Source organism: Paraburkholderia lebeckiae (assembly GCF_014201005.1).
Classification (GTDB): Bacteria; Pseudomonadota; Gammaproteobacteria; order Burkholderiales; family Burkholderiaceae; genus Paraburkholderia; species Paraburkholderia tuberum.
Genome location: NZ_JACHDK010000008.1, coordinates 55765 through 150854, shown reverse-complemented (window position 1 = coordinate 150854; position 95090 = coordinate 55765). Strand labels below are relative to the sequence as shown.

The 95090-nt window shown below is 64.7% G+C and carries 86 protein-coding genes and 1 pseudogene (1 of these 87 running past the window's edge); 32 read left to right on the top strand and 55 right to left on the bottom strand.

Annotated features, from left to right (window positions below):
• The 4 genes from HDG39_RS17370 to HDG39_RS17355 all read left to right on the top strand — a co-directional run.
• Positions 1–2046 (top strand): hypothetical protein (locus HDG39_RS17370; RefSeq protein ID WP_184007140.1); only part of this gene is annotated, 2046 nt, incomplete at its 5' end.
• Positions 2047–2812: 766 nt separating this feature from the next.
• Positions 2813–4201 carry an FAD-binding oxidoreductase gene (locus HDG39_RS17365; RefSeq protein ID WP_184007139.1) on the top strand — a complete coding sequence of 463 codons (1389 nt, stop codon included), beginning with the start codon at positions 2813–2815 and terminating at the stop codon, positions 4199–4201.
• A gap of 268 nt (positions 4202–4469) precedes the next feature.
• Positions 4470–5060, top strand: coding sequence for a BPSL1445 family SYLF domain-containing lipoprotein (locus HDG39_RS17360; protein WP_184007138.1), 591 nt, complete (start codon positions 4470–4472; stop codon positions 5058–5060).
• Positions 5061–5323: 263 nt separating this feature from the next.
• Positions 5324–6811 (top strand): SulP family inorganic anion transporter, encoded by a 1488-nt coding sequence (locus tag HDG39_RS17355; RefSeq protein ID WP_184007137.1) that lies wholly within the window; start codon positions 5324–5326, stop codon positions 6809–6811.
• A 68-nt stretch (positions 6812–6879) separates the two neighbouring features.
• Here the strand turns inward: HDG39_RS17355 and HDG39_RS17350 are convergent, their stop codons facing one another.
• Positions 6880–8439, bottom strand: a complete 1560-nt coding sequence (locus tag HDG39_RS17350) for a methyl-accepting chemotaxis protein (protein ID WP_184007136.1) — start codon at positions 8437–8439, stop codon at positions 6880–6882.
• A gap of 110 nt (positions 8440–8549) precedes the next feature.
• Entirely contained in the window at positions 8550–9104 is a 555-nt protein-coding gene (locus tag HDG39_RS17345; RefSeq protein ID WP_184007135.1) for a YbaK/EbsC family protein, read from the bottom strand.
• Positions 9105–9284: 180 nt separating this feature from the next.
• On the opposite strand from HDG39_RS17345, the gene HDG39_RS17340 reads away from it, so the two are divergent.
• The 3 genes from HDG39_RS17340 (at position 9285) to HDG39_RS17335 (ending at position 12167) form a co-directional block, all read left to right on the top strand.
• Positions 9285–10553, top strand: coding sequence for a YihY/virulence factor BrkB family protein (locus HDG39_RS17340; RefSeq protein ID WP_184007134.1), 1269 nt, complete (start codon positions 9285–9287; stop codon positions 10551–10553).
• Between the two features lie 190 nt (positions 10554–10743).
• The gene (locus HDG39_RS34630; RefSeq protein ID WP_184117202.1) at positions 10744–10986 is read left to right on the top strand and encodes a hypothetical protein; all 243 of its coding nucleotides are present in this window, start codon (positions 10744–10746) and stop codon (positions 10984–10986) included.
• Positions 10983–12167 (top strand): porin, encoded by a 1185-nt coding sequence (locus tag HDG39_RS17335; protein WP_184007133.1) that lies wholly within the window; start codon positions 10983–10985, stop codon positions 12165–12167. Before HDG39_RS34630 ends, HDG39_RS17335 begins: the two co-directional genes overlap by 4 nt.
• Before the next feature lie 154 nt (positions 12168–12321).
• On the opposite strand, the gene HDG39_RS17330 is transcribed toward HDG39_RS17335, so the two are convergent.
• The 6 genes from HDG39_RS17330 to pdxR all read right to left on the bottom strand — a co-directional run bounded on the left by HDG39_RS17330 (position 12322) and on the right by pdxR (position 19439).
• Positions 12322–13194 carry a proteasome-type protease gene (locus tag HDG39_RS17330; RefSeq protein WP_026226351.1) on the bottom strand — a complete coding sequence of 291 codons (873 nt, stop codon included), beginning with the start codon at positions 13192–13194 and terminating at the stop codon, positions 12322–12324.
• 183 nt (positions 13195–13377) lie between these two features.
• Positions 13378–14178 (bottom strand): transglutaminase family protein, encoded by an 801-nt coding sequence (locus tag HDG39_RS17325; RefSeq protein ID WP_184007132.1) that lies wholly within the window; start codon positions 14176–14178, stop codon positions 13378–13380.
• Between the two features lie 12 nt (positions 14179–14190).
• Complete coding sequence (locus HDG39_RS17320; protein WP_184007131.1) at positions 14191–15141, bottom strand: alpha-E domain-containing protein; 951 nt, start codon at positions 15139–15141, stop codon at positions 14191–14193.
• Positions 15142–15300: 159 nt separating this feature from the next.
• The gene (locus HDG39_RS17315; RefSeq protein ID WP_184007130.1) at positions 15301–16710 is read right to left on the bottom strand and encodes a circularly permuted type 2 ATP-grasp protein; all 1410 of its coding nucleotides are present in this window, start codon (positions 16708–16710) and stop codon (positions 15301–15303) included.
• Between the two features lie 413 nt (positions 16711–17123).
• Complete coding sequence (locus HDG39_RS17310; RefSeq protein ID WP_184007129.1) at positions 17124–17576, bottom strand: HU family DNA-binding protein; 453 nt, start codon at positions 17574–17576, stop codon at positions 17124–17126.
• A gap of 375 nt (positions 17577–17951) precedes the next feature.
• Positions 17952–19439, bottom strand: a complete 1488-nt coding sequence (gene pdxR, locus HDG39_RS17305; protein ID WP_184007128.1) for a MocR-like pyridoxine biosynthesis transcription factor PdxR — start codon at positions 19437–19439, stop codon at positions 17952–17954.
• Positions 19440–19524: 85 nt separating this feature from the next.
• Here pdxR and HDG39_RS17300 point away from each other — a divergent pair.
• Positions 19525–19713, top strand: a pseudogene (locus tag HDG39_RS17300) (carboxymuconolactone decarboxylase family protein); the annotation flags it as partial.
• A gap of 24 nt (positions 19714–19737) precedes the next feature.
• Here the strand turns inward: HDG39_RS17300 and HDG39_RS17295 are convergent.
• The 7 genes from HDG39_RS17295 to HDG39_RS17265 form a co-directional block, all read right to left on the bottom strand.
• The gene (locus tag HDG39_RS17295) at positions 19738–20037 is read right to left on the bottom strand and encodes a hypothetical protein (protein WP_184007126.1); all 300 of its coding nucleotides are present in this window, start codon (positions 20035–20037) and stop codon (positions 19738–19740) included.
• A gap of 88 nt (positions 20038–20125) precedes the next feature.
• The gene (panE, locus tag HDG39_RS17290; RefSeq protein ID WP_184007125.1) at positions 20126–21061 is read right to left on the bottom strand and encodes a 2-dehydropantoate 2-reductase; all 936 of its coding nucleotides are present in this window, start codon (positions 21059–21061) and stop codon (positions 20126–20128) included.
• 243 nt (positions 21062–21304) lie between these two features.
• Positions 21305–22726, bottom strand: a complete 1422-nt coding sequence (locus HDG39_RS17285) for an efflux transporter outer membrane subunit (RefSeq protein WP_184007124.1) — start codon at positions 22724–22726, stop codon at positions 21305–21307.
• 9 nt (positions 22727–22735) lie between these two features.
• A complete protein-coding gene (locus HDG39_RS17280) occupies positions 22736–24307 on the bottom strand; it encodes a DHA2 family efflux MFS transporter permease subunit (RefSeq protein WP_184007123.1) in 1572 nt (523 codons plus the stop codon).
• Between the two features lie 7 nt (positions 24308–24314).
• A complete protein-coding gene (locus HDG39_RS17275) occupies positions 24315–25415 on the bottom strand; it encodes an HlyD family secretion protein (protein WP_184007122.1) in 1101 nt (366 codons plus the stop codon).
• Positions 25416–25496: 81 nt separating this feature from the next.
• Positions 25497–25919 carry a MarR family winged helix-turn-helix transcriptional regulator gene (locus HDG39_RS17270; RefSeq protein ID WP_184007121.1) on the bottom strand — a complete coding sequence of 141 codons (423 nt, stop codon included), beginning with the start codon at positions 25917–25919 and terminating at the stop codon, positions 25497–25499.
• Between the two features lie 83 nt (positions 25920–26002).
• Positions 26003–26425 carry a MarR family winged helix-turn-helix transcriptional regulator gene (locus HDG39_RS17265; protein ID WP_018423513.1) on the bottom strand — a complete coding sequence of 141 codons (423 nt, stop codon included), beginning with the start codon at positions 26423–26425 and terminating at the stop codon, positions 26003–26005.
• Between the two features lie 417 nt (positions 26426–26842).
• Between HDG39_RS17265 and HDG39_RS17260 the strand changes: the two genes are divergently transcribed.
• The 4 genes from HDG39_RS17260 to HDG39_RS17245 are packed head-to-tail and all read left to right on the top strand — an operon-like array spanning position 26843 to position 30967.
• Positions 26843–29188 (top strand): TonB-dependent receptor, encoded by a 2346-nt coding sequence (locus HDG39_RS17260; RefSeq protein ID WP_184007120.1) that lies wholly within the window; start codon positions 26843–26845, stop codon positions 29186–29188.
• Positions 29189–29209: 21 nt separating this feature from the next.
• Positions 29210–29836, top strand: a complete 627-nt coding sequence (locus tag HDG39_RS17255) for a MotA/TolQ/ExbB proton channel family protein (protein WP_184007119.1) — start codon at positions 29210–29212, stop codon at positions 29834–29836.
• The gene (locus tag HDG39_RS17250) at positions 29833–30231 is read left to right on the top strand and encodes an ExbD/TolR family protein (RefSeq protein ID WP_184007118.1); all 399 of its coding nucleotides are present in this window, start codon (positions 29833–29835) and stop codon (positions 30229–30231) included. The genes HDG39_RS17255 and HDG39_RS17250 overlap by 4 nt, the downstream gene beginning before the upstream one ends.
• Positions 30232–30262: 31 nt before the next feature.
• Complete coding sequence (locus tag HDG39_RS17245; RefSeq protein WP_184007117.1) at positions 30263–30967, top strand: energy transducer TonB; 705 nt, start codon at positions 30263–30265, stop codon at positions 30965–30967.
• A 130-nt stretch (positions 30968–31097) separates the two neighbouring features.
• Here HDG39_RS17245 and HDG39_RS17240 read toward each other — a convergent pair whose 3' ends face one another.
• Both HDG39_RS17240 and HDG39_RS17235 read right to left on the bottom strand, forming a co-directional pair.
• A complete protein-coding gene (locus HDG39_RS17240) occupies positions 31098–31910 on the bottom strand; it encodes a DUF4377 domain-containing protein (protein ID WP_311666581.1) in 813 nt (270 codons plus the stop codon).
• A gap of 273 nt (positions 31911–32183) precedes the next feature.
• On the bottom strand, positions 32184–32717 hold the full coding sequence (locus HDG39_RS17235; protein WP_184007116.1) for a DUF8737 domain-containing protein: 534 nt from the start codon (positions 32715–32717) through the stop codon (positions 32184–32186).
• A gap of 88 nt (positions 32718–32805) precedes the next feature.
• On the opposite strand from HDG39_RS17235, the gene HDG39_RS17230 reads away from it, so the two are divergent.
• Complete coding sequence (locus tag HDG39_RS17230) at positions 32806–33738, top strand: LysR family transcriptional regulator (RefSeq protein ID WP_184007115.1); 933 nt, start codon at positions 32806–32808, stop codon at positions 33736–33738.
• A 27-nt stretch (positions 33739–33765) separates the two neighbouring features.
• Here the strand turns inward: HDG39_RS17230 and HDG39_RS17225 are convergent, their stop codons facing one another.
• From HDG39_RS17225 to HDG39_RS17205, 5 genes are all read right to left on the bottom strand, one after another.
• Positions 33766–34014, bottom strand: a complete 249-nt coding sequence (locus HDG39_RS17225) for a hypothetical protein (protein WP_184007493.1) — start codon at positions 34012–34014, stop codon at positions 33766–33768.
• Positions 34015–34157: 143 nt separating this feature from the next.
• Entirely contained in the window at positions 34158–34625 is a 468-nt protein-coding gene (locus HDG39_RS17220) for a universal stress protein (RefSeq protein ID WP_184007114.1), read from the bottom strand.
• A gap of 181 nt (positions 34626–34806) precedes the next feature.
• Entirely contained in the window at positions 34807–34992 is a 186-nt protein-coding gene (locus tag HDG39_RS17215; RefSeq protein ID WP_184007113.1) for a hypothetical protein, read from the bottom strand.
• Between the two features lie 366 nt (positions 34993–35358).
• The gene (locus HDG39_RS17210) at positions 35359–35514 is read right to left on the bottom strand and encodes a hypothetical protein (protein WP_184007112.1); all 156 of its coding nucleotides are present in this window, start codon (positions 35512–35514) and stop codon (positions 35359–35361) included.
• A 157-nt stretch (positions 35515–35671) separates the two neighbouring features.
• Positions 35672–35914, bottom strand: a complete 243-nt coding sequence (locus HDG39_RS17205; protein WP_184007111.1) for a hypothetical protein — start codon at positions 35912–35914, stop codon at positions 35672–35674.
• Between the two features lie 270 nt (positions 35915–36184).
• Between HDG39_RS17205 and HDG39_RS17200 the strand changes: the two genes are divergently transcribed.
• On the top strand, positions 36185–36331 hold the full coding sequence (locus HDG39_RS17200; protein ID WP_184007110.1) for a hypothetical protein: 147 nt from the start codon (positions 36185–36187) through the stop codon (positions 36329–36331).
• A 258-nt stretch (positions 36332–36589) separates the two neighbouring features.
• Here HDG39_RS17200 and HDG39_RS17195 read toward each other — a convergent pair whose 3' ends face one another.
• The gene (locus HDG39_RS17195; protein WP_184007109.1) at positions 36590–37072 is read right to left on the bottom strand and encodes a cupin domain-containing protein; all 483 of its coding nucleotides are present in this window, start codon (positions 37070–37072) and stop codon (positions 36590–36592) included.
• A gap of 268 nt (positions 37073–37340) precedes the next feature.
• Here HDG39_RS17195 and HDG39_RS17190 point away from each other — a divergent pair, with 268 nt between their 5' ends.
• The gene (locus HDG39_RS17190) at positions 37341–38054 is read left to right on the top strand and encodes a DUF4396 domain-containing protein (protein ID WP_184007108.1); all 714 of its coding nucleotides are present in this window, start codon (positions 37341–37343) and stop codon (positions 38052–38054) included.
• Between the two features lie 399 nt (positions 38055–38453).
• On the opposite strand, the gene HDG39_RS17185 is transcribed toward HDG39_RS17190, so the two are convergent.
• The 3 genes from HDG39_RS17185 to HDG39_RS17175 form a co-directional block, all read right to left on the bottom strand.
• The gene (locus HDG39_RS17185) at positions 38454–39344 is read right to left on the bottom strand and encodes a transglutaminase family protein (RefSeq protein ID WP_184007107.1); all 891 of its coding nucleotides are present in this window, start codon (positions 39342–39344) and stop codon (positions 38454–38456) included.
• Positions 39341–41932 carry a circularly permuted type 2 ATP-grasp protein gene (locus tag HDG39_RS17180; protein ID WP_260328004.1) on the bottom strand — a complete coding sequence of 864 codons (2592 nt, stop codon included), beginning with the start codon at positions 41930–41932 and terminating at the stop codon, positions 39341–39343. Before HDG39_RS17180 ends, HDG39_RS17185 begins: the two co-directional genes overlap by 4 nt.
• A 68-nt stretch (positions 41933–42000) precedes the next feature.
• Positions 42001–45486 carry a transglutaminase family protein gene (locus tag HDG39_RS17175; RefSeq protein WP_184007105.1) on the bottom strand — a complete coding sequence of 1162 codons (3486 nt, stop codon included), beginning with the start codon at positions 45484–45486 and terminating at the stop codon, positions 42001–42003.
• Between the two features lie 322 nt (positions 45487–45808).
• Here HDG39_RS17175 and HDG39_RS17170 point away from each other — a divergent pair, with 322 nt between their 5' ends.
• Positions 45809–46909, top strand: coding sequence for a zinc-binding metallopeptidase family protein (locus tag HDG39_RS17170; RefSeq protein ID WP_184007104.1), 1101 nt, complete (start codon positions 45809–45811; stop codon positions 46907–46909).
• Between the two features lie 105 nt (positions 46910–47014).
• On the opposite strand, the gene HDG39_RS17165 is transcribed toward HDG39_RS17170, so the two are convergent.
• From HDG39_RS17165 to HDG39_RS17155, 3 genes are all read right to left on the bottom strand, one after another.
• Positions 47015–48295, bottom strand: coding sequence for a DUF3443 domain-containing protein (locus HDG39_RS17165; RefSeq protein ID WP_409259182.1), 1281 nt, complete (start codon positions 48293–48295; stop codon positions 47015–47017).
• Positions 48296–48327: 32 nt separating this feature from the next.
• Positions 48328–48777: a DUF2844 domain-containing protein gene (locus tag HDG39_RS17160; RefSeq protein WP_184007466.1), complete on the bottom strand. Its 450-nt coding sequence runs from the start codon at positions 48775–48777 to the stop codon at positions 48328–48330.
• Positions 48778–49295: 518 nt separating this feature from the next.
• The gene (locus HDG39_RS17155; RefSeq protein WP_018423533.1) at positions 49296–49721 is read right to left on the bottom strand and encodes a phasin family protein; all 426 of its coding nucleotides are present in this window, start codon (positions 49719–49721) and stop codon (positions 49296–49298) included.
• 359 nt (positions 49722–50080) lie between these two features.
• On the opposite strand from HDG39_RS17155, the gene HDG39_RS17150 reads away from it, so the two are divergent.
• Together HDG39_RS17150 and HDG39_RS17145 are read left to right on the top strand one after the other, a co-directional pair.
• Complete coding sequence (locus HDG39_RS17150) at positions 50081–50533, top strand: hypothetical protein (protein WP_184007102.1); 453 nt, start codon at positions 50081–50083, stop codon at positions 50531–50533.
• Positions 50534–51179: 646 nt separating this feature from the next.
• Positions 51180–51971, top strand: coding sequence for a DUF4410 domain-containing protein (locus HDG39_RS17145; RefSeq protein ID WP_184007101.1), 792 nt, complete (start codon positions 51180–51182; stop codon positions 51969–51971).
• Positions 51972–52082: 111 nt separating this feature from the next.
• Here the strand turns inward: HDG39_RS17145 and HDG39_RS17140 are convergent, their stop codons facing one another.
• Positions 52083–52514, bottom strand: a complete 432-nt coding sequence (locus HDG39_RS17140; RefSeq protein WP_184007100.1) for a response regulator — start codon at positions 52512–52514, stop codon at positions 52083–52085.
• A 315-nt stretch (positions 52515–52829) separates the two neighbouring features.
• Here HDG39_RS17140 and HDG39_RS17135 point away from each other — a divergent pair, with 315 nt between their 5' ends.
• On the top strand, positions 52830–55034 hold the full coding sequence (locus tag HDG39_RS17135; RefSeq protein ID WP_184007099.1) for a TonB-dependent receptor: 2205 nt from the start codon (positions 52830–52832) through the stop codon (positions 55032–55034).
• Between the two features lie 126 nt (positions 55035–55160).
• On the opposite strand, the gene HDG39_RS17130 is transcribed toward HDG39_RS17135, so the two are convergent.
• The 3 genes from HDG39_RS17130 to HDG39_RS17120 form a co-directional block, all read right to left on the bottom strand.
• Positions 55161–55298, bottom strand: coding sequence for a hypothetical protein (locus tag HDG39_RS17130; RefSeq protein WP_184007098.1), 138 nt, complete (start codon positions 55296–55298; stop codon positions 55161–55163).
• Positions 55299–55351: 53 nt separating this feature from the next.
• Positions 55352–55849, bottom strand: coding sequence for a universal stress protein (locus HDG39_RS17125; protein WP_184007097.1), 498 nt, complete (start codon positions 55847–55849; stop codon positions 55352–55354).
• Positions 55850–56402: 553 nt separating this feature from the next.
• Positions 56403–56720 carry a DUF1840 domain-containing protein gene (locus tag HDG39_RS17120; RefSeq protein WP_184007096.1) on the bottom strand — a complete coding sequence of 106 codons (318 nt, stop codon included), beginning with the start codon at positions 56718–56720 and terminating at the stop codon, positions 56403–56405.
• A gap of 302 nt (positions 56721–57022) precedes the next feature.
• Here HDG39_RS17120 and HDG39_RS17115 point away from each other — a divergent pair, with 302 nt between their 5' ends.
• The 3 genes from HDG39_RS17115 (at position 57023) to HDG39_RS17105 (ending at position 60524) form a co-directional block, all read left to right on the top strand.
• Complete coding sequence (locus HDG39_RS17115; RefSeq protein WP_184007095.1) at positions 57023–58189, top strand: HPP family protein; 1167 nt, start codon at positions 57023–57025, stop codon at positions 58187–58189.
• A 116-nt stretch (positions 58190–58305) separates the two neighbouring features.
• Entirely contained in the window at positions 58306–58722 is a 417-nt protein-coding gene (locus HDG39_RS17110; protein ID WP_184007094.1) for a MarR family winged helix-turn-helix transcriptional regulator, read from the top strand.
• A gap of 2 nt (positions 58723–58724) precedes the next feature.
• Positions 58725–60524: a chloride channel protein gene (locus HDG39_RS17105; RefSeq protein WP_184007093.1), complete on the top strand. Its 1800-nt coding sequence runs from the start codon at positions 58725–58727 to the stop codon at positions 60522–60524.
• A gap of 69 nt (positions 60525–60593) precedes the next feature.
• Here the strand turns inward: HDG39_RS17105 and HDG39_RS17100 are convergent, their stop codons facing one another.
• Together HDG39_RS17100 and HDG39_RS17095 are read right to left on the bottom strand one after the other, a co-directional pair.
• Positions 60594–60905: a hypothetical protein gene (locus tag HDG39_RS17100; protein WP_184063182.1), complete on the bottom strand. Its 312-nt coding sequence runs from the start codon at positions 60903–60905 to the stop codon at positions 60594–60596.
• A 215-nt stretch (positions 60906–61120) separates the two neighbouring features.
• Positions 61121–62023, bottom strand: coding sequence for a glutamate/aspartate ABC transporter substrate-binding protein (locus HDG39_RS17095; protein ID WP_184007091.1), 903 nt, complete (start codon positions 62021–62023; stop codon positions 61121–61123).
• Positions 62024–62281: 258 nt separating this feature from the next.
• Between HDG39_RS17095 and HDG39_RS17090 the strand changes: the two genes are divergently transcribed.
• Positions 62282–62905 (top strand): LysE family translocator, encoded by a 624-nt coding sequence (locus HDG39_RS17090; RefSeq protein WP_184007090.1) that lies wholly within the window; start codon positions 62282–62284, stop codon positions 62903–62905.
• 23 nt (positions 62906–62928) lie between these two features.
• On the opposite strand, the gene HDG39_RS17085 is transcribed toward HDG39_RS17090, so the two are convergent.
• Entirely contained in the window at positions 62929–64344 is a 1416-nt protein-coding gene (locus HDG39_RS17085) for an aminotransferase-like domain-containing protein (RefSeq protein ID WP_184007089.1), read from the bottom strand.
• A gap of 185 nt (positions 64345–64529) precedes the next feature.
• Between HDG39_RS17085 and aptA the strand changes: the two genes are divergently transcribed.
• Positions 64530–65858 (top strand): omega-aminotransferase AptA, encoded by a 1329-nt coding sequence (aptA, locus tag HDG39_RS17080; protein ID WP_184007088.1) that lies wholly within the window; start codon positions 64530–64532, stop codon positions 65856–65858.
• 100 nt (positions 65859–65958) lie between these two features.
• On the opposite strand, the gene HDG39_RS17075 is transcribed toward aptA, so the two are convergent.
• Positions 65959–66483, bottom strand: a complete 525-nt coding sequence (locus HDG39_RS17075) for a DUF6496 domain-containing protein (protein WP_184007087.1) — start codon at positions 66481–66483, stop codon at positions 65959–65961.
• Between the two features lie 195 nt (positions 66484–66678).
• Between HDG39_RS17075 and HDG39_RS17070 the strand changes: the two genes are divergently transcribed.
• A complete protein-coding gene (locus HDG39_RS17070; protein WP_018423554.1) occupies positions 66679–66930 on the top strand; it encodes a hypothetical protein in 252 nt (83 codons plus the stop codon).
• 128 nt (positions 66931–67058) lie between these two features.
• Here the strand turns inward: HDG39_RS17070 and HDG39_RS17065 are convergent, their stop codons facing one another.
• The 11 genes from HDG39_RS17065 to HDG39_RS17015 form a co-directional block, all read right to left on the bottom strand.
• Positions 67059–68267, bottom strand: coding sequence for an ABC transporter substrate-binding protein (locus HDG39_RS17065; protein ID WP_026226368.1), 1209 nt, complete (start codon positions 68265–68267; stop codon positions 67059–67061).
• A 111-nt stretch (positions 68268–68378) separates the two neighbouring features.
• A complete protein-coding gene (locus HDG39_RS17060; RefSeq protein WP_184007086.1) occupies positions 68379–72026 on the bottom strand; it encodes a molybdopterin cofactor-binding domain-containing protein in 3648 nt (1215 codons plus the stop codon).
• Positions 72023–72529 (bottom strand): (2Fe-2S)-binding protein, encoded by a 507-nt coding sequence (locus tag HDG39_RS17055; protein ID WP_090807233.1) that lies wholly within the window; start codon positions 72527–72529, stop codon positions 72023–72025. Before HDG39_RS17055 ends, HDG39_RS17060 begins: the two co-directional genes overlap by 4 nt.
• Positions 72530–72560: 31 nt before the next feature.
• On the bottom strand, positions 72561–73760 hold the full coding sequence (locus HDG39_RS17050) for an amidohydrolase family protein (RefSeq protein ID WP_184007085.1): 1200 nt from the start codon (positions 73758–73760) through the stop codon (positions 72561–72563).
• 34 nt (positions 73761–73794) lie between these two features.
• Entirely contained in the window at positions 73795–74508 is a 714-nt protein-coding gene (locus HDG39_RS17045) for an ABC transporter ATP-binding protein (RefSeq protein ID WP_184007084.1), read from the bottom strand.
• A complete protein-coding gene (locus HDG39_RS17040; RefSeq protein ID WP_184007083.1) occupies positions 74505–75314 on the bottom strand; it encodes an ABC transporter ATP-binding protein in 810 nt (269 codons plus the stop codon). The genes HDG39_RS17045 and HDG39_RS17040 overlap by 4 nt, the downstream gene beginning before the upstream one ends.
• Entirely contained in the window at positions 75311–77263 is a 1953-nt protein-coding gene (locus tag HDG39_RS17035) for an ABC transporter permease (RefSeq protein ID WP_184007082.1), read from the bottom strand. Before HDG39_RS17035 ends, HDG39_RS17040 begins: the two co-directional genes overlap by 4 nt.
• A 173-nt stretch (positions 77264–77436) precedes the next feature.
• Complete coding sequence (locus HDG39_RS17030; protein ID WP_184007081.1) at positions 77437–78021, bottom strand: amino acid synthesis family protein; 585 nt, start codon at positions 78019–78021, stop codon at positions 77437–77439.
• Between the two features lie 50 nt (positions 78022–78071).
• Positions 78072–78662: an amino acid synthesis family protein gene (locus HDG39_RS17025; RefSeq protein WP_184007080.1), complete on the bottom strand. Its 591-nt coding sequence runs from the start codon at positions 78660–78662 to the stop codon at positions 78072–78074.
• A complete protein-coding gene (locus HDG39_RS17020) occupies positions 78638–79576 on the bottom strand; it encodes a UPF0280 family protein (protein ID WP_184007079.1) in 939 nt (312 codons plus the stop codon). The genes HDG39_RS17025 and HDG39_RS17020 overlap by 25 nt, the downstream gene beginning before the upstream one ends.
• A gap of 24 nt (positions 79577–79600) precedes the next feature.
• Positions 79601–81190 carry a 6-hydroxynicotinate reductase gene (locus HDG39_RS17015; RefSeq protein WP_184007078.1) on the bottom strand — a complete coding sequence of 530 codons (1590 nt, stop codon included), beginning with the start codon at positions 81188–81190 and terminating at the stop codon, positions 79601–79603.
• 289 nt (positions 81191–81479) lie between these two features.
• Between HDG39_RS17015 and HDG39_RS17010 the strand changes: the two genes are divergently transcribed.
• Entirely contained in the window at positions 81480–82172 is a 693-nt protein-coding gene (locus tag HDG39_RS17010) for a TetR family transcriptional regulator (protein WP_184007077.1), read from the top strand.
• Positions 82173–82491: 319 nt separating this feature from the next.
• A complete protein-coding gene (locus HDG39_RS17005) occupies positions 82492–82650 on the top strand; it encodes a hypothetical protein (protein WP_184007076.1) in 159 nt (52 codons plus the stop codon).
• A 67-nt stretch (positions 82651–82717) separates the two neighbouring features.
• Here HDG39_RS17005 and pcaC read toward each other — a convergent pair whose 3' ends face one another.
• The 5 genes from pcaC to HDG39_RS16980 all read right to left on the bottom strand — a co-directional run bounded on the left by pcaC (position 82718) and on the right by HDG39_RS16980 (position 86968).
• The gene (gene pcaC / locus HDG39_RS17000; protein WP_184007075.1) at positions 82718–83119 is read right to left on the bottom strand and encodes a 4-carboxymuconolactone decarboxylase; all 402 of its coding nucleotides are present in this window, start codon (positions 83117–83119) and stop codon (positions 82718–82720) included.
• Positions 83116–83907, bottom strand: coding sequence for a 3-oxoadipate enol-lactonase (gene pcaD / locus HDG39_RS16995; protein ID WP_184007074.1), 792 nt, complete (start codon positions 83905–83907; stop codon positions 83116–83118). The genes pcaC and pcaD overlap by 4 nt, the downstream gene beginning before the upstream one ends.
• 5 nt (positions 83908–83912) lie before the next feature.
• Entirely contained in the window at positions 83913–85292 is a 1380-nt protein-coding gene (locus tag HDG39_RS16990) for a 3-carboxy-cis,cis-muconate cycloisomerase (RefSeq protein WP_184007073.1), read from the bottom strand.
• 295 nt (positions 85293–85587) lie between these two features.
• Entirely contained in the window at positions 85588–86247 is a 660-nt protein-coding gene (locus tag HDG39_RS16985) for a 3-oxoacid CoA-transferase subunit B (RefSeq protein WP_018423570.1), read from the bottom strand.
• Positions 86248–86260: 13 nt separating this feature from the next.
• Entirely contained in the window at positions 86261–86968 is a 708-nt protein-coding gene (locus tag HDG39_RS16980) for a 3-oxoacid CoA-transferase subunit A (RefSeq protein ID WP_018423571.1), read from the bottom strand.
• Between the two features lie 416 nt (positions 86969–87384).
• Here HDG39_RS16980 and HDG39_RS16975 point away from each other — a divergent pair, with 416 nt between their 5' ends.
• From HDG39_RS16975 to HDG39_RS16965, 3 genes are all read left to right on the top strand, one after another.
• Positions 87385–88314 carry a LysR family transcriptional regulator gene (locus tag HDG39_RS16975; protein ID WP_018423572.1) on the top strand — a complete coding sequence of 310 codons (930 nt, stop codon included), beginning with the start codon at positions 87385–87387 and terminating at the stop codon, positions 88312–88314.
• A gap of 136 nt (positions 88315–88450) precedes the next feature.
• Positions 88451–89089, top strand: a complete 639-nt coding sequence (folE, locus tag HDG39_RS16970; protein ID WP_184007072.1) for a GTP cyclohydrolase I FolE — start codon at positions 88451–88453, stop codon at positions 89087–89089.
• 218 nt (positions 89090–89307) lie between these two features.
• Complete coding sequence (locus HDG39_RS16965) at positions 89308–90405, top strand: VTT domain-containing protein (protein ID WP_184007071.1); 1098 nt, start codon at positions 89308–89310, stop codon at positions 90403–90405.
• A gap of 64 nt (positions 90406–90469) precedes the next feature.
• Here the strand turns inward: HDG39_RS16965 and HDG39_RS16960 are convergent, their stop codons facing one another.
• Together HDG39_RS16960 and HDG39_RS16955 are read right to left on the bottom strand one after the other, a co-directional pair.
• A complete protein-coding gene (locus tag HDG39_RS16960; protein ID WP_260327999.1) occupies positions 90470–91999 on the bottom strand; it encodes a sensor domain-containing diguanylate cyclase in 1530 nt (509 codons plus the stop codon).
• A gap of 169 nt (positions 92000–92168) precedes the next feature.
• Positions 92169–93002: a CHAD domain-containing protein gene (locus HDG39_RS16955; protein ID WP_184007464.1), complete on the bottom strand. Its 834-nt coding sequence runs from the start codon at positions 93000–93002 to the stop codon at positions 92169–92171.
• 169 nt (positions 93003–93171) lie between these two features.
• Here HDG39_RS16955 and HDG39_RS16950 point away from each other — a divergent pair, with 169 nt between their 5' ends.
• Both HDG39_RS16950 and HDG39_RS16945 read left to right on the top strand, forming a co-directional pair.
• A complete protein-coding gene (locus HDG39_RS16950; protein WP_184007069.1) occupies positions 93172–93765 on the top strand; it encodes a short chain dehydrogenase in 594 nt (197 codons plus the stop codon).
• A gap of 236 nt (positions 93766–94001) precedes the next feature.
• Positions 94002–95090, top strand: partial view of an inorganic phosphate transporter gene (locus HDG39_RS16945; protein ID WP_184007068.1) — the 5' portion only. The gene runs 498 nt beyond the window's last position; only the first 1089 of its 1587 coding nucleotides appear in the window; its start codon is at positions 94002–94004; the stop codon falls past the right edge of the window.

Genomic DNA, 95090 nt, shown 5'->3' with positions numbered 1-95090 from the left:
GCCGGAACCGCCGTTACCCTGGCCGCCGCCTTCACCACCATGGCCGCCGTGGCCGGAGCCGCCGTTGCCCTGGCCGCCACCGCCTTCACCGCCATGACCACCGTGGCCGGAACCGCCGTTACCCTGGCCGCCGCCTTCGCCACCGTGGCCGCCGTGGCCGGAGCCGCCGTTGCCCTGGCCGCCACCGCCTTCACCGCCATGGCCACCGTTGCCGGAACCGCCGTTACCCTGGCCGCCGCCTTCACCACCATGGCCGCCGTGGCCGGAGCCGCCGTTGCCCTGGCCGCCACCGCCTTCACCGCCATGGCCGCCGTTGCCGGAACCACCGTTACCCTGGCCGCCGCCTTCACCGCCATGGCCGCCGTGGCCGGAGCCGCCGTTGCCCTGGCCGCCGCCTTCACCACCATGGCCGCCGTGGCCGGAGCCGCCGTTGCCCTGGCCGCCACCGCCTTCACCGCCATGGCCACCGTGGCCGGAACCGCCTTTGCCTTCGCCACCGCTGCTGCCGTGGCCGCCGTCACCGTGGCCGCCGTCACCGTGGCCGCCGTCGCCGTGACCGCTGGCGCCATGGCCGCCGTCGCCGTCACCATCACCGCCGTGACCATGACCGTGACCGCCATCGCCGTCACCATCGCCACCGTGACCATGACCGCGACCGCCATCGCCGTCACCATCACCACCGTGACCATGACCGTGACCGCCATCGCCGTCACCATCACCGCCGTGCCCATGACCGTGGCCGCCATCGCCGTCACCATCGCCACCATGACCGTGACCGCCATCGCCGTCACCATCACCACCGTGCCCATGACCGTGACCGCCATCGCCGTCACCATCGCCACCGTGCCCATGACCGTGACCGCCATCGCCGTCACCATCGCCGCCGTGACCATGACCGTGACCGCCATCGCCGTCACCATCACCGCCCTGGCCATGTCCATGGCCGCCATCGCCGTCACCATCGCCACCGTGCCCATGACCGTGACCGCCATCGCCGTCACCATCGCCACCGTGCCCATGACCGTGACCGCCATCGCCGTCACCATCGCCACCGTGCCCATGACCGTGACCGTGGCCGCCATCGCCGTCACCATCGCCACCGTGCCCATGACCGTGACCGCCATCGCCGTCACCATCGCCGCCGTGCCCATGACCGTGACCGCCATCGCCGTCACCATCACCGCCCTGGCCATGTCCATGGCCGCCATCGCCGTCACCATCGCCACCGTGCCCATGACCGTGGCCGCCATCGCCGTCACCATCGCCACCGTGGCCATGACCATGTCCACCATCCCCACCACCGTCCCCGCCGTTATCACCGCCTCCGTTACCGCCGCCATCGCCGCCCGTGCCACCACCGCCGCCCGCGCCGCCGTTACCGTTGTCGCCGGCACCGCCATTGCCGTTGTTGCCGCCGGTATTTCCCGAGCCCACCCCGCCCGGGCCGGAATTAGCCGAGCTATTCCCGCCACCGCTTCCCGCGCCCGTGCCCGTCGAGGACGTCCCGTTGCCCGCCGGCGAGCCGGGGGACGATGTCGGGCCGAGCCCCGCCGCCGCGACGCCGAAGGCGCCCGCCCCGAGCTGCCCGAATCCCTGCGACGTGCAGCCCGGCCCGCCGCCCGACGGACATCCGCCGTGCACGCTAGCCTCGGCGAGCACCATCACTCCGGGATTCGCTGCCGGCGCGGCGGTGCTCCCCGAATTCGTCTGCGCACCCGCCATCGCCGCATAAAGACTGACCGCGACCGCCAAAGCCGCCCGTCGCGTTCCCAATATCCACGCGTCCCCGTTTTGCTTCTTCATTTCACTCTCCGAATTATTTCGCCAAAAAGACCGGTCCAATTAACGAGTGAATCTCCGCTCGTCAACAAAACGAAAAGTCAAAGCCTTTACGCAGCTTCGCTTTACGCGAATTTAAAATGCGTTCGCACTAAAAACTTCTCTCACGGAAAATCCCCGGTCCGATTTGGCGTGCTTCGAGAGAATCGGCTGGCCATGCGCGCACGTGATCGTGAGAGCCGCACAGCGAGGCTTGATGGACGTTGAAGTTATTCGCAGCGCAATCGCTCGACCGTGCGCTAGACCACGCAATGGGATATTGCCGATTCGGCCCGTCAAGCGGCGTTAAACGACGACCCGCCCGCCAAATCCGCTACTCCATATTCTTCAGACAGGAAGTTAAAAACTATCGCGCTCAATGCAATCGGATCAGAAAAAAGAAAATTAGCCTCTGGTTTTTATCGGACAAATACGGACCATTTACACATCATCCGTTTATTCATGTGGCCATTCGCACATAAAAATAAAAATAGGAAAACCCAAATGAGAGCAATCCAATAGACAACGCAATAAAAATCACCGAAACGCGCGTGCGAAACATTACGCGTCGTCGGGCAATGCGCGTGCGTCGCGAAAATCGCTGTCGCGATGTGCGCTACCTCGCACAGTCGTCGAACGTGTGCCTCGGTCGCACGCGATCACGAGCCACGCCCATATGCAAAGTGTCGTGGCACAACCACCAGCGCGTCGGAGAACCAACACATCAGCGCGCACGCTTTTCCCGGAGCATTCCCACCATCTTCAGCGGTACCGCCGCGTATCGTCGTTGCCCTGCCCGCAAAAGCCTGTCCCCGCGAGCCACGGCGTGGAATCGCCCAGGAACGCGGGTAAACCTTTGTTTGACTTCGACGCGCCGCCCCGTTTACTGCACGCAGCCGAACCTCTCAATCCGCTTTCATTCACCGCCCGCATTTTTGTTTGGTCTGCGGAGCAGTGTTCTGCGAGTGCCTTCCCCTCTTCGACGAGGTACAACATGGTTACTATCTCCAGCAGCGCGGTCGACGAATTCAAATCCGGACTTCGCGGTCAGCTTCTGCTGCCCGACACGCCGGGCTTCGACACGGCGCGCGGCATCTGGAACGCAATGATCGACCGTTCCCCCGCGATGATCCTGCGCTGCGCGGGTGTTGCTGACGTGCGCCGCGGTGTCGCCTTCGCGCGTGACAACGGCCTGCCGCTCGCAATTCGCGGCGGCGGCCACAACATCGGCGGTAGCGCTGTGTGCGACGACGGCCTCGTGCTCGATCTGTCCACGATGAAATCGGTGCGCATCGACCCGGAAGCGCGGCGCGCCTATGTCGAACCGGGCGCGACGCTGCACGATCTCGATCACGAAGCGCAGGCATTCGGACTCGCGACGCCGCTCGGTATCAACTCGACGACCGGCGTCGCGGGTCTGACGCTCGGCGGCGGCTTCGGCTGGTTGAGCCGCCGCTACGGCATGACGATCGACAACCTCGTCGCGGCCGACATCGTCACCGCGGACGGTGAATTGCGCCACCTGAGCGCCACTTCGCACGACGATCTGTTCTGGGCGATTCGCGGCGGCGGCGGCAATTTCGGCGTCGTTACACTATTCGAGTTCGCGCTGCATGAGGTCGGCCCGCTCGTGTATGGCGGCCTCGTCGTGTTGCCGCTCGCCGACGCGAAGGAAGCGCTGATCAAATACCGCGATGCCGCGCCCGCGATGCCCGACGATTTGGCCGTCTGGGCCGTCGCGCGGCTCGCGCCACCGCTGCCGTTCCTGCCGCCCGACGTGCACGGCCAACCCGTGCTCCTGTTCCCGATGTGCTACAACGGGCCGGTCGAAAAAGGCCCAGCCGCGGTGGAAGCCGTGCGCGGCTTCGGCAAGCCGCTCGGCGAACATCTCGGTCCGATGCCTTATGAAGTTTGGCAACAGGCCTTCGATCCGCTGCTCACGCCGGGCGCGCGCAACTACTGGAAGTCGCACAACCTCGCCACCATCGACGATGGACTGATCGACGCGCTGATCCGCGCGATCGACACACTGCCGTCCGCGCAATGCGAAATTTTCTTCGGGCTCATCGGCGCGCAAACGCAGCGCGTGGCGGTCGACGCGACCGCTTACCCAAGTCGCGAGACGCAATACGCGATGAACGTGCACGGCCGCTGGGACGATGCGCGCGACGACGAGCGTTGTGTCAAATGGGCGCGCGAATTTTTCGACGCGTCGCGCCCCTTTGCGCTAGGCAGCGTGTACGTCAACTTCATGACGCAGGAGGAAGGCGGCCGTATCGCGGATGCCTATGGGCCCAACTACGAGCGGCTCGTCGCCGTGAAGAACCGCTACGATCCGCGCAACCTGTTCCGCCATAACCAGAACATTCGCCCAACGGTGTAGCGACGACGCGCGACGGAAAGCGGCGCAAAAACCCGAACTGCAAATGGCCACGCCGCCCTCGCGCAAGGCGGCGCGGCCCTTGGGCACGCTACCTGCTGTTTGAGCGGTGGACGTCCGCGATGCGACGTCGCGGCACGCCGCCGCCTGGCTGCGATAACCGCGCGCGCACGGAACCTCCCGCGTGCAAATGAGAACAAAGCAAAGCAGGCGACTCGCCGCACACTTCCAAAACGTACAACACGCGTGAGAAACGCAAAGGAAAACAGTCATGCGCAGACGACAATTCATCATGACCGGCAGCGCTGCATTGGCCGTCGCAGGCCTGAGCCTCACCGGTTGCACGACGACTTCGCCGTCCTCGAACGCATCGCCGTCTGCCAACGCCGGCAAGCGCGACACGATCAACGCCGGCGTCGACTCGACGCTCGCGCGTCTCTACGAAAACGTCGACGGTGCGCGTGAGCTCGTTGCGAAAGCGCGCGGCGTGCTGGTGTTTCCATCGGTGATCTCGGCCGGTTTCTGGGTCGGCGGACAGTATGGTGAAGGGGCGATGCGCATCGGCGGCCGCACGGTCGGCTACTACAGCACGGTCGCGGGCTCGTTCGGGTTGCAGATCGGCGCGCAGTCGAAGGCGCTCGTATTTCTGTTCATGACGCAGGAAGCGCTCGACGAATTCATGCACAGCCAGGGCTGGGCAGTCGGCGCGAATGCGACCGTCGCCGTGCTGAAAGTCGGCGCGAACGGCGCGGTCGATTCGTCGACCGCGACGAGCCCGGTACAGGCTTTCGTGCTGACCAACGGCGGCCTGATGGCCGGCGTGTCGCTCGAGGGCACGAAGGTGTCGCGGCTGATTATCTGAGCATCTGAGCGAGCTTTCCCTCTTGCGGATTTGTGGTGCGAGCGCGCCACGCGATTGCACGACAGATCCGCGCCGCGCGTTCGGGCCATAGCGTTCCCGCCCGCTTCGCCAGCGCCGTTCATCGCGCTACGGTAGAATCCACGCCTTTCGTAAACCGTCCGCGCCCAGCGGACGCAATCCTTCGCGCAGCCGCGCGTTGCCACGCCATTTCAGCGCAGCCCATACAAGCCTCGGCATTGCGCTCGCGCGCCACCTCGTAGAACATGAACACCGCTAGTCCCGCTTCCGGTCGGCCCGCCTGGCTGTCCGGCATTCGCAGCAACGTGCTCGCAGGCTTGACCTCGTCGTTCGCGCTGGTGCCCGAATGCATCGCCTTTGCGCTCGTCGCCCATCTGAATCCGTTGATGGGCCTGTACGGCGCATTCTTTATCTGCACCGTCACCGCGCTATTTGGCGGACGTCCCGGCATGATTTCGGGCGCGGCGGGCTCGATGGCCGTCGTGATCGTCGCGCTCGTCGTCGAGCACGGCGCGCAGTATCTGCTCGCGACCGTGATCCTGAGCGGCCTCCTGATGATGCTGTTCGGCATATTGCGGCTCGGCAAACTGATCCGCATGGTCCCGAATCCGGTCATGCTCGGCTTCGTCAACGGACTCGCGATCGTCATCGCGACCGCGCAGCTCGCTCACTTCAAAACGGTCACACCGCACGGCGAAGCCTGGCTGCACGGCAGCGCGCTCGCGACGATGTGCGCGCTCGTCGCGCTGACGATGGCGATCGTCTATCTGCTGCCGCGACTTACGCGAGCCGCGCCACCGGCGCTCGTGGCCATTCTCGGCATCGGCCTTTTCACGCAGCTGCTGCATCTGCCGACGCGCACGCTCGGCGACATGGCGCATGTCGCCGGCAATCTGCCCACGCTGCATCTGCCCGACGTGCCGCTCGATCTCGAGACGCTTCGCATCATCCTGCCGTACGCCGTGCTGATCGCGATCGTCGGTCTGCTCGAAACGCTGCTGACGTTCAACCTGACCGACGAAATCACCGAAACGCGCGGTCAGCCGAATCGCGAATGCGTCGCGCTCGGCGCGGCGAACATCGCATCGGGACTGTTCGGCGGGATGGGCGGTTGCGCGATGATCGGCCAGACCATGATCAACCTGAATTCGGGCGGACGCTCGCGGCTTTCGGGAATAGTCAGCGGCGTGATGATCCTGCTGTACATCCTGTTCCTGTCGCCGCTGATCGAGCGAATTCCGCTCGCGGCGCTGGTGGGCGTGATGTTCGTGGTCGCGCAGCAAACCTTCGCGTGGGGATCGCTGCGCGTGCTCGGCAAGGTGCCGCGCAACGACGCGCTCGTGATCGTCGCGGTCACGGTCATCACCGTGTTTGCCGATCTCGCGATCGCGGTGATGTGCGGCATCGTGATCGCCGCGCTCAACTTCGCGTGGCAGCACGCGCGCGAAATTCACGCGCATGCCGAGGATCGAGCGGGCCATAAGACCTATGTGCCGCGCGGCACGCTGTTTTTCGCGTCGACGACGCGCTTTCACGAGCTGTTCGATCCGGCGCGTGACCCGGCGAGCGTGACCGTCGATTGCAGTCACCTGCTGCTCGCCGATCATTCGGCGCTCGCCGCGTTGCAGGGTCTGGCCGAGCGCTATCGCAAGGCGGGCAAGCAATTGCGCATGAAGAATCTGTCGGAGCGCAACCGCCAATTGTTGAGCCGCGCGGGGATCGGCCTGGCGTGAGACACGCACCGCGTTGCGAGCCCGCGTGCGGTGAATTCTCGCGCGCGTCGACAACGCGGCCTGGTGCTTTAGCGCTGCTCGGGCAACCGGAACACCGCGATCGCCGCCGACAGCTGCCCGGTCTGCGTCTTCAGCACATCGGCCGCCGCGCTCGCTTCCTCGACGAGCGCCGCATTCTGCTGCGTCGTCTGATCCATGCTCGCGACCGCGATGTTGACCTGCTCGATGCCCGATGTCTGCTCGGCCGACGCAGCGCTGATCTCGCCCATGATGTCGTTGACACGACGTACCGCCTGCACGACTTCCTGCATCGTGTCACCCGCGCGTCCGACGTGCTCCGAACCGCCCGCGATCTGCGCGGCCGATTGCTCGATCAGCGCCTTGATCTCCTTCGCGGCTGCCGCGCTGCGTTGCGCGAGCGTGCGCACTTCGCCCGCGACCACCGCGAAACCGCGGCCCTCCTCGCCCGCGCGCGCCGCCTCGACGGCCGCGTTCAACGCGAGAATATTGGTTTGAAACGCAATCCCTTCGATCACGCCGATGATGTCGCCGATCCGGTGCGACGACTGTGAAATCCCGCGCATCGTGTCGATCACCTGACCGACCACCGCGCCGCCTCGCGCCGCGGTCTCCGACGCGTTGTACGCGAGCTGGCTCGCCTGCTTCGCGTTGTCGGCGTTCTGACGCACGGTCGCGGTGATCTGCTCCATGCTCGACGCGGTCTCGCCGAGCGCGGCCGCCTGCTGCTCCGTGCGGCGCGACAGGTCCGAATTGCCCGCGGCGATCTCGTTCGATACCGACGAAATCAGCGTCGCGCCGCCGCGAATCTGCTCGATCGCCTGCGCGAGACGCTGCTGCATCCGTTTCATCGCGGCGAGCAGGCTCGTGCTGTCGCCGGCCTTCGCGTCGACGACCACGTCGAGGTCGCCGTCCGCGATACGCGATGCGATCTGCAGCGCGTACGCCGGTTCGCCGCCAAGCTGACGCAGAATGCTGCGCAGAATCACGCCGATCACCAGCGACACGAGCGCGCAAAGCACCACCGCCGCGATCACGTATTGCACGAGGGTGCGGTAGAACACGCCGTCGATGTCGTCCGTGAAGACGCCGGTGACGATGGTCCAGTCCCACGGCTTGTAAAGCCGCATGTAGTTGATCTTCGGCGCAAGCTTGTCGGTGCCGGGCTTCGGGAACTGCAGATGAACGAAGGCCTCGCCTTCGCGCTGCGTTTGCTCGGAGCCTTCCTTGAACACGTGGCGGCCGTCCGGATCGGTGACGTTGGTCATGTCCTTGCCGACGAGGTCGGCGCGCGTGGCATGCATCAGCACGTGCGCCTGGCTGTCTTCGAGCACGAGATAGCCGCCGGCACCGTCGTAGCGCATTGCGCGCAGGTCGTCCATCGCGGCGCGCTGCGCGTCGGCGAGGGGCAGCGTTCCGGCCGCGACGAGCGCGTTGTAGCGATCGAGCACGCTGTACGCGATGCTGACCACGTTTTTCAGCTCGCCCTCGCGATCGGCGATCATCGTGTCTCGTGTCTTGAACGCCCCCCACAGGCCGATCGCCAGAATGCCCATGCACATCACCGCGAGCGCGAGCCACAGCCGCACTTTCAGGCGAAACCGTTCCATCTTCCGTATCCCTTGTCGTGGTCGGCGGCTGTCCGCGCGAACGGACGCCGCAAACGTTTCATGTCGTAGTCGGGATTAACGGCGCGACGGAAGAAAACTTCAGTGCGGCTTCAAGGTTGCGGGTTTCCGTCCGCCGGCAGCGTCAGCGCCGCCACCTCGCAGCGCGGCCATTGCCGCAGCACGTCGGGCGACATCAGCAGCTTGGCCGCGCGCGCGCCGGCGCCCATCACGATCTGCGCACGCTCCATCACGGCGGCGTCGACGAGGATGCGCCAGTCGGCCGGCAGACCGAACGCGGTAATTCCGCCGAACTCCATCTGGCTATGCTCGACCGCCGCCTCGCGCTTCGCGAATGACAGCCGCTGTGCGCCGAGCGCAGCCTTCACCGCGCCGTTGATGTCGAGCCGCCGCGAGCCGAGCGACACGAGCGCCGCATAGTGCTCGCCACCCTCTTTCCTGTAGCGGATCACGATCGTGTTCGCGCAGTCTTCGAGACCGAAGCCGTAGCGAGCGCTGAATGCGGCGGTGTCGGAGGCGTCGTCGGTGACGGCGAACACCGTGATCCCGCGCGCCGGCAATTGTTCGATGACGTGCGCGGGCAGATGCGCGCTCCACTGGTCGCGCTCGATGACGTCGAGTTGCTGTACGAGTTCGTGCGAATGCATGATGAGCGGAAAGGTGACATTAACCCGCTGCATTCTAGCGGTACGCGCGGGCGGCCGCGAAACAGGCCATGAAAGCAGGCCATGCAGCGCTCCGCTTAACTTGTATAGTGACGGGCACGAGGTTTGCGGAAGGCAATGAAGCAAACACCCTGAAGGCGCCCTCACGATTCAGACACGATCATGGACATCGACACGCTCTCTCGCGAGAACCTTCAGCAGGCCGCGCGTCATCAGGCCAATTGGGCGATGGGCGCACTGCGGCAGTTCACTGAGAACCGCTGTCCTGCGTTGGCGGCGAGCATCGCGTTCTATGCGGCGTTTTCGCTGGCGCCGACGCTCGTGATGGTGATCGCGGTGGCCGGCTGGTTCTTCGGCCCGGCGGCCGCGCGCGGCGAGCTATTCGGCCACATCAACGGACTGATCGGCGACCAGGCCGCGGCCGGCGTGCAGACGATCGTCGAGAACGCGCATCACGCGGGCGCCAAAGGCGGCATCGCGACGATCATCTCGTTCTCGCTGCTGGCGATCGGCGCGTCGGCGACGTTCTCGTCGCTGAACAGCGCGCTCAATATAGTGTGGCCGTACAGCGGGCCGCGCACTTCCAGCTGGCTCGCGCTGGTGCGGGTGCGACTGATTTCGTTCGGGCTCGTGCTCGGCGTCGCGTTCCTGCTGATCGTGTCGCTGGTGCTCGATACGGTGATCGTCTTTATCGGCAACTGGCTGTGGGGCGACTCGCCGTATGTCGTGGTCGGCAATCTGCTGCAGCTCGGCGTCGGGCTGCTCGTGCTGATCTTCGCGTTCGCCGGACTGCTCAAGTTTCTGCCCGACGCTCGGGTGCTGTGGCGCGATGCGGTGGTGGGCGGCATCGTCGCCGCCGTGTTGTTCACGGCTGGCAAGAAGCTGTTCGCGCTCTATCTCGCGCATGCGGGCATGGCCAGCGCGTTCGGCGCGGCCGGCTCGCTCGCGGTGCTGCTGATGTGGCTGTACTTCTCGGCGTTGGTGCTGCTGCTCGGCGCGGAGTTCTCGGCGGCGCGCGGCCGGCTGCACGATCCGCGTGGTGGCTGGGGCATGCAGGGCGAGTCGCCGCCGGGCAGCCGCGCGAAGCTCGCGTCGGTACTGGCGGCATCGACCGTCGCGGCAAATGCCGCGCCGTCTGCTGCCGCTGCTGTGGGTGTTGCCGGCCAAATCGCCACGCCGCTGCCCGCGGGAATCAACGCGGCGGCGCAAAGGCGCTCCGCGCATGAGACTGCGGTGGACGTCACGCGCAAGGTGCTCGATGTCGAAGCGCAAGCCACCCGTTTCGCGGCGTGCGCCCTCGTCGAAGCGCGCCGCCAGGCGATGGCCGCCGACCGCTACGTGCGACGCAACCCGTGGACCTCGGTGCTGCTCGCGGCCGCCGCGGGGCTCACGGCCGCGGCCATGGCGCGCCGTGGCGCCGACCGGCGCTGAAACGGGCGCTTCACACCACGCTACCGTCCATATCCTTATAGATGCACGTGTTGCGCCGTCAATCCAGTCGATTGCGCTTGGACACAACGCGCCCCTTCTGTCCATCCTGTCTAGTCCTTTCGTCCACCGTCTCTTTTATGCTTTCGCTACAAAGACGAGTGGACGTGTAGACGACTAGATTACATTTAGCATGCAAATCGATGCTCATAGTGCGTTCATTCACCCAGCCACTATCAACAAATCAACAATAATGCGCATCAGACCAATAAATGTTGCGCAAATGGAAACAATTGGTGGAAGCTTTAAATACAAGGGTTTGCATCGATTGTCAGTTTTTGGCGACACTCTTTTTTTTCATTTCTACCCCGCCGAGCCACTGAGCTATTCTGCTTTCCGCAACAACGAACAATCATCTGCGTGGAGAAATGGATGAAACGAATCGCACTGTCTACCCTCTCGCTGGCGCTCCTCGGCGTTTCCGGCATGGCTCACGCGCAAAGCAGCGTGACTCTCTATGGCCTGGTCGATGAATCGATCCAGTACGTGAACAACGCTACCCCTCACGGCGGTAGCCTCGTGCAAATGTTTGGCGGCAACCTGCAAGGCAACCGTTTCGGCCTGAAGGGCACGGAAGACCTCGGCGGCGGCCTGAAGGCGATTTTCCAGTTGGAAAACGGTTTTGACATCAACACCGGCAAGCTCGGACAAGGTGGCCTGATGTTCGGTCGTCAGGCTTACGTCGGTCTGACGGGCGACTCTTGGGGCACCTTCACAGCTGGTCGTCAATACGACCCGCTGGTCGACATGATCCAGCCGCTGACGGGCGACAACTACTTCGGCAGCACGTTCGCTACGCCGGGTGACGTCGACAACAACGACAACAGCTTCCGCGTGAACAACTCGCTGAAGTATGTGTCGCCGGTGTGGTCGGGCTTCCAGGTCGAAGGCATGTACGCTCTGGGCGGCGTCGCAGGCGCGACGGGTTCGGGTCAAACGTGGGGCGGCGCAGCAACGTACGCAACGGGTCCGTTCAGCGTCGCGGGTGGCTACCTGAGGACTGACAACGCAAGCACCAACCTTCCTGTCCGCACGGGCTGGAACAGCACGACGGTCCCCGGCGCTACGTTCGACACGAACTTCCCGAACAACGCAGGCATCAACCAGGCTTACACCACGGCGAAGTCGATCAGTATCGCTTCGGCAGCTGCTCAGTACGTGACGGGGCCGTGGACGGCTAACCTGTCGTACAGCAACGCGCGCTACAAGCCGGACGCACAATCGGCGTTCACGTCGACGCAGATCTTCAACGTCGGCCGCGTGTACGTCGGCTACCAGATCACGCCGGCAGCCCTGCTGGGTATCGGCTACGCGTACACCCGCGGTACGGGCGACGCGGTGGCAACGTACAACCAGGTTTCGCTGGGCGGCGACTACTCGCTGTCGAAGCGCACCGACGTGTACACGGTCGCCGCATGGCAGCATGCAAGCGGCCAACAGCGTGATCCGGTTACGGGCGCACTCGTTTCGTCCACGGCTTCGATCGGTTCGTATGGCAACCAGTCGAGCACCAACAACCAGGTCATGGTCAGCCTCGGTATCCGTCACAAGTTCTAATCGGACTTCGAATCGGACCTGCTACGCAGCTGACGCGCTGCGTAGCCAGAGACCAGAAACCAGCCAGAGGCGATGCCGATGGCTGGTTTTTTTTCGTCCTGAGGTCTTGGTGCGGGCCCGAGCGAGCCTGACCCGCGCTCCGAACCCAACGCAGCTAGCGCCGCTGCGCCTTGCCCTTGTCGGCCTGCGCGAGAATCTGCGCGGGCGACACATCGTGCTCATGCTCGACGCCATCGGCGCCGACCGGCGCGCGATATAGCACCAGCGCCCGCTCCGACTGCGGCGACGGCGCATCCAGCGACTGCTGCCAGTCCGGATCGGGAATCTCGGCGAACACCTGGCGCAGCCGCTCGCCCCACGTGCGGTGAAGCATGTCGAAGTACGCGTTGTCGCGATCGATCGACACGAACCGCGTGACGCGCAGCGCATCCTTCTCGTACACGAGCAGATCGAGCGGCAAGCCCACTGACAGGTTCGAGCGCAGCGTCGAGTCCATCGAGATCAGCGCGGACTTCGCGGCCTCGTCGAGCGGTGTGGACGGCGTCAGCACCCGGTCGATGATCGGCTTGCCATACTTCGCCTCGCCGATCTGGAAATACGGATTCACGGCCGACGCCTCGATGAAATTGCCCGCCGCGTAGATCATGAAAAGGCGCATCCGGTTGCCCACGATCTGGCCGCCGAGAATGAAGCTGCAATTGAAGTCGACACCGAACTTCTGCAGCGCCTCGGCCTCGCGCTCATGCACGCGACGCACCGCGCTGCCGACCACGCGCGCGGCATCCGCCATGGTCGGCACGCTCCACAGCGTGGGCTCGCTGGCATCGGCGGGCTCGGACAGCTCGTGCAGCACCGCCTGCGTGATCGACAGATTGCCGGCGCCAAGCAGCACCAGCATGCGTTCGCCGGGTTGCTCGAACACCGACATCTTGCGCGCGGTACTAATGTGATCGACGCCCGCATTGGTACGCGTGTCGGACAAAAATACGAGGCCGTCGTTGACGGCCATCGCTACGCAGTAAGTCATAAGGAATCCGCGGAAGGCAAAGGAACGGGGCTATTGTAATCCGGCGCACAGGCGCCTTTTATCCGTGTTTACGGCCTTTTTTGCAGCCTTTTTTGCAGCCCTTTTTGCAGCCTTTTGGCAGCTGATTCCGAACGCCTGGCAGGAGTGTTAAATGCCGTCGCGCGCGTTGGCGTTGCAACGCGGCTACTGCGGCATCTGCGCGCTGACCGCCACCGCCACGTGAAGCTCCTCTTCGAGTCCGCCGATGCGTCGGCCGCGCACCGGTGCCGCCGCCTCATAGTCACGGGCGACCGCGAGCCGGCAGTAGATCTCGCTGGCAAACCCGGCATGCGTGACGTCGATCGAAATCCACCCTTTGCCTTCGAGCCATACGTCGACCCACGCGTGACTCGCGCCATGCGGTACGTCTCCGGGTTCGATATATCCGCTCACGTAGCGCGCCGGCACGCCGCGCGCGCGGCAGCACGCGAGCATCAGATGCGCATGGTCCTGACACACGCCGTTGCCGAGCGCGAGCGCCTCGGCGGCCGTGCTCGTAACCTCGGTGACGCCGGGCCGGTACTGCACGCGCTGCACGATCTGCTCGGACAGCGTGAGCAGGCTTGCCGGGTTCGCCAGATTCGCCACCGACTCCGCCAGTTCGCGGATCGCGCCGTCGGCTTCGGTCAGACGCGTCGCGCAGGTGAAATGCTCGAGCGGAATCGGCCCGGGCGGATCACGCAGCACGCCATCGACGAGCGGCATCGTGTCGACCTCGCCCGACACGCGCAGATGAATCTCGTCGTGCGGCTTGTTCATGACGAGCGTGTGCAGCACGTTGCCGTAGGCGTCGAGCGTCGCGTCGAGCTTGCCCGGCACGTCGATGTTCCAGCGCCGCACGGTCTGTGCGGCGCCGCTCGCGGGCGTCAGGCGCAACTGCTGGATCGAATAGTGAACCGTCGCTTCGTAGCGGTAAGAGGTGTCGTGGCGGATCGTCAGGTACATGAGAAAACTCCGTCAGGCCACTGGCAGCATCAGATAAGTACGCGCCACCAGATTGCCCAGATCGAACACGCGAGCGAGGAACTGCGTCAGATAGGCGTGCAGACCGCTTTCGAAAATCTGCCGGATGTCGGCATACAACAGGTCGGCGCGCAGCTTGCCGGCGAAGCGCTCGCACTGGTTCGAGCCGGACGTGCGCAGCATCGCGAGATTGCTGCACACGCCGTCGAGCGAGGCGAGCAGCGAGCGCGGCATCCGCTGATTGAGGATCATCAGCTCGACGACGCGCGCGGGCGTCACGACGTCGCGATATACCTTGCGATAGATCTCGAGCGCCGATACCGAACTCAGGATCGAGGTCCAGTAATAGAAGTCCTCGAGCTGGCGGGCCGCGTCGCGCGAATTCGGCTCGACGTTGGCGAAACGCACGTCGAGGATCCGCGCGGTGTTGTCGGCGCGCTCCAGATACGTGCCTAGCTGCGTGAAGAAGAACGCGTCGTCCTGCAGCGCAGTGCCGATCGTCACGCCGCGCGACAGATGCGAGCGGAACTTGACCCACTCGAACAACGAGCCCGGATTGCTCGCGGCCTGCCCGCTCGCGAGCCGCTCGTTGAATTCGAGCCACGTGTCGTTGATGGTTTCCCACCACTCGGTCGTCAGCGTGCCGCGCACCGCGCGAGCGTTTTCACGCGCGGCCTGCAGGCACGAATGAATGCTCGACGGATTACATGCGTCGGCGACCATGAAGTCGAGCACGTGGTCGCGCGTCGGTTCGTCGTAGCGCTGCGCGAAGGCGCTTTCGAGCTCGGAGATGAGCAGCACCGAGCGCTGCGCGCGAGCCTCCTGTTCGGGCGTCTGCGGCAGCAGTTGCGCCTTCAGGTTGATGTCGAGCATGCGGGCGGTGTTCTCCGCGCGCTCCATATAGCGGGCCATCCAGAAGAGGTGATCGGCGGTTCGGCTAAGCATGACGGCGTTCCATGTCTGTGATCTGAACGCGCGAGGCCTTCGTCAGCGACGAAAGTCCGCGCTGGTTATCCGTTGAGCGCCAGCGGCGCATCAGGTTGCGAGTGTCGCGCCCTGCTTTGCTCTGTTGCGAGCGAGGCGAGAAGCGCGGCGGCAACCGCGTCAGTCGACCATCCAGGTGTCCTTGGTCCCGCCTCCCTGCGATGAATTCACGACGAGCGAGCCCTCCTGCAACGCGACCCGCGTGAGGCCGCCCGCCACCATCGTGGTGGTCTTGCCCGACAGCACGAACGGTCGCAGGTCGATATGGCGCGGCGCGATGCCCGATTCGACGAAAGTCGGACACGCGGACAGCGCCAGCGTGGGCTGTGCGATATAACCGGTCGGACGCGCGATCAGCCGCTCGCGGAAGGCCTCGACTTCGGCCTTCGTCGAGGCAGGGCCGACCAGCATCCCGTAGCCGCCCGCGCCGTGCACTTCCTTGACCACCAGCTCCGGCAGATTCGCGAGCGTATAGGCGAGATCCTCGGGCTTACGGCACTGATAGGTCGGTACGTTGTTCAGAATCGGCTTTTCGTCGAGATAAAACGCGATCATGTCCGGCACGTACGGGTAGATCGATTTGTCGTCGGCGATGCCTGTGCCCATCGCGTTCGCGAGCGCGACGCGGCCGGCGCGATATGCGGTGAGCAGACCCGGTACGCCGAGCGCGGAGTCGGGGCGAAACGCAAGCGGATCGAGAAAATCGTCGTCGACGCGCCGGTAGATCACGTCGACGCGCTTCGGTCCTTGCGTGGTGCGCATGAACACGTAGTTGTCGTCGACGAACAGATCCTTGCCTTCGACGAGCTCGACGCCCATTTGCTGCGCGAGGAACGTATGCTCGAAATACGCGGAGTTGTACATGCCCGGCGTCAGCACGACGACGACCGGATCGTCGACGCCCACGGGCGCGACCGAGCGCAGTGTATCGAGCAGCAGATCGGGATAATGCGCGACCGGCGCGATGCGGTTCTGCACGAACAGCTCGGGGAAGAGCCGCATCATCATCTTGCGGTTTTCGAGCATGTACGACACGCCCGACGGCACACGCAGATTGTCTTCGAGTACGTAGAACTCGCCTTCATCGCCGGCGCGCACCACGTCGACGCCCGCGATATGCGCGTAAACACCGAGCGGCACGTCGACGCCCTGCATCTCGGGACGATACTGCGCGTTGGTATAGACCTGCTCGGCCGGCACGATGCCCGCGCGCACGATGTTGCGATCGTGATAGACGTCGTGGATAAACAGATTGAGAGCCTGCACGCGCTGTCGCAAACCCGCTTCGAGCGTCTGCCATTCGCCGCGCGGGATGATGCGCGGAATAAGATCGAAGGGAATCAGCCGCTCGGTGCCTGACAGGTCGCCGTTCACTGCGAACGTGATGCCGACGCGCCGGAACAGCAGGTCCGCTTCCGCGCGCTTGCGTGCGATCGCTTCATCGCCCTGACTGTCCAACCATCGCTCAAAGCGCGCGTAATGCGGCCGCACGCCATCGTCGCGATGGCGCATCTCGTCGTAGCATCGCATCTCAGCCCCAGTCTTGTTGTCAAATAGAAGGCGAATGCGCTGCGCATTCGGTATTCGACCTTCGATCAAGCAAGCGCTATGCCATTCAATATGTCGGGATAGAGCGCGTTGACGTGCCCGCTAACGGAGCATCCGCAGGGCGTCGGATTGCCTTGATCGTACTGTCGTGGATCATCATGCGCCAGTCAGGTGCGTGCGCGCCATCAGGGAGCACACTATGAGAGGCGCGCTTGCCGTTTCGCCAATGGACTCGACACGCACTACGAAGCGAGCGCACAAAAAAAGTCCCCGTGAATCTTCATCCACGGGGACTTCGATCACCTGCATGCAGGCGCTTTTTCACGCACTCAAACGTCAGGCATGGTTAAACGCAACAGCGCTATGCCGACGCCTGAGTCGTGCGAGCAACGCGTTCAGGCTGTCGCTGCGTCCTTCAGCTTCTTCAGCGCGCGTGCCTTGATGCGCACGCTGGCCGGCTTGGCCGGGAACCAGCGCTCTTCACCCGTGAACGGGTCCTTGCCGAAGCGCTTCTTCTTCGCCGGCACAGCCTGCACGACGATCTTCAGCAGACCCGACAGCGTGAATTCGCCAGCGCCCTTCTTGTGCACCGTGCCGAGGATCGTGTCTTCGAGCGCGGCCAGCACGGCCTTGGCGGTCTTCGGTTCCACTGCAGCACGTTCAGCGATGTGAGCTGCCAACGAGGCCTTCGTGAAGGTGTCCTTGATCGGCGCCGGTGCGCCAGACGCCTTCACGGCGACCTTCTTGGCTGCGACGGCTTTCTTCGCAGGAACTTTCTTTGCAGCAACCTTCTTGGTCGGTACCGGGGCAGCAGCCTTCTTGGCCACCTTTTTTGCGGAAGTCGGCATGTTTCTCCTACCTGTTGTGGTCAGTGAATTGCTCGAAGCGCACACCGTATGTGCACGCTTCAACGCCGGATTCTACAAGCGCTAAAGCGATTTGCGCGACTCTTTTATGTATTGCGATGAAGTTTTTTGCGCGGCGCCAACGGTGCAACACGTTTTAGTACCTGTTTTAGCGGCTAAAACGTGCGTGGCGAGCTCTTTGACATGCAGGAGTAACGCTCGTTACAGTTCGTTTCGGCCGCCATTTCGAGGCGGTTGCGTCGGGCGAGCCGGTGTTTTCGCCCCTTGAAACAGGGCATTTTCTTCGTTTGACGCGTCAAGCAACGCACCCCCCAACATTTCGACGATGCCTACGCCTCGCTTGCGGCAAGCTCCGTTTCAGCGTGCGATGCGCTGCAGGATGTCGGCGAGCCTCGTCAACGCCGTGTCGATATGTTCGGCCGCGATGCTGCCATAGCCGAAGATCAAGCCAGGCTGCGGTGTCACGCGGTGGTGAAATGGCGCGAGTCCATAGAGGCCGATCGACGCTTCACGCGCGGCGGCAACGAGCACCTCTTCGCCGAGCGACGCCAACGGCCCCTTGAGCCGCGCCGCCAGATGGATGCCGGCGGTCGGCACGATCGGCTCGAACCAGCGCGCGAGACCGCCTTGCAGATGCTCGAGCAGCATCGCGCGGCGGGCCGCGTAAGCCTTGTGCATACGCCGCAAATGGCGCGCGAAGTCGCCATTGAGCATGAACGACGCAAGCGCCGCTTGCGTCAGCGTGCAGCCGTGACAATCGGCGATCTGCCGCGCCTTCAGCAGCGGGCCGTGCAACGACGCGGGCGGCACCAGGTAGCCGATGCGCAGCTCGGGGAAGATCGTCTTCGAAAACGTGCCGACGTAGGCGACGAGGCCGGCACGATCGAGACTCTTCAGCGGCTCCATCGGCCGGCCTTCGAAACGGTACTCGCAGTCGTAGTCGTCCTCGATGATGACCGCGCCGCGCTTTTGCGCCCATTCGAGCAGTTCGACGCGACGCTCGAGGCTCATCGGCATACCGAGCGGAAACTGATGCGAAGGCGTCACGTAGACGAGCCGTGCCTTGTCCGGCAGCTTGCCGACGATCAGGCCTTCGCGATCGACCGGTACCGGCACCACGCGCGCGCCGGTCACCTTGAAGCATGCATGCGCGGGCGGGTAGCCGGGGTCTTCGATGGCCGCGATTTCACCGGGCCGCAGCGTGATGCGCGCCATCAGATCGAGCGCGTGCTGCGCGCCCTGCGTGACGATCACGTCTTCCCAGTTGCTCGACACCGCACGGTTGAAAGCGAGGTAGCGCGAGATCGCGAGCCGCAGCTGCTGCTCCCCCGCGGCGTCGCGATAGGTGCCGGGGCTGCGCGCCTGGCCGCGTAGCGCATGATTCACGCAGCGGCGCCAGACGTCGAAGGGAAACAGCGTCTTGTCGGTCGCGCCGCCGATGAAGTCGAGCGGCGACGGCACCGACGGCCGCGGCAACGGCAGACTGTCGGGCATCTGCTCCCACAGCGGCTGCGCGCGCGCGGCGGCCTTCGCTTGCGCGGCGGCCCGCTCGCGCGAACGAGCCGCCGCGCGCGCGGGGGCCGAACGCTCGGCCGGCAACCGTTCGAGTCCGTCGGCGACGAAGGTGCCAGAACCGGCGCGGGCGCTCAGATAACCTTCTGACAGCAGCCGCTCGAATACGTCGAGCGTGGTCTTGCGCGACACACCGAGCTGCGTCGCGAGATCGCGCGTGGACGGCAGACGCGTGCCGCCGGCAAGGCGCCCTTCGAGAATGCCCGCGCGCAACTGCCGATAAATCTGTCCGGACAGATCGTGATGGCCTTCGAGCGCGATGTGAATGTCCATTCGGGTGGTTACCTCAAATACCGGCGAAATGGTTATTTCGACCGACCAGTGGCGAACGTAAGCTTACCGCCACGGACGCCCGACGCGCGAACGCGCGGCGCTCGAATGGACGGAGGCGGTGACGCTGGTCGCGCAAACGCGCGTGCCGGATACGGTATGGGACGCGGTGAAGCCGCATTTCAGCGAGCAGGAAATCAGCGACCTGACGCTGCTGATCATTGCGATCAACGGCTGGAACCGCATTGCGGTGTCGTTCAGGAAGATGCCGGAGTAAGCGGCGGCGCGTCTTCGCGGAGCTTCAGAAGATCACGGAAACCGCCACCGCGAACCAGATCGCGGTCACGCCCGCGAGAAACAGATGCCGCGCGATACGCACGCGTGAGTCGCTGTTCTCCGGCTCGACGGGACTCGTCGCCATCCATGGCACGAGGCCCAGGCACGCGAAGCCGGCCAGCGCGAGCACAAAGACCACGACGTCGGCCTTGTGCCAGGCAGTCGGCTCATACATACCCCAGTAGCCGAGAAACACGATGCCGATCGAGAACACGGTCGCGGAAGCGGCGCTGAGCGCGGGCACCGATCCAGTTGGAGCCGGCATGCTTGACCTCCGATCGTCAGGTTGCGGCGGCGCTCGCGTGCGTCGCGCCATCCGCCCGATCCGCGTTCGCGTCGGCCGCGGCGAGGCGTCAGGAAGTGCGGGTCTGGCGAGCTTCGTACGTCTTCAGATGACTATAGGCGATGCGCAGCAGCGACACGCCGTGTTCGCCCTTTTGCGCGTCGCCGCCGCGCGAGATCAGGTCGCCGAGGATATGATCCGCCTCGGTGTGCGAGCGGTTTTCGACGTCGCGCAGCATCGACGCGGTCAGCGGCGACGGCGTCAGCAGCACCTGGGTAGCGCGCACGTCGAAGTCCGCGGCCATCGTGAAGCCGTTGTGCTCGGCCGCCGCGCGGCATTCGCCGAGCAGATTCTCAATCACGCGCTTGCCGTCCGGCGCAGCCAGAATATCGCCGACCGAACCGCGCATCAAGCACGTACTCGCGGCCAATGTAGCGAGGAACACCCATTTTTCCCACATGCGCAGCAGGATGTTGTCGCTGACCGCGACGTCGAAGTTCGCGCCGGACATTGCATCGGCAAGCGCCTCGGTGCGCTCCGAGGTGCCGCCCACGAGTTCGCCGAACGTGATCGCGTGCATGTCGTTCAGATGCATGATGTGCTGCTCGGCATTGAGCGTCGCGGCGATCACGCACTGACCGCCGAGCACGCGCTCCTTGCCGAAGTGCGCGGTCAGCACGTCGATATGGCGCATGCCGTTGAGCATCGGTAGGATCAGCGTGTCTTCTCCGACGAACGGCGTGAACGAATCGATCGCGTCGTCGAGACTGTAGGCCTTGCAGCTCAGCAGCACGAGGTCGAACGGCTCGGCGGCGACACCGGCCAGTATCGTCTTCACGTCGGGCAACTGGAGGTTGCCGCGCGGGCTGTTGATGACGAGGCCGTCGCTCCGTAGCTTTTCCGCGCGACCGGCGCGTACGAGGAAGGTCACGTCCTGCCCCGCCGCCGCCAGACGTCCGCCGAAATAACCGCCTAGCGCGCCCGCTCCTACTACCAGAATTCGCATCTTGAGCCTCTTGAAGGATTTCGATTTGCCGATCATGCGCGTCGCTGGCGGACGCATCTTCATGGTGCCGCGTATTCGGTGCTTGTGCAGGAATGTAGCAAAGATTGGGGGATCGGTTCCGGGGAGCGTTGCCAGCAGGCGGGTGGTGTCGGCCAGATGGTGCGTGCGAGGCAGGTCCACCCACCGTATTGCGAAATGCTTGATCGGACTTCAACCCTCCCATACGCTTTCATGTCGCTGCCTTCACTGCGCCGCCACCGTTTCCCCCTGCTCCCACCCGCCCCCCAGCGACCGATACAGCGCGATCGCCGAAAGCGCGTGCTCGCGCCGGGCCTGATTCAGCGACTCCGAGTCGCGCAGATACGCTTGCTGCGCGTCGAGCACATCGAGGAAGCTCGAGGCGCCACCCTTGTACAGCTCGGTCGACAGACGCAGCGCATGATTCGAGGCATCGAGCGCACCGGCCAGGCGCTGCACCTGCACCGCGCCGCTGACGAGATCGCTGCGATTGTCCTCGACTTCCTTCAGCGCCTGCAACATCGTCTGCTGCAAGCCGAGCTGCGATTCGCGCATGCGGCTCTCGCTCGCGTCGATGTTCGCGGTGATGCGCCCGGCGTTGAAGATCGGGCTCGTCGCATTCAATGCAGCGCTGAACAGGTTATCGGTCAGCGTCGGCAAGCCAAGGTACGACGATGCGAGCAGCCCATTCGTCAGGTTGATCTTGAACTGCGGATAGCGCTGCACCTTCGATACCCCCACTTCCGCCGCACGCTGTTCGACGAGCGCATAGGCGGTGCGCACGTCGGGTCGATGCAGCAACGCGTCGGACGGCAACACCTGCGGCGCGCTTTGCGCAGGCACCGGAATCTCGCGCGCGTTGGAAAGCAGCAGCGCATCGAGGCTTTCCGGCGTACGCCCCGAATACACGGCAATCAGACTCAGTTGATGCTGCACCGCCGATTGCATGCGCGGAATCTGCGCCTGCAAGTCCTGCAACTGATTCTGCGCGCGGGCGACGTCGAGCTGCGTCGACAGTCCGTAATGCAGACGCTCCTGCGTGAGCTTCAGCGCGCGGCTGCGAATCAGCTCGTTGTCGTCGAGGATCTGCAATTGCGCCTGCGCCCAGCGTAGATCGATATACGCAGCCGCCGTGTTCGCGGCGAGCGCGAGCCGCAACTGGTTCAGCGCCGCAACGCTACCCGACACCTGTGCCTGCGAGGCGAGCACCGCGAGACGTTCGCCGCCGAACACGTCCGGCGTCCAGCTCGCGGCGAGGCCGAAGCCGGCCTGGCGCACATAGCCGAGCGGCGGCGGCGTGTTCTGCCGCTCGGTCGATGCGCCCGCGTTCGCATTCAGCTCCGGCAGCAGCGCCGCGCGATTCTGCGTCACCAGGTCCTGCGACTGCTTCACGCGTTCGGCCGCGGCCTGTACGTCGAGGTTGCCGGTCAACACCGATTCGATCAGCTGATGCATCACCGGGTCGCCGAATTGCGCCCACCAGGCATCGGTGTTCACGCTGTCTTGCGGCGCGTCGACGCTCCACGCGGCCGGCGCGAGCGTCTGCACCGTATGCGGCAAATCCGCGTGCGTCGCGGGTTGCACCGCGCAGGCCGCGAGCGTCAGGAACGCCGCGCTCGCCAGTAACTTCATCACGATTCGTTTCATGTTGGTCTCCTAATGGGCATCGGGCGGTGGCGCGGTGTTGCCGAACGGGCGCGAAAACAGCACGCTCAGCAAGCCGACCACGAAGCACAGCGCAACCGCCAAAAAGGCGTCCGAGAATGCGAGCACCAGCGCTTCGCGCATCAATGCCGCGTGCAATTCGGCTAGCCCCGCACTCGCGGCGTTCAAGACATCACCACCAACGGCCGACAGATACTCGGCCTGCTTCTGCAGGATCGATTCGACGACCGGACGGCCCGCATTCAGATGTTCGTCGAGCCGTTCGTAGTGCAGGTTCAGACGGTCGTTCAACATCGTGCTGCTGACCGCGATGCCGATCGCACCGCCGAGATTACGCATCAGATTGAACAGCCCGCTAGCGGAGCGCAGCCGCGACGGCGGCAACGCACCCAGCGCCATCGTCACGATCGGCGGAATACAGAATTGCTGGCCGATTCCGCGCAACGCTTGTGGAATCAGCAACTGCTGCCAGCCCCATTGGTTCGTCAACGGCACGTACAGATAGCAGCCGATGCCAAACAGCGCGAGTCCGAACACCATCAGCATGCGCATATCGACGAAGCGCGCGAGCGTCGAGTAGGCGGCGAGCGCGAGCAACTGAAAACAGCCAACGGACAGCAACGCGAGACCAATCTGCAACGAATCGAAGCCGCGCACGCGCGCAAGAAACACCGGCGTCAGAAACACGGTGCAGAAGATGCCGATCCCGGTAATGAACGACAGCAGACTGCCGATACCGAAATTGCGCAACGCCAGTGCGCGCAGATCGACGATCGGTTCCTTCGCGGTGAACGCATGCACGAGGAACAGAAACCCGCAGATCGCCGCGACCCACGCGCACAGCACGATCACGTCGTCGCCGAACCAGTTTTTGCGCGGTCCCTCTTCGAGCACGTATTCGAGGCAACCGAGAAAACCCGACATCAGCAAGATGCCGAAGTAGTCGCCCTTTTTCAGCAAGGACAGATCGACTTTGTCGATATTCACGTACTTCGGCACCAACAGCGCGACGGCGACGCCCGGCACCAGGTTCAGATAGAACAGCCAGTGCCACGACCATTGCGACGTGATCCAGCCGCCGATCACCGGGCCGATGGTCGGCGCAAGCGACGCGAGCGCGCCGATCGTCGTCGATGCGATCAAACGCTGCTTGCCGGGAAACAGTACGAACGCGGTCGTGAACACGGTCGGAATCATTGCGGCACCGAGCGCGCCTTGCAGACCGCGAAACAGGATCATCGAGTTGATGTCCCACGCGAGACCGCACAGCATGCTGGTGACCGTGAAGCCGAACGCGGAGAAGGTGAAGACCCAGCGCGTCGAGAACACGCGCGTGAGCCACCCCGACATCGGAATCACGATGATCTCCGCGATCAGATACGAGGTCTGAACCCAGGAGAGTTCATCCTGACTCGCGGACAGTCCACCGCCGATATCGCGCAGCGACGATGCGACGATCTGGATATCGAGCGTCGCCATGAAAAAACCGACGCACATCAGCGCGAATGCGAAGACCTTGGTGCGGGTCGGCTGGTCGGCGGGGTTGTCAAAAGCGTGAGTCATGATCGGTTCATCCCTGCGCGGCCGAATGGCCCGCATCGAGGTGCACTTTGACGGTCGCGGACAGGCCCGGACGCAGCACGCCCTGCATGTCCTTCGGCACGTCGAGGCGCACGCGCACCGGCACGCGCTGCACGATCTTCGTGAAGTTGCCGGTCGCGTTTTCCGCGGGCAAGACGCTGAAGGTCGCACCGGTCGCCGGTGCAAGACTGTCGACCACGCCGTGCAGCTTTGTGCTCGACGCATCGAGTTCGACATCGACGCTGTCGCCCGAATGCATTTTGCGCAGCTGATCTTCCTTGAAGTTCGCGTCGATCCATAGACCGCTCGCCGGCACGACGGTCAGCAGCGACACGCCGGTGTTGGCGAGCAGCCCAACGCGAGCGGTGCGATTGCCGACATAGCCATCGATCGGCGAGCGGATCGTCGTGTACTCGACGTTCAACGCGGCGACGCGCTGCGCGGCCTGCGCGGTCGCGATGCGCGCTTTCGCGTCGCCGATCTGAGCGTCGAGCACCGCGATCTGGCGTTGCGCCGCGAGCAGCGCCGCGCTGCTGCGATCGACCGCGGCGCGCGCTTTGGTCAGATCGGCGTCGGCCTTCTCGACGACCTGATTCGACACCGCGTCGTCTTTCACGAGCTCGCGGTAGCGCGTCTGGTCGGCGGCGCTGCGTGTGAGCTCGGCGCCCGACGCGCGGACCTCGGCGGCCTGCTCGTTGATCGCCGCGAGTTGCAGTGATTTCTTCGCTTCGAGTTCGGTGACGGCGGCCTGCGCGCTCTCCACTTCGGCGCTGGCCTGGGCGAGGCGCGCGTCGTAGTCACGGGCATCGAGACGCACCAGCACCTGGTTGGCGTGCACGAACTCGTTGTCGCGCACGAGCACGTCGGTGACGAAGCCGTTGACCTTCGGCGCCATCACCGTGACGTCGCCGCCGACGTACGCATCGTCGGTGCTCTCGACGAAGCGGCCGACGAAGAACCAGTACGAAGTGGCCAGCGCCAGCGCGACGAGCACGGAGAGGATCGCAAGCAGCATCCACGGGATACGCCGCGCCTGTCTGGCGGGTTGTACCGCGCTTGGCGGCGCGACGGTCGAAGGAGTTGTGGACATAGTATCGATATGTGCGTATGCACTCATCAGGTTGAAAAAAACGGCGCAGTGCGCCGGCCTCCGCTACCTTCAGCGTTTATGTCAAAGCAAATCCCGGGTGATGGCAAACAGCTCGGTGCGCAGCGCTGCCGCGCGCTCCTCGCCGAAGCGGTGTTCGAATTCGGCCTGTGCGGCATACCAGTGCGCGCGGCCCGCGGCCAAGCGCTCTTCACCTTCGGCGGTCAGCGAGATCAGCAGCGCGCGCGCATCCGCGCCCATTGCCTCGCTCGACACCATTCCGTCGCGTCGCAGTGGCTGGATCGTACGGACCAGCGTGGTGCGCTGCATGCGCATGGCCTCGGCGATCTGCTTCATCGTCATCGGACCGGTACGCTTCAGGCGCCCCAGCAGCGAAAACTGCGTGATGGTCAGCCCGACATTCGACAGATGCCGGTCGTAGATCTGCGATACGTGACGCGCGGCCTGGCGGATCGCAAAGCAGTCGTCGTCGAAAAGCGCTTCCATTCGCTTCACTTCCTTTGCTAGTTAGTGCATATGCACATTAAACGGCGTCATAAGACCCGCCGAAGCGGGTTCCTGCGCGCGATCTAATCGGTGATGCTGAACAGCTCGGTACGCAGCGTCTTTGCGCGGGCGCGGCCGAACTTCTTTTCGAATTCGTCCTGCGCGGCGCGCCATGCGACGGAGGCCTGATCGAACGTCGTCTCGCCTTTTTCCGTCAGGCTGAACAGCAACGTGCGGTTGTCGTGGTCCGCCGCCTCGGCCAGCACGAGGCCGTCGCGCTGCAGCGGCTTCATCGCGCGGACCAGCGTGGTGCGCTCCATCACCATCGCGTCCGCGAGCTCCGCCATAGGCAGGTTCGGTGTGCGCGCGAGCTTCGCGAGGATCGTGAACTGCGCAGCGGTCAGCCCGACGCCGCTGAGATGGCGCTCGTACATCTGCGTGACGTGCCGCGCCGCCTGGCGCAGCGCGAAGCAGTTGCATTCGTCGTAGGAGAGAGGACGGTTCATGGAGCGAAGTCTATGTGTGCATATGCACTGTGTCAAGTTTCTCGAATGGCAACGGGCAAATGCCTCACCCGTTGCGCTACAGCGGCCTTTATCTTGCGACTTGCCAGCTGCAATTGTTATGTTATAACATGACCAAAAATTGGCGCTCCAGCCCCGCCGTTTTTCACACGGGCCCACTGCGACGTCCAACAAAATCCGTCCGACCTATGAGCGGACAGTCCATGCTCAACGACCACTTATGACCGTCATCGCCATTACCGTTCTCATCGAAAAGTAGGCCTGATCGACCGGCCTGCTATCGCGCGTCGTCAACCTCCAGTTCGCCTGTCCTTCCCCTGCCGGCCAGGGGCGAGGTGGGTGAGCTTTTGCCGAACGCTTCTGTTCATCAACGCATCGTCCATAGCGCAAGCAACAACAATGAAAAAACGCACACTGACCGCACAGGCGGCGATCGTGTTCTGTACCGCCATCTCGAACGCATGGGGCGCGCCAGGCAACGCCATATTGACGGGCACGGTCTCCGATCCCGCGGGCCATCCCGTCGCTCACGCGAAAGTGGAGGTACAGGACGCGAGCGGCGCCTCCATCGGCGCGTCGAACACGGACACGTCGGGCCACTTCTCGATCGACGGCGTGGCGCCCGGCACGTATGCGGTCGTCGTCACCGCGGCCGGTTTTGCAAGCGGCAGCAGCATCGCGACCGCCCAGTCCGACGCCCCGGCGAGCGTCAGCGTACAACTGCAAAAGAGCGACACACTCGACGTGCAGGTCAACGCACAACGACTGAACGCTGCCCGCAACGGCTTGCTGCCCGAAACGGGCAGCAGCGTCTATCGCTTCACGCAGGCGGATATCGCCACGATGCCGGCGGGCGCGAACACGCCGCTCAATCAGGTGCTGCTGCAAGCGCCCGGCGTCGCCAACGACTCGTACGGCCAGCTGCACGTGCGCGGCGAGCACGCCAATCTGCAATACCGGATCAACGGCATCATCATTCCGGAGCCGATCAGCGGCTTCGGCCAGTCGCTCGACACGCGCATCATCGATCAAATGAACCTGCTCACGGGCGCCCTGCCCGCGCAGTACGGCTACCGTACGGCCGGTATCGTCGACATCCTCACCAAATCGGGCGACATGGGCAGCGGCGGCTCGATCGACGTATTCGGCGGCAGCCATCAGACCGTCAAAACGAGCGCCGACGTGTTCGGCAGCGAGGGACCGTTCAGCTACTACCTGAGCGGCTCGCTCGGCATGAACAATCTCGGCATCGAGAATCCGACGGCGAGCGCCAGTGCGATTCACGATCACACGCGCCAGGGCAATGCATTCGGCTATCTGTCGTATCTGATCAATCCGCTCACTCGTGTGAGTCTGTTGTTCGGCGCGACCAGCAACCAGTTCGAGATTCCGAACACGCCGGGGCTCACGCCGAACTTCGCGCTCAACGGCCAAAGCACGTTCGATTCGTCGCAACTGAACGAAACGCAATCGGAGCTGAACAATTTCGCGGCGGTCGCGCTTCAAGGCACCAACGGCGGCGCGCTCGATTACCAGGTCGCCTTCTTTACCCGCTATACGCGCACGAAGTTCAACCCCGATCCGATCGGCGACCTGATGTTCAACGGCGTAGCCTCGGAGGACTTCCATAGCAACACGGCCAACGGCGTGCAGGTCGATACGACCTGGCGCGTCAACGACAGTCACACGATTCGCGCGGGCGTCTTCTTCCAGCAGGAACATGCGGTATTCGACAATAACGTGTCTGTGTTCCCCGCCGACGCGGACGGCAACCAGCTCTCCGACGTGCCCTTCAACATCCAGGACAGCAGCAGCAAGACCGGCTATCTTTACAGCCTGTACGCGCAGGACGAATGGAAGCTGACCGACCGGCTCACGCTGAACTATGGCTTGCGCTACGACCGGATGGACGAGTACACGAGCGCGAGCCAGTTGAGCCCACGCGTCGGCCTCGTCTACACGCTCACGCCGTCTACGACGCTGCACGCCGGCTACGCGCGCTACTTCACGCCGCCGCCGTTCGAACTCGTGTCCGGCTCGACGATATCGAAGTTCGACGGCACGACGAATCAGAGTTCGGTAACGCAGAACGATCCCGTAAAGCCGGAACGCAGCCACTATTTCGATCTCGGCATCACGCAGAAACTCGGCCCTGCCGTCACGCTCGGACTCGACGCGTACTACAAGAAATCGACCGACCTGCTCGACGAAGGACAGTTCGGTTCCGCCCTGATCTACGCGCCGTTCAACTACCAGTACGGCAGAACGTATGGCGTCGAATTCACCGCCAACTACAAACAGGACAATCTCTCCGCGTATCTGAACCTCGCGTATAGCCGCGCGCAAGGCAAGAACATCAACTCCGCGCAGTTCAATTTCGGTGCGGACGAACTGGCGTACATCTCGAACAACTGGGTGTACCTCGATCACGACCAGCGCGTGACCGCATCGTTCGGCGCGGCATACGACTTCCACCAAACCACCTTCACGTTCGACGGAATCGTCGGCTCCGGCCTGCGCAGCGGCTTTGCGAACACCGACCGCCTGCCCGTCTATGCGCAGTTCAACCTCGGCGTAATCCAGCACTTCAACGAGCCGATGATCGGCAAGATCGACGCGCGTCTGGTCGTGATCAACGCATTCAACCGCGTGTACGAGTTGCGTGACGGCTCGGGCATCGGCGTCGGCGCGCCGCAGTACGGTCCGCATTTCGCGGTTTATGCGGGCGTGACCAAGTACTTCTGATCGACGGCAGGGAGAACCATCATGCAGGAATGGACAGGCTTTATCGCGGCGATGCGCACTGGCGGATGGATCATGTATCCGCTCAGCGTGCTCGGCGTGCTCGCATTGACCATCATCATCGAGCGGGCGTATGTGTTTGCCCGCTTCGCAAGCGCACCGGCGCGTCTTTTGCAACCCACGTCGTCAGCCGATGACAACCGTCTCGACCGTCTCGCCCCGCACCACGCGTTTCGGCGCATGGCCGCGCCGTGGCTGTCGGAATCAGACTCGCCGCTGTGGCTGCGCGAGGCGTCGGCGCAATCGATCGCATCGCAGATCGAGCGCGACATGGGCCGCGGTCTGTGGCTACTGGAGACGATCGTCACGGCGGCTCCTCTGCTCGGCTTGCTCGGCACGATCGTCGGGATGATGAAGTCATTCCAGCTGTTCGGCGGCAATGGGCTCGTCGATCCGGGCGGCGTCACGGGCGGGGTGGCGCAGTCGCTGGTGGCGACCGCGATCGGACTCATCGTCGCGGTCTTCGCACTGTTCGCGTTCAATTATTTTTCACGGCGGCTCGAGCGTCTGATGGATGAACTCGAACTGTTCGCCAACGCGCGACTCAGCGCGCTGCGCCTGCAACAAGAGGCGCGAGGCGAGCGCGGATGAAACTCAAACGCTCGCGCGCCTCGCGGCGCGGCCGCATCGAAATCATTCCGATGATCGACGTGATGTTCTTTCTGCTCGCGACCTTCATGCTCGCCTCGCTGGCGATGCAACGTCTCGACGCGGTGCGGATCAATCTGCCTTCGGGACGCGCGCAGCCGATCAGCACGAGCGAGCCGCTGACGATATCGGTGAACGGCAACGACGAGGTCTCGGTCAATCGCCACGTCGTTCGCGCGGATCAGATCGAGCCTGAAGTGAAGCGCCTGCTGCGCGCGGACGGCAACGTCGTCATCGCGGCCGACGATCACGCGGGTCACGGCGCGGTCGTGCAGGCCATGCTCGCGGCGCGACGCGCGGGCGCCGAACACTTTCTGATCGCCGTGCATCGTGATTAAAGCTTGCCGCGAGTTGTCCGAGGCGCACGTTGTGGGAACGCTGCGTACCGCCGTCGCTTGTCTGATCTCGCTGGGTATCTGGCTTCTGGTGCTCGCTGCGCTGTCGTCCGGATTGCTGAAGTCGAGTCAGCCAGCCCCACCGCCTGCTCCACTGGATATGCGCGTGGTCGTGCTCGACGAGCCTGCGCCGCCTGAATCCCGTCCGTCGCAAACTCCGGTTGCGGTTCCAGCCGAACAGGCGCCGAGGCACGCGCAGACGCAATCGCATACATCAGCGCATCGCGCGATGCCGCCTGTGCCAACCAGGCCGCAGACGCTGACGACGCCCGCTGCCGCAGCGCCGTCGGCACCGGTTGCTAGTCAGGCACAACGCCCGTCGCAAGATGATCAGCCGGAACAAACGGCCGCCGCGGGATCGCAGCAATCATCCGCACAGCGCGACGCCGCTCCAGCCGCCTCGGCAAGCTCCAACACCGCCGCCCGTTCCATATCGCAACCGCTACCGACGCTGCCCGACGACTTGCGCGAGCAGGCCTATCAGACGATCGCGACAGCCCGCTTCACGATCCACGCCGACGGCTCGGTCGATGTCGAGCTCATTCACGCGACGCCGAACCCCCGTCTCAATCAGCTGCTGCTCGACACGTTGCGGCGCTGGCGCTTTTTTCCCGCGCTGCGCGATGGCCGGCCCGTCGAAAGCACGCAAAACATCCGCGTGCATTTCAACGTCAGTTGAACAGCGCCTACTGGCTTGCACAGGTGAAATTCGCCGCGACGTTCACGTCTACAGTGAGCCTCGTTGTACATCGCAACCAACGTCGACCCAGGAGGCCGCCAATGTGGCTGGCGGCACGTTTGAGGAGGCGTTACTGCCCCACCTTCTCCGATTCGACGACCAGGTCCAGCACATATGCGACCGACGGCCCATCGGCAGGCGGGTTCCTGACTGTGAAACGCTTCACGCGCACGACGTTACGGATGCCCGGCGTGTGCGTATAGCCTTCGATATCCTGATTCAACGGTTGCCACGGACCAGGCGTGCCGGTCGCCAGGCCCTGCTCGTCGAAGAAGCGTTCGCGCACGAGCAGACATTGCGCGTTCGGCATCAACGGATGGTTGCACGGCACGGACTGCGCCGCCACTTCAAGGAACGCTATTTGACCGGGGCTGCCGTAGCGCGTCTCGGCCGTGGGCACACCGGTAAAGCTCAGCGTGTCGCCGCTATCGGTGATCAGTTGCAGGCTCGGCGCGTTGTCCCGCGCGAGCAGGGTCACGTCGACGCTGCCACGCACACGCTGCGAGATCGCATCGTCGAGTGCGGCAAGCGCGGCATCGTGGCAGGCCATCATCGTGCTGACCATCGGGCCGATCTGCAAATGCCCTTTCCTGACGGTGTAACCCGCTCCCATGCTGTTGCAGCCATTGACGACGGTGATCCGGTACGGACTGAAGTCGAGCTGCACTGGCCTGTCTGGGCGGACGAACAGGGCATCGATGTGCGTGCCATTGCGATCGATCGCGTTCTTCAGTTGCCAGTGGTACCGCGTCAGCAGATCGGTGCCGGTCGGCGACGCCGGGTTGGCGGCCGCCGTGGTTGCCGATGGCGCCGGCGCTGTCACTTCCGGTGCCTGTGCGCAGGCGGCGAGAACGAGCGGCAGCAATAGCATGCAGTATTTCACGTCGGCACCTCGCTGAGTTCAGTGGTCGTTCCGGGCGTTTGCTCGCGTCGTCGGGCCAAGGGACGCGAGAATCAGGTCGCATGCACGAAAGCCGGAAGTGCCAGTGAAGGGTACCACCCGGCCGCATCAGGCCGGGTTTGCGCACCTGCTTAGTTCAGGCCGCGAGCATCGACTCGACGACCGACAGCATAACGCAGGTGGAAGACGTAAAAACGTCGCTCGATGCTGATCGGATTCCTCGTTACGTGGCCGAACTGCGGCCAGTGCAGCAGGCTACGCCTGGGAAATGTCACGGCCGACGGAAGGACGGGCGTGACGCCGCTTCAGCCGAGGGCGCAACATCAGATAGAAGGCGGCAACATGCGAGATCGCCAGCGTCGGCACATAGATGATCGGAATCGCGTACAAGGCGCCCAGTTCGCCTGCATGCGCGGGCAGATCGGCCGCGGTTGCGTGGTAGTAGTCGATGATCAGGTCGGCCATACCAACAAGATTGAAAGCGACGACGAACGACCAGAAAAGCGGACGTATCCGGGCCGTCATCAACGCCAGCATCGCCAGCACTCCCGTGGCGAAATCCCCATAGGCGGCGAACACGGCGAAGCTCGCGGACAGTTGCGGACCGACGACACCAGGCAACAGAAAGGCGAGCCCGAAGAAGCGGAAGCTGTGCAACGTAGCGATCGCGCGTTGCGCGTCGAACGGAGCCATCGACTTGAGCTTCGGCCACACGTAGGTGCCGAAGCACAGCAGCCAGGCGACATAGCCCAAAACGAGGTGCAACTGGAACAGAAGTCGCGGTGACATGGTGCCTCCTTGTCAAATGTTGGATGCGCAGGTCTTAGGTGTACCATCGTCTCGCGCGGGTGACTATTCCTCACAATGTTGACAGGCTATGAAGCAGAACTTCACAGTCAGGCAGGGCGCGCTCGACGGCGTCGAAGTCTTCCTCAGCGTTGCCGAGCAACGCAGTTTTCGCGGGGCCGCTGCGCAACTGGGCGTGACGCCGTCGGCCGTCAGTCAGGCGGTGCGTGTGCTCGAAGGCCGCCTCGGTGCGACGCTCTTCATCCGCACCACGCGCAGCGTCGGCTTGACCGAAGCCGGCGAGCGCTTTCTCGCTCGCGCCAAGCCCGCCTTCGAGGAACTCGTCGCCGCCAGCGAGGTGGCGCGCGGACTCGGCGAGCGACCGTCCGGCCTGTTGCGTCTTTCCGTGCCGCGTGCAGTCGTGCCGATCCTGCTGGAGCCGCTGATCGCGTCATTCTGCAAGGCCAATCCCGAGGTCGAGGTGGAAATAGCGGCCAGCAAAGAACTGATCGATCTCGCGATGGAAGGCTTCGACGCCGGCATCCGGCTCGGTCAGTTCGTCGCCGCCGACATGGTCGCGGTGCCGCTCACAGCACCGTTCCGATTTGTCGTCGTGGGAAGTCCCGACTATTTCGCGGCGCGCGGCCGCCCCGAGCAGATGGACGATCTGCGCGAGCATGCATGCATTCGCTGGCGGCGCTCCAGCGGCGCGCTCGCGTTGTGGTCGTTCAACGATAACGGCCAGCCGATCGAGATCGCCGTCTCCGGTCCTTTCATCGCCAGCGATTTTCCGAGCGTGCTGGGCGCGGCGATCGAAGGCATTGGCCTTGCTCAGCTACCCGAGCCGATGGCCGCCGAGGGGTTGCGAACGGGAAAGCTGGTGGACGTTCTGAAGGCGTACGCGCCGATGGTCCCGGGCGTGTTTCTCTACTATCCGAGCCGCCGCCAGATCATGCCGAAGCTGCGTGCGTTCATCGATCATGTGAAGAGCCGCGCGACGCGATCGATGCCTGGCGATAGTTGACGAAGTTGATGATGTCGTCGAGGAAGTTCAAAGGTCTTCGCATAGCCGTCGCTTGGACCGTACACCGAAGCAGTAACCCACGATCAGCATGCGAATCACGAGCTCCGGCGTTTCGGCAGCGAGCTGATAGGCGCGGCCATGCGAGCTTTTGTTCGTCAACGCAAGCGTTCTCAGCGCCTCCACGCTCAAGCCGCTTCCAGCTTGCTCGATCGGTCGCGTCTGTCCTGAGCCCATCATCTGCAGCAGTTTCCCAGCTTTGATCTTTTGCAATTTCATGATTCTCCAGTGTTGCCCTAACGGGCTGTAAATGACCGGAGAGAGATCGGGTGAGCACTCGACGAGCGCTGGCCGGAAGACGCCATAGGCGCTACATGGTCACAATCGCGCAAGCCGTGTGCGTGATCGGCCAGGCGCGGATTTTATGCCGATGGTGCTTCGCTCTCATGCCGCGATTTTTTCATCGTCGCCGGATCGCGCACGATGGTGACCGCGCACGGCGCGTAGGCGAGCACCTGGCGGGCGACCGAACCGATCAGCCAGCGATCGAACGGCGTATGTCCGCGATGCCCCACCACGAGATGGTCGATAGCATGCCGCTCCGCGTACAGCACGATCTCCTTTGCCGGCGGGCCGACCACGAGATCGAACTCCACGGCCCCGATCGAAGCGGCGAGCTTCGCCTTGATGTCGTCGAGAATCGCGGTGGCATGGCGCACTTCCAGATCGATCAGACTTTTTCGCTCAACTTCTATCGCACCCCAGTCCGGCGTGCGCGCGACGACGAGCACATACAAGCGCGCGTCGAAACGCTTCGCGAGATCGACCGCGAAAGCAACGGCATATTGCGCGGACGCCGACCCGTCATAACCTACCAGCACGTTCTGCATGATCTGCTCCTGTGCGGTTCAAACTTGGCCGTGACTTTGTTGGACGAAATGCATCGAGCCATTTGCGTGAACCGCGAGCGCTCCCCGACTTCACGGCGTCGGCGCGAAAGCATGTGCGATCCACTCGCGAACCTGCCGCGTGGATTGTCATGCGGACGACGTCGGCACCTGCGGTGTTGAATCAGTTGTCGTCGCTTCTGGACGGGAGGTGTTCGTGAGGCTCGGGCTCTGCCGCGTCGGCGTTAGGAAGGTCGTCTGGGGCCGGATTTTGCAGGCCCTTCGGATCGGGCTGGCGAGTCTTGCCGGCGGAAGTTTGCGCGGGGTCGAAAGAGGTGCCGGTCGGCTCAGCGGATGGATTGGAGGTCATGATGTGCTCCTGCGCTGATGAATGCAGCTTCTACCATCATAGTTCACCTAGCCGATTTGAGTGATACGCGCTGTCACGCCGGTACTACTGTCACGCCCGCCGGCTGTTTCTAGCCACGCTAACCACAGGATCGCCCCGCGCGCCTTTTGTTGCCGCTGGCGATGCACGCAAGCGGGCATACCGAGGAAAATTCCGCGTTCCGAACCACACCGAAAAGCACAGGAAGAAACGCCCGCTGGCCCTCGTGAGGACGCGGGCGGGAGTCGTAGGTTGATGGAATCCTTGCACATAGCCTTACTGCGGGCCGGCGCCCTGCTCGAAAGCACCGGACGACAACTGCCAGTCAATGGGCAACATCAGGGTCGACTAGGGGTAGTCCGATGACAGCGCCCAATGGGCCACCGTCTCGTCGTACTCGTAAGCCTTACCCTCGTTGGCCAACTGATGCACGGACTTCGTTCGGTGAATCGTTAGCCCGAAGTCACTTTCCAGTCGTGCGATGCGATCGAACCAGATCGGCATGAGCTTTCGCTCCGTTGCCCGTTGGATAACGCTTAGAGCGAAAATCCCCCTTCTCGCCGTTCGGTCGTTGCGTTGACCGCCTTGCGACGCGAAGGAACGCTGAATACGGTCTCGTCACCCGAGGGACTGTTTGATGGTTTGCCCCCCGCGCACCAGACTAGCGATAGTTCACGAAGTCGATCAGGTCATTGAGGAACCAGGGCAGAATAAGTTGCGTGTCGGAATAGCTGGTGCCGACGGTGAGTCTCGGTGGTCTTGACGTGGAGTCAGCGGACGGTGCGCCGTCTGGAGCGTGCAGAATGTAGGCGTTCGTATCGACCGCCGGCTGATTGTTCGCCGGAGTCGCTGTGCAGCCGGTAGCGAGAACGACAAGAACTGCTGCAAAGCAACGGGACTTCATGAGCGGGCCAACTCCGGCGACGTTTTCTACATTATGGCTGAACTCACTTGAATACCGGCAACGAACTGAATCCGCCATCGCACATTCAACACCGTTACCCCCAGTGCCGTCCGATGTGCGGCCGCCGACGACGATCGTCCCAGGGAGCTACACAATAGACCGAACCGCCTGAGTGCGCGACTAGGGCTCGCGCAGGTGATCGGAGAAAAACAGAAGCACTGGCGCCGCCACCTACCGGCGCTCTCGCGCGCATGGAATCTCCGAGAGTCCGTGCTGCATTTTGACGAACTGCGCCGCTGCGCCACGCTCGACGCACTTGAACAGCGTTATGGTTTTCGCCGCCTTGATGTAATCACCCGGTGGGAGCAGCAATCGCAGGGCGTATCCGGACCGCAGAGCCACGGCGAAGGAACGTGACGGCCGGATTGCTGGCGCGAATTCGCTAGACCGACGCGGATGTCGCCGGCCGGCCCCAAAGCGGTCCACCAGATCCTGCGCGAGGGTCGCCGACAATCGCGCCGGGAGCCTGGGTTGCGGACGCATTTCGACATGAAGCGTCATTCGCCCGCACCGTTGCGCGGACGTTCAGATGTTGAATCCGCCCCCAGCAAGCGGCCATTCAATTCGCGAGGACGAATTGTGCTTCATCGGCCATTGCGGTCATCCGCGTAAGCCTCAGTCCGGCATCCCGTTATGGTCGCCGAGTGGTCTAGCGGGCCAGGCCACCCAGCGGTCCGCGCGGGTAAGTTCGTGCGCTTCGTTGAGCGGGTAACGAATACGGTTGTCGTCGCGCGGACGTTCGCCGATCACCATCAGCCTGACTTCGTCCTTCGTATTGTTGATGAAGGTGTGGCAGATTCCGGTGCCTGCCGGAAACGCGACGGAATCGCCTTCAGCAATGGGATGCAGCACGCCGTCGATCCAGACATCGGGCTTGCCCTCGAGCACGTACACAAACTCCTGCTCGGTACTTTCTGCGTGCGGATATGACGTCCGCCGGCCGGGCAGAAGCCTCACATGATGAATGCCAATACGCGTAATGCCGAGTGCGGCGGAAAGCGGCGCGTCTAGCGCCATTGGCTCGGTGTCGGCGGGATAGGAATGCGCATCCGGTTCTTCGAGTTCAGTCCAGTGTTTGATGAAATCTGGTCGGCTCATCGGTTGTTCTCCTTTAGGGCGAACATCGATAATAGCGGTTTAGGAACGGACGTTAGCCGTGACTCGCGGCCAATCTCGGCCATGGCCACTTCGGCCGGTGACCCGCCGAGCGACTGGCAGGAGTGAATGGCCGCTGTAGTTGGAAGCTGCCGAATATGTGCTACTGGGTCCACCGTCGGCTCAGGGTCGACTTGCCTCCAACACCGGTCACCGGATGGGAACGCGGCTTGCTCCCGGCGCGACATCAAGGCCGCCAGCACGAACAGCGATGACCTACGGAACCTTCCCCTCTTGGCTGCACACTCTTTCAGTTGCGTGGATCGTTTTGGGCGCGATCTGTGCGGTCGCCATCGTGGTCGACGAAGTTGGACACCCGCAGAAGATGTGGATCATGAATCTCGCGTGGCCGCTGACGGCACTGTTCGGTACCGTCATCTGGGTTGCTGCCTACTACTCGTGGGGGCGCAACGCTCCGGAAGCCGGGAAGAAGAATGAGACGCAGCCGTTCGCAGCGATGGTAATGAAAGGAACCAGTCACTGCGGTGCCGGCTGTACGCTTGGCGACATCATCGTCGAATGGTCAGCTTTCGCCTTTCCCGCCTTGGCGGTCTGGTTCGGGTGGCACACGGTGTTTAACGAAAAAACGTTTGCCGTTTGGATTCCGGACTTTATCGTCGCCTTTCTGATCGGCATCGTGTTTCAGTACTTCACGATCAAACCGATGCGCGGGCTGTCAGTTGGCGCGGGTGTGCTGGCGGCGGCAAAAGCCGATATCGCCTCGATTACGGCGTGGCAGGTTGGCATGTATGGACTCATGGCCGTCATCCAGTTTCTCTGGTTCAAACCGGCTTACGGCGGTATCGCGAAAGTCGCGAGCCCGGAGTTCTGGTTCGCCATGCAGCTCGCCATGCTCGCAGGATTCGCCACCAGCTACCCCGTCAATTGGTGGCTGATCCGTTCGGGGGTGAAGGAGAAGATGTGAATCCGCAGTGCTCCAAGCTGTCGTCCTGTTCAACAACTGCTATCGCGATATCGCGCAGCGAAACGCGGTGACAATGATGGGGGTTCTGCAAGTCACGCGGTAAAGGCACTGGAATTGTTCGCGCTTTCCCCGTGCCGAGAATTCCTGATCCAGATAGCCATTACGAAGCCCATGAGAGTACTTGCCACACCGATGCGCGAGCGCGGCAAAGACCGGCACAAACGCGACATCGAAGCCTGAATTGCGCGAGCAGGGCAATAATGGTAGTTGATCGATCAGCGTTCCGGGCCACAGACAGTCAACGCGATTCGGCTTTATTCGCGTTCTGCTCGACAATGAGTTGCGGGGCCAATAGTTGGCCGACCTCCGTCCAATACCCGCACCGAACCGCGCCCGCAATCACAACTCCAGCACCGTCACCCCGACTTCAATCCGATGCGCGCCGCCGCCAAGAATCGTCCCGCGAAGCAGTGACACGTCGCTGTAATCGCGCCCGATCGCGAGCGTCACATGATCGAGATCGGCCAGCACGTCATTGGTCGGATCGAGATCGATCCAGCCGCTGGCCGGACAATGCACCGATACCCAGGCGTGCGAAGCATCCGCGCCAATCAGGCGCGGGTGTCCGGGCGGCGGATCGTTGCGCAGATAGCCGCTGACGTAGCGCGCGGGCAAACCAAGCGAGCGCAGACAGCCGATCATCACCTGCGCGAAATCCTGACACACGCCGCTCTTCAGCTCAAACGCGCGTTCGGCCGGCGTATCGAACAGCGTCGCCGACGGCTTGTACGCGAAGTCCTCGTGAATCCGATGCATCAGATCGATCGCGCCCGCGACGAGCGGCCGGCCGGGCGCGAAGCTCGGCAACGCATACGCCCGCAGCGACGGCCGTAGCGCAATATTCGGCGAAGCGAAGCAGTACTCCGCCTCGGCACGGAACGCGCCGCCCACGCGAAACCGCAGCGCCTCGGCCACCTTCTCCCAGGGCGGGGTGGCCTCGGCGTCGAGGTTGGTCCAGCGCGGGGTCAGCGCGACCGTGGTTTCGCTGACGAGTTGCAGACGCTCGTGCGGTGTATCGAGCGCGAAGTACAGCACGTCGTTGCCGAATGCGTCGATACGGCTATGCCGATACGACGGCTGCGGCTCGATCCGCTCGCTACGTGAGATCACACGCTGCCACGGACTCGCGAGCGGCCGGATCGTCGCCAGATGCTGCGCGGTTTCGACATACGTCGAGTAATGATAGGTAGTGCGATGCGAAACGGACAGCACCGTCGGCGCGTGCTTCATACCCACACCTGCGAGGCAACCGTGGTCGCGTGACTGAAATAGCGCGCGCTGATCTCATGCGCGGCCGCATTGGCGAAGCTGCCGATCTGATCGCACAGCGCAATCAGCTTGCCATACGAGCCCTGTTCGTCGACCTCGCACAGCGATTCGAGCGACGGCAGCAATTCGACGGGCGGCAGCAGCTCCGCGAACGGCCGATGCCGCACGCTGCCCGCTGCGATGGCGATCTCGTCGAGCTTGTTGCGCAGGCGCTCGTACACGCCATAAATGCCGCGCGGATTATGCGGTTCGATCACGAGCAGATCGAGCAGCGCCGGCACTTCGAAACGCCCCGGATACAGCGAGCGATACGTGAGCGTGCTGTCGAACATTTGCAGCAACAGATCGAAGCCGGCCGGCGTCGCGAGCTGGCCGTTCGTGGCGACGTCGCGCATGAACGCAGCCATCGTCGCGACGCGTTCGATATGACGCCCGACGAACAGCAGCCGCCACGCCTCATCGCGCGTCATGCGGTCACCCTGCGCGCCGCTGATCGCCGATAGCTGCACCGACAGATGCTCGAGCGCATTCGCCAGCGTCACGCGGTCGTATCGATCGAACGCATTGCCGCTGCTCGTGGCACCCGCGCCGCCGTTGCCCGCGCCCACGGCTGGCGGCAGCGCCTGCAACGCGTCCTGAAAGTCGTTGCGCGCCGCGAGGATCATGCGCCAATGATCATTCGACAAACGCCCGCGCACCTCGCCGTTCGCGCGCGCCTGGCAATTGAGGTTCTGGCTGATGCTGACACTGCCCGCGCTCTCGCCGAGATTCGCAACGAGCGCGCGCTCGAACGTCTGCGGCGACGGCAGCCCGTGCGGCGACCCGAGGTCGCCAGGCTGCACGAGGCCGCACCATGTCGCGAGTTCGACCAGCGTCGCGAACATCGCGTCGGCGTCGTTGCCTTCGAGCGAGCCGAGAATCAGCCGCAGCAGACGCACGTTGTTTTCCGCGCGCTCGCCGTAGCGGCCCGCCCAGAACAGGTTCTCCGCGGCACGGCTCGATACCGTACGATGCTTGCGCGTGAGATCGGCGGGCTGCAGCGGCGAAGGCAGCAGCGTGAACGTCGAGCTCGGCTGGCTCGACAGCACCCAGGTATCGACGCTGCTGCCGCCGTGCTGCATCGATACCGTGGTCTGACGCTCCGCGGCCATGCGCGTAAAACCGCCCGGCATCACGTGCCAGCCGCCGTTGACGTCGGCGATCGCATAGACGCGCAGCACCGACGGCCTTCCGCCGATCGTGCCGTCCTCGAAGCGCGGCGTGCAGGAAAAGCGCTGCTCCTGCTGGATCGTGAACGCGTCGGGCAACGCGTCGATGCGCTCGCGCCATGCCGCGAGCGGCTGCCTGCCCCCTTCGATGCCGGGCGGCGCGTCGCGTCCCGTGAGCGGCCAGGTCGGCACGATGAACGCGTTGTCGAGATGCGCGAACGCATGCTCGCGCGCGGCCCGTTCGCCGCACCACCAGGTCGGCACGCCGGGCAACAGCAGCTCTTCGCCGAGCAACGCTTCGGCGATACGCGGCATGAAACCGTGCAACGCCGGCGACTCGGCGAACCCCGAGCCCGGCACGTTCGACACGATCACATTGCCCGCGCGCATCACCTGCAACAGCCCCGGCACGCCGATCGTCGAATCGGCGCGCAGTTCGATCGGGTCGCAGAATGCGTCGTCGAGACGGCGCAGCACGACGTGCACGCGTTCAAGGCCGGCCAAGGTCTTCAGATAGAGCCGGTCGCCGCGCACGGTCAGATCCTTGCCTTCGACCAGCGTGACGCCGAGATAGCGCGCCAGAAACACGTGCTCGAAATAGGTTTCGCTGTACGGCCCGGGCGTGAGCAGCGCGATATGCGGTGACGCGTCGGCGCTTTCCCCGTTGCGCATCGTCGCTTGCGCGGCCTGCACGAGCGTCGCGATCAGTTGCGAATAGAGCGGCGCGAGCCGGCTCACGCGCAGCGAGCGGAACGGCTCCGCGAGGAGCGTCGACACGATCAGGCGGTTTTCAAGCGCGTAGCCGAGACCAGACGGCGCCTCGGTGCGATGCGCGATCACGCTCCACTCGCCGCCCGGCGTGCGCGCGAGATCGAGCGCGACGACCTGCAGATACTGACCGCCCGGCGGCGTGAAGCCCTTCACCGAACGCAGATAGCCCGGATGGCCGAACACCAGCGCGGGCGGCAGTTGGCCATGTTCGAGCAGCGTCCGCGGTCCGTAGATGTCGGCAACGATCGCGTTGAGCAGATGCGCGCGCTGCGCGACGCCGCGCTCGAGGTGCGCCCACTCGGCCTCGCTGATCAGGAAGGGCAGGAGGTCGAGCGCCCATGGCCGCGACTTGCCGTTGTCCGCGTAGACGTTGTAGCTGATGTCGTTGTCGCGGATCTGCCGCGCGATCGACGCGTGATGGTCCGCGAGCCGCGCCACGCCTTCTTCGTCGAGCAGCGCGAAGAACTGCCGCCACGGCTCGCGAAGCGCGCCCGACGCGTCGCGCAGCTCGTCCCAATGTCCGTCATGACCCGGCAGCAATCGCAACAGGGACGAAGCGTCCGCCGGCATGGCGGACGCTTCGAAGGGCAAAGTCGATTGAAAGGCCAAGGTCGTTTGCTATCAGTGATGCGTGTTTTTCAACTGTGGCGCAGATCGAGCGTGAACGGAAACTCGCGGCTGCGCTGCGGGCTGCCCACGGCGAGCGGCCCGGGCGTATGACCCGACGCGAAGAAGCGCGCGCGTCGCCGGCTTTCCGCCTCGTAGGCGTTGACCGGGAAGGTCTGATAGGTGCGCCCGCCCGGATGAGCGACATGATACTGGCATCCGCCGAGCGAGCGGCCGCTCCATGTGTCGACGAGGTCGAACGTGAGCGGCGCGTGTACGCCGATCGTCGGATGCAACGCCGAGGGCTGCGGCCACGCGCGAAAACGCACGCCGGCCACGTACTCGCTGACGCGGCCGGTCGGCTGCAAAGGCAGCGGCACGCCGTTGACGCTGAGCACGTGACGATTGCCGTTCAACCCGAGCGCGCGCACCTCGAGCCGTTCGACCGACGAATCGACATAGCGCACCGTGCCGCCGCTGGCGCCCTCCTCGCCCATCACGTGCCATGGTTCGAGCGCATTGCGGATCGTCAGGTCGATGCCGCTCAGCGTCATCTCGCCGACGAGCGGGAAGCGGAATTCGAAGTGCGGCGCGAACCACGCGCTATCGAAGGCGAAGCCGGCTTCGCCGAGCTCGGCGAGCACGTCGTCGAAATCCATCTTCACGAAGGTGCCGAGCAGGAAGCGATCGTGCAACTCGGTGCCCCAGCGGGTGAGCCGCTGCGTGTACGGCATGCGCCAGAATCGCGCGACCAGTGCGCGCAGCAGCAGTTGCTGCACGAGACTCATGCGCGCGTGCGGCGGCATCTCGAAGCCGCGCAGCTCCAGCAGGCCGAGGCGCCCGGTCGGGCCGTCGGGCGAATACAGCTTGTCGATGCAGAATTCGGCGCGGTGCGTGTTGCCGGTCACGTCGATCAGGACGTTGCGCAGCGCGCGGTCGATCATCCACGGCGGCAGGTTGCCGCTGTCGCGGCCGCCGAGCAGATCGACCTGGCGTTGCAGTTCGGAGAACGCGATCTCGAGTTCGTAGACCTGATCGTTGCGCGCTTCGTCGACACGCGGTGCCTGGCTCGTCGGTCCGATGAACAGCCCCGAGAACAGATACGACAGCGACGGATGGTTGTGCCAGTACGCGATCAGGCTCGCGAGCAGATCGGGCCGGCGCAGGAACGGGCTGTCGGCCGGCGTCGCGCCGCCGAGCACGAAGTGATTCCCGCCGCCGGTGCCAGTGTGGCGCCCGTCGAGCATGAACTTCTCGCTGCTCAGATAGCTGTGCGCGGCCGACTGATATAGGTACTCGGTGTGATCGACGAGTTCGTCCCAGTTCGCGGCCGGATGAATGTTGACTTCGATCACGCCAGGGTCCGGTGTCAACTGCAGCACTTTCAGCCGCGGATCGCGCGGCGGCGGATAGCCTTCGAGCACGATCTGCATCTTCAGCTCCGCGGCCGTCGCTTCGACCGCGGCGAGCAGGTCGAGATAATCGTCGAGATCGGTCAGCGGCGGCATGAATACGTGCAGCAGCGTACGGCCGCTGCCGAACGAATCGGCTTCGGCTTCCGGGCCGGCCGCGCGTTTCGGGTCGCGCGCCTCGACGCACACCGCGGTGCGCAGCGTCTCCGGCGACGACTGACCGCGCTCCGGCAGTGACGCGTCGCCGCGCTGCGGCGCATACGCGAGCACGCCGCCGTGCGGCATGCCGCTCAGCAGATCGGCCGCCGATAACGACAGCGCCGCCGCCTGCCGTGCGCTGGTCTCTTCATCGGCGATCTGCGCGCCCTCGCGCCCGCCTGCGTACTGCACGCGCAACTGCGCGGCCGTGCGCAGCGGCTCGGACGGCGCGAACGGATCGTGCGCGTGCTGATACGGATAGTCGGTCTTCGACACCCACGGCAGCGATTCGAGCGGCAGCCGGTAGCCCATCGGCGAATCGCCGGGAATCAGATACATGCGGTCGTCGCGGAAGAACCAGCGGCCCGTGATCCATGTCGGCGTGATGCCCGGCGCGCCGCGCTCGCGGCCGAGCGGCAGCACGTAGCCTGACGGACTCGCGAGCCCCGCGTCGAACACGCGCCGCAGTCGCACGCGTTCGAGCTCGTCGTCCAGACGCGCGTCGAATGGATCGACGTTGACCGGCAGGCGACGCTCGCGCCACAGGTAGTACCAGGTGTCTTCGTAGCCGGGCTGGATGCAGTCCGCGTCGAGCGACAGCTTCGCGGCCAGATGCGCGATGAAACGTTGCGCGTCGCCGGCCGTATAGCGGCCCGGCTCGCGTTCGTCGGCGAACAGCGCCGGGTTGTGCCAGCACGGCTCGCCGTCGGCGCGCCAGTACAGCGACATCGCCCAGCGCGGCAGTTGCTCGCCCGGATACCACTTGCCCTGGCCGATATGCAGGAAGCCGTTCGCGCCGTAGCGTTCGCGCAGCCGGTCCATCAGCGCGACCGCATAGCCGCGCTTGGTGGGCCCCAGCGCGTCGGTGTTCCATTCGGCGGCGTCGCGATCGCGCACCGACACGAAGGTCGGCTCGCCGCCCATGGTCAGTCGCACGTCCATGTCGGCGAGTTCGTGGTCGACCTGCGCGCCCATGTTCAGCACGTCGTTCCATGCGGCTTCGCTATACGGTTTCGTGACGCGCGGTGACTCCAGCACGCGTTCGATCGACATCGTGTGCTCGAACTCGACCTCGGATTCGTCGACCGCGCCCGAGATCGGCGCCGCACTGCCCGGCTCCGGCGTGCACGCGACCGGAATATGCCCTTCGCCCGCGAGCAGCCCCGACGTCGGGTCGAGTCCGATCCATCCCGCGCCGGGCAGATAGACCTCGCACCACGCATGCAGGTCGGTGAAGTCGACTTCGGTGCCGCTCGGACCGTCGATCGATCTGACGTCGGGCGCGAGCTGCAGCAGATAGCCGGACACGAAGCGCGCCGCGAAGCCGAGCTGCCGCAGCGTCTCGACGAGCAGCCAGCCCGAATCGCGGCACGAGCCCGATGCGTTGGTGAGCGTTTCCTCGGGCGTCTGCACGCCCGGCTCCATCCGGATCAGGTAGCGGATCCCGTGTTGCAGCCGCTGGTTCAGCGCGACGAGAAAGTTCGCGGTGCCGGCCGGCGTGCGGTCGATGCTCGCGACGAACTCGGCGAAGCGCGGCGTCATCGGCCGCTTCACGCAATAGGGCGCGAGTTCGGCCGCCAGCTCCGACGCGTAGTCGAATGGAAATTGCTCGGCCGACGGTTCGAGAAAGAAGTCGAACGGGTTGTAGACGGCCATTTCGGCGATCAGATCGACGCTCACCTTGAACTCACGCGTGCGCTCGGGAAACACGAGCCGCGCCTGATAGTTGGCGAACGCGTCCTGCTGCCAGTTGATGAAGTGACTCGCGGGTTCGACGCGCATCGAGTACGACAGGATCGGCGTACGACAATGCGGCGCGGGCCGCAGCCGCACGACCTGGGGTGACAGCGTGACCAGCCTGTCGTAGCGGTAATGAGTAACGTGATGCAACGCGACGCGTATGGACACTCCGGACTCCTCGACGAAGGGGCAGCCCGCCAAAAAAGCAAGCTCTATGCCGTTGCTGGACAAACCCGTATAAATCGTTTGGTGTTGTGTGAACTGCGTTTGCGTTGCGTACCTCGCGCCCTGCCGCGGGCTCGCGTCGGACCGTGCACCAAAGCGGCGCAGCGCCGATGCACGATCATGAGCGTACTGTGCGTTAAAGCGGTGACGTCTGGCAATCGCGGCATGAAGATTGCAACCGGCTTTCGTCCGCTGTCGCGTTGACGATGCCGCCATCATGGCTCATCACCGCAAACGACATAGCACCGATCACAAGGCCCGCCCGATGAAAACCTTCCACTGCAATCGCTGCGCGCAACTCGTGTTCTACGAGAACGTCCGCTGCGAGCGCTGCGGGTCGCTGCTCGGCTATCTGCCTGAACTGCGGGAAATCAGCGCGTTCGAGGACGCCGGCGACGGCCGCTGGCGCAGCCTGCATCCCGAGGCGAATGGCGCGCTGTTCCGACAATGCCACAACTACGCGGTCGAAGACGTCTGCAACTGGATGATCCAGGCCGATTCACCCGACACGCTGTGCCACGCCTGCCAGTTGACCCGCACGATTCCGAACCTGAGCGAACCGGAAAACCGGCTCTACTGGTACCGGCTCGAAGTCGCGAAGCGGCGTCTGCTGTACACGCTGGGCGAGCTTGGCCTCGACGTGCGATCGCGCGACGCGGACCCCGGGCGCGGTCTCGCCTTCGAATTTCTCGCCGACGGCGGCGACGGCAAGCACGTGATGACCGGTCACGACAACGGGCTGATCACGCTGAACATCGCCGAGGCCGACGACGCGCATCGCGAGAAAGCGCGCACCGCGATGGGCGAGCCGTACCGCACGCTACTCGGCCACTTCCGCCACGAAACGGGCCACTACTTTTTCAGCCACCTGATCGAAAACGAGTCGCGCTGGCTCGAACCGTTTCGCATGCTATTCGGCGACGAGCAGGCCGACTACGGCGAAGCGCTGAACGCCTACTATCGCGAGGGCGCGCCGGCCGACTGGCAGGCGTCGTACATCAGCGCCTACGCGACGATGCATCCGTGGGAAGACTGGGCGGAGACATGGGCGCACTATCTGCTGATCGTCGATGTGCTCGACACGTCGACGTCGTACGGACTCGCGCTGCTGCCCGACGATCCGAGCGAGCCGACGCTGACCGACCGCACGCCGGTCGAGGACGCGAGCTTCAGCAATCTGATGAAGCGCTGGTTTCCGCTGACGTATGCGCTGAACAGTCTGAATCGCAGTCTCGGCATGCCCGACGGCTATCCGTTCACGCTCGCCGCGCCGGTGGTCGAGAAGCTGCGCTTTGTGCATCGCGTGATCGCGGCAGCGGGTGACAAGCGCGACAAGCGGGGCATCGGCGAGCCAACAAGCGCATAAAAAAGCCCGCCGCCGGACCAGCCGGCAACGGGCGCTTATGACGCTCATCATCGAGCCGCGAGCAACCGGCTACACGCGCTCGGTTCGCCACTTCAGTACGCGACTTCAGTACGCCACATAAGGCCCCTTCCCACCCGGCGTCGACTGCTGCTCGATCGCCGCATAGACATTGCGACCGTAGAAGAACGGCAGCCCCCAGTCGAACACCGTCGACGTGACGAATGCCGGGCCCGCGAGCAGCGGCAATGCCGAGTCGCCGCTATAAGTCTGCGCGATCGACATCGCATTGCCGACGTTGAACGTCACCGCGCTCGTCGTGCCATTCACGCCTTCGATCATCGCGCTCAACTGCTGCGTCGAGCTCGGGCAGTAATAAGCGCTGTTCGGGCTCGCGCAGGCCGGCATCAAGGTGGTCTGGAAGAAGAGTCCCGTCGAGCCGCTGTCCATAATGCTGCGCGTATACGTAGCGCCGTTCTGCACCGTCGTGAACGTGCCGTTCGACGGGCTCACACCGATCACCTGCGCCCCGCCGAGCGCATTGTTGCTCTGCGTGCCGATGCCGAACACGAGTTGCCCCGACACCGATGGCGCGCCGCCCGACACGGTCGGCAGACTGAGCATCGAGCCGTTGTTGTCGGTCGCGAAGTACGGCACCGGATTGGCGACCTGGTACGTCTCCGCCAGCGGTATCGACGTGCAGCTGGTGCCGCCGCAACCATAGTAGGTCGCGGGAATCGCCTGCTGCACGCAGCTCGCGCCGCAGTCGTGCTTGAACACGCCGATGCCGAGAATGCCGTTCGCCTGCAAGGCGGCCGGCGTATTGCGCGCCGCGCCGACGGCCGCGCAATCGCCCGGCAGCGACGCGTAGCCCGGATCGATCACCTGGATCGGCAGCGCAGCGGCTTTCTCGCCGGCGATCTGCACATCGGCGAGCTTCACCGCGCCCCACGTGTAGCCGTCGAAGAACTGCATGCATTCGGCAACCAGGTTGCCCGAGCCGTCCTTCTGCTGCGGCAGGCTCATCGACGCGGGCAATTGCGACGCGAACACGCGCACGCCCCACGAGCCGGTATCGACGAGCACGTGATCGATCGTCTGGCAGTTGCTGGTGCCGGGCGCGCAGATCGTGATGCTGACGAACGGCATGTTCGGCACGTTGCTGACGCCCGAGTCGACCGTCACGCGCACTGCGTTGGCGGCCAGCGCCTGCGGCGACGGCGACGTGTTGGTCACGGTCGAACCCGACGAGCTGGTCGAGCTGCCCGAACCGTTCGAGTTGCCGGAGGTGCTCGAATTGGCCGTGGTGCTCGCGCTGCCGCCCCCGCCGCCGCACGCGCTCAACAGCAGCGTCAGAACCACGATGGGCGCCGCGCCCAGCAGAGTCATCCACGAAGACCTGGATCGCATGATTCGCTCCGTTATTGAATAACGCTGACGTCAACGCCCGCGGGCACCGCCTGCGGCAGATAGGCGTACCCGGTGAACGCGCGCAGATGGCCGCTCGAGAACACCACGAGATCACTGTTCGAGACCGCGAGCGGCGCGCCGCGCCGCGCCGCGCTGGCGGCGACGTAGGCATCGAAGGAGGCGCCGAGCATCGCCTTCAGATCGGGCAGCGTCGGGCCATCCCACGCGACGCCGAACACGATGCCGTTGGCCGCCACGTATTCGCGCACCTGGGTGCCGGACGGCAGCGTCAGCGCATGCACCGAATACGCGCCCTGTGCGCTGGCCGCGCGAGCAACCGCATGCAGGCGCGTCTGATCGCCGTCGATGGTGCTGGCGTTCTGGCCGAGCGTCGCGTACGCGCAGAACGGCAACGCGCAGCTTGCCCCTAGCATTGCGCAGGCAATGCGGGTAAGAAGCATCGGTTTCAAGAGATTTCCTTCGAGGTGAAACGCCGCGACCTGCATGTAGCCGATCACAAACGCGAGACTAGGGGCGCACACCTGACCGGCTAAGCCGGTTGCCTTCACGCCGGTTGGGCTGCGTGAATGCGTCTACGGAAAGGCGAGGCGAAACTTTAGTCAGGGGAATGGCGCGCGGCAATCGTTTGCGGCGCGATTGAAACCGTTTGGAGTTCCTGAATCGTTCGACCAGGTTTGATCAGCGTGGGCAAAGCCTTTTGGCATCAATGCCTTGACGCTTATTCGGTTTCCGTCTGACATTTAGAACTGACCGACTGGGAAATTGCGGCCGTCACGCGTAAAAGTTGCGAACTTGAGCAGCGCTTGTTCATTGATGTAAGCGTCTGCCGAATAACCAACGGGCGGAGCCCGCATTCCTCTGCCTACATGAGGCTTGCGACACAAATCCCGACGGGCAAAAAAAGCGGAGGGCCTGGCGGCCCTCCGCGTCATAGATCGTCCGGAACTCGCGGCGTGCGCTACGTCTTCTGTTGCTGAAGCAGCGACTTCAACTCCTGCACGTTCTCCTCCACGCGTTTCGCGATCACCCCATACGACTCCGCCTGCGTCTGATACGCGGCTTGTGCGAGCTGTTGCATGTCGGCGAGCGATTTGTGCAGGCTCTGCTGGATCAGCTCCGCGGTTTTGCTCGACGGCGCGGTGCCGGCCGCCGTGAGCTGCGCAGTCAGCGCCTGTAGCTCGCCCAGCGTGGTGCGCAGCATGTCGGCCTGTTTCTGCGCGAGCGACTGCATCCCCTGGAATGCTGTCTGATTCGCCTGAACTAGCGCTTCCATGTCCTTTCGGCGCGCTTCCATGATGGCGGGCACGTCGAAGCCGGGGAGCTTGAACTGCTCCAGCATTTTGGTCAGATCGCCAAACGGATTGGCTGCATCGGGTCGGTCCATGCGAAATCCTCCTTGCGGTTGAAGACTCATCGCCTCTGCGCCGCCCGCACCAGGCGCGACGCCGATGCCGGCGGCTGCGTGTGCCGCGCGCACCGCCCCAGCAAGGTGCTTTTGGGGTCGCACGGCACATCGGAGCAATCATGCGCTATCCGGCTGGGTTGCGCCAGCGGACTCACCCTGGCGAAAACCGGTTCGCGGCAACTTGCGTCGCTTCGAGGTCCGCGCCGCTGAGCCGCGCGCCGCGAAAGGCTCGGAAAGTTACTGAATGGCTTTCGTAACCCGACGAATCAGCGGGTCGACTATCGTGCGAGGAGCCGGTCCATCGTGGCGCCGGCGCTGTTTTCGATGGGAGCGACGTCATGAGAAAAGCATTCTTCAGCGCGGCCGTGGCCGCGGTTCTTGGCATCATCGCGACGGCCGCGCTCGCCGACGACGGCACGCCGCCGCCCCCGCCCGCCGCCATGCACGACGGCGGCCCGCGCAGCGACGGGCCGCCGGGACATGGTCCGATGATGGGGCACCCGGGCCCAGCCTTCGCGGTGATCAATGATCTCGAACAACTGCGCCGTCTGTACGCGCTAAACGGTCATGAAGGCGAGATCGTCGCCGTCTACCACGACGTGCTGAACAAGACCAAGGACCCGATGCTGCGTCACTACGTGTACGACTCGCTCGCGCGCGAGCAGCTGAAGCCCGCCAATCCCGAGCAGGCGATCGCGACGTTACGCACGAGTCTCGCCGAAGATCTCGTGGCGGTGAACAAGGCGCCGCATGGCACGCCGCCGGGTCAGCCAGCGGCGCAACCGCAATAAATTCTCATCGCGAATCGCGAATAAAGCGCCGCGCCACGTGGCGCTTTTTCTTTGCGCCCGAGCATGCGAGCGCGATCGAGCGGCCGCTCCATCGCCGCATCTCGCCGATAGGTGGAAGAGTTCCCGCAGCCCCGCCCCGCTCGGCTTTCCGGGACTACGTTGCCTGTCCCACATTGGCGCTTCTCTGACGCTTTTCATCTCCCGTCAGGTGATTACGATAGGAGCTCCGCAACGTCAGGGCAGGGTGAAGGAATGCGCTATCCGCTGGACATGGCCATTGCCGCCGCCCTGCTAGTGTTCGTCCTGTGTTGCATCGTCAAGCTCGCTTTGAGCTGATCGGCGGCTCGACGTCCGCGCGCTCTTCTTCGTCTCGCTCCCCTGCCGTTTCGCGTCGCGCTTCGGCGCGCGCGCCCGCGCTTCGCGCCTTCGTTTCGCCGTGACATCGCTCGAAATAATTGTCGAATGGAGTTCGGCGAGCCGCTCACCCATACTTCGTTCGCTGCCGGTGCGTGACGAATCACAGACGCATGAGATCGAAAGGCTTCACGTGCGAATCCCTTCGCCGATGATCGACGATCCCACGGTTGCCCGATCATCGGCGATGGACTCGAACAGACTGGCACCGCGTGCCGACCACAGGATCATCATGTTGACTTCAGTGAACTTCATCAAAAAGAATGCCGCCCGTTTCACCTGCATGGCACTCGTGTGCGGCGGCGCGCTGCTGAGCGGCTGCGCCGGCGCCAGCGTCACGAATCTGAGCGCGACGAGCACGTCCGCGACGGCAGACGCAGGCACACAATCGACGATGCATCCGGACACCATCTACGTCTACACGTTCGATGCCGATCCGCAGCAGGTCAAGCTCGACAACGGCGGCATGCTGCAGAAACTGAAGATGCAGATGTCGGGCTCGTCGGACGCGCAGAAGCAGGTTGCCGATGCCGCCCAGGTGCGCGAGCAGGTCGCCGACGAGATCGTCCGTCAGCTGCAGGCGATGGGTCTGCACGCGGTGCGCACCGACGCGCCCGTGCCCGCCGGCCAGAACGTGCTGCTCGTGCAAGGCAGCTTCGAGACGATCGACGCCGGCAATCGCCGCCGCCGCACGCTGATCGGCTTGGGCGCGGGCAAGAGCGAGGTGAGCACCACGGTGCGGATCGTCTACCAGCCCGCGGGCGGCACGCCGCGTGTCGTGCAGAGCTTCACGGCCAACGCGGACAGCGGCAAGATGCCCGGCATGGTCGAAACCGCCGGGGTCGGCGCGGCGGCCGGCACCGTCGCGACCGCGGCAGCGGCCGGCGCGGGCCTGCACGGCGTGACCGAAACGAAGCGTGCGGGCGTGTCGGCCGATGCAAAGCGCCTCGCCGATGAAGTCGCGAAACAGATCGCGCAGTTCGGCGTGCAGGCCGGCTGGATGCAGACCGCGCGAAAGAGCTGAGCGGTTGAGCGCGGCGGGTTGCGGGTCCGACTAAAGAGCGCGGTTGATAAGCGCGGCGGTGTGGAGCGATGTTCACGCCGCCGCGTTTTTTTATCGACGCGCGCCCCGTCGCTAGCCGCGCCACAACCCTCGCAGCAGTGCGAGCAGCGTGGCCGGCGCCGTGCCCTTCTGGCAATAACCATCGAAGTTGTGGCGCTCGCGGCCGGTTTGCCTCACGTGGTCCTCGTCCAGCGACGTAAACGCGACGATGCCAAGGCTGTGCGTCGGCAGATAGTGGCGCAGCGCGCTTGCCGTTTCGTAGCCGTCGCGCTCCGGCATCATGATGTCGAGCACAACGACGTCGGGTACCCAGTTGCGCACGCAGTGCAGCGCCGCCGAGCAGCCGGTCGCGGCGCGCGCCTCGACGCCCTCGTAGGAAAGCCAGGTGGCAAGCGCTTGGGCGGCGTTCTCGTTGTCGTCGATGACGAGCACGCGCGGCACGTCGTGCAATAGCTGGACCTCTCGGGCGCTCCACCTCTGGCAGGAACTCGGATTTCGTGGCATGTATGGCGGCCTGCGATTAAACCTTGAGGCGGATAGCAAGCGCTGTACCGTGGTTGCGGCGGCGTCAAATCCGCGCGTTGCGGCGGGCTAGACGTCATCAAAATATCCACTTTTTGCCATCAGTTCTGTAAATTGTTGCATTCCTACAATAGGAATGATTCCTATTTGCACTATAATTCCGCCGAACCTTTCGTTTCTCACTCGGACTGCTTACATAAATAGCATCGTCCGCGCGTGCAACCAGGGAAAAATGCCGCCCGGATTCCAACTAGCGCCCGGGACGGAAGATCGACGACCACGCCTACTTTCCAATTCATGTCCGTTTCACGCTGGAATCGCCCGCAGGCCACGCCTGCTGAAGCCACTCTGCATCGCGCCACCATCCTCGCCGCCATCGCCGTCGCTTTCAGTGTCCCGGCCAGCGCGTTCGCTCAATCCACCGCCCCCGCCGCCGACGGCACGCTGCCCGCCATCAAGGTTCAGGCGGCCGCCGCCGAAGAGTTGCCCGGCGACCTGTCGCCGACATACGCGGGCGGCCAGGTCGCTCGCGGCGCCGACTACGGCGTACTCGGCAAGCAACGCAACATCGACATGCCGTTCAGCATGACGACCTACACGGCCAAGCTGATCCAGGACCAGCAGGCGCGCACGCTCGCGGACGTGGTCGAAAACGACCCGTCGGTGCGTACCGCGTACGGCTACGGCAACTTCTCGGAGGTGTTCGTGATTCGCGGCTTCCAGCTCAACGCCGACGACATCTCGATCAACGGTCTGTACGGCGTTACGCCGCGCCAGTTGGTCTCGACCGCGGCGCTCGAGCGGGTCGATGTGTTCAAGGGCGCCAACGCGTTCCTGAACGGTGCTTCGCCGACGGGCTCGGCGATCGGCGGCGGCGTGAACGTGCAGCTGAAGCGAGCGGAGGACACGCCCACCACCAACGTGACACTCGCAACCAGCGGCTCCGGCGAGTTCGGCGCGCATGTGGACGTCGGCCGACGCTTCGGCAGCGAAGGCCAGTTCGGGATCCGCGTGAACCAGGCGAATCGCGACGGCGAGACGAGCATCGACGGCGAACACCGCCGCGACAACACCACGGCCGTCGCGCTCGACTGGCGCGGCGACAAGCTGCGTCTGTCCGGCGACCTCCTTTATCAGCGCGAGCACGTCAGCGACGGCCGCCCGGTCGTCTACTTCACCGACGCGATTCCCGCCGTGCCGCCGGCAACGTACAACTACGCGCAGAACTGGTCGTACACGAACCTCGAAGACACCGTCGGCATCCTGAAGGCCGAATACGACTTCCTGCCGGGCTGGACCGCTTATGCGACCGGCGGTGTGCGCCGCACGGTCGAGCAAGGTGAGTACTACTCGCCGACCTATTCGTCGACCGGCGTCACCGGTGCCCGTCTCGGCGTGCCGTACAACCAGAATTCGACCTCCGCCGAAGTCGGCGTGCGCGGCCGCTTCGACACTGGCCCGGTGTCGCACATGGTTGCGGCGGGCGGCGCCATCACGAGCGAGAACACCAACTCCGCGTGGACCTACGCCTTCATTGGCCCGGTCTCGCTCTACAACACGGTGCAGACGCCTTACCCGGCCACGACGATGTCAGGCGGCAACCTGGCCGATCCGGGCATGACGGCCACCACGGTGATCCGCAGCGTGTCCGCGTCCGACACGCTCGGCTTCCTGCATGACCGGGTGCTGTTCACGGTCGGCGCGCGGCGCCAGCAGATCGCGACGGCCAACTACGACAACACGGGCATCGGCAGCGGCAACTACAGCGACGGCATCACGACGCCGCTGCTCGGCCTCGTTCTGCGCCCGACGCAGAACGTGTCGATCTTCGCGAACCGCAGCGAAGCGCTGGCAGCGGGCAGCATCGCGCCGACGGGCACGCTGAACTACGGTCAACAACTGGCGCCGGTCCGCACGAAGCAGTGGGAAGTGGGTGTCAAGTACGACACCGAAAGGCTCGGTGCGTCGTTTGCCGCTTTTCAGATCGAACAGCCGTCGGCGTTCACCGACCCGGCCACGCATATCTATGGCCTGAACGGCAACGAACGCCATCGCGGTCTCGAAGCCGAAGTGCACGGCGAGCCGCTCAAGGGCCTGCGTCTGCTGGCCGGCGCCTCGCTGATGGACGCGACGCTCGAGAACACACAAGGCGGAACCTACGACGGCAACCGTCCGGTGGGCGTGCCGACTTTCCTGTTCAACCTGGGCGCCGATTACGACATTCCGATGGTGCCGGGGCTCGCGGTCAACGCGCGCTGGATCCATACCGGCGCGCAGGAAGCAAACGCGGCCAACACGCTGTCGATCCCGTCGTGGAACCGCTTCGACCTGGGGGCGCGTTACGAGACGTCCATCTACGGCAAGAGGACAACGTTGCGCGCCACCGTGCAGAACGTGACGAACAAGGCGTACTGGTCAGCCGTGTCGGCCTACGGCGCGACGACGTACCTGACCCAGGGCGCACCGCGTACGTTCCTGTTGTCGGTCAGCACCGACTTCTGATTGTCTGACGTGACGTCGGTCGCCTGTGCCAGCGGCTTGCATGCATGACTAAAACGCTGCCAGGCTTTCGGGCTGGCAGCGTTTTAGCGTTTACGCGCGAACTGAACGGCGTGGCGCCGCCTCTCGTCACTCGACCGGTGGCTCGCCTTCGGGTTTTTTCTTCGGCCGCTGCGCATCGGCGGCGCGCTGCGGCAGCTTGCTGTTTTCGTTATCGCTGTGCTTGACGGGCTGGGGATGGTTGAACTGTTCGTCGACGTCTTTCATGGTGTGCCTCCGTGCCAACGCAACACAACACAACTCAACCCACAACACGACGCTCATGAATGTTCGGCGGACCGCGCGGTCTCGCCCGTGCCTGCGACTGCGGCCGGCGCATCGGTTGCCGCGCCCATCGTCACCAGCACGCTGCACGTCACGCGATCGAGCAGCAGCCCGTCGTGCCGGCCACCCCACCATCGCGCGAGTCCATGACTGCGACGATGACCGACGACGACCAGATCGGCCTTCAGCTCGTTAGCGAAAAACGGAATCTCATCGAGTGGTTCGCCGATCGCGAGATGACCAGTTGCGCGAATTCCGCGTGCGGCGAGCTTCTGTAAGCCCTCGTCGAGCAGCGTTTTGGCGGATTCGTTGATGAAATCCATCGGCACCGCGGACGTGATGTCCGCGCCCTGCATCCACGCCGTATTGTTGAGCACGGAAAGCAGATGCACTTCAGCGTTCAGGTCTTGCGCGAGAGCGGCACCGTCCTTCAACGCGTGTTGTCCTTCGCGAGTTCCGTCGTAGCAGAGAAGAATGCGCTTGAAGCTCGACATGAGAACCTCCTTGCGCCGCGCGGCACGTGATCAATTAATTATATGTCAGTTCGTGATACATACCGCGCGACACCGATGCACGCAAATACCTACAGAAACGCCGTCAAACAGGCACTATTCGCGAGCTTCGGCGGCCACCGAATCCCTGCCCTGAAATAGCGGTTGCTCGGCGCCGGCGGTCAGGAACACCGCGCTACGACTCAGGCCACAGAAAGAAAACATGAACAGCGTTTGCCGCGGGATCGACGGGCAAACCATAGCCATGCGACCGAGCGGTCCATGCCTCGTGCGGCGAACCGTTCGGCCATCTCACGAGCACCACCGCTCCGCTGGACAACTGGTCGACAACGGTGCCGCCATACACGCCGATCACACTGCTTCGCACTCCGGTGCCGCACGATGCGGTGCAAGAGCCGCGCACCGGCTGCGGGTATCGGCCGGTCTGCTGCGCGGGTGAGAACGCATAGGCAAGCGGAACGGCGCAAACCGAAATAAGGAGGATTGCGAAAAGTCGACGCGACGCAAGTTGTTTCATCGCGATTCCCTCGACCAACTACAGCCCCCAGATGATGTCCACGTCCGAGTCGCGCGCCGCACGCATCATGTCCAGAAACGGCCACGCGCGCTGCGACAGCCGGTTGCGCGACTCGCGCTGATTACTGGTTGAGCAGTGCAATGCTTCGAGGGTCGTTTCCGCGGCCGCGTCTTCGGTGATGGCGGTTTCGAGCCGATCGATCGCGCGGGGCAGCTCGTCGTGGCTGATAACGCCCCGCGCGCCGAGCCGCTTGCCGATCAGACCAAGTAGATATTGTGCGAGATCCCTGAGCATGACGACATCCGGCGACGCCGTCGATTGAAACGTGATCATCATGATGGCTCCTTTATAGGTCTATCAGGCAACGGGCCAACGGGTGCTTCCAATCCGTCTGCTTTCATTTTATATCACGATGTGACAAACAAGGAACGCACCGAGGGGTGATTTAGGGCCATGCTGAAGCACGTCGGCCGTGTTCTCGACTGTCTGCGATATGCGACAGATTCCGCGCGCCGCGCAAGGGGCGGAGAACTTTTTATATCATATTGAAATATAATCATGACCAGACTGTATTCGCGTTGCCAGGGTTTCCCCGGTAATGTCGGACCCGGCATCATCGACTACTTTCTGCTCCTATCTTGTCCCGCTCTCCTGCTCTCGGCTGGCTTGCCAGCTTTCTCCCCGCACCGGTCACCGTGAAATGGCACGAGCGTGCGCGTTCGTGCCTCGGCGCGCTGCTCGGCATCGCGTTCACCGGCGGTCTGATGTATCTGCTGCTCGGCCCCGTCGCGAATATTCCGCTGCTCGTCGCGCCGATGGGCGCTTCCGCCGTGTTGCTGTTCGCGGTGCCCGCGAGCCCGCTCGCGCAGCCATGGTCGATCATCGGCGGCAACCTCGTGTCCGCGACGGTCGGCGTAACCTGCACGATGCTGATCGGCGATCCGACGCTGGCGGCCGCCCTCGCGGTGGCGCTGTCGATCTCCGGCATGTTCGCGCTGCGCTGCGTGCACCCGCCGTCGGGCGCGGTCGCGTTGACCGCGGTGCTGGGCGGCCCGGTCATTCATGCGCTCGGCTACCGCTTCGTGCTCGAACCGATCGCGATCCAGTCGGCCGCGCTGCTGTTCGCGGCGCTCGTCTATCACGCGGCAACCGGCCACCGTTATCCGCATGCGGGACGCCAGGACCGCGCGACGCCGAGCCAGGCCGCCGACGAAGCCGCGCGCGTCGGCTTCACGCGCGAAGACGTCAAAGCCGTGCTCGGGCGCCGTGACGAACTGCTCGACATCGACACCGACGACCTCTATTCACTGCTGCGCGAAACTCAGCTTCAGGCGTTCTCGCGCAGCTTCGACGAACTGCGCTGCGAAGACGTGATGTCGCGCCACGTCGTGTCGGTGTCGCCGGGCACGCGCGCCGCCGCCGCATGGCAGTTGTTCAAGCGCCACAACGTGAAGGCGCTGCCGGTCGTCGACGCGGCGCAGAAACTGCTAGGCATCGTCACGCGCGCCGATTTCGTCGACAGAAGGAGCTTCGGCGCACTCGGTCCGATCCTCAACTACTTCGACGGGTGGCTGCGCGGCGATGCGCTTCGCACGTCGAACGTCGGCAGCGTGATGACCACCGACGTCTGCACCGTCGCCGCCACCGATCCGATCACGCAACTGGTGCCGATGTTCGCGAACTTCGGCCATCACCATATCCCGGTGCTCGACCGCGCGGGCCGCGTGGTCGGCATGATCACGCAGGTGGACCTGATCTCCGGCCTGTACCGGCAAACCGCCACCCGAGCCCGCGAGGCGGCCTGATTTTCAACTAAAAGACCGAGGAGACCTGCCGCGCGACGCCGTTGCGAGGCTGCAATTCGCTTACATACCTCATGACGTGATATATTTTCGGTTTTCTTCGCATCGGCGGATTTGCCATGAAAGTACGGACTCGCAAGCTCGTTAAGAGCGATTTCGAGCAGTTGTCGCAGTTTCGCTATCAGATGCGGCGCTTCGAGCGCTTCTCGGAGCAGGCCGCGCAAAGCGAGGGCATTACGCCGTTGCAATACCTGTTGTTGCTGCACATCAAGGGCTATCCGGAGCGCGACTGGGCGACCGTCGGCGAACTCGCGGAGCGTCTGCAGGCGCAACATCACGGCGTCGTCGCGCTGGTATCGCGCTGCGAGGCACTGAATCTCGTGCGCCGCCAGGTCAGCGAGACCGATCGCCGCCAGGTTGAAGTACACATCGAAAGAGCGGGAGAACGGGTACTCGAACGGCTTGCGGAACTGCATCGCGCCGAATTGAGATCGCTCGAAGGCTCCTTCCAGGTTCCACGGATCGACCTCGACTAACCATGAGCATGGATTCCCACAAACGCGACTTCGCGGCGAATGCACGGCTGCCCGGCATCTTCGCGCTCGCCGCAGGCATCGGCTTCGTCAGCACGATTGCCGCCTTTGTTCTGCTGAACCTGATTCGCCTGTTCACCAATCTGTTTTTCTTCGGCACGCTGTCGTTCGTCGACCGCTCGCCCGCCACCAATACGCTTGGCATTTGGGTGATCGGCGTGCCGGTGATCGGTGGTTTGATCGTCGGGCTGATGGCGCGCTTCGGCTCCGCAAAGATTCGCGGCCACGGCATTCCCGAGGCGATCGAGGCGATCCTGTTCGGCAAGAGCAAGATGTCGCCGAAAGTGGCGGTGCTCAAGCCGTTGTCGTCGGGCATCGTGATCGGCAGCGGCGGGCCGTTCGGCGCGGAAGGCCCGATCATCACGACCGGCGGCGCGCTCGGCTCGCTGATCGCGCAGTGCGTGAAGGTCACGTCGGCGGAACGCAAGACGCTGCTCGTGGCGGGCGCGGCGGCCGGCATGACCGCGGTGTTCGGCACGCCGCTCGCGGCCGTGCTGCTCGCGGTCGAACTGCTGCTGTTCGAATGGCGGCCGCGCAGCTTCCTGCCAGTCGCGGTGGCGTGCGCGGTCGCTGGCTTCGCCCGCGTGATTTTCTTCGGTACAGGTCCGCTGTTTGCGCTACAGACTGCCGCGCCCGATGGCTGGTCGCTGCTGTCGTGCGCGGTCGCCGGCGTGTTGTCGGGCGCGCTGGCGTCCGGCCTGTCCGCCGCGCTCTACAAGGTGGAAGACCTGTTCGGCAAGCTGCCGATCCACTGGATGTGGTGGCCAGCGCTCGGCGGCATCGTCGTCGGAATCGGCGGCTGGCTCGAACCGCGTGCGCTCGGCGTCGGTTACGACGTGATCGGCGATCTGCTGCATCAGCACATTGCGGTGCAGGTCGCCCTTTTGCTGCTCGCCGTGAAGGCGGTGATGTGGGTCATCGCGCTCGGCTCGGGCACCTCGGGCGGTGTGCTCGCACCGCTCCTGATGCTCGGCGCCGGACTCGGCACGGTGCTCGCGCATTGGCTCCCGGGCAGCGAACCGGCGCTGTGGCCGCTCGTCTGCATGGCCGCGACGCTTGGTGCCACGCTCGGCGCGCCGCTGACGGCCATCGTGTTCGCGTTCGGCCTCACGCACGACGCCAACGCGCTGTTGCCCCTACTGACGGCAACGCTGATCGCGCACGGCTTCTGCACGATCGTGATGCGGCGCTCGATCATGACCGAGAAAATCGCGCGACGCGGCTATCACATCTATCGCGAGTACGGCGTCGATCCGCTCGAGCGCCACTATGTCGACGAAGTGATGACCGCCTCGGTCGAATCGGTCGATGCCGCCACGACGGTCGGCGCAACGCTGCAGACGCTGTTCGGCGCGAACCAGCTGCGCCGCGCGTATCCGGTGGTGCGCGACGGCGCGGTCCTCGGCGTGGCCGACCGCATGTTGCTCGAACGCTTCTGCGCCGAGGACACGGAACGCAAGCGCGCGATGACGCTCGCCGACGTGTTCGCGCAACACAACACCGCGTTTGCCTTGTCATCCGAAACCTGCCGGCTGGTGGCGACGCGGCTCGCCGTGCTGGGGCTCGAACGCCTGCCGGTGGTCGCCGATCGCAACAGCATGCGTCTGGTGGGGATCGTGTCGCGCAGCGATCTGGTCAAGCCGTCGCTCGCGCACTTCGAAGAAGAGCACAAACGGGAACGGTTCCGTCGTATCGGGCAGTCGTTCAGCAAGCGGCGTTTCGCGCCGGTTCGTAAAGCCCGCTAAAAAGACCGCAGCAAAAATCAAAGGCCGAGCCCCCCGTTAGGGCCTCGGCCTTTTTGTTCGCGCATGGAGCTATTTGCCCGCGCCACGCGACTCGACGCAACCCAGCACGAGCGTGTCGCCGGATTTCGCGCCGGGACCCAGCGCCGCGGTGTGGAAGTCCGCGTGGTCGCACTGCCATTCGGCGTGGAAGTCGCGTGGGCATGCCATCGTCGTGCCACCTTTGTGCAGGCCGGGCAGCGCGTAATCGCAAGTTTCCCGTCCGTTGCAATGACGCTCGAGCTCACGAGTCAGGTTGCCGCGCGGCGCGCCGCAATTCTCGCCATAGGTGCCCGATACGATCGTAATCGCGCGCATTTGTGCGTCGGCGTTTGCGGACACCATGAATACGCTGCTTGCCAACGCCAGCGCAGCACGAAGAATTCCACTGGGGAAAATCCGTCCGCGCCGCGAAGATTCCATCGGCCTCTTCACTTTGCACCTCCGTTCCCGCTATAGGCGACGTTCCACCGAAACGCGCCGCCTATCGCCAGGTATAGAGGAAAGAGCAAAAGACTGCCACTAGAAACCATCCCTACGCGCAATAGCGGCCAAAGCCGTTATTCGAGCGCCTTGTCGTTCGGCGTCGCGTAAAGCTGTTTCAGCGAATCGCTCATCGGAAACTCGAAACTGATGTTCTTCGGCGGCACCGGCTTGATGAACCATCGGTCGTACATCGTGTGGATTTCCGGTCCTTTCATCACCTGTTCGAGCGTGTCGTCGACGAGCGTTCTGAACTCCGGATCGTCGCGGCGCAACATGAAGCCATACGCTTCCGACGATTGCGGCGTGCCGGTGATGATCCAGTCCGACGGCTTCGCGGTCAGCGTGCGCGTGCCGGCAAGCAACACGTCATCCATCATGTACGCGACGGCGCGTCCGCTTTCGAGCGTGAGACGCCCTTCGCCGTAATCTTTCGCGCTGATGATCTGCATGTTCATCTTCTTGTCCTCGTTCATCTTGCGCAGGATGCGCTCGGACGTCGTGCCCTGATTCGTCACGACCGTCTTGCCGGCGAGATCCGGAAAGTCCTTGATGCCCGAGTCCTTGCGCGTCAGAAGACGCGTCGTCGCGACGAAGAACGTGTCGGCGAACGTCACCTGGCTTTGGCGCGCGACGAGATTGGTCGTCACGCCGCATTCGAGATCGACCGTGCCGTTCTGCACGAGCGGAATGCGATTCTGCGAGGTGACCGGGATGAAGCGCACCTTGAGGTCCGGACGCTTCGTTTTCGTCTTGACCGCATCGATGACCTTGTTGCACAGGTCCTGCGAAAAGCCGACCACCTCGTTGTTCGCGTCGACGTACGAGAACGGCACCGACGTCTCGCGATGGCCAATCGCTATCACGCCGCTTCGCTGGATCTTCGCGAGCGTGGACGTCGCGTCCTGGGCGAACGCGCCCGGACTCGCCAACGTTGCCGCCACGAGCATGGCAACAGTGGACCAATTCATCACTTTCATGGGTATCTCCAATCGTGCGGCAGGTTCCTGATGGATGGCGGGCTGCTGCGCCAGCCGTCTACATATGTTGCCATTAAAAAAATAAATGCAACATATGTTAACTACCGAGTGTTGAAACGCCGCGTGGCGACGCTTTCCGGCCAATCAAGTCATCATCGATCCGTACCGGACATCATTTTCAAAACCGTACAGGTACTGTACCGGCCCCTGTCGCTAGAATGAGCCTCACCGTTTTCTGTTGGCGACACCGGAGCCCCCATGTCTTTCGTCACTCTCAGCGCGCTGCCCGCCGGCATCCTGTTCGCGCTCGTCACCTCGATCACGCCCGGTCCGAACAACACGATGCTGCTCGCGTCGGGCGTCAATTTCGGCTTTCGCCGCACGCTGCCCCATTTGTCCGGCATCAGCGTCGGCGTGGTGCTGTTGATGTTGTCGGTCGGCATCGGCCTCGGCGAGGCGTTCGTGCATTTCCCCGTGCTGTACACGGTGCTCGAAGTCGTCAGCGTCGCTTATCTGCTGTATCTGGCGTGGAAAATCGGCACGTCGGGCGAACTGAAGCTCAGGAACGGCGAGCGTCGCCCGATGCGCTTTCACGAGGCGATCGCGTTTCAGTGGGTCAATCCGAAGGCGTGGATGATGGTGCTGACCGCCGCGACGACGATTCACCTGAGCAACAGCTTCGGCATGAACGCCGTCGCGATGGCTGCGGTGTTCTATGTGATCGGCTTTCCGTGCATCTGCGTGTGGGCCGGTTTCGGCACCGCGATGCGCGAGGTGCTGTCGAACCCGAAGCGGCTGCGCGTCTTCAACATCGCGATGGCGCTGCTGCTCGTCGCTTCGCTGTATCCGATCGCGCTGAAGCTGATCGGGCACGGCGGCTGAGCTTTCGACGCGCGCCGCCGCGTCTACCACGCCCCCTGCCCGACCCGCTCGATGAAGCGCCACAACGCGTCGTCGCTCGAATACGGCGCGTTGAAGCGGAACCACGCGCTCGGCGCGTCGTCGGGACGGAAGTAGGAGCCCGGTGCGAGCCAGATGCCGTGCGCGAGCGCGGCGGTCGCGACCTCGGCGGCGCGCTCCGCTTCGATCGGCAGACGCGCCAGCATGAAGAGTCCCGCGCGCGGCCGGTGAAACACCTCGAGCCCGAGCGCGTCCAGCCGTTCTTCGAGGGCCACGTGCGCGAGCTTGAGCCGTTCGTTGACCGTCTCGACGTGGCGCGCATATCGCCCTTCCACCAGCACCTTGTCGACGATCCGCTCGATCGTTTCCGACGACGTCAGCCCCACCGCCATCTTCGTGCGCGCGAGTTCGCGCAGCACCGCCTGCTCGGCCACCACATAGCCGCAGCGCAGTGACGGCGTCACCGTCTTCGAAAAGCCGCCGACGTGCAACACGCGCTGCAAGCCTTCCATCGCCGCCAGTAGCGGCGCGCCGGCCGGCGCGAGCTCGCGGCTCACGTCGTCCTCGATCACCCAGATGCGCTCGCGCTCGGCGATCTGCAGCAAGCGGAACGCGGCCGACATGCCGAAGGTCGCGCCGGTCGGATTCTGGAGCGTGGTGTTGACGAAGATCGCCTTCGGCTTGTGCCGCGCGATCAGCGTTGCGAGAACGTCCGTATCGACGCCGGCCGGCGTGCGCGGCACGCCATGCACGACCAGCCCGGCGAGCTTCAGGATCTGCAGCAGATTGCAGTAGCCCGGATCTTCGACGATCACCGCATCGCCCGCGCGCAGCAGCGTGCGTACGATCAGGTCGAGCCCCTGCGTCGCGCCCTGCGTGAGCAGCACGTTCGCGACGTCGACGGGCAGCCCGCGCCGGTCGAGTTGTTCGGCGATGCGCTCGCGCAGCGGCGCGAAGCCGTACGGATGGCCATAGTCGCCGAGGCGCGCGGCCGGCACCCGGCTCAGCGCGCGCAGCGAGTGCTGCAGGCCGCTCTCGTTGGTCCATTCGCTCGGCAGCCAGCCGCAGCCCGCCTTGATCGGCACCGAGTGATCGGCGAACACGTCGGAGAGCAGCCACGTCGCGGTCAGGCTCGGCGGCGTCCAGTCGGCGACGGCCGCGCGCGTGGACGGCGAGCGCGCCGCCACCCGATAGCCGGAGCCGCGCCGCGCGACCACGAGGCCCATCGACACCAGCCGGTTGTACGCCTCGGTCACGGTGAAGGTGCTCAGCGCGTGGCTTTGGGCAAGCTGCCGCACCGACGGCAGCAGTGCGCCGGCGCGCAGCGATTGCGAGTCGATCGCGCGCGCAAAGCTCTGCACGACCTGTTCGACGAGCGTCGGCGCCGCGCGCCGGTCGCGTAGAAGGTCCAGTTCGATCATGTTTCGGGCGAAAAACGAGGGGCAAAAAGACCGACCGCGGACCGCCCGCCTACCGGAACAGTTCGCGCGAATCCACCAGCACAGTTGACACCACACTTGGTCAACTGTTTATGCCGCCATTAAACCGCGAGGGCTACAGTTTGGCTACGCTTAAAGCCCCAACCGCGCCACTTCGAGGAGATGCCATGACTTCGCGCCCCGTCATCGACGATCTGTCGTCCTTCTGGATGCCCTTCACCGCCAATCGCCAGTTCAAGGCCGCGCCGCGCCTGCTGGAATCGGCGAAGGGCATGTACTACCGCAGCACCGACGGGCGCGAGATTCTCGACGGTTGCGCCGGGCTGTGGTGCGTGAACGCCGGCCATGGCCGCGATGAAATCGTCGCCGCGATCACGCAGCAGCTGTCGACGCTCGACTTCGCGCCGACCTTCCAGATGGGCCACCCGCTTGCGTTCGAAGCGGCGAAGAAGGTTGCCGAGCTAATGCCGGAAGGGCTCGATCGCATCTTCTTCACGAACTCGGGCTCCGAATCGGTCGACACCGCGCTGAAAATCGCGCTCGCCTACCATCGCGCGCGCGGCGAAGGCCAGCGCACGCGTCTGATCGGCCGCGAGCGCGGCTATCACGGCGTCGGTTTCGGCGGGATTTCGGTCGGCGGTATCGCGCCGAATCGCAAGACGTTTTCCGGGGCGCTGTTGCCGGCGGTCGATCATTTGCCGCACACGCACGATCTCGAACACAACGCGTTCTCGAAGGGCCAGCCCGCATGGGGCGCGCATCTGGCCGAGGAATTGGAGCGCATCGTCGCGCTGCACGACGCTTCGACGATCGCCGCGGTGATCGTCGAACCGGTGGCCGGCTCGACCGGCGTGCTGGTTCCGCCGCAAGGCTATCTGCAGAACCTGCGCGAGATCTGCACGAAGCACGGCATCCTGCTCATCTTCGACGAGGTGATCACCGGCTTTGGCCGCCTCGGCAAGGCGACCGCGAGCGAACACTTCGGCGTCACGCCGGATCTGATCACGCTGGCGAAGGCGATCAACAACGCGTCGATTCCGATGGGCGCGGTCGCGGCGAGCCGCACGATCCACGACACGGTCGTGGGTAGCGGCGCGCCGGGCGCGATCGAGCTGTTTCACGGCTACACGTACTCGGCGCATCCGGCGGCTGCCGCGGCCGCGATCGCGACGCTCGATCTGTACCGCCGCGACCAGTTGTTCGAGCGCGCGGCCAGCCTCGCGCCGACGTTCGAAGCCGCCGCGCATGGACTGCGCGGCGCGAAGCACGTGAAGGACGTGCGCAACCTCGGCCTCGTCGCGGGCATCGAGCTCGAATCGCGCGACGGAGCGCCGGGCGCGCGCGCCTACGAGGCGTTCGTCAAATGCTTCGAGGCAGGCGTGCTGATCCGTTTCACCGGCGACATCCTCGCGTTCTCCCCGCCGCTGATCATCGACGAAGAGCAGATCGCGCGGCTCTTCCGCACCGTTGGCGAGGTGCTGGCGACAGTACAGTAAGAAGGCGCGCAAGCGCGCCACCAGGCGACGACGAAAGAGCGGCGGCACGCGCATGCGTGCGCCGCTCTTTTCTATTGCTGCCGTATTGCGAGCCGCAAGCTCAGTGATGCGAGCGCGACGCCCGCGTTTGCGCGGCCTTTTTCGCGGCAGCGGAGCGTCCAGCCGCGCCCTTCGTCGCAGCGGCCTTTTTGGCTGCGGCCGAGCGGCTCGCGGCTGGCCGCTTGGCCGCCGCGGACTTCGCCTGCTTCGACATCGCCGCCGACGACGCCCCGGCCTTGCTCTCGCGCTTGAGCACGCTCTCCGACACACGCGAGCGTTTCGCGCTCGACTCCTTGCTCGCACTCTTTTTCGCGGCGCCTTCGTGCTTGCCCGCCGCGCTGTCCTTCTGCGCTTTCTTGCGGGTCGCCTCGCTCGTGGCGCCCTTCTTCGGCGGCTTTAGGTCGACGCCCGCGCGCCGCGCCTCGGACAGCCCGATCGCGATCGCCTGCTTCGGCGAGCGCACGCCGTGCTTGCCGGCGCGGACCTTGTCCACCTGTTCCTTGACGAACTCTCCCGCTTGAGTACTCGCTGATTTGCCGGCGCGTTTATCGGCCGCGGCACGCTTCAAGGTTTTCTGCTCTGGCATGACGGTTCTCCGGTTGTGGGTGAGTCTCTATCATTGAGCAACGAGCGTGCCGGAGCGCCCATCCGCGCCATGGTCCGGCGGCGGTTGCGCGGCGGGACTCGCGTGCGTCGGCGGGACGGCGTATGGTGGTGGACATGGGACGGGAGTAAGCGCCGAAGCGCCAACTCAAATCGACCGCCTTGCATGGAGACAGCCATGAAGATAGTTACGGTTCGCGCCGGCACACATATCGAGGGCGTGCACTGGATCGCCGAGTACGTCGAAGACGTCCACGAAATTCGCGTGTTCCGCGAGGGGCAGGAAGTGGACGTGCACAACGCGCCGTCCACACTGTTCGGCGATGAAGAAAACGCGGGCTCGAAAAACACCGCCGATCATCGCGCGATGGAAGCGGCCGTGCTCGCTTATCTGAAGCGCTTCGTCACGGAGCACGACGCGGAAGAGTAGGTTTCGCCGACGGCAACCGCCGTTTTCAAAGCCGCCCGCTCGTGGCAAAAGCCGCTGCGAACGTGCATTCACCAACACTCGCGCGGCTATTGCGCGGCAGTCACGACGGACCGCCGCGCGCCACGTCCTCAATCCGCCGGGCGCAGTTTCTTCACCTCGGCGTCCGATGGCTGCACGCTCGCGCCATCCACATAGCGGTACGACGTCATCACACCCTTGCCGTCCTTCACGCCGGTCACGCCGACATACGCGCCCATCGTCGACTGATTGTCCTGCGCGCGGTACATGATCGGGCCGAAGGGCGTCTGCACGTTGAGCCCCTTGAACGCGGCGGCGAGTTTGTCCGGGTCGGTCGAACCCGCCTTCTTGATTCCGTCCGCGATCGACATCAGCGCCGAATAGCCGACCACCGAGCCCAGCCGCGGATAGTCGTGATATTTCGCCTGATACGCGTCGACGAACTGCTTGTTCGCGGCCGTATCGATCGAATACCACGGGTAGCCGGTCACGATCCAGCCGGTCGGCGCTTCGGCGCCGAGCGGATCGAGGTAGTCGGGCTCGCCGGTCAGCAGCGACACCACCGCGCGGTCCTTGAAGAGCCCGCGCGTATTGCCCTCGCGCACGAACTTGCCGAGGTCGGCGCCGAACAGCACGTTGAAGATCGCGTCGGGCTTCGCGTCGGCGATCGCCTGGGTCACGGCGCCCGCGTCGACGTTGCCGAGCGGCGTCGCCTGTTCGACGACGAACTGCACGTCCGGCTGCGCGGCCGTCAGCAGCTTCTTGAACGTCGCCACCGCCGATTGCCCGTACTCGTAGTTCGGATACACGATCGCCCAGCGTTTCTTCTTCAGCTTCGCGGCCTCGGGCACCAGCATCGCGACCTGCATGTAGGTCGAAGGGCGCAGACGGTACGTGTATTTGTTGCCATCGGCCCAGACGATCTTGTCGGTCAGCGGTTCGGCCGCGAGGAAGAAGATCTTCTTCTGCTTCGCGAAGTCGGCGAGCGCGAGGCCGGTGTTCGACAGGAAGCCGCCGAACAGCAGCTGCACCTGCTCACGCGCGATCAGTTCCTGGGCGACGCGGATCGTGTCGCCGGGGTTGCCGTTGTCGTCGCGCGAAATAACTTCGAGCTGCTTGCCGAGCACGCCACCCGCCGCGTTCACCTGCTCGAGTGCGAGATTCCAGCCTTGCTTGTAAGGCCCGAGAAAGGCGGGTTGCGCCTTGTAGCTATTGATCTCACCGATCTTGACGGTCTGCTGTGCGCTCGCGCCGAGCGCGGCAAACGAGCACACGGTCGACACCATGAGGCGAGAGATCCATCCTGCGCGCGTGGTCATGCGTTTCTCCGTTATCAGAAGGAATGGTGGTTTTAGTCAGACATGCGAACGTGCGGACGTGCAGACGTGCAAGCGCGCGGACCTGCGCACCTGCGGACGACGGCTGGCGCCTCATTGCTCGCGCGGTTCCGCGCGGATTCTGGCCACGTTCGCGGCGACGTCCTGCCATGCCGGCTTGCCGCCCGCGAACTGCGCGCGCAGGAACGACACGAGTTCGGCGACCTGGGCGTCGTTGAAACTGTCGCGGTAAGCCGGCATCGTACCGAGTTCGGGCCGCGCAGGCGAGCCGATGCCGTCGAGAATCACGCGAATCAGGTTGTCCGGCGCCGCGCCGTGCAGGTTCGTGTTCAGCGCCAGCGACGGATGTGCGCCGAACAACTGAGGTCCGCTGCCGGTGTGATGACACGCGGCGCACGCGCCGTCGAAAAGCCGCGCACCCGCCGTGACCGGCGCGCCCGTCATCGCGCTGGCCTGTTCGTATTCGCGCGCGGTCGCGGCCGGATCGGCGTTCGGCTCCAGCGGATTGAGCGACGCGAGATAGACGGCCATCGCGCGGATATCGCTGTCGGGCAGCGCCGCGAGATCGCCGACCACCTGCGCCATCGGCCCGGCCGCGACGCCGTGCAACGGCGCGTGACCGTCGCGCAGATAGCGGAACAGTTCGTCCTCGCTCCACGGCACCGGCGCATTCGACAACGCCGACAGCGCGGGCGCTTCCCAGCCCTCGGCGCTGCCTCCGCCCATGAACGCCGCGCCGGTTTTCTCGGCGCCGAACGTGTTGCGCGGCGTGTGGCACGCGCTGCAATGGCCAAGGCCATTCACCAGATACGCGCCGCGATTCCATTGCGCGCTCTGCGCGGGCTTGGCGGTAAACGCAGTGCGGCCGAGAAACAGGCCGTTCCATGCAGCCATTAGCGGACGCACGCTGAAAGGAAACGCGAGCTTCGTTTCGGGCGGCCGGCTGCGCACCGGCGTTTGCGACATCAGATACGCGTAGAGCGCATGCAGATCGTCATCGGAGATGTTCTGGAACGACGTGTACGGAAACGCCGGATACAGCCGATGACCGTCACGGCTGATGCCGTGCCGCATCGCGCGCACGAACGCTTCGAGCGACCAGTAGCCGATCCCCGTTTGGCCGTCGGGCGTGAGGTTGGTGCTGTAGACGATGCCGAACGGGGTCGCGAGCGGCTTGCCGCCGGCGTTCGGCACGCCGTTGTGGGCGGTATGGCAAACCGCGCAATTGCCGAGCGACGCGAGCAGCTTGCCGCGCGCGATCAGTTCCGGCGCGAACGCGCTCGCGAGCGGCGGCGTGATCGGCGCAAGCGGCGCGCTGGAAACCGATGCGAACGACAGCGCACCAAGCCAGCCGACCGCGCCCGCAGCCAACAAACCGAAAAAGCCGCGCGGCCAGCGCTTTTTCCTGCGCGCCGCCGCCGCATCCTCCGCCTGCGCGTCGGCGAGCGCGGCGCGGATCTTTTCCGGCGTGAACGGCGGGCGACGGAAACGCACCCCCGTCGCGTCGTACAGCGCATTGGCGATGGCGGCCGCGCCGGGCAACGACGCCGACTCGCCGGCGCCCATCGGTGGCTCGCCGTGGCGCGGCATCATCACGACGTCGATCACCGGCACTTCGCGGAACGTCAGGATCGGATACGCGCCCCACTCCTGGCTCGTCACCGCGTTGTCGCCGAAACTGACCTGCTCCTTCAGCGCGCGGCTCGTCGTCTGGATCACGTTGCCGTGAATCTGCTGACGCACGCCATCGGGATTGACCATCGTGCCGGTGTCCTGACCGACCACGACGCGCGTGACCGCCAGTTCGCCGCTGTTGCGATTGACTTCGACGTCGGCGACCCACGCGGACCATGCGGCGCCGAACCCCGGGAATTTGCTGTGCACGTAGCGCGCGTACGCGATGCCGCGGCCGCGCGCGATATTGCCGTCTTCGTCGTCCTCGCCGCGCGTTCTGAACGCGGGTTCGCGCGGTTCCCACCCGGCTTTCGCCGCGACCGCCTTGACGAGGTCGATCGCGCGCGGATCGGTCAGATGCGTGAGGCGGAATTCGACCGGATCGACGCCGGCCTGCTCGGCCAGTTCGTCGATGAACGACTCGTGCGCGAACGTGTTCGGCAACGCGGACACACCGCGCAGCCACGCGGCGCGCACGATCGGCGGCGTGTCGTCGCAGACGATGCGCATGCTGCGATAGTCGTACGGCGGCACGGCCGTGCGGTCGCCCATCTCGAACACCTGCGGCTGCGCGGGGATCGTGCCGGTCAGCAGCAGCGCGAGCGTGGGGGCGTCGTTGGATGGATAGCGCGTCGCGAAGTCGTAGGCGGCGAGTTCGCCTTCGGCGGTGAGCGCGCCGCGTACGTCCATCAACTGCGCGGCGCCCTTCGGCTCCCATGCGTGTTCGTCCTCGCGCGATAGCTGCACGCGCACCGGCGCGCCGACCGCGCGCGACAGCAGCGCGGCGTCGGCGGCGACGTCGTCCGCGCAATTGCGTCCGTAGCAGCCCGCCGCATCCATCCGCACGATGTCGATGCGCGCTTCGTCGAGTGTCAGCAATAGCGCGAGGTCGGCGCGCAGCGAATGCGGGTTCTGCGTGCCGGACCAGATTTTCAGCTGCGTGTCGTCGCCGTCTCCGTTGCGATAGTCCGCGACCGCGCACGACGGGCCGATCGATGCGTGCATCTGGAACGGCCAAACGTAGGTGCGTTCCAGCGTGCGAGCAGGGTCCCTGGCGAGCGCCGCATCCACGTCGCCTTCGATCACCAGGTCGCGCCGCGTCGCCGGATTCGCGCGCAGCGCCGCTTCGACCTGCTCGCTCGTGTCGAGCGGCGGCAGGTCATCGACCGTCTTCCAGCGCACGTCGAGCCGCTGCGCCGCCTGTTGCGCAATCTCCTCACGCACGGCGACGATACCGACGAAATCGCGAATCACGACCACCTTGACGATGCCAGGCAAGTCGCGAATCGACGCTTCGTTCACCTCCAGCAGGCTATGCCCGATGAACTCACCCTGCGCAACGCCGGCATAAGGCGGCCGCACCACGCGTCCATGCAGCATGCCGGCCACTCGCACGTCGTGCACGAAGCTCAGCTCACCGGTCGCCTTCGCGGGAATGTCGACGCGCGGCACGCTTTTGCCGACGACGCGATACGCGTGCGGCGGTTTCACCGGCGCATCGGTCGACAGCAGCAGTTCGACACGCTGGCCTTTGACCAGATCTCCGTAGTGAATGCCCTGCGCCGGGTCGCCATCGCGTGGAAACACCCGGCTGTCCTGCACGTCGAGATCGTTCGCGTCTACATTCAGGCGCGCAGCCGCTTGCGCGACCAGATACTGACGCGCTTGCGCCGCCGCCTGACGCAGCGGCACCGCAGAAATCTGGATCGTCGCGCTCGCGATCGTCGGTCCCTGGTTCGGCGCTTCGCCGGTATGGCCGAGCACGATCGATACACGCGTCAACGGCACATCGAGTTCTTCCGCGACGATCTGCGCGAGCGCGGTGCCGATGCCGGTGCCAAGATCCACGTGACCGTTGAACGCGACCACGCTGCCATCGTCTCGCACGACCAGAAACAGATCCGCCTCGGTCGGCACGAACGAAGAACGCGAACCCGGCTGGCCGCGCGCGGCCTTGACCGGTGCATGCGGCGGCCGCGCGACGAGCAGCACGCTGTGCGCGTCGTACAACCGCTTGCGCGACGGCGTCGCGCCACGACGATCGACGCTGAAGTCCGGCCCGGTCATACGCGCGCTCCGTCGTCCACGTCCGTTTGCGCGTCGAGCAATTGCGCCGCGCGCTGCACCGCGCGCACGATCTCGACATGCGTGCCGCAGCGACACAGATTGCGCGACAGCTCGCGCTGGATCGTCGCGACGCTCGGATGCGGATCGCGATCGAGCAGCGCCTTCGCGGTCATGATCATGCCGTTCAGGCAGTAGCCGCATTGCGCGGCCTGTTCGTCGATGAACGCCTGCTGCACCGGATGCAACGCGGTGCGAGTGCCGAGCCCTTCGAGCGTCGTGATCTCGCGGCCCAGCGCGACTTCGGCGGTCGTCACGCAGGCGCGCGTCGGCATGCCGTCGAGCAGCACGGTGCAGGCGCCGCATTCGCCGAGACCGCAACCGAACTTCGGCCCGTTCAGCGCGAGATCGTTGCGCAACAAGTAGAGCAGCGGTGTCTGCGCCGCCGCGCTGACCACATGCGTCGCGCCGTTTACCTTCAGCACGAGCTGAGCGGCGCGGTTCATCATGATGCGAGCACCCTGTCGTGCCGCGCGTTCACAGCACCACCGGCACTTCGGTCGCGGGCGGCGTATTGCGGCTGCGCCGGCAACGGATCAGACCATCGATCATCACCATCCCCACACCCGGAATATCGCCGAGCTGCACGCTTTCGAGCAGCGTGTCGGCGGCCGTATGCTGCGCGCGGTCCATGAACACGAGATCGGCGGGACGGCCCACCTCGATCAGCCCCTGGCGCAGGTGGCGCTGCCGCGCGGTATTGCCGGTCGCGAAGCAGAACGCGATTTCGGCGGGGACGTCGGCGAGGCTCGAGATCAGCGCGATCATGCGCAGAATGCCGAGCGGTTGCACGCCGGAGCCGGCCGGGCTATCGGTGCCGAGAATGATCCGGTGTGGGCACTTCAGTTCGATCGCATGACGCGCGGTCAGCAACGCGATCCGCTCGTTGCCGTTGTGGACGATTTCGAGCGCGCGGCTCGACTGCTCGCACAAATCGCACACGTGCCGGTACGACAGCGACGTATGGCCCCCATTGACGTGGCCGATCACATCGGCATCGGCGGCGAGCACCACGTCCCGATCGATCAGGCCGGAGCCCGGAATCGACGGACCGCCCGTGTGAATCGTGCTCTGGATACCGTACTTGCGCGCCCACGCGACCATCTGTTGCGCTTCCTCGCCGCCCTTCACGCTGCCGAGGCCCACTTCGCCGAGCAGCTTTACGCCGGCCTCGGAAAGCTCCTTGAAGTCCTGCTCGACCATGCCCTTCTCGATCACGGGCGCGCCCGCCAGCACCTTGACGCCGCCACCGACGCCGGCCGCGCGCATGCCGTCGAACGAGCGCTGCGCGGTGATCGCGAGCGCCTTCACGCCGAGCACGTCTTTCGGACGGCCAGGCAAATGCACTTCGCCGGCCGAGATCATCGTCGTCACACCGCCGTTCAGATTCGACTCGATCCAGCCGAGCTGATTCTGGCGCGGCGTCCAGTCGCCGAACACCGGATGCACGTGCGAGTCGATCAGGCCGGGCGCGACCGTCGTTCCTTTGCAGTCGACCGTGGTGCGCGCGCCTTCGAGATCGCAGTCCTTCTCGCGGCCGACCGCGACGATCACGCCGTCATCGATCACCAGCGTGTCCGCGTCGAGAATGGGCTGATCGATATCGCCCGACAGCAGCAGCCCGATGTTCGTTACCGCGACCTTGCCCGACAAGCCTGTCAACGTCTCTGCCGCCATCTGCCTCTCCTTTCGCCGAGACTAACGGATGAATTCACATGCTCAGGTAAGCGCGCCTCACTGTTTCGTTCAGTGCGAGTTCGCCGATCGTGCCGCTGAACCGGATCTGCCCTTTTTCGAGCACATACGCGCGGTCGCTGACCAACTCGGCGAAGTGCAGATTCTGTTCGGATAACAGAATGGATAGCCCTTCGCGTTTCAGTTCGAGAATCATGTTCGCCATCTGCTCGACGATCACCGGCGCGACGCCTTCGGACGGTTCGTCGAGCAGCACCAGATACGGATTGCCCATTAGCGTGCGCGACACGGTCAGCATCTGCTGCTCGCCGCCGCTCATCTGGCCGCCGGGGCGCTTCGGCATTTCGCCGAGATTGGGAAACAGGCGGAACAGCTTGTCGGGGGTCCATTGCGGCGCGCCTTCGCGCGGCGGCTGGCGGCCCGTGTCGAGGTTCTCCATCACGGTCAGGTCCGCGAATACGCGGCGGTCCTCGGGCACAAAACCGACGCCCATGCGCGCGATCTTGTACGGCGCGAGCGCGCTGATGCTCTGGCCGCGAAACGTCACTTCACCGTGGCGGCGCGGCAGCAGTCCCATCACCGCTTTCATCGTCGTCGATTTGCCGGCGCCGTTGCGGCCCATCAGCGCGACCACCTCGCCACGGCCAACTTCGAGGCCGACGTCGAACAGGATGTGGGCGCGACCGTAGAACGCATTGAGGCCGGAGACTTTCAGCATCGGTTCGCTCATTGCAATGCTCCACGATCCCGCGCGCTGCCTGACGCGTCTTGCAGTGGCGCGTGCGGCCGGAACGTCTTGCCGGTGCCGAAATAGACCTCCTGCACGCGCGCGTCGTTGCGGATCGTGTCGGCGTCGCCCTCGGCGATCAGCTTGCCGCGCGCGAGCACGATCATCCGGTCGGCGTACGCGAATACGACGTCCATGCTGTGTTCGGTGAACAGCACGCCGATCTCGTGTTCGGTCACCAGACGCTTGGTCAACGCCATCAATTCGTTGCGCTCCTTCGGCGCCATGCCGGCGGTCGGTTCGTCCATCAACAGCAGCTTTGGTCGGTTCGCGAGCGCGATCGCAAGCTCGACGCGCTTCACGTCGCCATACGCGAGCACGCCGCATGCACGCTTCGCGTGCGCGCCCATGCCGACCTGTTCGAGCAGCGCGAACGCTTCGTCGGCATGGTGCGAGCTCGCTGGCTTCCAGAGGCCGAAGGTCTTTTTCTCGCGCGACACCAACGCCACCTGCACGTTTTCAAGCACCGTCATCGAGTTGAACGTCGCGGCGATCTGGAACGTGCGGCCGACGCCGCGCCGCCAGATATCGCGCGGCCGCATGCCGACGAGTTCGTGACCGTCGAGCAGAATCGAACCCGACGACGGCTGCAACTGGCCGTTGACCATGTTGAAACACGTCGATTTGCCCGCGCCGTTGGGACCGAGCAGCGCCAGCAGTTGACCGGCTTCGAGCTCGAATGAAACGTTATCGACCGCCTTCAGTCCTCCGAACGATCTCGACAGACCGCTTACGCGCAGCAGGCTCATAGCCCCTCCTTGACCGCGGCGGCCCGTTGCGACGGCGACGCGGCGCCGCCGTTGGTCTTGTCGGCCTGATCGCCGTTCGCGTCGCCGAAACGCTCGCGAATGAAGCCGACGATACCCTGCGGAAACGCGATCACCAGCAGCAGGATCGCGAAGCCTAGCAGCGCCTGCCAGTAGTCGGTCTGTCGCGCAACCGTATCCTGCAGCCACGTGAACACGGCCGCGCCGACGATCGGCCCGCTCAACGTCTGCAAGCCGCCGAGCAACACCATCACGAGGCCATCGACCGAGCGGCTCACGCTGATCACTTCGGGCGAGATGTTGCCCTTCGAAAACGCGTACAGCGATCCGGCGAGTCCGCAGAACAGCGCCGCGATCACGAATGACGCCCATTGCACCCGCTTCACGTCGATCCCGATCGCCTCGGCGCGCAGCGCGGAATCTCGCGACGCGCGCATCGCATAGCCGAGCGGCGAGAACAGCATGCGGCGCAGCAGCCACACGCCGAGCACCGCGCACGCTAACGTCAGGTAGTAGAACGCAACCGGCGACGACAGCCAGTTCGACGGCCAGAGGCCTAGCACGCCGTTGCTGCCGCCGGTCACGTCGTCCCACTGGAACACGACCGACCAGACGATCTGCGCGAATGCGAGCGTCAGCATCGCCAGATAGACACCGGACAGGCGCACGCAGAACCAGCCGAACACGAGCGCGCCCACCACCGCGAGCAGTGGCCCGAGCAGCAACGCGGCTTCCATCGGCAGATTCAGCACTTTGAGAAACAGCGCCGCGCCGTAAGCGCCAAGTCCAAAGTACGCGGCATGGCCAAACGAATGCAGACCGCCCGGCCCCATGATGAAATGCAAACTCGTCGCGAACAGCACCGCGATCAGGATTTCAACGAGCAGCACCGGCATGTACGGAAACGCGTTGGCCGCGAGCGGCGCCAGAACCAGCACCAGCAACACGAAGGCGGCCAGCCCCTTCAGACGCCTGCCTGCCGGACGCAATGGCGTTTCCGGCGTACCCATCGCGCGCACCGCGGCGCTCGCGCGGCCGAGCAGACCCCAGGGCCGCACCACCAGCACGACTGCCATCACGACGAATTCGGCCACCAGCGTGAAGCGGCTCAGCGATAAACCGATGCCGAAGATCGTCACGTGCCCGATACCGATGCACAGCGCCTTGATCTCGGCGATCAGCAACGCCGCGACAAACGCGCCCGGAATCGAGCCCATGCCACCGACCACGACGACCACGAACGCATTGCCGATCGTCTCGAGGTCGAGCGACAGGTTCGCCGACATGCGCGGCCCTTGCAGCGCGCCGCCGAGTCCCGCGAGAAACGCGCCGACGAAGAACACGCCGGTAAACAGCCACGCCTGATTGATGCCGAGCGCGCCGAGCATCTCGCGATCCTGCGTCGCGGCGCGCACGAGCGTGCCCCAACGCGTGCGCGTCAACGCATACCAGAGCAGCAACAATACGACCGGACCGATCACGATCAGCGCGATGTCGTACGTGGGCAGCGGATGGCCGAGAAAGTCGACCGCGCCCGCGAGATGCGGCGCGCGCGGGCCGAACAGATCGTCGGGGCCCCAAAGCCATAGTGCGGCGTCGCGAAAGATCAGCACGAGCGCAAAGGTGGCGAGCAGATGGAATAACTCCGGCGCCTGATAGATCCGCCGCAACACGACGATTTCGACGAGCGCGCCCAACACCGCGACCGCGAGCGCGGCGGCGAGCACCGACAGCCAGAAGCCGCCCGCCGTGTGGCCAAAGCGGCTCGCGATGCTATACGCGACGTAAATGCCGAACATATAGAACGAGCCGTGCGCAAAGTTGACGATGCGCGTCACGCCGAAGATCAACGACAAACCGGCGGCGACCAGAAACAGCGTCGACGCGTCGGCGAGTCCATTGACCAGTTGTACCAGCAGATTCGAAAGCATCGAGACCCTCGGCAGCTCGCCGAACGGCGCGTGCGCAACATGCGCAGCGGCCCGATCGGCGGACGTTGCAGCGCGGGCGGCACCATGCGCGCCCGCGTCAACGGCAGGACACTACCAGCGAAACAACCCGCAAAACAAGCGACGGCAATCAGGCGGCTGAAAAAAACGATCGCTCAGCGCAGGCCGTCCTCGCCTTTGATCTCGTTCGCCTGCAAGCCGCCGATGCGCGGCAGCGGCCGGCCCGACGCGGTCACCGCGACCGCCACGACGATTTCGTTCGCGCGCGGCGCATCGGCCACGCGCGCCTCGATCGCGTCGAAATGGCTGCGCACGTAGGCGGCGTCCTTGTGGCCGAGCGGCACGTCGATCGCGGTGCCGAGCGTGCCGATCTTCTTCGCCGACGGCACCAGCGCCGCGCCCTTCTCGACCGCCGCGCGCAGCGGCGCGCCGAGCTTCGGATGCAGGATCGCGGCCGCATGTTCGAGCTCGCCCGCCTCGCCGACGATCGCCGCCTTGCCGTAGCTTTGCGCCGCCCCGGGCGCGATGCCCAACGCCTCGACGCAGCGCTTGCCGAGCAGCGCGCCGAGTTCCTCGCCGGCTTCGATCAGCGCGTCGAGCTTCGCCTCATAGCGGCCCGCATACGGATTATCGATTACCGCGATCGCGACCGCGCGGCGCGCGGGCGGCTCGACGGCCTGGCCCATTTCGATGCGTGTTTCGTCGACCTGCACGACCAGCTTGCGAAGCCTGATTGCCATTTGCGCTCTCCGAGTTTCGTTGCCTTCCTGTATGGTTGCCGCGCGCCGCTTCAGCGCAAGCCATCCTTGCCGACGATCGCCTCTTTCGCGAGGCCGCCCACCCGCGCATGCACGCGCTGCCCCGTGCTCATCGCGAGGATGTAGACGATCTCGTCGGCGGCGGGCGCGCCGGGCACGCGTACTTCGATCGCATCGAAGTGGCTGCGCACGTAGCTCGCGTTCACATGCGTGAGCGGCACGTCGAGCGCGGTGGACGGCGCGCCGACCTTCTTCGTCGACGGCACGATCGCGTTGGTCGGCACGCCGTGCTTTTCGAGCAGCTCGCGCATCGCGTAGCCGCCGGGCACATGCCATAGCGCGCCATGCTCGAGTTCCCCGCGCGCGCCGACGATCGCGCCCTTCCCATAGCTTTCGATCGACGCATGCGGCACCGCCATCGCCGTCAGCAGCCGTTGCGCCATCTCGAAGCCGAGCGGCTTCAGCGCTTCCATCGCGGGTTCTATTTTCGGCTCGTAACGGCCCGCGAACGGATTCGTCATCACCGCGGCGATCGCGCCTCGTCTGAGCGGCTGCGCGGGCGCGGGGCCGAACTCGTGGAAGATGTCTTCGACGTGCGTCAGCACGCGGCGTATTTCGAACACGGAGCCTCCGTTGTCAGTGAAGCGCGCGTGGTGGACAACGCGCGTGAATCGTCGATACCGGTGACCCGCGCCCGTCCTTGCAGGAACAGCGCGGCGCCTTCGATCAAACCCTGGTCGCGCAACCGCTTCGCGACATCGACGCCGCGCGCGAGCGCGAAATCGATCAGCGGCTGCGGCAGACGCGGCACGTCGACGGTTACCAGCAGATCGCCGAGATCGCTATCGTCCTTCAGCGACGACGCCGGACGCCGCACGATTCCCGCATGGTCGAGATCGACCGAGTTCGCGATCATCGTCGCGGCGGCGTCGGCGCTAGCGGCATCGCGCGCGAGCACGGTCACGCTGTCGGCGATGCCGAGACTGAAGCTGCGGCCGCGCCAGCCGCTCGTCGCGACGCCGCGAATCGGTTGCCGAGCGTCGAGCGTCAGATGCGCGTCGAGCGCAGGGTCGTGCGCGAAATGCGTGCCCGAAATTTGCGCGAGGTCCGCCAACACGCCCACGCGATACTGCTGCCCCGCCGCGAGTTGCAGCGCGATGTCGCCGCCGTTGTTGATGAAGGCGCGCGCGATGCCGTCGCGCGCGAACGCGGCGATCAGTTCGTCGGCGACGCTGCCCGCGACTGCCGCCATCGGCGTGATGAAGCTTGAACGATGCGGATGACACGCGCGCCACATACGCGTCGCGACCGGCCCTCGAAGCGGGCACTCATGTAATGCCGACACAGCCTGCACTGGTTGCCGAAGCACGTTCAATTCGCGGACCAGCTCCTCCAGCACAGGACTGAAGCGCTCCCAGCATGCGTCATATGCGGCACGCACCGCGTCGGGCTCGCCGTCGGCGCCGAGAATCAGGTCGATCGGCCCGTGCTGCCAATGCCAGCGGTGTTCGTCGAGACGGGTTCGGGTGGGGGTCATCGCGTGATTTTTGGGTCAAGGCGCTTAACCGGGCATTGCAGGCGGCCACGGATTGTCCGGATCGCGAGCCAGCGTCCGCCGCGCGAGCGGCGCGCCTTCCGTATGCGTCGGCCCACTCGCTAGCACGCTCTGCAACGAGCGCACCGCATCGACGTGGCCGCCGAGATCGCGGTACGTGTCGTACGTCATCGTGAATTCGATCGGCGCGACGAGCGCCGGTGTCGGCACCGTGCCGAACGAGCGGTCCGGCATGCGCGTCACGTCGACCATCACGGTGATGCCGCCGCCCGGCCACACATAAGCCGGCGCGCCGCCGCACGTGACGTTGACGAGCTTGCGCTTGATCGCGCGCGTGAGCAGCACCGGATTCTCGGTCGCGCCGGCGCGCAGACTGCCGCCCGCGCCGCCGAGAAACAGCACCGTCGCGAGCGACGGCTCGCAGTTCTCGCCGATCCGCTCGACCGTGCGGCGCACCGCGTCGGGCATCGGCGCGATGCGCGGCACGAGCTGTGCGTCGAGTTCGTACCATTGCGCGTGTTCGCCGGTCGTCGAGACCATCAGCACGCGCATGCCCGGCTTCGCGACCGACGGATCGAATCCTTCGACGATCGCGAGCGGGTCCTGAATGTCGGTGCCCCCCCAACCGGTGCCAGGATTGGCAACCTGGAAATAGCGGCCCGGCGTCGATTTGCGGCCGCGTATCTTGAGTCCCGAGCGCGTCATGCCGAGGCAGCGGCCCGCCTGGTGCTCGGTCAGCACCCCCGTAATGTGATCGTCGACGACCACCACCTCATCGACGTGGCCGAACCATTGCTTCGCGAAGATACCGATCGTCGCGGAGCCGCAGCCGACGCGCATGCGCTGCTCCTCGACACCGTCGACGATCGGCGCGACGCCGGCGCGAATCACGAGACTCGCGCCGCCGTCGATACTCAGCTCGACCGCCTCCTTGTTGCCGAGCGCGAGCATCATGTCGCAGGTCACGCGGCCTTCTTTCTTGCTGCCGCCGGTCAGATGATGGACGCCGCCGAGGCTCAGCATCTGCGAGCCGTATTCGGCCGTGCTCACGTGACCGACGATCTCGCCGTCGCAGCGCACGTTGGCCTGTTCGGGGCCGAGAAAGCGGTCGGTGTCGATCTTCACCTTGAAGCTGCAATAGCTGAAGATGCCTTCGGTGACGACGGTGACCATGTCGACGTCGTCGAGCTTCGATGCGACGATGAACGGCGCGGGCTTGTAGTCAGGATAGGTCGAGGAGGCACCGACGCCGGTGACGAAGAGGGCCGGTTCGACGGTGCTTTGGTCGGCGGCGGGGGAAGTGCCGAATTCAATCGCCGCGTTTGCCTGGTCGGCGTCGGCATCATCGGTACGCGACAGAAACACCACCGGATCGACGCGTATCAACCGCCCGTCCGCATTCGCATAACGATCGCACGCGCCGGTGCGCCCTTCCGAGATCTGGCACAACACCGGACACGCATTGCATTCGATCTTGTTCGCGGCCATGCGCTCGCTGCGCGGCGCCGACTTTTCGAGCACGGTCGGCCCCGGCGTCGACGCGGTATCGCGATCGACACTGTCTGCACCGAAATCGACCTTCGTGTGTTCTGTCATCGTGGGGTTCCGTACGACATCACAGGCGCGACATGGCTGGGGGTGCTGCGCGGTGCGCGAATCGTCCCGGTTTCAGGGCACTTCCGCGTGGGCCGCCCATTTTCATGTTGCGGTCACTCACCGTTCATGTAGTATCTTCTACACCAAACTCGATTGAAATCTACTCGATCAAAATCGACTGTGCAACGTGTTTTCCGTCACGCGGGATCATGGTGCAATGCGGCATCGGCGTGCCGAGTCTGCGCGCCCGCCGTTCAAACCTACGCTGACAAAGAGATCCGAGACCGTCATGAGCCCCACCGCCGCCCGCAAGCCGGGCGCCATCGGTATCCGCGCGAAACAGGCGCAGGACACGCGCGCCAAGATCCTCAAGGCGGCCATCAGGGTGTTCGCGAAGCAGGGTTATGCGAGCGGCCGCATCGAAAGTATTTCGAAGGCTGCGCGTTCGCACGACCGGATGATCTATTACTACTTCGGCAGCAAGGAGCAGTTGTTCATCGAAGTGCTGGAAACGATCTACACGCAGTTCAACGAAGCGGAAAGCAAACTCGATCTCGATCTGCGCGATCCGGTGCACGGCCTCGAACAGATGGTCGAGTTCGTCTGGCAGTACTACCTCGATCACCCGGAGTTCGTCACGTTGCTGTCGAGCGAAAACCTGCACCAGGGCAAGCATGCGAAAAAATCGCTGAAGCTCAAGGAGATTTCGGGCTACGCGATTTCGGTCGTGCAGAAGCTATTGGACGCGGGTCGCGCGCAGCACGTGTTTCGCGCCGATATCGAGGCACGCGACGTGTATCTGATGATCGCGTCGCTCGGCTATTTCTATAACGCCAATCAGCACACGCTCGGCGCGTTTCTCGGCGAGCCGCTGATGGACAAGGCGGCGCTCGCGCATTGGCGCGAGGTGATCAAGGAAACGGTGTTGCGCGCGGTGTGCGTGCAGGTGCCGGTGAGCGTTGTAGCGACGACTACCGTATAAAAAAATATCGGCGCCCGCCGAATTCGCGAAGGAATGCCGTGCGCATTCCTTCGATACCAATCCTGAACGGCGCGCATTCCTCCACAACGGTAACAGGCGTTTTCGTTTTGCGGCTTCCGTTTGCTGCGGTTTTTGTGGCTTGAGGCTTCACTGCGCTGACGTTCTTAACGTCCGGCTTTTGCACATCTGCAGCGTGGTTCCGTTTTCCCCACGAATCGGCCCACTGTAAAGGACGGATTTGAATAACCACACACTATGATTTTGACCGTTCGCCGCCCCATCCTGACCTGTCGCGGCCGGTCGGAATGCACGAACTGAAATGGCCGGCCGCTACCGCAACCCTTCCTACCGCCAGTACCTGCCGCAGGAACTGCTCGATGAACTGCGCGCGGTGTCGAAGGCGACCCACCGTCGGGTGCAGCAGATCGCGCGGGTGGCCGTGCAGCGTTTCCCGCGTGAGCTGCGGAGTCCGTCGTGAGCACGCCTGCCCTCACCTTCGACCTGATCCTGCGCGATGCGCAGGGCCAGTTGCGCGTGCTCAGTCTTTACGACTTCGCCGCCGCGGCCGCCGCATCATCCTCGCGGAACAGCTTGTCGGCGAGGTGAAACGCGGAGTTAGCCGCCGGCACGCCGCAGTAGATCGCGGTCTGCAGCAGCACTTCCTTGATCTGCTCGCGCGTCACGCCGTTGTTTTTGGCAGCGCGCAGATGCAGCGCGAGTTCTTCGCTGCGATTGAGCGCAACCATCATCGCGATCGTCAGCAGGCTGCGCGTATGACGCGGCAGACCTTCACGCATCCAGATTTCGCCCCATGCATAACGCGTGATCAGGTTCTGGAACTCCTCGGTCAGCTCGGTGCGGTTCGCGAGCGAACGGTCGACGTGCGCGTTGCCCAGCACCGCGCGACGCACCCCCATTCCGGCTTCGTAACGGTCTTCGTCGTTCATTTTGCCTCCGTCAGGAAGTCGAGCACGGACTTCGTGAACTCGCCGACCTTTTCGATGTTGGAAATATGCGAGGCGTCGAGTTCGACGTAGCGCGCGCCCGGAATCGCCTGGGCGAGTTCGCGGCCTTGCGCGGCCGTGGCAGCCAGATCGTGCGTGCCGCTGATCACCAGCGTCGGCAGCTTGATACCCGGCGCTTCGGGGCGCAGATCGGCTGCGTCGATCGCGTCGCAGTTCGATGCGTAGCCTTCCTTGTCGGTATGCACGAACACGTCGCGGATCATCGCCAGCACGACCGGCTCGCGCTCAATGAAGTCGGCCGTGAACCAGCGCGGCAGCACCGCGTCGGCGAGCGCGAACATGCCTTCGCTGCGCGCCTTCGCGGCACGCGGCACCCACACTTCCGGCGAGCCGATGCGCGCGGCGGTGTTGCTCAGCACGATGCGCGCGAAGCGGTCGCCATGACGCGCGGCGAGTGCGACGCCGGTCAGGCCGCCCATCGATATGCCGCAGAAATTCGCGCGCGCGATCTTCAGCGTATCCATCAGGCCGAGCACGTCGCCGCTCAGCTGCTCGATCGTGTACGGACCCTTCGGCGCTTCCGAATGACCGTGGCCGCGTGTGTCGTAGCGCAGCACGCGGAAGTGCTTCGACAACGCCGCGACCTGCGGCGTCCACATGGACATATCGCAGCCGAGCGAATTCGACAGTACGAGCCACGGCGCGTGGCCGTGACGATCGCCGTCGATGCGATAGTGAAGCTCGGTGCCGTTGACAGCGGCGTAGGGCATGCCGGTTACTCCTTGGAATGGGCGCGCTGCGCGCGCGTGGTGTGAAGCGCCAGCGCGGCGTCGACATATGCGTGCGCCTGGCCGACGTATTGAGCGGGATCGAGCAACTGCTTCAGGCGCTCGAGCGAAAGATGTTCGGTGACGGCAGAGTCGGCGGCGAGCACGTCATACAGCGTCTTGCCGTCGCGGATCGCCGCCTTCGACGCGCGCTCGACCAGATGATGCGCGTCGAGCCGGCCGACGGAATCGCCGAGCGCGAGCATCACCGCTTCGCCGAGGATCAGGCCGCGGGTGACGTCGAGATTCGCGGCGAGGCGCGGTACGTTCACGCTCAAGCCGGACGCGATCTGTTCGATGTTCGCGAGCGCGCCGCCCGCGATGCGCGCGAGATCCGGCAGCGCGTCCCATTCGGCCTGCCAACCTCCGAGCGCGCGTTCGTGCTCCTGCACCATGCCGGCGAACACGGTCGCCACGAGGCCGGGCGCGCGCGTCGCGGCCGTCAGCACCGCCGCGCAACCTACCGGGTTGCGCTTGTGCGGCATCGTCGACGATCCGCCCTTGCCGGCCGCGGCCGGTTCGGCGAGTTCGTCGATTTCGGTTTGCATCTGCAGCGACACGTCGCGCGCGATCTTGCCGAGCGTGCCGATCAGCATGCCGAACAGCGACGCCGTCTCGGCGATGCGATCGCGCTGCGTGTGCCACGGCAAGGTCGGCACCGCGAGGCCGAGTTCCTTGGCGAGCGACTGCGTGACCTGCGGCGCCGCCTCGCGCAGACTCGCGAGGGTGCCGGCCGCGCCGCCGAATTGCAGCACCAGCACACGTTCGCGCAACGCATCGAGCCGCTCGCGATGACGCAACAGCGCGTCGAGCCATTGCGCGAACTTCAGACCCAGCGTAATCGGCAGCGCCTGTTGCAGCCACGTGCGGCCGATCATTGGTGTCGCGCGATGGGTGGCCGCGAGTTTCGCGACCGCGTCGCAGGTGGCTTGCAGGCCGCTGTCGAGCAGGTCGAAGGTGTCGCGCAGTTGCAGTACCGTCGCGGTGTCGATGATGTCCTGGCTCGTCGCGCCCCAATGCACGTATTTGCCAGCTTCGGCATCGGCGGCTTTGACGCGTGCAGTCAGTTGCTTGACGAGCGGAATCGCGAGGTTACCGCCGAGCGCGGCGTCGCGTGCGAGCGCATCGGCGTCGAGCCGGTCGGCCTGGCAGGCCGCTTCGATCGCGGGGACGGCGGCTTCGGGAATGACTTTGTGCGCGGCAGAGGCACGCGCGAGCGCGGCTTCGACGTCGAGCATCCGCTGCAGCGTGGCACGCGGCGCCCAGATGTCGTTCATCGGCTGTGTGCCGCAAAGAAGGCCAGTCAGACGGGCGCTGGAGTCGAGCATGGTGACGACGATGTTTGAGGGAATCGGAAGCGAAGAAGCGGCACGGCGCGCGGCGGTTCGAAGCAGACGCCGTGGCGGAGCAAGCACTCGTGCCGCGCTCGTGCCGTGCGTATGACGCGGTATGTGCTGCGTATTGTGCGCCAAACGTGGTCAGCCCGTCGCTGAAGTTGCCAGGCCAGCGCTGACGAGGAGTTTGCCCCGACAGCGCTGACCCGTTCGCGCAATGCTGCTTTCAGACGAGACGCCATCGACGCGGCCGCAAAGCAGACCGCCGCCGCGACGCCTCAGCCAACCATCAGGCCGCGCGCGCGGCCTGCGTGCCGTCGGTCATCGGCACACCGGTCAGCTTCAGCAGTTCGTCGAAGCCGATGTCCGTGAAAATCTCGCGCACGACGAGGCCTTCCTTCGTGACGTCGATCATTGCGAGGTCCGTATAGATACGGGTCACGCAACCGATACCGGTGACCGGGTACGAGCACTCGGCGGTGATCTTGCTCTCGCCCTGCTTGGTCAGGTGCTCCATCATCACGTAGACCTGCTTCGCGCCGATCGCGAGGTCCATCGCGCCACCGACCGCCGGAATCGCGTCGGGTGCGCCGGTGTGCCAGTTCGCGAGATCGCCCTTCGCCGACACCTGGAACGCGCCGAGCACGCAGAAATCCAGATGGCCGCCCCGCATCATCGCGAACGAATCCGCGTGATGGAAGTAGGCGCCGCCCGTCAGCAGCGTGACGTGCTGCTTGCCGGCGTTGATCAGTTCGTCGTCTTCCTGGCCCTTCGCCGGTGCCGGGCCCATGCCGAGCAGACCGTTTTCGCTGTGCAGGAAGATTTCCTTGTCTGCGGCGAGGTGATTCGCCACCAGCGTCGGTACGCCGATGCCGAGGTTCACGTAAGCGCCTTCAGGGATGTCCTGGGCAACGCGCTTGGCCATTTCATCGCGGGTCAGTTTCTTCATGTCGGTCTCCGGGTCAGGCAGCAGCGTCGTGAGGATTGGGCGTGGGGGCATGCGCCGCTTGCGGCACCGCGATCACGCGTTGCACGAAAATGCCGGGCGTGACGATTTCTTCCGGATCGAGGCCGCCGAGCGGCACCACTTCCGACACCTGCACGATCGCGGTCTTCGCGGCGCTCGCCATGATCGGCCCGAAGTTACGCGCGGTCTTGCGATAGATCAGGTTGCCCCAGCGATCGCCCTTGTACGCCTTGATCAGCGCGAAGTCCGCGTGCAGCGGCGCTTCGAGAACGTAGTGACGGCCGTCGATCAGGCGCGTTTCCTTGCCTTCGGCGAGCTTGGTGCCGTACGCGGTCGGCGTGAAGAAGCCGCCGATGCCCGCCCCCGCCGCGCGGATGCGCTCGGCGAGGTTGCCTTGCGGCACGAGTTCGAGTTCGATTTCGCCGGCGCGATAGAGCGCGTCGAACACATACGAGTCGGTCTGACGCGGGAACGAGCAGATGATCTTGCGTACGCGCTTGGCCTTCAGCAGCGCCGCGAGGCCGATATCGCCGTTACCTGCATTGTTGTTGACGATGGTGAGCTCGCGCGCGCCCTGCTCGATCAGCGCGTCGATCAACTCGGACGGCATGCCGGCCGTGCCGAAGCCGCCGATCATGACGGTCGCGCCGTCGTGGACATCGGCGACCGCCGATTGAAGTGTCTCGAAAATCTTGTTGATCATGTCGAATTTCCTTTGGGGGCGCTACGTGCCGCTGGGCTGACAGCCGTAACCGGCAAAGCACGCGCGGAAACAGTCTCCGGGCATGCTGGCGACGGCTCGCGAGGGGAGAGCGGGCTGGCGCCTTCGATTGATTCGCCGCTGAATTTGTTCGTTGCGTGAACAGTGATTCGTTTAGCGAACGACTCGGCGATTATGGTTGTCCGGTGGGCCGATTGTCAAGGCAGGGAAACCCCCTTCATCATAGGTCGCCGCGCGCGGCGGCGAAGGTCCGGGATGCCGTCGTCCTGCACTCGCCCTGCGCGCGAAAATGCCGGCCGCGCAAAATCCCACTATCCTTATGGGCGATTTTTCAACTAGGCTCTATAACGATTCGGCATAAGCGTTACCGTGCCCCACCCGCCCTGCGAGTCATAAGCATGTCCGAGACACATCTGGATCTGAACCTGATCCCCTATCTGGTCGCGATGGAAGATACGCGCAACGTGAGCCGCGCCGCCGAGCAGCTCGGCGTGAGCCAGCCGCGCGTGAGCACCGCGCTGGGGCGCCTGCGCGAATACTTCGACGATCCGCTGTTCGTGCGCACGTCGAAAGGCATGGAGCCGACACCGCGAGCGCTCGCAATCCTGCCCGCCGCGCGCGACGCGTTGCTGCGCATCGAGAAAGGCATGCTCGACGTGCAGGATTTCGATCCGGCGACGAGCACGCACACGTTTTCGATCGCGCTGTCCGACGTCGGCGAAATCGTGTTTCTGCCGCGTCTTTTGCAGCTGTTCGCCGAGCGCGCGCCGTCCGCGAATCTGCGCTCGGTCACGCTGTCGCCGTCGCAAGTGGAACGCGGGCTCGAATCGGGCGATGTCGATCTCGCCGTCGGGTATTTTCCGGACCTGGCGGGCAACAACTTCTTTCAGCAGCGGCTCTTCACGCATCGCTTCATCTGCCTGATGCGCAGCGGACATCCGCTGTCGAAGGGACCGCTCACGCTCGAGCAATACGTGGCGTCCGGGCATGCGGTCGTGCGCGCCGAGGGACGCAGCCAGGAAGTGCTCGAGCAGTACCTCGAAAAGAAACGCATCAGACGGCGGGCGGTGCTCGAAACGCCGCACTTCATGAGCCTGCCTTTCATCCTCGCGCGCACCGATCTGCTCGCGACCGTGCCGCACGCGATCGGCTTCGCGTACGTGTCGGAGCATGCGTCGATCATGCTCGTCGAGCCGCCGCTGCCGTTGCCGCGCTTCGATCTGCGGCAGCACTGGCATCGCAAGTTTCATAACGATCCACGCCTCGGCTGGCTGCGCGGCGTGGTCGCCGAACTGTTCAACGATGCGATGGACGAATGGCCGAAGTAGCCGTGCGCAGCACGCCCGCGACTGCCCCGGCCGCGAAAGGGGCATCGGCACCTTCAGCGCAAAACATGGAACAATGACCTCAGTTACTGACCCCGCGCGTCGCGCAGCGTCGACGCGCGATCCAGGAGGACGACGCATGACCAGCAGCAAGGCAAAAAAAACCAAACCCGTAGCGGCCGCCGAACGCCCGAGCCGCGAAGAAGCCGAGGCAGCCGTGCGCGTGCTGCTGCGCTGGGCCGGCGACGATCCGCAGCGCGAGGGCCTGATCGACACGCCGGCACGCGTGACGCGCGCTTACGAGGAGTTCTTCGTCGGCTATCAGATCGATCCGCGCGACATCCTCGCGCGTACCTTCTCCGAAGTGGACGGCTACGACGAAATGATCGTGCTGAAGGACATCCGCTTCGAAAGCTATTGCGAGCACCATATGGTGCCGATCATCGGACGCGCGCACGTCGCGTATCTGCCGAATCATCGCGTGGTCGGCATTTCGAAGCTCGCGCGTCTTGTCGATGCGTTCGCGAAACGGCTGCAGATTCAGGAAAAGATGACGGTGCAGATCGCCGATACGCTGAACGACGTGCTGCAGCCGGCCGGCGTGGGCGTGATTCTCGAAGCCGCGCATCAGTGCATGTCGACGCGTGGCGTGCACAAGGCGGGCGTCACGATGGTCACGTCGCGCATGCTCGGCACGTTCCGCACCGATCCGTCGACACGGCGGGAGTTTCTGGCGATCGTCGGGAATCCGGGCGTGATGGCGGTGCCGAATACCTGATGAGGTGGACCCGGGGACTGCTTGTGGTTCGTTGACGAGGCACCCCCCGCCCCTGCGAATCCAGAGTGCGCGCCCGCGCGTACTCTCTTCAAGCGCGCCGGCCACGTTGCGGTAGGCACGCGGGGTTGACAGTTAGTTGCGTATTGGCGATTGAGGCCGATGTTCGACACCGGCCGTCCACGCATGCCAGCCCAACAGCAGCAACAGGAGCGCCTCAATTGGTCGAGTTTCCGTTGTCGGCGGTTTCAACCTGGGGCAGCACTATCGTGTTCGTCAACGTCCTGCTGACGCGCCTCGGCGTACCGATTCCGGCCGTGCCGATGCTGCTGTTCGCGGGCTCGGCGATCGCCGCGGGCACCCTGGCGTTCTGGCCGACCCTCGGCGCGGCGGTGCTCGGCGCATTGATCGGCGACGGCACCTGGTTCGCGGCGGGCCGGCTGTATGGACGCAAACTGCTCGCGTGGCTCGGCCGCTTGTCGCCCGCCGTCGATACGAGGCTGGAAACCGCGCGCGCGCTATTCGAACGCTATGGCGTGCCGCTGGTGTCGATTTCGAAGTTCGTGCCCGGCTTCGGCCTGATCACGCCGCCGCTAATGGGCACGACCGCCGTCGACATCCGCATCTACGCACTATGGGATCTGGCGAGCGTGATCGCGTGGGCGACGTTCTGGCTGCTCGGCGGCGCGGCCGTGGAACGCGAGGTGCATATGCTGCGCGCGTTCGTCGAGCAGCGCGGCGGCACAATCGCCGACATTCTTCTTGCGGTGGCGCTCGTCTATCTGCTCTACCGGCTGTATCTGCGATATTACGAACGGCGCCGGTTCACGCGCGCCACGTCGGCCAAAGCCGCGCCGACGCAGGCCTCATCGGCGAGTGCCGCCGCGTCGAGGATCCCGTGGCGCTGGCGGCGCTCCGGCCGCCTGAGCCGCATGGCGCCGTCCCGCGTGCTCGATGCGCGGCCCGGCGCTCCGCTGCTCGATCTGCAACGCCAGATTCCCGACGCGCGCGCGCTCGATCCGCATTCGCCTGAGCAGATCGACGGCGCGCTGCGCACGCACGACATGGTCATCTATTGCATCTGCCCGGACAGCGCGACCGCGCTCGAAGTCTCGCAACATATGCGCAACAATGGCTACACGCGGATTCGCGCACTGCGCGGCGGGCTCGATGCATGGCAGCGGCGTGGCTTCCCGGTGGGCTTGCTGGCTTACGCGGATGGTTCGGCCGCCAATCGGCCGCGCCCGGCGTTGTGGGACGAAACACCTGCGGCGGTGACGTTGCGCGGCTTCGCGCCGCGCAGTGCGGAGCGCGCCTGAATCGCGCCGCATCGCGACAATCTGCGCCGACGAAGCGCCCGCGCACGCGAATGAACACCTGGCGTTAAAGCGCCGCCCCAGTGCGCGACGCCCCCTGCGTCGCCGAATACTCGTCCCACTGCGCCGACCGGGTGCGATTGCGCCCTTCGTTCTTCGCCACATACAACTGTCCGTCAGCGGCGGCCAGCAGCTCGAGTCCGTTCGCGAAATCCGTGGCGCTCGGCAGCGCCGTTGCGCAGCCGACGCTCACCGTCACCGCCTGCGGCGCATCGTGTCCGCGCACGATGACCTGGTTTTCCACCTTGCGACGAATCTGCTCCGCGACCGCGAACGCGCCCTGCGCGGTCGTATCCGGCAGCACCACCGCGAACTCTTCGCCGCCGTAGCGCGCGACCAGATCGGCCGAGCGCCGCGCCACGGACGCGATGCAATCAGCCACCGCGACCAATACCTCGTCGCCGCTCTCATGGCCGTAGGTATCGTTGAAACGCTTGAAGTGATCAATATCGATGAACAGCACCGACAACGGCTTGTTCTCGCGTCGCGCCCGCTTCCATTCGTCGTCGAGCCGCTTGTCGAGCACGCGGCGATTGTTGAGCCCGGTCAGCGGATCGGTCGCGGCAAGACGCAGCAGCGCGGCCTGCGCGCGCTGTTTGTCGCGCAGCGCGAACGCGAGCAGCCACGACACGAGCACGAACACCGAGCCGAACGAGATGGTCAGCGCGGCGGCCAAGTGACTGCGACGCTGCCACGGCGCGAGCACATCATCGACAGCGGGCGCGACGGCCACGATCAGCGGCGTGCCCGGTACGCGCGTGTAGGTGAAGATGCGACGCACACCGTCGACCGGCGAGACCGATACGTAGCTGCCGGAGCCGTGCACCGTCATCGGTGCGAAGGTCGGCGACTTTGCGACGCTGGTGCCGATAGCGCTCGCGTCGATCGGCTTGCGCGCGAGCAGCGTGCCGTCCGCCATCACGATGAAAACCGAGCCCTGCTCGCCGGTGTCGATCCGGTCCAGCAGGTGCTGGAAGTACTCGATGCGGATCGCGAGCAGCGCGATGCCGGCAAAGCGGCCTTGCGCATCGTCGATGCGCCGCGTCAGCGCGATCGACAGCTTGCCGCCACGCAGCCGCGACATGAATGGATGCGAGAAATACAGGCCCGCCGCCGGATTGCGCTGCTGCACCTGAAAGTATTCGCGATCGTCGAGATGGACGGTGGTGTTGGCGTCGGCGTACTGCGCGGCGGCCACTTCACCGTCGGCGCCGACTACATATGCACCGCCGAGAAAGGCGGCGGTGGTCGCGCGATCGAATAGCATCGCCTGGCGAACCGGGACCGGCAGCGTCCAGGTGAGCGGATCGCCCGCGGCATCCACCATCGATTGCAGCGACAGACTATAGATTTCGACGTTGCGCGCGAGATCGGCGGAAATGATCGACACGAGGTTTTGCGACGTCTGGCGCGCATGATCGAGCATTTCGCGGCGGCCTTCGCCGACCTCCACAGCCGTCAGGATCGACATCGCCAACGCGACGAGCGTGCCGGCGACGCCGGCCACCCACGGGCGGTTGCCCACATAGCGGGTCATCCCGGCTCGAACGGCGCGCAACGTCAGGCGCAGCCGATGACGCAGCGAAAGCCCATGCGGTGCCACGCTCCTCGCCTCCTTCGCGGACTATTCTTTCGGACCGCAGCGCGGTGCGCCGTGCAATTTGGGCTGCGAATCCTCCGCGCTAGCGAGGACCGAACGCGCTCTCTCAGCCCAGTAGCTCCGACGCCGCGCGCAAGCGGCGTTTGCGTTTCCTGTCGAGCCAACCCAACGCGGCTGCGATGTGGTCCGCGTCGGCAAGCGACGCGGCATTATCGCGCAACAGCGTTTCGCTCGCGACGGTATCGTTGAGCATGCCGAAGCGCTTCTGGATTTTTTTCAGGCGCTTGAGCGTGCGCTTATGGCTGATTTTAAGCACCGGCCCGAAAAACTCGAACAGATAGCGCAGTTTCTTGCCCGCTTTTCTGACATCGTGAAAGGCTGCGTAATTCGAGCGTTTCGCATGGCGTGCGCGTTTGATGCGCTTTTTCAATGAGTGCTCCGACGCCCCTATGCGTCGAGCGGCAAATTTGCGCAGCGCAATAGCCGAATCGTGCGTGGCGTGCAGTTGCGCGGAAGTGGTGGCCAACGCATCGCGCAGCAGGTGTTTGACGTCGGCGTTCAACAACGTCTTGCGGCTGGTCGCCAACGTGTCGCGGCGCGCCTGCTCGAGCTTCGGCATCAATGCTTGCGCGCCGCTGTCTTCCTGTTTGAGCAACGCGATCAGGATGTCCCAATCGCGCGTTTTACCCGCCGCGGTGGCGAGAAACTTGTAGACCGCGCGTTGCCGGGAATTTTCGCCCTTGTCGAGCAGCGGTGCGAAAGCCCACCATAACGAACGCAAACGCCGCAGCGAAACGCGCAGTTTGTGCAGCGCTTCGGGTGACGCGTCGCCGTGCACCCCGTTGGCGAGCCGGATCGCCTCATCGACGAGCGGCGCGGCATAGGAAGTGAAGGCTCGCTGTGCCGGTTCGTAGGTAGCAAAAATGATGCTCAGGAGGATCGGGGCGCGTGTCAGCCGGCTCTTTCCTCACGCGTTGGCGCGTCGCGCTGGCAGCGTCTATCCTCGACCTATAGGATCGCGCGTTGCACGGTTCGGTGCGGCGAGTGCTTCGGCTTGACGATGCTGTGTGCAGCGCGGCAAATGCCGCAATCAGACCTTAGGAGGATGTATGCGAATACTCGTTGTCGGTGCGACCGGCCTGCTCGGTTCGCACATCGTGAGGCTGCTCGCCACCGAGCATGACGTGGTCGGCGCGAGCCGCAAAGGCTCGAAACTGCATGTCGACCTGTCGGACAAAAGCAGCATCGAAGCGATGTATGCGCAAGCCGGCAGCTTCGACGCGATCATCTGCGCGGCCGGCTCGGCGAAATTCGCGCCGTTCGCGGCGCTTGGCGACGAAGACTTTTCTTTTAGTCTTGCCAATAAATTGATGGGCCAGGTCAATCTGGTGCGCTGCGGGGTGGACCATGTGTCGCAAGGCGGCTCGTTCACACTGACGAGCGGCGTGCTCGCGCAACAGCCGATGGAAGGCAGCGCCGCCGTCAGCATCGTCAATGCGGGTGTCGAAGCGTTCGCGCGCTCGGCCGCGCTCGAATTGCGGGGCAAGGCCCGCGTCAATGTGGTGAGCCCGGGGTGGGTCGCCGAAACGCTCGAATCGATGGGCCGCGATCCGTCGCACGGGGTACCAGCGGAAATCGTCGCGGAAGCTTATAAACGCACCCTCGGTGGCAGCGCAAGCGGCGAAGTAGTCAGCGCATCGTGACCGCAACCGAAGCCCACTCGCCGCTCGTGTTATTCATCACTTGCTTAGTCCGCTTCGGACGTCTTACTATTCCCGTCCACCAGCCTGCGTAGTCTTTACCGGCGTGAGCGGCGCAGCATAGGCCGCGCCGCGTCTGTTTTTCCTGCGCCCCCAATGCCGTCACGCAGTTGTCATCATTGCGACACACAGCGAAAGCAGCATCAAAAACTCTGCGACCACTTTTTGGGGCTCACGTCATGCCGGAACTTTCGTATCCGCAACCAGGCGCTGCCAGCGGCAAAGGCCGTAGCGCCGGCCTGGTTATTTTCGTTGCCCTGCTCATCGCGGGCGTCGTGTACTGCGGCGTTCATCTGATAGACGATCTGCAGCCCGTACGCGAAAGCTCGGTGCTGCCGTATCTGCTGCTCGGTGTCGCGCTGCTGATCGCGCTCGGCTTCGAGTTCGTCAATGGCTTTCACGATACGGCCAACGCCGTCGCCACCGTCATCTATACCCACTCGCTGACGCCGAATATCGCGGTGGTCTGGTCCGGCGCGTGGAATTTTCTGGGCGTGCTGACGTCGAGCGGAGCGGTCGCCTTCGGCGTGCTGCAATTGCTGCCCGTCGAGTTGATTCTGCAGGTTGGCAGCAGCGCCGGCTTCGCGATGGTATTCGCGCTGCTGATCGCCGCGATCATCTGGAATCTGGGCACGTGGTCTTTGGGCCTGCCGTCTTCGAGTTCGCACACGCTGATCGGCTCGATCATCGGCGTCGGTCTGATGAATCAGATGCTGCACGGTGCGAACGGCACCAGTGGCGTGGACTGGAATCAGGCGCTCGGCGTCGGCAAGTCGCTGCTGTTTTCGCCGATCGTGGGCTTTCTGCTTGCGGGCCTGCTGCTGCTGATCCTTAAGGCCGTCGTGCGCGTGCCCGCGCTGTATGCCGAGCCGAAGGGCAAGGAGCCGCCGCCGTTCTGGATTCGCTGCCTGCTGATTCTGACCTGCACGGGCGTGTCGTTCGCGCATGGCTCGAACGACGGCCAGAAAGGCATGGGGCTGATCATGCTGATCCTGATCGGTACCGTGCCCACCGCCTACGCGCTGAACAAGGCGGTCACGCCGGCGCAAACGCAGAACTTCGTCGCGGTCGCGCATCAAACCGTGGCGACGCTGTCGCGCTACACGCAGGGCGCGGCGCCTTCCGCGGATCCGCGCGCCGACGTCGAGGCCTTCGTGCGCACCCGTCAGTTGACGCCCGCCACGCTGCCGGCGCTGCAGCAGCTGACCGAGCAGATCGGTCGCCAGGTCGGCGAGTCGGGCTCGATGGCCGCAGTGCCGCAAGGCATC

Excerpts from the sequence above, each read along its gene's own strand:
- HDG39_RS17075 (WP_184007087.1), bottom strand. The coding sequence starts at position 66,483 with ATGCCAGAGCAGAAAACCTTGAAGCGTGCCGCGGCCGATAAACGCGCC.
- HDG39_RS17320 (WP_184007131.1), bottom strand. The coding sequence starts at position 15,141 with ATGCTTAGCCGAACCGCCGATCACCTCTTCTGGATGGCCCGCTATATG.
- HDG39_RS17190 (WP_184007108.1), top strand. The coding sequence starts at position 37,341 with ATGACCTACGGAACCTTCCCCTCTTGGCTGCACACTCTTTCAGTTGCG.
- HDG39_RS17330 (WP_026226351.1), bottom strand. The coding sequence starts at position 13,194 with ATGACTTACTGCGTAGCGATGGCCGTCAACGACGGCCTCGTATTTTTG.
- panE (WP_184007125.1), bottom strand. The coding sequence starts at position 21,061 with ATGCGAATTCTGGTAGTAGGAGCGGGCGCGCTAGGCGGTTATTTCGGC.
- HDG39_RS17355 (WP_184007137.1), top strand. The coding sequence starts at position 5,324 with ATGAACACCGCTAGTCCCGCTTCCGGTCGGCCCGCCTGGCTGTCCGGC.
- HDG39_RS17195 (WP_184007109.1), bottom strand. The coding sequence starts at position 37,072 with ATGAGCCGACCAGATTTCATCAAACACTGGACTGAACTCGAAGAACCG.
- HDG39_RS17060 (WP_184007086.1), bottom strand. The coding sequence starts at position 72,026 with ATGACCGGGCCGGACTTCAGCGTCGATCGTCGTGGCGCGACGCCGTCG.
- HDG39_RS17345 (WP_184007135.1), bottom strand. The coding sequence starts at position 9,104 with ATGCATTCGCACGAACTCGTACAGCAACTCGACGTCATCGAGCGCGAC.
- HDG39_RS17170 (WP_184007104.1), top strand. The coding sequence starts at position 45,809 with ATGAAAACCTTCCACTGCAATCGCTGCGCGCAACTCGTGTTCTACGAG.
- folE (WP_184007072.1), top strand. The coding sequence starts at position 88,451 with ATGACCAGCAGCAAGGCAAAAAAAACCAAACCCGTAGCGGCCGCCGAA.
- HDG39_RS16975 (WP_018423572.1), top strand. The coding sequence starts at position 87,385 with ATGTCCGAGACACATCTGGATCTGAACCTGATCCCCTATCTGGTCGCG.
- HDG39_RS17065 (WP_026226368.1), bottom strand. The coding sequence starts at position 68,267 with ATGACCACGCGCGCAGGATGGATCTCTCGCCTCATGGTGTCGACCGTG.
- HDG39_RS17095 (WP_184007091.1), bottom strand. The coding sequence starts at position 62,023 with ATGAAAGTGATGAATTGGTCCACTGTTGCCATGCTCGTGGCGGCAACG.
- HDG39_RS17180 (WP_260328004.1), bottom strand. The coding sequence starts at position 41,932 with ATGCCGGCGGACGCTTCGTCCCTGTTGCGATTGCTGCCGGGTCATGAC.
- HDG39_RS17125 (WP_184007097.1), bottom strand. The coding sequence starts at position 55,849 with ATGTCGAGCTTCAAGCGCATTCTTCTCTGCTACGACGGAACTCGCGAA.
- HDG39_RS17335 (WP_184007133.1), top strand. The coding sequence starts at position 10,983 with ATGAAACGAATCGCACTGTCTACCCTCTCGCTGGCGCTCCTCGGCGTT.
- HDG39_RS17325 (WP_184007132.1), bottom strand. The coding sequence starts at position 14,178 with ATGTACCTGACGATCCGCCACGACACCTCTTACCGCTACGAAGCGACG.
- HDG39_RS17225 (WP_184007493.1), bottom strand. The coding sequence starts at position 34,014 with ATGAAATTGCAAAAGATCAAAGCTGGGAAACTGCTGCAGATGATGGGC.
- HDG39_RS17270 (WP_184007121.1), bottom strand. The coding sequence starts at position 25,919 with ATGGAAGCGCTTTTCGACGACGACTGCTTTGCGATCCGCCAGGCCGCG.
- HDG39_RS17005 (WP_184007076.1), top strand. The coding sequence starts at position 82,492 with ATGGCCGGCCGCTACCGCAACCCTTCCTACCGCCAGTACCTGCCGCAG.
- HDG39_RS17130 (WP_184007098.1), bottom strand. The coding sequence starts at position 55,298 with ATGAAAGACGTCGACGAACAGTTCAACCATCCCCAGCCCGTCAAGCAC.
- HDG39_RS17015 (WP_184007078.1), bottom strand. The coding sequence starts at position 81,190 with ATGACAGAACACACGAAGGTCGATTTCGGTGCAGACAGTGTCGATCGC.
- pcaD (WP_184007074.1), bottom strand. The coding sequence starts at position 83,907 with ATGCCCTACGCCGCTGTCAACGGCACCGAGCTTCACTATCGCATCGAC.
- HDG39_RS17090 (WP_184007090.1), top strand. The coding sequence starts at position 62,282 with ATGTCTTTCGTCACTCTCAGCGCGCTGCCCGCCGGCATCCTGTTCGCG.
- HDG39_RS17045 (WP_184007084.1), bottom strand. The coding sequence starts at position 74,508 with ATGAGCGAACCGATGCTGAAAGTCTCCGGCCTCAATGCGTTCTACGGT.
- HDG39_RS17035 (WP_184007082.1), bottom strand. The coding sequence starts at position 77,263 with ATGCTTTCGAATCTGCTGGTACAACTGGTCAATGGACTCGCCGACGCG.
- HDG39_RS17085 (WP_184007089.1), bottom strand. The coding sequence starts at position 64,344 with ATGATCGAACTGGACCTTCTACGCGACCGGCGCGCGGCGCCGACGCTC.
- HDG39_RS17165 (WP_409259182.1), bottom strand. The coding sequence starts at position 48,295 with ATGACTCTGCTGGGCGCGGCGCCCATCGTGGTTCTGACGCTGCTGTTG.
- HDG39_RS17230 (WP_184007115.1), top strand. The coding sequence starts at position 32,806 with ATGAAGCAGAACTTCACAGTCAGGCAGGGCGCGCTCGACGGCGTCGAA.
- HDG39_RS17010 (WP_184007077.1), top strand. The coding sequence starts at position 81,480 with ATGAGCCCCACCGCCGCCCGCAAGCCGGGCGCCATCGGTATCCGCGCG.
- HDG39_RS17120 (WP_184007096.1), bottom strand. The coding sequence starts at position 56,720 with ATGATGATCACGTTTCAATCGACGGCGTCGCCGGATGTCGTCATGCTC.
- HDG39_RS17255 (WP_184007119.1), top strand. The coding sequence starts at position 29,210 with ATGCAGGAATGGACAGGCTTTATCGCGGCGATGCGCACTGGCGGATGG.
- HDG39_RS17250 (WP_184007118.1), top strand. The coding sequence starts at position 29,833 with ATGAAACTCAAACGCTCGCGCGCCTCGCGGCGCGGCCGCATCGAAATC.
- HDG39_RS17220 (WP_184007114.1), bottom strand. The coding sequence starts at position 34,625 with ATGCAGAACGTGCTGGTAGGTTATGACGGGTCGGCGTCCGCGCAATAT.
- HDG39_RS17050 (WP_184007085.1), bottom strand. The coding sequence starts at position 73,760 with ATGGCGGCAGAGACGTTGACAGGCTTGTCGGGCAAGGTCGCGGTAACG.
- HDG39_RS17030 (WP_184007081.1), bottom strand. The coding sequence starts at position 78,021 with ATGGCAATCAGGCTTCGCAAGCTGGTCGTGCAGGTCGACGAAACACGC.
- HDG39_RS17070 (WP_018423554.1), top strand. The coding sequence starts at position 66,679 with ATGAAGATAGTTACGGTTCGCGCCGGCACACATATCGAGGGCGTGCAC.
- HDG39_RS17145 (WP_184007101.1), top strand. The coding sequence starts at position 51,180 with ATGTTGACTTCAGTGAACTTCATCAAAAAGAATGCCGCCCGTTTCACC.
- HDG39_RS17260 (WP_184007120.1), top strand. The coding sequence starts at position 26,843 with ATGAAAAAACGCACACTGACCGCACAGGCGGCGATCGTGTTCTGTACC.
- HDG39_RS17210 (WP_184007112.1), bottom strand. The coding sequence starts at position 35,514 with ATGCCGATCTGGTTCGATCGCATCGCACGACTGGAAAGTGACTTCGGG.
- HDG39_RS16980 (WP_018423571.1), bottom strand. The coding sequence starts at position 86,968 with ATGATCAACAAGATTTTCGAGACACTTCAATCGGCGGTCGCCGATGTC.
- HDG39_RS17275 (WP_184007122.1), bottom strand. The coding sequence starts at position 25,415 with ATGTCCACAACTCCTTCGACCGTCGCGCCGCCAAGCGCGGTACAACCC.
- HDG39_RS17160 (WP_184007466.1), bottom strand. The coding sequence starts at position 48,777 with ATGCTTCTTACCCGCATTGCCTGCGCAATGCTAGGGGCAAGCTGCGCG.
- HDG39_RS17340 (WP_184007134.1), top strand. The coding sequence starts at position 9,285 with ATGGACATCGACACGCTCTCTCGCGAGAACCTTCAGCAGGCCGCGCGT.
- HDG39_RS17100 (WP_184063182.1), bottom strand. The coding sequence starts at position 60,905 with ATGGTGTCCGCAAACGCCGACGCACAAATGCGCGCGATTACGATCGTA.
- HDG39_RS17365 (WP_184007139.1), top strand. The coding sequence starts at position 2,813 with ATGGTTACTATCTCCAGCAGCGCGGTCGACGAATTCAAATCCGGACTT.
- HDG39_RS17295 (WP_184007126.1), bottom strand. The coding sequence starts at position 20,037 with ATGCCGGCTCCAACTGGATCGGTGCCCGCGCTCAGCGCCGCTTCCGCG.
- HDG39_RS17040 (WP_184007083.1), bottom strand. The coding sequence starts at position 75,314 with ATGAGCCTGCTGCGCGTAAGCGGTCTGTCGAGATCGTTCGGAGGACTG.
- HDG39_RS17150 (WP_184007102.1), top strand. The coding sequence starts at position 50,081 with ATGAGAAAAGCATTCTTCAGCGCGGCCGTGGCCGCGGTTCTTGGCATC.
- HDG39_RS17280 (WP_184007123.1), bottom strand. The coding sequence starts at position 24,307 with ATGACTCACGCTTTTGACAACCCCGCCGACCAGCCGACCCGCACCAAG.
- pcaC (WP_184007075.1), bottom strand. The coding sequence starts at position 83,119 with ATGAACGACGAAGACCGTTACGAAGCCGGAATGGGGGTGCGTCGCGCG.
- HDG39_RS17310 (WP_184007129.1), bottom strand. The coding sequence starts at position 17,576 with ATGCCGACTTCCGCAAAAAAGGTGGCCAAGAAGGCTGCTGCCCCGGTA.
- HDG39_RS17215 (WP_184007113.1), bottom strand. The coding sequence starts at position 34,992 with ATGACCTCCAATCCATCCGCTGAGCCGACCGGCACCTCTTTCGACCCC.
- HDG39_RS34630 (WP_184117202.1), top strand. The coding sequence starts at position 10,744 with ATGCAAATCGATGCTCATAGTGCGTTCATTCACCCAGCCACTATCAAC.
- HDG39_RS16950 (WP_184007069.1), top strand. The coding sequence starts at position 93,172 with ATGCGAATACTCGTTGTCGGTGCGACCGGCCTGCTCGGTTCGCACATC.
- HDG39_RS16985 (WP_018423570.1), bottom strand. The coding sequence starts at position 86,247 with ATGAAGAAACTGACCCGCGATGAAATGGCCAAGCGCGTTGCCCAGGAC.
- HDG39_RS17285 (WP_184007124.1), bottom strand. The coding sequence starts at position 22,726 with ATGAAACGAATCGTGATGAAGTTACTGGCGAGCGCGGCGTTCCTGACG.
- HDG39_RS17265 (WP_018423513.1), bottom strand. The coding sequence starts at position 26,425 with ATGAACCGTCCTCTCTCCTACGACGAATGCAACTGCTTCGCGCTGCGC.
- HDG39_RS17055 (WP_090807233.1), bottom strand. The coding sequence starts at position 72,529 with ATGAACCGCGCCGCTCAGCTCGTGCTGAAGGTAAACGGCGCGACGCAT.
- HDG39_RS17140 (WP_184007100.1), bottom strand. The coding sequence starts at position 52,514 with ATGCCACGAAATCCGAGTTCCTGCCAGAGGTGGAGCGCCCGAGAGGTC.
- HDG39_RS17155 (WP_018423533.1), bottom strand. The coding sequence starts at position 49,721 with ATGGACCGACCCGATGCAGCCAATCCGTTTGGCGATCTGACCAAAATG.
- HDG39_RS17315 (WP_184007130.1), bottom strand. The coding sequence starts at position 16,710 with ATGCGATGCTACGACGAGATGCGCCATCGCGACGATGGCGTGCGGCCG.
- aptA (WP_184007088.1), top strand. The coding sequence starts at position 64,530 with ATGACTTCGCGCCCCGTCATCGACGATCTGTCGTCCTTCTGGATGCCC.
- HDG39_RS17020 (WP_184007079.1), bottom strand. The coding sequence starts at position 79,576 with ATGACCCCCACCCGAACCCGTCTCGACGAACACCGCTGGCATTGGCAG.
- HDG39_RS17205 (WP_184007111.1), bottom strand. The coding sequence starts at position 35,914 with ATGAAGTCCCGTTGCTTTGCAGCAGTTCTTGTCGTTCTCGCTACCGGC.
- HDG39_RS17235 (WP_184007116.1), bottom strand. The coding sequence starts at position 32,717 with ATGTCACCGCGACTTCTGTTCCAGTTGCACCTCGTTTTGGGCTATGTC.
- HDG39_RS16990 (WP_184007073.1), bottom strand. The coding sequence starts at position 85,292 with ATGCTCGACTCCAGCGCCCGTCTGACTGGCCTTCTTTGCGGCACACAG.
- HDG39_RS17350 (WP_184007136.1), bottom strand. The coding sequence starts at position 8,439 with ATGGAACGGTTTCGCCTGAAAGTGCGGCTGTGGCTCGCGCTCGCGGTG.
- HDG39_RS17135 (WP_184007099.1), top strand. The coding sequence starts at position 52,830 with ATGTCCGTTTCACGCTGGAATCGCCCGCAGGCCACGCCTGCTGAAGCC.
- HDG39_RS17105 (WP_184007093.1), top strand. The coding sequence starts at position 58,725 with ATGAGCATGGATTCCCACAAACGCGACTTCGCGGCGAATGCACGGCTG.
- HDG39_RS17360 (WP_184007138.1), top strand. The coding sequence starts at position 4,470 with ATGCGCAGACGACAATTCATCATGACCGGCAGCGCTGCATTGGCCGTC.
- HDG39_RS17185 (WP_184007107.1), bottom strand. The coding sequence starts at position 39,344 with ATGAAGCACGCGCCGACGGTGCTGTCCGTTTCGCATCGCACTACCTAT.
- pdxR (WP_184007128.1), bottom strand. The coding sequence starts at position 19,439 with ATGGACATTCACATCGCGCTCGAAGGCCATCACGATCTGTCCGGACAG.
- HDG39_RS17110 (WP_184007094.1), top strand. The coding sequence starts at position 58,306 with ATGAAAGTACGGACTCGCAAGCTCGTTAAGAGCGATTTCGAGCAGTTG.
- HDG39_RS16960 (WP_260327999.1), bottom strand. The coding sequence starts at position 91,999 with ATGACCCGCTATGTGGGCAACCGCCCGTGGGTGGCCGGCGTCGCCGGC.